The 115,343-nt window shown below is 34.8% G+C and carries 106 protein-coding genes, 1 pseudogene and 1 riboswitch (1 of these 108 only partly in view); of the genes and pseudogenes, 70 read left to right on the top strand and 37 right to left on the bottom strand.

Translation table 11 applies throughout. The features are described 5' to 3' along the window. Window positions 1–4 precede the first annotated feature (4 nt). From GQ46_RS16305 to rpsF, 4 genes are all read right to left on the bottom strand, one after another. Window positions 5–901, bottom strand: a complete 897-nt coding sequence (locus GQ46_RS16305; protein WP_044404040.1) for a glycerophosphodiester phosphodiesterase family protein — start codon at window positions 899–901, stop codon at window positions 5–7. Between the two features lie 104 nt (window positions 902–1,005). Continuing rightward, window positions 1,006–1,467 carry a 50S ribosomal protein L9 gene (gene rplI / locus GQ46_RS16300; RefSeq protein ID WP_044404037.1) on the bottom strand — a complete coding sequence of 154 codons (462 nt, stop codon included), beginning with the start codon at window positions 1,465–1,467 and terminating at the stop codon, window positions 1,006–1,008. A gap of 13 nt (window positions 1,468–1,480) precedes the next feature. Further along, the gene (gene rpsR, locus GQ46_RS16295; protein WP_197077382.1) at window positions 1,481–1,780 is read right to left on the bottom strand and encodes a 30S ribosomal protein S18; all 300 of its coding nucleotides are present in this window, start codon (window positions 1,778–1,780) and stop codon (window positions 1,481–1,483) included. Beyond that, entirely contained in the window at window positions 1,780–2,118 is a 339-nt protein-coding gene (rpsF, locus tag GQ46_RS16290) for a 30S ribosomal protein S6 (protein ID WP_044404031.1), read from the bottom strand. Before rpsF ends, rpsR begins: the two co-directional genes overlap by 1 nt. A 208-nt stretch (window positions 2,119–2,326) precedes the next feature. Between rpsF and GQ46_RS16285 the strand changes: the two genes are divergently transcribed. Further along, the gene (locus GQ46_RS16285) at window positions 2,327–3,022 is read left to right on the top strand and encodes a LytTR family DNA-binding domain-containing protein (RefSeq protein ID WP_044405255.1); all 696 of its coding nucleotides are present in this window, start codon (window positions 2,327–2,329) and stop codon (window positions 3,020–3,022) included. A gap of 222 nt (window positions 3,023–3,244) precedes the next feature. On the opposite strand, the gene priA is transcribed toward GQ46_RS16285, so the two are convergent. From priA to nadC, 4 genes are all read right to left on the bottom strand, one after another. Then, entirely contained in the window at window positions 3,245–5,698 is a 2,454-nt protein-coding gene (gene priA, locus GQ46_RS16280) for a primosomal protein N' (RefSeq protein WP_044404028.1), read from the bottom strand. Window positions 5,699–5,817: 119 nt separating this feature from the next. Then, complete coding sequence (locus GQ46_RS16275; RefSeq protein ID WP_044404025.1) at window positions 5,818–6,246, bottom strand: DUF2147 domain-containing protein; 429 nt, start codon at window positions 6,244–6,246, stop codon at window positions 5,818–5,820. Beyond that, window positions 6,236–7,237, bottom strand: coding sequence for a YihY/virulence factor BrkB family protein (locus GQ46_RS16270; RefSeq protein WP_044404022.1), 1,002 nt, complete (start codon window positions 7,235–7,237; stop codon window positions 6,236–6,238). Before GQ46_RS16270 ends, GQ46_RS16275 begins: the two co-directional genes overlap by 11 nt. A gap of 8 nt (window positions 7,238–7,245) precedes the next feature. After that, the gene (gene nadC, locus GQ46_RS16265; RefSeq protein WP_044404019.1) at window positions 7,246–8,106 is read right to left on the bottom strand and encodes a carboxylating nicotinate-nucleotide diphosphorylase; all 861 of its coding nucleotides are present in this window, start codon (window positions 8,104–8,106) and stop codon (window positions 7,246–7,248) included. A gap of 92 nt (window positions 8,107–8,198) precedes the next feature. Here nadC and rlmH point away from each other — a divergent pair, with 92 nt between their 5' ends. Next, window positions 8,199–8,672: a 23S rRNA (pseudouridine(1915)-N(3))-methyltransferase RlmH gene (gene rlmH, locus GQ46_RS16260; RefSeq protein ID WP_044405252.1), complete on the top strand. Its 474-nt coding sequence runs from the start codon at window positions 8,199–8,201 to the stop codon at window positions 8,670–8,672. Window positions 8,673–8,741: 69 nt separating this feature from the next. On the opposite strand, the gene GQ46_RS16255 is transcribed toward rlmH, so the two are convergent. Next, a complete protein-coding gene (locus tag GQ46_RS16255) occupies window positions 8,742–10,583 on the bottom strand; it encodes a serine hydrolase (RefSeq protein ID WP_197077368.1) in 1,842 nt (613 codons plus the stop codon). A gap of 290 nt (window positions 10,584–10,873) precedes the next feature. Between GQ46_RS16255 and GQ46_RS16250 the strand changes: the two genes are divergently transcribed. The 3 genes from GQ46_RS16250 (at window position 10,874) to GQ46_RS16240 (ending at window position 14,676) form a co-directional block, all read left to right on the top strand. Further along, window positions 10,874–11,449 (top strand): non-canonical purine NTP diphosphatase, encoded by a 576-nt coding sequence (locus tag GQ46_RS16250; RefSeq protein WP_044404013.1) that lies wholly within the window; start codon window positions 10,874–10,876, stop codon window positions 11,447–11,449. A gap of 468 nt (window positions 11,450–11,917) precedes the next feature. Continuing rightward, the gene (locus GQ46_RS16245) at window positions 11,918–13,792 is read left to right on the top strand and encodes a DEAD/DEAH box helicase (protein WP_044404010.1); all 1,875 of its coding nucleotides are present in this window, start codon (window positions 11,918–11,920) and stop codon (window positions 13,790–13,792) included. A gap of 104 nt (window positions 13,793–13,896) precedes the next feature. After that, window positions 13,897–14,676: a carboxypeptidase-like regulatory domain-containing protein gene (locus GQ46_RS16240; RefSeq protein WP_044404007.1), complete on the top strand. Its 780-nt coding sequence runs from the start codon at window positions 13,897–13,899 to the stop codon at window positions 14,674–14,676. A gap of 171 nt (window positions 14,677–14,847) precedes the next feature. On the opposite strand, the gene GQ46_RS16235 is transcribed toward GQ46_RS16240, so the two are convergent. After that, window positions 14,848–15,507: an RNA methyltransferase gene (locus GQ46_RS16235; protein ID WP_044404004.1), complete on the bottom strand. Its 660-nt coding sequence runs from the start codon at window positions 15,505–15,507 to the stop codon at window positions 14,848–14,850. Between the two features lie 31 nt (window positions 15,508–15,538). Here GQ46_RS16235 and GQ46_RS16230 point away from each other — a divergent pair, with 31 nt between their 5' ends. Genes GQ46_RS16230 through GQ46_RS16220 form a run of 3 tightly spaced genes read left to right on the top strand, consistent with a single transcriptional unit; the run spans window position 15,539 to window position 17,615 of the window. Beyond that, entirely contained in the window at window positions 15,539–16,210 is a 672-nt protein-coding gene (locus GQ46_RS16230; protein WP_044403998.1) for an NAD-dependent deacylase, read from the top strand. Between the two features lie 20 nt (window positions 16,211–16,230). Continuing rightward, on the top strand, window positions 16,231–16,650 hold the full coding sequence (locus tag GQ46_RS16225; RefSeq protein WP_044403995.1) for a DUF4174 domain-containing protein: 420 nt from the start codon (window positions 16,231–16,233) through the stop codon (window positions 16,648–16,650). Window positions 16,651–16,682: 32 nt separating this feature from the next. Continuing rightward, window positions 16,683–17,615, top strand: a complete 933-nt coding sequence (locus tag GQ46_RS16220) for a DUF4421 family protein (protein ID WP_044403993.1) — start codon at window positions 16,683–16,685, stop codon at window positions 17,613–17,615. Window positions 17,616–17,794: 179 nt separating this feature from the next. On the opposite strand, the gene GQ46_RS16215 is transcribed toward GQ46_RS16220, so the two are convergent. Continuing rightward, window positions 17,795–19,432 (bottom strand): ABC-F family ATP-binding cassette domain-containing protein, encoded by a 1,638-nt coding sequence (locus GQ46_RS16215; RefSeq protein ID WP_044403990.1) that lies wholly within the window; start codon window positions 19,430–19,432, stop codon window positions 17,795–17,797. Window positions 19,433–20,238: 806 nt separating this feature from the next. Here GQ46_RS16215 and GQ46_RS16210 point away from each other — a divergent pair. The 7 genes from GQ46_RS16210 to GQ46_RS16175 all read left to right on the top strand — a co-directional run bounded on the left by GQ46_RS16210 (window position 20,239) and on the right by GQ46_RS16175 (window position 25,896). Beyond that, window positions 20,239–20,754, top strand: coding sequence for a hypothetical protein (locus GQ46_RS16210; protein WP_156133265.1), 516 nt, complete (start codon window positions 20,239–20,241; stop codon window positions 20,752–20,754). An 885-nt stretch (window positions 20,755–21,639) separates the two neighbouring features. Further along, window positions 21,640–21,930: a helix-turn-helix domain-containing protein gene (locus GQ46_RS16200; protein ID WP_052503511.1), complete on the top strand. Its 291-nt coding sequence runs from the start codon at window positions 21,640–21,642 to the stop codon at window positions 21,928–21,930. A 9-nt stretch (window positions 21,931–21,939) separates the two neighbouring features. After that, window positions 21,940–22,794, top strand: a complete 855-nt coding sequence (locus tag GQ46_RS17285) for a reverse transcriptase family protein (RefSeq protein WP_052503510.1) — start codon at window positions 21,940–21,942, stop codon at window positions 22,792–22,794. Between the two features lie 673 nt (window positions 22,795–23,467). Then, window positions 23,468–23,671: a YozE family protein gene (locus GQ46_RS16190; protein ID WP_044403981.1), complete on the top strand. Its 204-nt coding sequence runs from the start codon at window positions 23,468–23,470 to the stop codon at window positions 23,669–23,671. Between the two features lie 13 nt (window positions 23,672–23,684). Then, window positions 23,685–24,179: a hypothetical protein gene (locus GQ46_RS16185; RefSeq protein WP_044403978.1), complete on the top strand. Its 495-nt coding sequence runs from the start codon at window positions 23,685–23,687 to the stop codon at window positions 24,177–24,179. Window positions 24,180–24,394: 215 nt separating this feature from the next. After that, window positions 24,395–24,901, top strand: coding sequence for a hypothetical protein (locus GQ46_RS16180; RefSeq protein WP_044403975.1), 507 nt, complete (start codon window positions 24,395–24,397; stop codon window positions 24,899–24,901). A 284-nt stretch (window positions 24,902–25,185) separates the two neighbouring features. Continuing rightward, window positions 25,186–25,896 (top strand): CPBP family intramembrane glutamic endopeptidase, encoded by a 711-nt coding sequence (locus GQ46_RS16175; RefSeq protein WP_044403972.1) that lies wholly within the window; start codon window positions 25,186–25,188, stop codon window positions 25,894–25,896. A gap of 452 nt (window positions 25,897–26,348) precedes the next feature. Here GQ46_RS16175 and GQ46_RS18150 read toward each other — a convergent pair. Further along, window positions 26,349–26,432: pseudogene (locus GQ46_RS18150) on the bottom strand (transposase); the annotation flags it as partial. A 123-nt stretch (window positions 26,433–26,555) separates the two neighbouring features. Here GQ46_RS18150 and GQ46_RS16170 point away from each other — a divergent pair. From GQ46_RS16170 to GQ46_RS16125, 9 genes are all read left to right on the top strand, one after another. Then, complete coding sequence (locus tag GQ46_RS16170; protein ID WP_156133263.1) at window positions 26,556–26,732, top strand: integrase core domain-containing protein; 177 nt, start codon at window positions 26,556–26,558, stop codon at window positions 26,730–26,732. Between the two features lie 75 nt (window positions 26,733–26,807). Continuing rightward, on the top strand, window positions 26,808–27,377 hold the full coding sequence (locus tag GQ46_RS16165) for an SRPBCC domain-containing protein (protein WP_044403969.1): 570 nt from the start codon (window positions 26,808–26,810) through the stop codon (window positions 27,375–27,377). Window positions 27,378–27,547: 170 nt separating this feature from the next. Further along, complete coding sequence (locus tag GQ46_RS16160) at window positions 27,548–27,928, top strand: hypothetical protein (RefSeq protein ID WP_044403965.1); 381 nt, start codon at window positions 27,548–27,550, stop codon at window positions 27,926–27,928. A 599-nt stretch (window positions 27,929–28,527) separates the two neighbouring features. Further along, on the top strand, window positions 28,528–28,881 hold the full coding sequence (locus GQ46_RS16155) for a DUF1801 domain-containing protein (protein ID WP_044403962.1): 354 nt from the start codon (window positions 28,528–28,530) through the stop codon (window positions 28,879–28,881). 24 nt (window positions 28,882–28,905) lie between these two features. After that, window positions 28,906–29,283: a VOC family protein gene (locus GQ46_RS16150; protein WP_044403959.1), complete on the top strand. Its 378-nt coding sequence runs from the start codon at window positions 28,906–28,908 to the stop codon at window positions 29,281–29,283. Next, window positions 29,273–29,626 (top strand): hypothetical protein, encoded by a 354-nt coding sequence (locus GQ46_RS16145; RefSeq protein WP_044403955.1) that lies wholly within the window; start codon window positions 29,273–29,275, stop codon window positions 29,624–29,626. The genes GQ46_RS16150 and GQ46_RS16145 overlap by 11 nt, the downstream gene beginning before the upstream one ends. Window positions 29,627–29,987: 361 nt before the next feature. Next, complete coding sequence (locus GQ46_RS16135) at window positions 29,988–30,710, top strand: hypothetical protein (protein WP_156133261.1); 723 nt, start codon at window positions 29,988–29,990, stop codon at window positions 30,708–30,710. Window positions 30,711–31,644: 934 nt separating this feature from the next. Continuing rightward, window positions 31,645–32,058 (top strand): hypothetical protein, encoded by a 414-nt coding sequence (locus tag GQ46_RS16130; protein ID WP_044403948.1) that lies wholly within the window; start codon window positions 31,645–31,647, stop codon window positions 32,056–32,058. Between the two features lie 211 nt (window positions 32,059–32,269). Next, a complete protein-coding gene (locus tag GQ46_RS16125; RefSeq protein ID WP_082041780.1) occupies window positions 32,270–33,583 on the top strand; it encodes an SgcJ/EcaC family oxidoreductase in 1,314 nt (437 codons plus the stop codon). A 401-nt stretch (window positions 33,584–33,984) separates the two neighbouring features. On the opposite strand, the gene GQ46_RS17900 is transcribed toward GQ46_RS16125, so the two are convergent. Continuing rightward, window positions 33,985–34,170, bottom strand: a complete 186-nt coding sequence (locus GQ46_RS17900; protein WP_197077367.1) for a hypothetical protein — start codon at window positions 34,168–34,170, stop codon at window positions 33,985–33,987. Between the two features lie 496 nt (window positions 34,171–34,666). On the opposite strand from GQ46_RS17900, the gene GQ46_RS16115 reads away from it, so the two are divergent. Continuing rightward, window positions 34,667–35,668 carry a class I SAM-dependent methyltransferase gene (locus GQ46_RS16115; RefSeq protein ID WP_044403943.1) on the top strand — a complete coding sequence of 334 codons (1,002 nt, stop codon included), beginning with the start codon at window positions 34,667–34,669 and terminating at the stop codon, window positions 35,666–35,668. 158 nt (window positions 35,669–35,826) lie between these two features. Then, a complete protein-coding gene (locus GQ46_RS16110; protein ID WP_044403940.1) occupies window positions 35,827–36,273 on the top strand; it encodes a KTSC domain-containing protein in 447 nt (148 codons plus the stop codon). 77 nt (window positions 36,274–36,350) lie between these two features. Here the strand turns inward: GQ46_RS16110 and GQ46_RS16105 are convergent, their stop codons facing one another. Together GQ46_RS16105 and GQ46_RS16100 are read right to left on the bottom strand one after the other, a co-directional pair. Next, complete coding sequence (locus GQ46_RS16105) at window positions 36,351–37,592, bottom strand: glycosyltransferase (RefSeq protein WP_044403938.1); 1,242 nt, start codon at window positions 37,590–37,592, stop codon at window positions 36,351–36,353. A 59-nt stretch (window positions 37,593–37,651) separates the two neighbouring features. Then, window positions 37,652–38,125, bottom strand: coding sequence for a heme-binding domain-containing protein (locus GQ46_RS16100; RefSeq protein WP_044403936.1), 474 nt, complete (start codon window positions 38,123–38,125; stop codon window positions 37,652–37,654). A gap of 39 nt (window positions 38,126–38,164) precedes the next feature. Between GQ46_RS16100 and GQ46_RS16095 the strand changes: the two genes are divergently transcribed. After that, a complete protein-coding gene (locus GQ46_RS16095; RefSeq protein WP_044403933.1) occupies window positions 38,165–38,728 on the top strand; it encodes a hypothetical protein in 564 nt (187 codons plus the stop codon). On the opposite strand, the gene GQ46_RS16090 is transcribed toward GQ46_RS16095, so the two are convergent. Beyond that, window positions 38,725–39,705 (bottom strand): DUF1028 domain-containing protein, encoded by a 981-nt coding sequence (locus GQ46_RS16090; RefSeq protein ID WP_044403930.1) that lies wholly within the window; start codon window positions 39,703–39,705, stop codon window positions 38,725–38,727. The genes GQ46_RS16095 and GQ46_RS16090 overlap by 4 nt on opposite strands. Before the next feature lie 129 nt (window positions 39,706–39,834). Between GQ46_RS16090 and purB the strand changes: the two genes are divergently transcribed. After that, on the top strand, window positions 39,835–41,178 hold the full coding sequence (gene purB / locus GQ46_RS16085; protein ID WP_044403927.1) for an adenylosuccinate lyase: 1,344 nt from the start codon (window positions 39,835–39,837) through the stop codon (window positions 41,176–41,178). A gap of 287 nt (window positions 41,179–41,465) precedes the next feature. Here the strand turns inward: purB and GQ46_RS16075 are convergent, their stop codons facing one another. The 4 genes from GQ46_RS16075 to GQ46_RS16060 form a co-directional block, all read right to left on the bottom strand. After that, window positions 41,466–42,005 carry a DUF4252 domain-containing protein gene (locus GQ46_RS16075; protein WP_044403923.1) on the bottom strand — a complete coding sequence of 180 codons (540 nt, stop codon included), beginning with the start codon at window positions 42,003–42,005 and terminating at the stop codon, window positions 41,466–41,468. A gap of 83 nt (window positions 42,006–42,088) precedes the next feature. Further along, complete coding sequence (locus GQ46_RS16070) at window positions 42,089–42,691, bottom strand: DUF4252 domain-containing protein (RefSeq protein WP_082041779.1); 603 nt, start codon at window positions 42,689–42,691, stop codon at window positions 42,089–42,091. A 126-nt stretch (window positions 42,692–42,817) separates the two neighbouring features. Continuing rightward, complete coding sequence (locus GQ46_RS16065; protein WP_044405241.1) at window positions 42,818–43,288, bottom strand: hypothetical protein; 471 nt, start codon at window positions 43,286–43,288, stop codon at window positions 42,818–42,820. Then, on the bottom strand, window positions 43,275–43,784 hold the full coding sequence (locus GQ46_RS16060) for an RNA polymerase sigma factor (protein ID WP_044403921.1): 510 nt from the start codon (window positions 43,782–43,784) through the stop codon (window positions 43,275–43,277). Before GQ46_RS16060 ends, GQ46_RS16065 begins: the two co-directional genes overlap by 14 nt. A gap of 133 nt (window positions 43,785–43,917) precedes the next feature. On the opposite strand from GQ46_RS16060, the gene GQ46_RS16055 reads away from it, so the two are divergent. Together GQ46_RS16055 and GQ46_RS16050 are read left to right on the top strand one after the other, a co-directional pair. Continuing rightward, entirely contained in the window at window positions 43,918–45,333 is a 1,416-nt protein-coding gene (locus GQ46_RS16055; RefSeq protein WP_044403918.1) for a S41 family peptidase, read from the top strand. After that, window positions 45,323–46,036 (top strand): diphthine--ammonia ligase, encoded by a 714-nt coding sequence (locus GQ46_RS16050; RefSeq protein WP_044403915.1) that lies wholly within the window; start codon window positions 45,323–45,325, stop codon window positions 46,034–46,036. Before GQ46_RS16055 ends, GQ46_RS16050 begins: the two co-directional genes overlap by 11 nt. Window positions 46,037–46,187: 151 nt before the next feature. Here the strand turns inward: GQ46_RS16050 and GQ46_RS16045 are convergent, their stop codons facing one another. The 3 genes from GQ46_RS16045 to GQ46_RS16035 all read right to left on the bottom strand — a co-directional run bounded on the left by GQ46_RS16045 (window position 46,188) and on the right by GQ46_RS16035 (window position 50,011). After that, window positions 46,188–46,688: an Lrp/AsnC family transcriptional regulator gene (locus GQ46_RS16045; protein ID WP_044403913.1), complete on the bottom strand. Its 501-nt coding sequence runs from the start codon at window positions 46,686–46,688 to the stop codon at window positions 46,188–46,190. Window positions 46,689–47,139: 451 nt separating this feature from the next. Further along, window positions 47,140–48,168, bottom strand: a complete 1,029-nt coding sequence (locus GQ46_RS16040) for a DUF5074 domain-containing protein (RefSeq protein ID WP_044403911.1) — start codon at window positions 48,166–48,168, stop codon at window positions 47,140–47,142. A gap of 7 nt (window positions 48,169–48,175) precedes the next feature. Further along, on the bottom strand, window positions 48,176–50,011 hold the full coding sequence (locus GQ46_RS16035) for a TonB-dependent siderophore receptor (RefSeq protein ID WP_044403909.1): 1,836 nt from the start codon (window positions 50,009–50,011) through the stop codon (window positions 48,176–48,178). Window positions 50,012–50,038: 27 nt separating this feature from the next. Then, window positions 50,039–50,332, bottom strand: a riboswitch (cobalamin riboswitch). A gap of 70 nt (window positions 50,333–50,402) precedes the next feature. On the opposite strand from GQ46_RS16035, the gene GQ46_RS16030 reads away from it, so the two are divergent. From GQ46_RS16030 to GQ46_RS15985, 10 genes are all read left to right on the top strand, one after another. After that, window positions 50,403–51,551: an ABC transporter substrate-binding protein gene (locus tag GQ46_RS16030; protein ID WP_044403907.1), complete on the top strand. Its 1,149-nt coding sequence runs from the start codon at window positions 50,403–50,405 to the stop codon at window positions 51,549–51,551. A 1-nt stretch (window position 51,552) separates the two neighbouring features. After that, window positions 51,553–52,584: an iron ABC transporter permease gene (locus GQ46_RS16025; protein WP_044403905.1), complete on the top strand. Its 1,032-nt coding sequence runs from the start codon at window positions 51,553–51,555 to the stop codon at window positions 52,582–52,584. A 136-nt stretch (window positions 52,585–52,720) separates the two neighbouring features. Then, window positions 52,721–53,515 carry an ABC transporter ATP-binding protein gene (locus tag GQ46_RS16020; protein WP_044403903.1) on the top strand — a complete coding sequence of 265 codons (795 nt, stop codon included), beginning with the start codon at window positions 52,721–52,723 and terminating at the stop codon, window positions 53,513–53,515. Between the two features lie 72 nt (window positions 53,516–53,587). Continuing rightward, window positions 53,588–54,913, top strand: a complete 1,326-nt coding sequence (locus GQ46_RS16015; RefSeq protein WP_044403900.1) for a DNA recombination protein RmuC — start codon at window positions 53,588–53,590, stop codon at window positions 54,911–54,913. Window positions 54,914–54,925: 12 nt separating this feature from the next. Next, window positions 54,926–55,288, top strand: coding sequence for a hypothetical protein (locus GQ46_RS16010; protein WP_044403898.1), 363 nt, complete (start codon window positions 54,926–54,928; stop codon window positions 55,286–55,288). A gap of 3 nt (window positions 55,289–55,291) precedes the next feature. Then, window positions 55,292–55,849, top strand: coding sequence for an acyl-CoA thioesterase (locus tag GQ46_RS16005; RefSeq protein ID WP_044403896.1), 558 nt, complete (start codon window positions 55,292–55,294; stop codon window positions 55,847–55,849). Between the two features lie 87 nt (window positions 55,850–55,936). Beyond that, window positions 55,937–56,329, top strand: a complete 393-nt coding sequence (locus tag GQ46_RS16000; protein ID WP_044403894.1) for a hypothetical protein — start codon at window positions 55,937–55,939, stop codon at window positions 56,327–56,329. Between the two features lie 7 nt (window positions 56,330–56,336). Further along, window positions 56,337–57,185 (top strand): DUF5777 family beta-barrel protein, encoded by an 849-nt coding sequence (locus GQ46_RS15995; protein WP_044403892.1) that lies wholly within the window; start codon window positions 56,337–56,339, stop codon window positions 57,183–57,185. A gap of 11 nt (window positions 57,186–57,196) precedes the next feature. Then, complete coding sequence (locus tag GQ46_RS15990; protein WP_044403889.1) at window positions 57,197–57,568, top strand: hypothetical protein; 372 nt, start codon at window positions 57,197–57,199, stop codon at window positions 57,566–57,568. Between the two features lie 46 nt (window positions 57,569–57,614). Next, window positions 57,615–58,163 (top strand): YceI family protein, encoded by a 549-nt coding sequence (locus GQ46_RS15985; RefSeq protein WP_044403886.1) that lies wholly within the window; start codon window positions 57,615–57,617, stop codon window positions 58,161–58,163. Between the two features lie 48 nt (window positions 58,164–58,211). Here GQ46_RS15985 and GQ46_RS15980 read toward each other — a convergent pair whose 3' ends face one another. The 3 genes from GQ46_RS15980 to GQ46_RS15970 form a co-directional block, all read right to left on the bottom strand. Next, entirely contained in the window at window positions 58,212–59,279 is a 1,068-nt protein-coding gene (locus GQ46_RS15980) for an oxidoreductase (protein WP_044403883.1), read from the bottom strand. Window positions 59,280–59,333: 54 nt separating this feature from the next. After that, a complete protein-coding gene (locus GQ46_RS15975) occupies window positions 59,334–60,797 on the bottom strand; it encodes a hypothetical protein (protein ID WP_044403881.1) in 1,464 nt (487 codons plus the stop codon). A 140-nt stretch (window positions 60,798–60,937) separates the two neighbouring features. Then, entirely contained in the window at window positions 60,938–62,401 is a 1,464-nt protein-coding gene (locus GQ46_RS15970; RefSeq protein ID WP_044403879.1) for a hypothetical protein, read from the bottom strand. 213 nt (window positions 62,402–62,614) lie between these two features. Here GQ46_RS15970 and GQ46_RS15965 point away from each other — a divergent pair, with 213 nt between their 5' ends. The 13 genes from GQ46_RS15965 to GQ46_RS15905 all read left to right on the top strand — a co-directional run bounded on the left by GQ46_RS15965 (window position 62,615) and on the right by GQ46_RS15905 (window position 83,860). Further along, entirely contained in the window at window positions 62,615–63,829 is a 1,215-nt protein-coding gene (locus GQ46_RS15965) for an RsmB/NOP family class I SAM-dependent RNA methyltransferase (protein ID WP_044403877.1), read from the top strand. Between the two features lie 11 nt (window positions 63,830–63,840). Then, window positions 63,841–64,923, top strand: coding sequence for an endonuclease (locus tag GQ46_RS15960; protein WP_052503508.1), 1,083 nt, complete (start codon window positions 63,841–63,843; stop codon window positions 64,921–64,923). Between the two features lie 161 nt (window positions 64,924–65,084). Beyond that, on the top strand, window positions 65,085–68,831 hold the full coding sequence (purL, locus tag GQ46_RS15955; protein ID WP_044403874.1) for a phosphoribosylformylglycinamidine synthase: 3,747 nt from the start codon (window positions 65,085–65,087) through the stop codon (window positions 68,829–68,831). A gap of 422 nt (window positions 68,832–69,253) precedes the next feature. Then, on the top strand, window positions 69,254–71,026 hold the full coding sequence (locus GQ46_RS15950) for a long-chain fatty acid--CoA ligase (RefSeq protein WP_044403871.1): 1,773 nt from the start codon (window positions 69,254–69,256) through the stop codon (window positions 71,024–71,026). A 610-nt stretch (window positions 71,027–71,636) separates the two neighbouring features. Beyond that, the gene (locus GQ46_RS15945; RefSeq protein ID WP_044403869.1) at window positions 71,637–72,092 is read left to right on the top strand and encodes a MarR family winged helix-turn-helix transcriptional regulator; all 456 of its coding nucleotides are present in this window, start codon (window positions 71,637–71,639) and stop codon (window positions 72,090–72,092) included. Window position 72,093: 1 nt separating this feature from the next. Beyond that, a complete protein-coding gene (locus tag GQ46_RS15940; RefSeq protein WP_044403866.1) occupies window positions 72,094–74,502 on the top strand; it encodes a 3-hydroxyacyl-CoA dehydrogenase/enoyl-CoA hydratase family protein in 2,409 nt (802 codons plus the stop codon). 5 nt (window positions 74,503–74,507) lie between these two features. Next, the gene (locus GQ46_RS15935; protein WP_044403863.1) at window positions 74,508–75,701 is read left to right on the top strand and encodes an acetyl-CoA C-acyltransferase; all 1,194 of its coding nucleotides are present in this window, start codon (window positions 74,508–74,510) and stop codon (window positions 75,699–75,701) included. Between the two features lie 156 nt (window positions 75,702–75,857). After that, entirely contained in the window at window positions 75,858–77,669 is a 1,812-nt protein-coding gene (locus GQ46_RS15930; protein WP_044403860.1) for an acyl-CoA dehydrogenase family protein, read from the top strand. A gap of 91 nt (window positions 77,670–77,760) precedes the next feature. Continuing rightward, window positions 77,761–79,089 carry a M28 family peptidase gene (locus GQ46_RS15925; RefSeq protein ID WP_044403856.1) on the top strand — a complete coding sequence of 443 codons (1,329 nt, stop codon included), beginning with the start codon at window positions 77,761–77,763 and terminating at the stop codon, window positions 79,087–79,089. 10 nt (window positions 79,090–79,099) lie between these two features. Then, window positions 79,100–80,749 (top strand): M1 family metallopeptidase, encoded by a 1,650-nt coding sequence (locus GQ46_RS15920; protein WP_044403854.1) that lies wholly within the window; start codon window positions 79,100–79,102, stop codon window positions 80,747–80,749. Beyond that, window positions 80,749–81,321, top strand: a complete 573-nt coding sequence (locus tag GQ46_RS15915; protein ID WP_044403851.1) for a YdeI family protein — start codon at window positions 80,749–80,751, stop codon at window positions 81,319–81,321. The genes GQ46_RS15920 and GQ46_RS15915 overlap by 1 nt, the downstream gene beginning before the upstream one ends. Window positions 81,322–81,380: 59 nt before the next feature. Further along, window positions 81,381–82,292, top strand: a complete 912-nt coding sequence (locus tag GQ46_RS15910; RefSeq protein ID WP_044403847.1) for a transporter substrate-binding domain-containing protein — start codon at window positions 81,381–81,383, stop codon at window positions 82,290–82,292. A 356-nt stretch (window positions 82,293–82,648) separates the two neighbouring features. After that, window positions 82,649–83,860: a bifunctional alpha/beta hydrolase/OsmC family protein gene (locus GQ46_RS15905; protein WP_044403843.1), complete on the top strand. Its 1,212-nt coding sequence runs from the start codon at window positions 82,649–82,651 to the stop codon at window positions 83,858–83,860. Here GQ46_RS15905 and GQ46_RS15900 read toward each other — a convergent pair. Both GQ46_RS15900 and GQ46_RS15895 read right to left on the bottom strand, forming a co-directional pair. Continuing rightward, window positions 83,857–85,323: a sigma 54-interacting transcriptional regulator gene (locus tag GQ46_RS15900; RefSeq protein WP_044403840.1), complete on the bottom strand. Its 1,467-nt coding sequence runs from the start codon at window positions 85,321–85,323 to the stop codon at window positions 83,857–83,859. The genes GQ46_RS15905 and GQ46_RS15900 overlap by 4 nt on opposite strands. Window positions 85,324–85,394: 71 nt before the next feature. Next, on the bottom strand, window positions 85,395–86,522 hold the full coding sequence (locus GQ46_RS15895; RefSeq protein ID WP_044403837.1) for a VWA domain-containing protein: 1,128 nt from the start codon (window positions 86,520–86,522) through the stop codon (window positions 85,395–85,397). 111 nt (window positions 86,523–86,633) lie between these two features. On the opposite strand from GQ46_RS15895, the gene GQ46_RS15890 reads away from it, so the two are divergent. The 4 genes from GQ46_RS15890 (at window position 86,634) to GQ46_RS15875 (ending at window position 91,954) form a co-directional block, all read left to right on the top strand. Next, entirely contained in the window at window positions 86,634–89,858 is a 3,225-nt protein-coding gene (locus GQ46_RS15890) for a hypothetical protein (RefSeq protein WP_044405236.1), read from the top strand. 151 nt (window positions 89,859–90,009) lie between these two features. Then, window positions 90,010–90,594: a superoxide dismutase family protein gene (locus GQ46_RS15885; protein ID WP_044403834.1), complete on the top strand. Its 585-nt coding sequence runs from the start codon at window positions 90,010–90,012 to the stop codon at window positions 90,592–90,594. Window positions 90,595–90,617: 23 nt separating this feature from the next. After that, window positions 90,618–91,148 carry an RNA polymerase sigma factor gene (locus GQ46_RS15880; RefSeq protein ID WP_044403831.1) on the top strand — a complete coding sequence of 177 codons (531 nt, stop codon included), beginning with the start codon at window positions 90,618–90,620 and terminating at the stop codon, window positions 91,146–91,148. Beyond that, complete coding sequence (locus GQ46_RS15875; protein ID WP_044403829.1) at window positions 91,148–91,954, top strand: anti-sigma factor domain-containing protein; 807 nt, start codon at window positions 91,148–91,150, stop codon at window positions 91,952–91,954. The genes GQ46_RS15880 and GQ46_RS15875 overlap by 1 nt, the downstream gene beginning before the upstream one ends. A 617-nt stretch (window positions 91,955–92,571) precedes the next feature. Here the strand turns inward: GQ46_RS15875 and GQ46_RS15870 are convergent. The 4 genes from GQ46_RS15870 to GQ46_RS15855 all read right to left on the bottom strand — a co-directional run bounded on the left by GQ46_RS15870 (window position 92,572) and on the right by GQ46_RS15855 (window position 97,448). After that, entirely contained in the window at window positions 92,572–94,821 is a 2,250-nt protein-coding gene (locus tag GQ46_RS15870; protein WP_044403826.1) for a TonB-dependent receptor domain-containing protein, read from the bottom strand. Between the two features lie 23 nt (window positions 94,822–94,844). Further along, window positions 94,845–96,119, bottom strand: a complete 1,275-nt coding sequence (locus GQ46_RS15865; RefSeq protein ID WP_044403824.1) for a lipopolysaccharide assembly protein LapB — start codon at window positions 96,117–96,119, stop codon at window positions 94,845–94,847. A gap of 82 nt (window positions 96,120–96,201) precedes the next feature. Continuing rightward, a complete protein-coding gene (locus GQ46_RS15860; RefSeq protein WP_044403822.1) occupies window positions 96,202–96,765 on the bottom strand; it encodes a DUF4331 family protein in 564 nt (187 codons plus the stop codon). Window positions 96,766–96,794: 29 nt separating this feature from the next. Beyond that, window positions 96,795–97,448 carry a DUF4331 family protein gene (locus GQ46_RS15855; RefSeq protein ID WP_044403819.1) on the bottom strand — a complete coding sequence of 218 codons (654 nt, stop codon included), beginning with the start codon at window positions 97,446–97,448 and terminating at the stop codon, window positions 96,795–96,797. 153 nt (window positions 97,449–97,601) lie between these two features. On the opposite strand from GQ46_RS15855, the gene GQ46_RS15850 reads away from it, so the two are divergent. Next, window positions 97,602–98,801, top strand: coding sequence for an LETM1-related biofilm-associated protein (locus GQ46_RS15850; RefSeq protein WP_044403816.1), 1,200 nt, complete (start codon window positions 97,602–97,604; stop codon window positions 98,799–98,801). 152 nt (window positions 98,802–98,953) lie between these two features. Beyond that, window positions 98,954–100,105, top strand: a complete 1,152-nt coding sequence (locus tag GQ46_RS15845) for a T9SS type A sorting domain-containing protein (RefSeq protein ID WP_044403813.1) — start codon at window positions 98,954–98,956, stop codon at window positions 100,103–100,105. A gap of 59 nt (window positions 100,106–100,164) precedes the next feature. Here the strand turns inward: GQ46_RS15845 and GQ46_RS15840 are convergent, their stop codons facing one another. From GQ46_RS15840 to GQ46_RS15825, 4 genes are all read right to left on the bottom strand, one after another. Beyond that, window positions 100,165–100,920 (bottom strand): LytTR family DNA-binding domain-containing protein, encoded by a 756-nt coding sequence (locus GQ46_RS15840; RefSeq protein ID WP_044403810.1) that lies wholly within the window; start codon window positions 100,918–100,920, stop codon window positions 100,165–100,167. Between the two features lie 115 nt (window positions 100,921–101,035). Next, window positions 101,036–101,380, bottom strand: coding sequence for a 2TM domain-containing protein (locus GQ46_RS15835; RefSeq protein WP_044403808.1), 345 nt, complete (start codon window positions 101,378–101,380; stop codon window positions 101,036–101,038). A gap of 11 nt (window positions 101,381–101,391) precedes the next feature. Next, complete coding sequence (locus tag GQ46_RS15830; protein WP_044403805.1) at window positions 101,392–102,741, bottom strand: 2TM domain-containing protein; 1,350 nt, start codon at window positions 102,739–102,741, stop codon at window positions 101,392–101,394. Window positions 102,742–102,747: 6 nt separating this feature from the next. Next, window positions 102,748–103,398, bottom strand: coding sequence for a hypothetical protein (locus GQ46_RS15825; RefSeq protein WP_044403803.1), 651 nt, complete (start codon window positions 103,396–103,398; stop codon window positions 102,748–102,750). A 553-nt stretch (window positions 103,399–103,951) separates the two neighbouring features. Here GQ46_RS15825 and GQ46_RS15820 point away from each other — a divergent pair. From GQ46_RS15820 to GQ46_RS15775, 11 genes are all read left to right on the top strand, one after another. Next, a complete protein-coding gene (locus tag GQ46_RS15820; RefSeq protein ID WP_044403800.1) occupies window positions 103,952–104,353 on the top strand; it encodes a hypothetical protein in 402 nt (133 codons plus the stop codon). A 5-nt stretch (window positions 104,354–104,358) separates the two neighbouring features. Further along, on the top strand, window positions 104,359–104,799 hold the full coding sequence (locus tag GQ46_RS15815) for a hypothetical protein (RefSeq protein ID WP_044403797.1): 441 nt from the start codon (window positions 104,359–104,361) through the stop codon (window positions 104,797–104,799). Between the two features lie 112 nt (window positions 104,800–104,911). After that, window positions 104,912–105,415 (top strand): hypothetical protein, encoded by a 504-nt coding sequence (locus tag GQ46_RS15810; RefSeq protein ID WP_044403794.1) that lies wholly within the window; start codon window positions 104,912–104,914, stop codon window positions 105,413–105,415. 3 nt (window positions 105,416–105,418) lie between these two features. Continuing rightward, window positions 105,419–105,736, top strand: a complete 318-nt coding sequence (locus GQ46_RS15805) for a hypothetical protein (RefSeq protein WP_044403792.1) — start codon at window positions 105,419–105,421, stop codon at window positions 105,734–105,736. A gap of 333 nt (window positions 105,737–106,069) precedes the next feature. Continuing rightward, window positions 106,070–107,830 carry a hypothetical protein gene (locus tag GQ46_RS15800; protein ID WP_197077366.1) on the top strand — a complete coding sequence of 587 codons (1,761 nt, stop codon included), beginning with the start codon at window positions 106,070–106,072 and terminating at the stop codon, window positions 107,828–107,830. Window positions 107,831–107,840: 10 nt separating this feature from the next. Beyond that, window positions 107,841–109,262: a cytochrome c family protein gene (locus GQ46_RS15795; RefSeq protein WP_156133257.1), complete on the top strand. Its 1,422-nt coding sequence runs from the start codon at window positions 107,841–107,843 to the stop codon at window positions 109,260–109,262. A 274-nt stretch (window positions 109,263–109,536) separates the two neighbouring features. Continuing rightward, on the top strand, window positions 109,537–109,836 hold the full coding sequence (locus GQ46_RS15790) for a hypothetical protein (RefSeq protein WP_044403790.1): 300 nt from the start codon (window positions 109,537–109,539) through the stop codon (window positions 109,834–109,836). Window positions 109,837–109,928: 92 nt separating this feature from the next. Next, window positions 109,929–111,626 carry a hypothetical protein gene (locus tag GQ46_RS15785; protein WP_044403788.1) on the top strand — a complete coding sequence of 566 codons (1,698 nt, stop codon included), beginning with the start codon at window positions 109,929–109,931 and terminating at the stop codon, window positions 111,624–111,626. A gap of 87 nt (window positions 111,627–111,713) precedes the next feature. After that, a complete protein-coding gene (locus GQ46_RS15780; protein ID WP_156133255.1) occupies window positions 111,714–113,291 on the top strand; it encodes a hypothetical protein in 1,578 nt (525 codons plus the stop codon). 327 nt (window positions 113,292–113,618) lie between these two features. Next, window positions 113,619–113,891: a hypothetical protein gene (locus tag GQ46_RS17280; protein ID WP_052503506.1), complete on the top strand. Its 273-nt coding sequence runs from the start codon at window positions 113,619–113,621 to the stop codon at window positions 113,889–113,891. Window positions 113,892–114,120: 229 nt separating this feature from the next. Next, a complete protein-coding gene (locus GQ46_RS15775; protein ID WP_044403783.1) occupies window positions 114,121–114,411 on the top strand; it encodes a hypothetical protein in 291 nt (96 codons plus the stop codon). A gap of 233 nt (window positions 114,412–114,644) precedes the next feature. Here GQ46_RS15775 and GQ46_RS15770 read toward each other — a convergent pair whose 3' ends face one another. Beyond that, window positions 114,645–115,343, bottom strand: the end of a protein-coding gene (locus tag GQ46_RS15770) for a TonB-dependent receptor (protein ID WP_044403781.1). 1,455 nt of this gene lie beyond the right edge of the window; only the last 699 of its 2,154 coding nucleotides appear in the window; the start codon falls outside the window, past its right edge; it ends in the stop codon at window positions 114,645–114,647.

Genomic DNA, 115,343 nt, shown 5'->3' with positions numbered 1-115,343 from the left:
TTACTTATTTTTTGATGTTTAAAGCTTTTGCGACTGCAAACGGTCTATCTGTAGCAAAAACGTCTATTCCCTTTGCGCTCCATACATTATAAGGCACATCGCCTTTTGCTTCCGCTTGCTTATCTAAGTTTCCTAAGGTGCCCAAAATCGTTTTTATGCCGTGAGCTTGTACTTGTTTATAAAAAGCATCAGGCGACAAACGTGTACCAGTAAAGGCTAACATATTTTCAGTGGGTATGTTTGACTCTAAAAGCCAATGCAGTTCCTTTTCATTTCTTGCAGAAACTGAGAGTAATAATTCTGGTGCCAATTGGTAAGCTTTTTGAGCCTGTTCTAAGTCGTAAGTGATAATAACACAATGGTCTTCTGCCTTTTCCTGACGAATAGCATCAATAACGTCTGCTACTGCCACACTGCGTTTAATATCGACTGTCAACACAGCATCATTTGCTTTTGCCCACTTTAGTATCTCTGTAAACAGCGGGATTTTAAACCTTGTTTCGTTACCAAAATCGTCTTCTAAATTATAGCTTTTTAATTCCTGATAAGTAAAATCGGTTAATGGGCCTATTCCTGTTGTGGTACGTTCTAAACTATTATCATGCATTAAAACTAACTGATTGTCTTTGGTCTTTGCAACATCTATTTCAAAAATAGCAGGAATACTATCGTTAACATATTGCAAAGTTTCTAAACAGTTTTCAGGATACTTTGCAATGCTTTTCCCACCGCGATGCACACTTATAATTGGTGTGGCATTGGGTTGATATTTAAACGCTTCAATTAAAGCAGATTTCTTAATCGTTTGTGTTTCGGCTTCCGATAAAACTGACGGATTAGAAACAGCATCTTTGCATGACACAACAAAAACAAAGAGTAGTATATAATATAAATGCTTCATAAGTTGGTATTTCTGTTCACGAGGTTTCTAAAGCCTAAAAGTTATTAATTAAAAAAACCGTCTAGAACATATCTAAACGGTTTTAAATTATTATAAATTTTAAATTAAGCTTTAGCTATAACTTCAAATTCTATATCTGCAGATACAGATCTGTGTAAACGTACTGTTGCAGTGTATTGCCCCAAACGTTTAATGTTTCCACCTGTAATAGATACAAATTTCTTGTCTACTGTCTGACCTTCTTTTTCAAAAGCTTCTACTAAATCAGCCTTAGTAACAGATCCAAATAATTTATCTCCAGCTGAAGCACCTTCTGTTGCTTTCGCTGCAATTTTAATGTCTAATTGTTTTAAAGCGTCCATTATTTTGTTCGCTTCTTCAATTACTTTCTTGTCTTTATAGGCACGTTGCTTTAAGTTTTCAGCTAATACTTTCTTTGCAGAAGTAGTTGCCAACACAGCGTGACCTGTAGGAATTAAAAAGTTTCTACCATAACCGTTCTTAACCGTTACAACATCGTCTTTAAATCCTAAGTTTTCAACGTCTTGTTTTAATATAAGTTCCATTGTTATGATAATTTTATTTTAATAAATCTGTTACGTATGGTAATAACGCTAAGTGACGCGCTCTTTTTACTGCTACAGATACTTTTCTTTGATATTTTAAAGAGGTTCCTGTTAAACGTCTTGGTAAAATTTTACCTTGCTCGTTAATGAAACCAATTAACCAATCTGGATTTTTGTAATCGACATACTTAATTCCTGATTTCTTGAAACGACAATACTTTTTAGCTTTGTTCGTATCAATGTTTAAAGGCGTTAAATATCTAATTTCGCCTTCTTTCTTTCCTTTTGCTTGCTGCTCTATAGATGCCATAATTACGCTTTTTGTTTAAGTTTAACTCTTCTTCTTTCTGCCCACGAAATCGCGTGCTTGTCTAAAGCTACAGTTAAGTAACGCATAAAACGCTCATCACGTCTAAACTCTATTTCTAAAGGGTTAATGTGTTCACCATCTACGGTGTACTCAAATAAGTGGTAGAAGCCACTTTTTTTGTTTTGAATTGGGTAAGCTAACTTCTTTAAGCCCCAATCTTCTTTGGATACCATCTTTGCTCCTCTAGAAACAAGAAAATCTTCGTATTTCTGTACTGTTTCCTTTATCTGTGTTTCAGATAAAACGGGATTTAAGATGAAAACAGTTTCATAATGATTCATAAAAATCTATTTATTGTGTTAAAAATGAGTGCAAAAATAATTCTTTTTATTTGATCTCACAAATAGTTCTCTATGAAATTCACACGAATTATAAACCACTCAATTCTAATTGAAAAAATGTTAAAATTTACATTTTAGCGATGTTTTTTGGTTTTCATCCGAATTTTTTGTAACATTGTCGATAATTAAACCCAAATATGCTAACGTTATGACTCTAAATTGCGTAGTAGTTGATGATTCTGCAATACAGCGACTTTCTATAGTAAAGTTGATTGAGAACAATAACTCTTTAAATTTAATTGCTGAATACAGCAGTGCTCTAGAAACAAAGAACGGCTTAAACACACATAAGGTTGACCTTATCTTTTTAGATATTGAGATGCCCGTACTTAATGGTTTTGAACTATTGGACGTCCTTAATAATAAGCCTCAGATTATTTTTGTTACTGGCAAAACAGAATATGCGTTTAAAGCTTTTAACTATGATGCAACAGATTACCTACAAAAACCAATTACTCGCGATCGCTTTAATCAAGCCGTAGAGAAAGCACTAGAACAGCACAAATTAAAACTTGACTTTAATGAAACTGAAGGCGAACATATTTTCGTAAAAAGCAACCTAAAGAAACGTAAAGTTTACGTTAAAGATATTAAATGGATTGAAGCACTTGGTGACTACGTAAAGTTAGTAACCGAAGACACATCTTTAGTAGTTTTATCTACTATGAAAGCTTTTGAAAGCGAATTACCCGAAGGTAAGTTTTTAAGAATACATAAATCTTACATTGTGAATTTAGATAAAGTAGATCGTTTTAACAGTAAAAATGTTGAAGTTGGCGCTTATGAAATTCCGTTAAGCAGAAATAAGAAGACCTTATTGGTAGATGCTTTAAATAATATTTAAGCAGAAACCTCTACATTAAATAAATCCTACATACATACCACTAAAATCCTGCTTTAATTAGCGGGATTTTTTTTGTGGGGTAAGTTGGTCATTCCGCGCTTTTTCATAAAAAAAGCATAATACGCTCTAAAAGCAGAGTCTCAAAATAACAATCAAGTACTTATTATTCTATTAAGACACTATGACTTCGTTTATTCATCCTTGACTTAGTACTAACAAAAACTAATAGTTATCAACATTAATAATCACACGCACCGCTCTAAAATCTTTTACAGCCTCAAAACTGCTGTTAATTTTCTTTATTGCCGCTTTTGTTTTCCCTAAGGATTGTGCTTGCGGAATTTTTATCAACACATTTTTATGGTATTGATTTCGAATTCTTGAAATAGGTGGGTATTCTGGTCCAAGAATATTGGCTTTAAATACTTGCCGCAACGACTTGGCAAACCAATCGCTGGCCAATTCTACTTTATTATAGTCTTTGTGTTTAAACGTAATTTTAATTAAACGATAAAATGGCGGATATTTAAAATTATAGCGTTCTTGCAATTGCTCTTCAAACATTCCTTTGTAGTCATTTGTAGACACCTGTTGCACTATTTTATGATACGGGTTATAGGTTTGAATGAGTACTTTACCGCGCTTCTCGGTTCTTCCAGCACGGCCCGACACTTGTAACATGAGTTGAAAACTTCGCTCGTGTGCTCTAAAATCAGGAAAATTAAGCATATTATCTGCATTCATAATGCCAACCAACTTCACATTTCTAAAATCTAAGCCTTTAGTTAACATTTGCGTACCCACCAAAATATCAATTTCCTGTTGTTCTAAAGCGGTAATGATTTTTTCATAGCCATATTTACCGCGTGTCGTATCTAGATCCATACGTCCTATCTTATGCTCTGGAAATAAGATTTTCGCTTCAGCTTCTATTTGCTCTGTGCCAAAGCCTTTAGTATCTAAACCAGCAGTACCACAAGCCATACATTTTTGAAGCATCGCAATAGTATAGCCACAATAATGACACCTTAATTGACTGCGGTATTGGTGATACGTTAAACTCACATCACAATTAGGACATTGTGGCGAATGACCACAGGTATTACACTCTACAATTGGCGAATACCCACGGCGGTTTTGAAATAAAATAACCTGATGCCCCTCTTGTAAGGCTTCCTTAATTTCGCTAACCAACCGGTCACTAAAATGACCTTTCATAAGCTTTTTCTTCTGCTTTTCTACCAAGTCTACCAATTCAATTTCTGGTAGTTGCACATTGTTGTAACGCTTGTTTATTTCAACAAAACCATATTTATTCTCCTTAGCATTGTAATAAGATTCTAAACTTGGTGTAGCACTTCCTAATACCGTTTTTGCCTGATGTAAATTTGCTAAAACAATAGCTGTATCTCGTGCGTGATAGCGCGGTGCAGGATCAAATTGTTTAAAAGACTGCTCGTGTTCTTCGTCTACAATAATTAATCCTAACTCATGGAAAGGTAAAAATATTGAGGAACGAGCGCCTAGTATTATCCTGGCTTTCGGAGAATCATTAAGCACATGGTTATAGACCTCAACACGCTCATGCGCCGAGTATTTACTATGAAACACCGCCACTTGCTCTCCAAAATAGTTTTGCAATCTGGTAACCAATTGTGTTGTTAAAGCTATTTCTGGAAGCAAATACAGGACTTGTTTTCCCATAGAAAGCATGTCTTCAATCAGTTTAACATAAACCTCGGTTTTTCCAGAAGAAGTAATCCCGTGCAATAAGGTAACGTTTTGCGACTTAAAAGTTTCTTTTATTTCTTGAAGTGCTACAATTTGAAAGTCATTTAATTGTTTTGAATCTTCATTCTCTTCGCCATCATATTGCACACGATCTGTCTGAACATGATACTCTTCAAGAATATTTTTATCTATTAAAGCTTTAACTATGGCCGAAGAACTTCCACTCTGTTCAATAAGCTCTTTAACTTTTACCGGTTTTTTTGTTTTAGCTGAAATACTAAATAGCGTCAAAACGACCTGGCGTTGCTTTTCAGCTCTGCTTAAATCTTCTAATAACTCTTGTAATCCCGATTGTGAAGCATATTCCCTATGCAGTTTAACGTAGCGTACATATTTAGGCTTATATTTTTCGTAAATTTCTTCTTGTAATAGAATAACTTCTTTTTCTATGAGTCGCTTAATTACGGGAAGTACATTTTTTTTATCCAGAATATTCGAAATATCCTGAATTTTAAGAGAAGACTGGTGTTGCAATGCCTCAAAAACCAAAAACTCATCGTCTTTTAAATCGGCATCATCAATAGTTTTAGTCAGATTGCGACTAATGAGTGTTTCACTTTCTAAAATAAAAGCATTGGGTAATGCAGCGCGCATAACTTCGCCTACGGTACACATATAATATGTAGCAATCCAGTTCCAGAGTGCTAACTGTGTTGCTGTAACAATAGGGCTGTCATCTAGAATTTGATGGATTTCTTTGGCATCATAAATGGAAGGCGCTTCAGTATGAATTTTTCCGACTAATCCCGTGTAAATTTTTGTTTTTCCAAATGGGACAGACACGCGCATACCGACTTTAAGAAATTCAGACTCCGCTTGCGTAATACTATAAGTGAAACGTTTTTCTAGTGGAATGGGTAATATGACGTCTATAAAATGATTCAATTGGGATTGTTATAGGATGTGATTATTAGAAATAACTTTGAAAGTTATTTTCAAGTTTAACTCTTTTTATTTTAAGATTTCATTTTTAAATTAAAGTCTAGACTGAGACTGAACACTAATTATTCTGCGACCCTTTTCCAATACTGGGTTTGATAAAAGAAAGCGAAATAACCACGTACTTGTAGAACATCTAAATTGTCTTCTTCTAAAGCTAAACGCAACCTGTACACTTTGCCATCTTCAGGATTCACTACGGTGCCATTTCTATAATAATCCCCCTCTTTCTCCATGTTTTTAATGATATTCAAACCTAAAATAGGCTTGTTATAATCTTCCCCTTCACAATGTATACAAGGTAAATCTCGTTTAGAAGCATCAAAAATTGCTACAATTTTCCCAAAAACTTTACCATCATGCTTATAAATCTTAACTATAGATTTCGCCTCACCGGTTTTATCGTCTATGGTTTTCCATTTACCAAAGATATCTTGAGAAAATGCATTACTTGATAATAATAAAACTACACTTAAAATTAATCTATTCACCATACTTATGTTCTCTTTTTAAACGCATCATCGCCATATTTAGTTCAAAACCCAGTAATAAAATATTTGCATTTAACCACAAATAAAACAGGAGAATCAATAAGGCTCCTATTGAACCATAAAGTTCATTATAACTTGAAAAATACTTAATATAAATACCAAATAAATATGAGGTAAGCATTATCAATACTGTTGTAAACACTGCTCCTATCGAAAAAAACCTTGCGTACCTCCCTTCTTTTGTTCCCAAATAGTACAATGTTGCTGTTGCTAAAAATGTTACAATTACAAAGAAAGTATATTGTGCTACATTGGCCCAAAAATGTGTTTCACGATACGTATCAATTCCAAAGGTCTCTAAAAAATCTAATGTACGTCCAACAACATAAATTTGAAAATAACCTAATACAGCTACGGTAATAATGAGTAGTATAGACAAAATTAATGCGACACCCATTGCAAAAAAATACTGTTTGAAGATGTTACGCGTAGGTTGCTCATGGTAGGAACTTTCGAAACCTAAAAATAATGCGTACACGCCATTAGTCATTAAAAAAACAGCCAAAAATAATACGGTAGATAAAAGTCCGCTATTGGTGTTTTTACCTTGTAAAGCTTTGAAGATATTGTCTGAAAAGAAATCAGAAGTGGTTGGGGGTAACACGGATTTTAAAAATGCCAAAAAATCCTGTTCAAAGCCATCGATTGGAATGTTCGGTATTACAATAATTATAAACAATAAAAACGGGAACAAAGCGGTAAAAAAACTATAAGCAATCGCACTACCTCTGGTTGTTAATGCCCCTTTAGCTATTCCAATAATATAGAGCTCTAACAAGTCGTAAAGAGATAGTCCTTTTAAACCTGGTAATTTTATCTTACTAAAGCCTTTAACAAAAATATTAAGCACAGGAATTTTAAGCAGCTTATCTCTAAGCTGTACTTCAACCAATTTTTCTTCTAATTCAATATTTTCTTCTAAAATTTCTGGCATACCGGTGACTAATCTACAGCTTTTAAGCTTAAATCTAAATTATATACCGAATGCGTTAAAGCGCCAGAGGAAATATAGTCAACACCACATAGTGCATAGTCTCTAATTGTTTTTTCGTTAATACCGCCAGAGCTTTCGGTTAAGCATTGATTCCCAATAAGTGCTACTGCCTTTCGGGTATCTTCGTAATTAAAGTTGTCTATAAGAATACGGTACACGCCCTCGCTTTTAAGTATTTCCTTTATTTCGCTTAAATCACGGGCCTCTACGATTATTTTTAAATCACGATTTGTGTCTTTTAAATACTGTTTGGTTTTTGCAATGGCTTTGGTAATACCACCAGCAAAATCAATATGATTATCTTTAAGCATAATCATGTCATACAAGGCAAAACGATGGTTCTCACCGCCTCCAATTTTAACGGCCCACTTTTCTATCGCACGAATACCAGGTGTTGTTTTACGGGTGTCTAAAATTTTTGTCCCTGTGCCTTCCACTAAATCGACAAATTGTTTTGTTTTTGTTGCAATAGCACTCATACGTTGCATGGCATTTAAGACTAACCGTTCTGCTTTCAAAATGGATTGTGAAGCACCAGTAACATAAAAAACAATGTCTCCATAATTGACTTTGCTCCCATCTTCAATTAACACCTCTATTTTTAGTTCTGGATCGACATAAGCAAACACTTGTTTTGCAAAAGAAACCCCAGCAATAATACCCTCGTCTTTTACTAAGAGTTTGGCTTTACCTTTGGCGGAAGCAGGGATACAAGATAGTGAGCTGTGATCGCCATCACCAACATCTTCTCTAATGGCGTTGGCAATTATTAATTCTATTTCTTTATCGAATTGGGCTTTACTTATCATTCCTAAATTACTTTACTGCTAAAATAATGATTGAAAATCAAAATATTCGAATTTTCAAATTCCAAATTCCAAAAAGTTTTACCTTTGGTGCCATGACTATCAAACTTATTGCCATTGGCAAAACCGATAATAAGCAGCTTCAAGCGCTAATAGACGAGTATACCAAACGTTTGGGTTTCTATATTAAGTTTCAATTGGAAATTATTCCTGACCTCAAGAATGTTAAAAACTTAAGCGAAGCGGAACAAAAGCAAAAGGAAGGTGAGCTTATTTTAGCTAAACTAGCCAATACCGATGTTTTAATTCTATTAGATGAAAATGGGAAGCAATATGATTCTGTTGGCTTTTCAAATTACTTACAAAAGCACATGAATTCTGGCATTAAGCAATTGGTTTTTGTTATTGGTGGTCCTTATGGGTTTAGTGATGCCATTTACAACGCATCCAGAGGCAAAGTGTCACTCTCAAAAATGACCTTTTCACATCAAATGGTACGTTTATTTGTGGTTGAGCAATTGTATCGTGGCTTTACGATTTTAAGAAATGAGCCTTATCACCACAGATAGAATTTCTCCGTCATCACAGCTATAGAAACGCGTAATCCTTGATGGATTTAAGCAAAACATAGTATAGCACTATGGATTTAAAATTTCCTTCTCAATCGCATCAATCAAATCTCTTGGTGCATGACCACGCTGATTGGATAACACAACAATAACTAAATCATCATCTCTATACACCCGTAAATGAGATAGCGCGCCAACAAAACTGCCCCCATGTTCTGCTACCCGCCGCCCATTTCGGGTTCTAACATCCCAGGCGATGCCATTGGGGGTATAGGAATTGACAGGCTTCCATAAACGATTATCACGTGTGCTTGCATCAATAATCTCTCCTGTTAAATGCTTATATCCAAAACGTACCAGATCAACGGCATTACACTCTATACCGCCGCCTAAAACCTTCCAACTATTATTGTTGTGCACCGCTAAAAGCCCTGTGTCTAAATAAGGTGCTACCCGCTCATAATCAGCCTCTAAAATTGCATCCTTAAACATAACCTTCATACTACTCAATCCATACTGATCTGCAATTTCTTCTTCCACCAATTGTGAGATTGGGCGATTGGTAACCGATTCTAAGACTGCTCCAATAAATGTAAACGCATGTGTAGAATAATTTCTTGAACTCCCAATGGTACAATTAGCCAGCGTAGGCGTATTCCAGAGTTGCTGTGTTGCTGCTAAAGCGTTGTTAAAATGAATACCTATAGGCTCTGGACCTGCAGAGTAATGCCACATACACCCCGTATGTGAAAATAATTGTTCAACGGTATGGCTGTGGCTATTATTTGGAATCGCCAAAAAATTAGTAGTGGGTTGTGTTAAGTCTAAGGACACCCCCGTCCCATCTCTCAATTGTCCTTCGGCTTCTAATTTTGCTGCTAAAGTCCCGCCAATAACTTTTGAAATCGAACCAATAAGATAAACAGATTTACCGTGTGCCTTTTTATTCGCTAGCTTGTCTGCTTCTCCAAAACCTCTTTGATAGACTACCTGTCCGCCTTGAGCTACCGCCACTGAAACAGCTGCTATATTATTATCTATTTGATATTGGCTAACTAAAGCCGTAATAGCCTCTTGCTTGCTATAACGTGACCTAATGGTATTATTCTCTGTCCATACACCAGCATAGCGCCTGCCACTTGGCGTACTATAACTCTCAAAGTCAATTAAACGATAACCCATATCATTATATAACCGCCAATAATTGGCATATTCTATTTCTGTTTTGTCTGTTCGAACGGCTGTTTTATGATTGTAAAGATTTTTTTCCCAGATAGCTGCATATTTTTGTTCATTACCAACGGTATACGACTCAAAATCTATGACCTTAAAGCCCCGATTACCAAAATCATCTATTTTTTCTCGGTATTCTGTTCGCGTCATGCCTTTAGATTCTGCCCATTCTAAATTTGTAGGGTTCTCATACCATAGGGCTGAAAATTTCAGGTCTTCCGAAATATAATAGGCTTCAATATCTACCAAACGAAATCCAGCGGCTAATTTTTCTTCCAACAAATTATCAAATGCTGTTGCTGTTAAATTACGATGAGATGACCAAGCGATACCTTCTTTATTTTCCTCCCAAATACCCGCATATCTGTTATTAGAACCTATTTGGTAACATTCTATAGCTGTAGGCTTCCAGCCCAACGCTTTATATTCTTCCCATTTTTTATGATACTCTTCTGACGATAAATCACGCCATTCTGCCCAAGCACGCAAATCTGTATTTTCTTCCCAGATCATAGCATACTTTGTTTCTAAACCGCTTTTATAGGCATCAATAGCTTTTATAATCCAGCCTTTGTTTTTATATTCTTGAAAGTATGTTGAAAACTGCTCGCCCGATAAATCTGTTCTTGAGGCCCATTGAAGTCCTGGTGGCAAGGTCGTTTCAGGACTCGTTTTCATGACACCTTTTAAACTATCACAAGAAAAAAAGACAAAAATAACTAAACATAAAGCCTGATTTTTTAATTTTGAGGCGCGGACGCTTCTTTGTGTTTTTAGACTTGGAAGCATTTTCATAATTTAAACGATTTGGTGTTTTTCTGACTGCAAAACTAACCTTATTATACGAAGATGAGTAAGGACTTCACTCGATATTAAATAGGCTGTTTTTCCCTTTTAACTTTTTATCACAAATAAGGGATAAAAAACAGTAGTAAACTTTACTTTTGAATTTAAACTTAATTAAAAACATGCAACTCGTTTTCGCTACAAATAATCTTAACAAATTAAAAGAAGTACAATCCTTAATTCCGGAGCATATTAAGCTTGTAAGCTTAAAAGACATTGGCTGTTTTGAAGACGTCCCAGAGACACAAACCACCATTGAAGGCAATGCGATACAAAAAGCAGACTATATAAAAGTGCGTTATGGCTATGATTGTTTTGCAGACGATACCGGCTTAGAAGTTGAGGCCCTAAATAATGATCCTGGGGTGTATAGTGCGCGTTATGCTGGAGAACAACGTGATGCTAATGACAACATGGATAAGTTACTTTTAAATTTAAAAGACAAAACCAACCGAAGCGCTCAATTTAAAACAGTCATTGCTTTACACCTTAACGGCAAACTAGAAACCTTTACAGGCCTTTGTAAAGGGGAAATTACAAAAGAAAAAATTGGAGACCACGGCTTTGGTTACGACCCCATTTTTAAACCTAATGGCTACTCCGAAACCTTTGCTCAAATGGATTTGAAGTTAAAAAATGAGATTGGTCATCGTGGGAAAGCAGTACAATTATTAATTGGTTTTTTGAATAAGCTGTAGTAGAACCTTAAATGCGACCTAGTTGGCTGCACAAAATAATTAAATTATATTTTACAGAGCTATCTAAATTTATGCACCCCTTTTCTGGATGATTAAAGATGCACAGTCCAAAGTTCGCGCTAACGCTTATTCGTTCATTTTTATTTTAAATTAAAGTACTCATGAGTGTTTCACAATTGCAGAGGCATCCTTTTTTCTACCCTAAAAACTTTAAAAAGCCATAGAAGATAGCGTATTAAAGCACTCAAACCGCTATCATTCAACTTATTACCACATACCTATTAAATAATTCTTTAATCAAAAATAGTTTATCTCAAATTTAGTTGTACCTTTGCACCTTGAAAAACGCAATAGCGTTATTTTACTCCTCAGAGAGAGGATGTGTTATTAGAAGTTTTAGGTTAAGTATGTTCAATGCGCTTCTATTTGTAACACCAAACAGATTGACATTGAAATACATAAGAAAGAATGAGCACATTCCAAGATTTAGGTCTTAACGAAGATCTATTAAAAGGTATTACAGATTTAGGTTTCGAAACCCCTTCTGAAGTACAAGAAAAAGCAATCCCAATTTTATTAAACGAAGACACAGATTTAGTGGCTTTAGCACAAACCGGAACTGGTAAAACAGCTGCTTTTGGTTTTCCAATGTTACAAAAAATTGACATTGACAGCCGCACAACACAAGGTCTTATTTTATCGCCTACTCGTGAACTTTGTTTACAAATTGCGAACGAAATGAAAGCCTACGGTAAATACTGTAAAGGCTTAAACGTCGTTGCTATTTATGGTGGCTCTAGCATTACAGATCAAGCCCGTGAAGTAAAACGTGGTGCACAAATTATTGTAGCAACGCCTGGTCGTATGAAAGATATGATTAGCCGTCGCTTAGTCGATATTACAAAAATTCAATATTCGGTTTTAGATGAAGCCGATGAGATGTTAAACATGGGTTTTAAGGAAGATATTACAGAAATTCTTTCTGGAACTCCTGAAGATAAAAATACCTGGTTATTTTCTGCAACCATGCCGAAAGAAGTGGCTACGATTGCAAGAAAATTTATGAAAAGTCCGCAAGAAATTACGGTTGGTCATAAAAACGAGAGTACAGATAATGTCTCTCACGAATACTATTTAGTAAATGCCCGTGATCGTTACCAAGCGTTAAAGCGTTTGGCAGATGCGAATCCTGAAATATTTTCGGTAATTTTTTGTCGTACCAAACGCGATACACAAAAGGTTGCAGAAAACTTAATTGAAGATGGTTACAGTGCTGGTGCATTACATGGTGATTTATCACAGAATCAACGTGATATTGTGATGAAGCAGTTTAGAAGCCGCCAAATACAAATGTTGGTTGCTACAGATGTAGCTGCTCGTGGTATTGATGTAGACGATATTACTCACGTTATTAACTACCAATTGAGTGATGAAATAGAAACCTATACACACCGTTCTGGTAGAACAGGTCGTGCTGGTAAAACAGGAGTTTCTATGGTAATTGTTTCTAAAAGTGAAGTGCGCAGATTAAAAAGCATCGAACGCATTATCAATAAGAAATTTGAACTAAAGGAAATACCTAACGGTATGGAAATTTGCGAAGTGCAATTACTCTCTTTAGCTAATAAAATTCATAACACAGAAATCAACCACGAGATTGATAAGTATCTTGAAGATATTAATAGTTTATTTGAAGACACTTCTAAAGACGAATTGATCAAGAAATTCTTCTCGGTAGAGTTTACACGTTTCTTTAATTATTATCAAAAATCTAAAAACTTAAACGTTGCTGCTGGCGATTCTGGTAGAGATAGCGGAAGAGATTCTGGTAGAGAATCAAGTGGAAGCGCTGCACGTTACTTTATCAACGTTGGTGAGAAAGACGGTTTTGATTGGATGAAGTTAAAAGATTTCTTAAAAGAAGAATTACAATTAGGTCGTGATGATGTTTTTAAAGTAGACTGTAAAGACACCTTCTCTTTCTTTAATACTGAAAAAGAACACCAAGAAAAAATATTGGCTTTCTTTACAGACTATAAACACAACGGACGCTTTGTTAACGTAGAAATTACAGAAGACAAACCAAGTCGTGGCGGTCGTGGTCGTGGTGCAAGCGGTGGCGGAAGACGCAGAGATGGCGGTGGAGACAGAAAACGTAACGATAGAAGTTCTGGCGGTGGCGGAGATAGACGTTCAAGCGGAAGACGCAGTGAAGGTTCTAGCGACAGACGTCGTAGTAGTGATGACAGTCCTAAACCAAGATCAAGAAGAAGTGATGGTGGTGACAGAGATAAATCTGAGTTTAAAACTACACACGCAACTCCTAGACGTTCTAGAAGGTAATTCAACTTGAATTTTAAACCTTTTTGTTAATATTAAGTCAAAATGAGAACTATAAAAGTGCTAAATACAATTTGTTTAGTATTTTTATAGTTCAAAATTTAATAATGAGATACCTACTTACTTTCCTTTTATTATGCTATGTTACTTTTGGCTTTACGCAGGAAGATAATACGGAACAAAGCGATTATGTTGAAGGTATTATCATAGACTCTCAGACAGCGGCGCCTATTGAAAGTGTGAATATTGTAAACCTTAACCAAGTTATTGGTACTTCTACCAATAGTAGTGGTGAATTTAATATTAAAGCTAAGGTTAATGACACACTGCATTTAACTTATATTGGATACAAGTCTATTAAAGTACGTGTGACGAATGACTGGTTAAAATTTGGGAGCTCAAAAATTACTTTAACCGAACTGGCTTTAGCCTTAGAAGAAGTTGTGGTAAACGATTTAAAACTTACAGGCTATCTTGAAATAGACATCAAACAAGTACAGGTAAATACTAATTATCGTTACAGCATTTCTGGGTTAACCACAGGCTACGAAGCCGGAAACAATAAATCGCCAAGCAGTATTAGTAAAGTTTTAGGCTCTATATTTAATCCTTTAGACTTTTTATACAACACCTTTAGCCGAAAAGGCAATGAGCTCAAAAAGCTTAAAAAAATGAAACAAGACGACCAGATTAGAAACCTCCTTGCGTCTCGTTTTGATCGTGAAACCCTAATGGTTTTATTACAGGTTAATAAAGTGGATTTAGATGAAATTGTTTCACAATGTAACTACTCTAAAGAATTTATTGAAAAGGCAAACGATCTTCAAATGCTTGATGCTATTAGTGAGTGTTATGAAGAGTATAAAGTGTTAAGTCGCGATAGATAATATCTCAGTCTCCGTTTGCAATGCCTAGCATTTTATTAAGTAGTTTACTTCAGTGCTTTTCTTCTTTTATCAAAAATCTTCTGGATTACAACAGTGGTCGATTAAAAATGCTAAAGACAGCAAAAAAGAAGTGCACTACTACCTAAAATACCAACAGCTTATTCTAGCTAGTTATTTTTTTGTTTCATAATAACGTTCTATAATGTCATCATAACTTTTAATGGTTTTCTTACACCAGTCTAAACGCTTTTCGAGTTTTTCAGGAGCTGTTAACTGCCAATCGCTATCAGTTTTCTTCAACTTAGTCGTTACATGCTGCAAAATAATGGCAGCAGAGACCGATATGTTCAAACTTTCTGTAAAACCAGCCATCGGAATTTTTAAAAACACATCTGCTTCCTTCAGTACCTCATCAGAGAGCCCTTCGGTTTCTCTTCCAAAGAAAAAACAAGATTTCTTAGTCACATCAAAATCATACAATTCACAATCATTGGTGTGTGGTGTGGTTGCCACAATCTGATAGCCTTGTGCTTTTAAACTTTTCAGGCAGTCTTTAACCGACTGGTAGCGCTTTAAATCCACCCATTTTTGGGCGCCCATGGCAATTTCCCGATCAATTCGTTTACTATTGCGCTCTTCAACAATGTTAACTTCCTGAATGCCAAAGACATCACAACTACGAATAACGGCACTTGTATTATGAAGTTGATACACATCTTCGGTCGCCACAGTAAAAAATTTTGTACGCTGTGCTAATACTTTATGAAAACGTGCTAAGCGTTTTGGCGTTAAATACGTTTCTAAATGTTCTAAGAGTTTTATATCTATCATAGAATTCAAAATTAAAGATTATTTTTAAAGCATGAAACATCTAGTTGTATTAACTGGCGCTGGAATGAGTGCCGAAAGCGGATTAAAAACATTTAGAGACGCCAATGGCTTATGGGAAGGGCATGATGTTATGTCTGTAGCCTCACCAGAAGGCTTTGCGGCAAATCCTGAATTGGTTTTGGATTTCTATAACCAAAGACGTAAACAGTTATTAGAAGTAAAACCCAACAAGGCGCATCTTGAATTGGCCAATCTTGAAAAGCATTTTAAAGTCATCATTATTACTCAAAATGTCGATGATTTACATGAGCGCGCTGGCAGTAGTCATGTGATTCACTTGCATGGCGAACTCTTAAAAGCACGGAGCGTTCGCAATGAAAACTTAATTCTGGATTGGAAAAAAGACCTTATATTAGGGGATTTAGATAGCCATGGCGATCAATTACGACCGCACATCGTTTGGTTTGGCGAAGCCGTGCCTTTAATAGACGAAGCCGCTGCCATTTGCCAAACGGCAGATAAGCTACTTATTATAGGCACATCACTGCAAGTGTATCCTGCTGCCAGTTTAATGCATTGTGTTCCAGAAAATACACCCACTTATTTTATAGACCCTAACCCGTCTATTTCAAGCACAAAAAACCTGACCGTGATTGCTAAACCGGCAACCGAAGGCATCCATGAGTTTATCTCAATTTTTTAAAACAGTAAACAGAATCTCCAATGCGTATTATCATTATTTTAATTACCATTTTAAGTTTAAACACGATGCAATCACAACACTTAGAAAAACACCAATGGAAAAATAGAGTACTGCTTATTATTTCTGATAATGAAGCTTCTGATAACTATAAAAATCAAATTTTAAAATTAGCAGCTGCTCAAGATGAACTTATCGAAAGAAAAGTATTAGTTTACAATGTTTTACCAAAGAAGTACAAAGTGAGTACCAATGCTAGCAACTGGATAGCCGCTTCGTTTCTATTTAACAGCTTCATGGATACTAATGACGCCTTTGCAGTCATTTTAATTGGTTTAGATGGCACTGTTAAACTAAAAAAAGAAGGTCTGCTAACCACTAAAACATTATTTGATCTTATTGATTCTATGCCCATGCGGCAGGCTGAAATGAGAAAAAACTAATGATATAACTAAAATAATCTAAGCCCTTTTTAATGAAGTACACTTTTCTAATCGTTATTTTATTACTTGTTACCACCACACATGGACAAGATATTATAAGTTTCTCCAACAAGATGTTAGTTAAGGTTGACTTTAACAAACAGAGTGAATCTTTCTTAATTACTAACGCAGCGGAACGTTCGTTTATCGCCGAAGCGAATAACGTATACAAACTGAAATTTTCTGCAAATTACTCGTTTTTTGGTTTGAGTGTTAATTTCTCACCAAGCAGTGCTCGTGGAAGCAACCAGTCTAAGTTTAGAAATATTCAATTGCGATTGTTTTTAAAGCAATGGTTACAGACTTTAGAATACCGAAAGGTACAAGGGTTTTATCAAGAGAGTACAAATATAAATATGACCTTGGCAGCCCTTCCTCATTTAAAAACCACAAGCTGGACCGGAAGTACGTCTTACACATTAAATGATGCGTTTTCATTGCGGCATTTAGTGGCGTTAAACGAGTGGCAAAGAACCAGCGCTGGTAGCTTAGTGCCTACGCTTAATTATGGTTTTAATCGTTTATCTGATTACAATGAAGCCGGCAAGTACATTCAGAATAATTATGACCTCTCTATTTCACCAAGCTACTATTATACAAGAACGATAAACACCAATTATTTTGTTACTGGAGGCATTGCTCCGGCCTTAGGTGTTCGGTTTTCTGAAGAAAAAATAGCCAACAGCACAGAATCATTTGCATTTTTAACCAAGGCTTTAAACTTTAAATTACAATTTGGCTATACCAGTGAACACATAAGTACAGGGGCCGTTTTTAATTTTGATTCTACAGAAGCTAATAGGGCCACTGCGCGCAATTTTGTAAATGATAAAAGTTACGCCAGCTTGTATTTTGGCTATCGGTTTGATCCGCCTGCATTTTTAAAACGAAGTTCAAAATGGGTAAAAGAGCAAATAGATTTATAAATGCTTTCAACTCAACGTCTCTGTCAAACAATCGTACTAAGTTTAAGTAAACAGGAGTGTTTTTAACAAAAAAAGTAGTGCGACCACCTTTAAAACGACTTCTCGACACGTATTTATTGGATAAAAAAAGCAGCTAAATTCACTAAAAATGAAGCCGTTTTATTGAAATATATACCAGATTACTTCATTAAATCTATAGCTTTTAAACTATCAATACGATTACGCTCTAAAAAGGCATCAATAGATTCAAAATGCTCAATCACACGTTGGTCTTTAAATTCGAATACTTTTTCAGACAAGCCTTGCAAGAAATCACGATCATGCGAAACCAGAATAAGGGTCCCATCAAAATCTAATAAGGCTTCTTTAAGTACATCTTTAGATTTTAGATCCAGGTGATTTGTAGGTTCATCCAGAATTAACAAGTTTACCGGTTCTAACAAGAGTTTTACCATGGCTAATCTGGTTTTTTCTCCACCAGACAACACCCCTACTTTTTTATCAATATCATCCCCTTTAAACATAAAGCGACCTAAAACATTTTTAATACCTGTTCTAATATCGCCTTTGGCAACCTCATCAACCGTTTGAAATACGGTTAACTCATTATCTAACAAAGCCGCTTGGTTTTGTGCAAAATACCCAACATGCACATTATGGCCTAGACTACACTTACCTTCAAAATTAATTTCACCTAAAATAGATTTAATCATCGTAGATTTCCCTTCCCCGTTTCTACCAACAAAACTGACCTTCTCGCCTCTTTTAATAGACATATTGGCATCTTTAAACACCACATGGTCATCATATTTTTTAGTTAAGTTCTCAACGGTTACTGGGTAATCCCCTGAACGTTGCGCGGGTGGGAAACGCAATTTTAAAGCAGAAGTATCCACTTCATCAACTTCAATAATCTCCAACTTTTCAAGCATACGCTCTCTAGAGGTCACTTGATTGGTTTTAGAATAAGTGCCTTTAAAACGCTCAATAAACGTCATATTATCGGCAATAAATTTTTGCTGTTCTTGGTAGGCTTTTATTTGGTGTAGTCTGCGGTCTTCGCGTAATTGTAAATAGTGAGAGTAATTGGCTTTATAGTCGTAAATACGTCCCATAGTGACCTCAACGGTACGATTCGTAATATTATCGATAAAGGCACGATCGTGTGAAATTACCATAACGGCATTGGCTTTATTCACTAAGAAGTCTTCCAACCAAATAACAGATTCGATATCAATATGGTTTGTAGGCTCATCGAGTAAAATTAAATCGGGTTTTTGTAATAGAATTTTTGCTAATTCTATTCGCATACGCCAACCGCCGCTAAATTCGTTTGTTAATCGTGTAAAATCTTCTTGTTTAAAGCCTAAGCCTTTAAGTGCCTTCTCTACTTCTGCCTCATAGTTTACGTCTTCTAAAGCATAATAGCGCTCCCCTAGTTCAGAAACTTTTTCGATGATTGCCATGTATTCATCGCTCTCATAATCTGTTCGCGTTTCCAATTGCTTATTGAGGTGGTCCATCTCATCGCGCATTTTAAAAACAGAAGCAAAAGCTTTAGACGCTTCTTGAACAACAGTGCAATTATCTTGGGTTAACAAATGCTGTGGTAAATAAGCGATAACCGTATCTTTTGGGCAACTCACTTTCCCGCGGGTGGCTTTTTGTTCTCCTGCAACAATCTTCATCATTGTGGATTTCCCTGCCCCATTCTTACCCATTAAAGCAATCTTGTCATTCTCATTAATCACGAAATTAACGTCTTTAAATAAGGTGGTGCCACTAAATTCTACTGCAATATTATCTACTGTAATCATGATCTGTTTTTTGAAAGCGCGAAAGTACTAAAAAGCGTGGAGTGTTATCTATTTATTTTTTGACATTATCTTTTTTGGGTTAATTGAAAACGATAATCATCTCGCGGTTAAGCGTATTAAAATCCCATATAATACCAAAATTAAATACTACCTGCTAATACTTAAAAAGCTTTAGCTACCATCGTTTTCTCCTAATAAAAGACATAAATATACATTGCTAGTATAAGAATGATATTAAAATATGGACAATACAGGAGTAACAAAATAGAGCAATAATAATTTATTATCTTAGTGCGCATATAAGAGATATATAGTTAATAGTAATCATATATCTTTGTTGTGTACAATGCCTCACTCGGCTCACAAAAAAGCAAATTCTCTTAAACCCAAATCAAAACGGCATTAATTTTTATCAAAAAAAATTAACGCGCAATTATTGCGCAAAATAAGGGCTTGTAAACGGATTAAAAAGCAAAACGGAGCAATACAACGGATTTACCACTCAATCCTTTTCTGACAAGTTAAATGCGCAACTGTTGCCGACTACTGCTCTACTCCAATTACGGCTAAAAAACAGGACTCTAAAACTGCTGCTTAAAGCAAATTGCAATGTTGCCAAAAGCTGACTTTCAGTGCGGTAAATGGAATAAAAAAATATAAAACACTGTACACAACAATGTGTAAATATAATTGCTTGGTCCTCTCTTACTCGGAAAATCCTGCGGATTTTCCTCTGGTTCGTTAATATTTACTATTTTAGTGGCTTATAAACGCAACTATCCTTACACCAAACGTTACCTGCAATTATGAGAAACATTTTTCTAATCATTATACTCTGTTCTTTAAACCAACTTTTCGCTCAAGAAATAGTTGGAATGAAAGACTTGTATACAGAAAATAACTTGACTTATAAGTTGTCTAATGAAGATCTATTTTCTGGACAAGCTCAACACATTCGGAACAACGGACATTTAGTTTATGAGGAATATTTTACGAACGGAAAATTAATTAAATCTATAACGTATTATAACGGAACTGACAAACCGATTCCAGCCAGTATTACCGAATTTTATGACGGAACTGAAAACAAACGAAAAGTTACCAATTTTGGATTGAAAAAACCAACAACTGAATTTATACATTTCGACGAAAACGGAAAAAAGACACTTGTTGAACAGCACGAGAATGACAAATTGACCTATCGTTGTGAATATCTGAAAAACAAAAAACACGGAACTGAATATTGTCTGAATAAAGATGGAACTGAATTACGGATTGAATATCGAAACGGAAAAAAACTAAAACAAAATAACAGCAGGTAACAATGTGTAAATATAATTGCTTGGTCCGCTCTTACTCGGAAAATCCGCAGGATTTTCCGCTGGTTCGTTAATATTTACTATTTTAGAGGCTTATAAACGCAACTATCCTTACACCAAACGTTAGGGTGCATTTAAACAAACCTTTCGCTTAAACTTCAAACCCCTAGTAAAATAAACTAGTTTTATTCCCCACAGAAAATATATTAACCTTTTTTGCCTTTTTTATTGCTCACAGAAATAATTTGTGTATATTTGCATTGTAGTTCTTTGAAATGTTTGTGTAGTGAACCCAAGAGTTTTTTTATTAAAACTATTGAAGAGGGATTTTCCCTCCACCCGTAATGGGTATTTGTAATGGCAACAAGAGACCTAATGACCGAACGGACGTACAACTGAAAAGAAGTACAGAAGAAGACAGATTTAGATTTATTCAACCCCTTACAAGATTGCTTAAAGAGGAAACTAATTACTATAAGAGGTTTTAAATTTAAGCAGGAACTTGAGAAGTGTTTAGGACTATATCCTATTTGGGTTCACGCAGCTAATTAAGCAGGTAGCATAGTGCTCCCCTAGTTTTTTATAAACTAGTTAATTAAATTATACGATATAGTATGAAACACAAACACAGAGTTGACCAACTCCAGAACGGAGTGAGGTCACTACTCGCAAAGAGCGGGTACGCGTTCTCGGAAGAGGATAAAGCTTTGCTAGAAGCAATTCTAGTAGAGTTGGAAGAGATGTCAAACAATGAAAAGGACAACAGTCCGGACCAAATTTTGAAAGTTCTCTCCCTACTTCTAAGATTTTTGAAATTCTTCGGAATTGACGATATCTCAGGGTTATTCTAATTCCCCACTTCTCATTTTTTTTAAATCAAATATTGATATGAATATAGGTAATGCCATAAAAGATTTAAGACAGCAAAAAGGTTTCAAGCAAACTGATTTTGCTGTCGAATGTGGTTTGTCACAATCTTACCTTTCTTCAATTGAAAAAGGCAGAAAAGAACCTACATTAAGTATTCTAAAGCAAATTGCTAACGCTCTTGCTATACCAATGCCTGTATTGGTATTCTTTTCTCTTGATAAAGAAGATATAGCCCAGTCTAAGCAAGAAGCTTTCAGAATGTTAGAACCTTCTATCAAAGGTCTAATAAGTGATGTTTTCATTTCATAACTTTTTGAAATGAAGAAAAGAGTAAAAGATTTAGCTTATGCTTTAAAAATAGATAAAAGTTTACTTCTAAAATTATCTTCCTCTCTTGACTTAAACGAAAGTAAATTTTACAGAAATTGGGATGAACCTAAAACAGATGAAAAAGGACAACCAAGATTTGAAAATGGAAAACCTTTAACAAGACCAATAAACGCTCCTGTCAACAAATTAAAATTTGTTCAATCTAGATTATTGAATAATGTCTTGTATAAACTTAAACTACCTGAATATTTTTTTGGAGGCTTAAAGAAAAAAGATGCGGTTTTAAACGCCCGTTATCATCAAGGAAACAAGTATTTCTTCCTTACCGATTTAAAAGACTTCTACCCGTCTGTTCATTTCACGACTGTTGAAACTGCCTTAAGAAAAGAAGGATTTTACCCAGATATCGCAAAACTGATAACTCGTATTTCAACTAAAGAAGGAGCTATTCCCCAAGGTTGTCCGACTTCTTCATTTTTAGCTTCATTGGTTGTTTTTCATAGTTGTGGCGACTTGTTTGAAAAATATAAAAATGACGGATTAAAAGTTTCAGTCTATGTAGATGATATAACAATCTCAAGTCCAGTTGATTTTAAAGATAGGACACCTCAAATTTTGGAGGAACTGCGCAATCGTGGTTTGAAAATAAATTTTAAAAAGACTCACTACTGTACACATAATCCAATAGTTACAGGCATTCAAGTTAAAAATAACGCAATTAGTCCCTTACCTCACACTTTTGAACGGTCTGTCGATTTAACAAGAAGTGAAGCCTCTAGAAATGGACATATTCAACGAATAAAATATATAAAAAGAATTGCGGAGAAAAAAAACGCACCCTAACAAAGTGTATAAAACATAGCTAGTAAGTACTTAACCGAAAGGTCTGTGTTTATTTACAAAGACCGCCAAATTTTTAAATTTGGCTTTTAAAATAAAAAAGTAAAAACAAAACATAAAAATTCGGCTCTGTGTTAATCCGAAAAGTCAGCATCTTTTTACGCGCTACGTTTCATACACAAACCGTTGTGTACAATGGCTCACTCGGCTCACAAAAAAACCAAATTCTCTTAAACCCAAATCAAAACGGCATTAATTTTTATCAAAAAAAATTAACGCGCAATTATTGCGCAAAATAAGGGCTTGTAAACGGATTATAAAGCAAAACGGAGCAATACAACGGATTTACCACTCAATCCATTTCTGACAAGTTAAATGCGCAACTGTTGCGGACTACTGCTCTACTCCTATTACGGATAAAAAACAGGACTCTAAAACTGCTGATTACCGCAAAACGCAATGTTTTGAACAGCCGACTTTCAGTGCTGTAAATGGAATAAAAAAATATAAAACACTGTACACAACAATGTGTAAATATAATTGCTTGGTTCTATCTTACTCGGAAAATCCTGCGGATTTTCCTCTGGTTGGTTAATATTTACTATTTTAGTGGCTTATAAACGCAACTATCCTTACACTTAACGTTGCCATTCATTATAAAAAAACTCGAAATAATATGACAATAAACAAATTTATTAAAGACTGTGCTTCACTCGACAGTCCAATTGGAGATTTAGCAAACGATATTTTAGGCGACAAAAATTTTCCGTCAAAAAAATCTGATAAAGAAAAATTGGAATATTTAGAAACCCAAACAAGGAGAGGCGGAACGAATGAAACGTTTCAAGAATTTCTTGCGGAATATAAAAGAGTAAAGTAGCATTTTCTAAAAAATGGAGAACGAAAAGACATTTAAAACCAAAACAGGATATTGCCATATTTTACCTGATAAAATCATTTTAACCAGAGACGGAATTATTGGAAATGTTGCAAAAGTTACGGTCGGAAATAATATATCTCGGATTTTAATAATCTATGGCGGACTTTCAATCGTACTGTTATATTTTGCTTTTACCAATTATCAAGACGGAAAGACTTTTCCAGCGATTTTATTTGGAGCAATCGGAATTTTTCTGATTTACGGAATATTTAGTAGTTTAAATAACTCTGCAACGCCAATAATCGAACGGAATAAAATTAAAAGTGTCAACTTGAAAAAAGCAATTTTCGGATTGACACGTTCACGCTTCGAAGTAAAATTTGAGGATGAAAATGGCAAAATGAAAAAAAGGTTGATTATGCTTCCAGGCTCAATGAATAAGGGACAAACTGAAACGGAAAAAGCAATCGAAATTATGACAGCGGAAAACTTACTCGGGCGGAAATAACGAAATGGCAACAACGTATATAGCTCATAGCTGGTCAGTTGCTTGAACAAAGTTAAGGCATATTTGGAAAGTCGCCAAATTTTCAAATTTGACGATTTACAAGAAAAAAGATAAATAGTAAAATTTAAAAATCTGACTCGTGCTTAATCCGAAAATAATTTCATAATTTACACGCTACGAGCCATATACGGAGACGTTACCTGCAAGCGCAAAAAATGAGAAAACTAAATTTAATCATATTATTATTACTAATAGCAGAATTGAGTTTTGCACAATCTGTAAACTTTGATTTAATCAAATATAACGGACTGAATTTCCATTCTACTAAATCGGAAGTAATAAAAAAATTAGGCGAACCGACAAAGACATATGACCCAAACTATGAATGTGGATTTTTATCAACGGATTCTCAAGATGGTGAATATTTCACTCTTGATTATGGTAAAATAAAATTCACTGGAAACGAAAAAGAACTTTATGTCTTAGAACAAGTTGATTTAGAAAACGACAATTCTATCAAAATAAAATACGGTAATCGAGATTTGACTTGTGAGACGGATTTAAAAGAATTAATTGAAATTTTTGGGGATAGTTTAGCTAAACATTTTGGAGAAAAATTAAAAGGAACAATAGTTCTCTTTCACGAAAAAGCTGATGACGGAATACGTATTAGTATAAAAAATGGGAAGTTAATCCGATTTGAATATTGGTCGCCATGTTAAAGAAGCCAGCAGGTAACAATGGCTATAATTTATAAGGGTTTTGGTGCTTAACCCAAAGTTTAGAGCTTTAAACCAAGTCCGCCAAATCTTTTGATTTGGCTTTAGAACAAAAAAGATAAAACAAAAATCAATAAGGTTAGAAACCAATCTAATGTAAAGTCTAATCTATAACTTGTGTAAACTATGTATCTTAACGAACATTAAAAAAAGTAACTCGAATTTAGAATTGTAAAAATTTGAGAAGATGTCGTCTAATAAAAAGACCAACAGACTAAACAACCAATATGAATCTCAACATTACCAATACAGTTTCAAAATCAACCAATTATAAAGGATTTCTTTTTGACCTAATTATTTACATTTCTATAATGTTTTTGGTTAGAGAAATATATATTCCAAAAGTAGGATTTATAGCAAATGGTCTTTATTGGTCATTCACAACCTTAATTATAGCAACGTGGAGAATGAAGGTAAGAAATGTTACTTGGAAAGAATTAGGCCTACGAAAACCAGAGAATTTATGGAGAACATTAGGAGTTTCATCTATAATTCTTGCTGCTACAATGTTATCATTAATAGCGTTTAATATTTTAATAGACCTTTTACCATTTTCCTTAGGCGCAGATACTTCATCCGAAAGCGCTGTTTCTAAATTTGGAAACTTGAAAGGAAATTGGGGACATTTTTTTCTAATTATTCCTTTCATTCTACTTGAGTCAATGTTAGAGGAATTATTAGATAGAGGCTTTTTAATGAATTGGATTGAAAAGTTGTTTTCTTCGACATCTTTCGCAACTGTTATAGCTGTGATACTACAAGCGGCAATTTTTGGTTTTAGACATTCTAATGATTTTTCCGAAAGGTCAATTACAGTTGGTATTATTGGTTTAGTTATGGGAATAGCATATGTAAAGTTTGGACGAAATTTATGGCCATTAATTATTGCTCATTGTGTACTTAATTCAGGTTCTATGATTGGCAGAGTAATTGATTAAAAACAAAAAACGCCACACAACAATGGCTATAATTTATAAGGGTTTTGGTGCTTAACCCAAAGTTTAGAGCTTTAAACCAAGTCCGCCAAATCTTTTGATTTGGCTTTAGAACAAAAAAGATAAAACAAAAATCAATAAGGTTAGAAACCAATCTAATGTAAAGTCTAATCTTTAACTTATGTAAAGCATGTTCCTTAACCAGCATTTTGAAGTAGTATGAAAAACTCACGAAAACATTTCAAAATTACCCTCCCAACATCCAAAAATATTCCTACCTTAGGTAACGCAATCAAATAAAAACAAACAAATGAAAGGAATAGCCATAGGTTTCGTAGTAGCAATTATTTTCTTTGTCCTCTTGTTCTACGTATTCAAATTCGTATTTATAACCTCACTCATCATTTCAGCCGCGATCATCATCATCCCAATCCTATACTTCGTGTTTAAAGCAAAAACCGATTAAAAGCACCTGCTAAAACGATAAACATGATTGCTGTTTTTCTACCTATCCCTGGAATGGTTTCTAAACATGTTAATAGATCTTGATGTACTTGTTTTACTATCAGTATGACAGAAAAAAATCATTGTTATGAAATCGTAGCAAAGCGAAGATTCGTGAATTCCTATAAAAAGAAATACTAAATCATGAACAAAATGCAATGGCAGAACGCGTAAACGCCATCTTAAAAGACGAATTTCATCTCCACCAGACCTTTGCAAATGTAGCACACGCCAAGAGAGCAACAAAAAATACAAATAATCTATATAACGAAATTAGATTCCATTTATCTTTAGACTATGAAACAGCTAATATGGTATATCATTTATCAGCCTAAAATCAATTTTAACCTGTAGCCGTATTTCAAGACGAGACATTAAAAAACAGAAATAACCATTATAAAATAGATATTATGAAAAACTTACTGATAACATTATTGTTTATTCTTGTGAGTCCATTCACTTTTGGACAAGATAATTCTGGCGTCGAACTGAAAAGAGTAACATCAAAAATTGACTCAACCAAAACGCCGGAATTAGTTTTAATTCAAGAATTCACAGTCAAGTCACCAATTGATTCAGTTTGGAACGCATACACAACTAAAAAAGGTTATGAAAGTTGGGCAGCACCATTAGCCGAAGTGGATTTAAAAGTTGGCGGATTTATTAAATCTAACTACAATAAAGAAGGTAAGATAGGAGACAGCACCACAATTATTACTCACATTATAAATTACGTCCCTAACAGATTGATTACACTCCAAGCTGAAATTACTGATAACTTCCCTGAATTTATGAAAAAAGAGGCGAAAGACTTTTATAATGTTATCTATTTTGAAGAAATGGAAGATGGATATACGAGTGTTAAATCTTATGGAATTGGATATAAAAATAATCCGAAATACCTCTCACTAATGAACTATTTCATTCCAGCAAACGAAAAGATTTTAATGAATTTAATAACTCATTTAGAAAGAGAATAATAGTAAAAACTGTTGGCAACAATGTGTAATTCATTGCTAGTTTTCACCTACTTACGAAAGTGCTCGCGGACTTTCTTGGTTGGTAATTATCTGCTAAATAGTTGCTTGACCAAGCAACTAATCATACACAAACACGTTACCATTCATAACAGAACAATCTCAAAAAAAGAATGAAAACTATATTCTTTAAATTACCTGAATATTACTTAATAGTTTTAGCCATTTTAGCTGGCTATTCACCACCATTTTACGTTAATCCAATTTTTATCGGAATTGTACTACTCTTAATGCTTCAAATTATTTTTAAAAATAGAATTTCAGGAATAATATTAGGAATTCTTTTCTTTTTAGTCAATTTGTGTTTTCTCGGAGCTTTACTTTCGGAATTAATTGAATTTAGTGAATTTAATAATAGTGCAAAGCAATTACTATTTGTAGGTTTAGCTATAGGGATTCTGAATCTCGTATTTTCAGCAACTATGCTTTATACATATTCAGTCAATAATTTTAAGAGAAGTTCTCAGATAAAATTAGAAAAACAAAATGTTTGACAAATAACGGCGTTAAATTATAAAACGTGGAATGCCTTACTCACACGAATTACGACTAAAAATCTGAATTGAAACTATTACGGAATAATACCCGGAACGAATTTACTCAAATGCTGAAAATCGGAAAACGAAATTTAGTAGACTATTTTAACTCTTAAAAAAAACGAAATGGCAACACCGTGTCTAATTAATTACTAGTTCACTGCCAACTTACAAACTTTCCTGCGGCATATTCTATTTGTGATTTATTTGCTAAATTAGTTGCTTAACACCCAACTAACCATTCAGATAACCGCTGGTATTCATAAAAAAGTAGTAAAATATGAATAAAAAGACACAATGGTAAAAGTTCCTGTAAGTTTCCCTCTAACAGATGCAGTTTTATCTAAGAGATACATTTAGACCTCTAGCATCGATAAATCTATTAGAAAATGGAACATTGAAAATGGCGAACTTGTCGAGGATTTATTAGACCATAAAGCAACTATAAGTTCCCTTTCATTATCCAATGATGAAACTGAGCTTGTATCAGTTGATTTAAAGGGAGGAGTGAAATTTTGGGAGTTAAAGAAAATCTAATGATTTGATAAGAACCTTCTATGAAAAAATCTGAAAATGAAAAAGTTCAAAAATTTTTGGACGAAATAATGTTGATCGCTGCAGGAAAGGCTGATACCCTCATTGAAATACGTGAAATCGTTTTTAATCATTTTCCAAAAACTGACGAAAGGATAATGTATGGTGGCATTGTATTCTTTCTCAATGACGAAATGTTTAGTGGGTTATTCTTAAACAAGAAACATATCTCCCTTGAATTTTCTAAAGGATTCCTAATGGAAGATCCTAACAGCTTCCTTGAAGGAAAGGGTAAATACCGAAGACACCTAAAGCTATTGACAAAAGAAGATATTTTAAGCAAAGACGTTTCCTCTTTTGTGAAACAAGCAATATAAATTAATTTACAACCTTGTTAAATTATGGATTCACTTTCACCCAACATATTTGTTAAAGACATAAGCGAGACTGTTAATTTTTATAAAACCATAGGATTTCAAGTTGTTATGACCGTTCCGGAAGAAAGCGAGTTTGTATGGGTGATGATGACTTGCGGAAAAGTAAGTTTTATGTTTCAATCATTCCAGAGTTTGGGTTCAGAACTACCAGAAATATCAAGACAAAATGGAGGTTCATTATTACTATACATCCAAATAAAACACATTAAACAATTTCACGATAAAATAAAGGGCAAAGTGAACGTCATAAAAGGCCTTGAGAAAACATTTTATGGTGCAACAGAATTTTCAATTTTAGACCTTAATGGTTACGTCCTTACCTTTGCAGAACATGAAAATTAAAACTCTTTTTATAGTTATACTTTACCTTTTATTAACAACGACTGTTTTTGGGCAGCATCAGGAAAAATACGCTAAATTGGTCGAAGAGGCCTTAAGTTTATTTGAATCTCGAGTCTCCCAACAGGCTGCTGAAAAATATAAAATAGCATTTGAACAATTTGAAGCACAGATAAACTCAAACGACATCTATAATGCGGCCTGTGTATATGCATTGGCACAGGACCCAAAAAACTCATTTAATCTTCTTTTTCATCTAGCAAATGAGGTCCAACACAAGAACTATTGGCATGTTCTCAGAAACGCTGTATCCGATAACAAAATAGTTGCCGGTGCTTTAGCTTAATTGGAAGATCATATAAATCTTAGACAAGGTAAGCGTCAGATTTATGGAAGTCTAGTTGCTAGAAACCCTGAAAGCGGAAAAAATTATGTATCTTCTTTCTTGGAACCAGAAAAAGTAAACGAAAGAAGAGCAAAAGTTGGTCTAGAACCAATTAAAGAGTACCTAAAAAGGAATCGATTGGGATGTAGAAAAGCATAAAGCACGCATTAAAAAGATTGAATCATCTGAGAATAATTAGTTGTAAAACCAATTATCTCTTTGGAATATAGAATAATCAAAGGCCATAAATAATACGATTGCCAATAACAGCTATACGCAATACCCTTCGGGATACTGCAGATATTACAAAAAACTATTAATTATGAAAAGAACATATCTCATACTTCCATTTTTATTGATATTATTTGGTTGTACTTCTGATAATGATGTTGACTACATAACTATCAATGGTAAAGTCGAACGAGCAATAAATGGAGACGGAATTCCTGACCATTTAGTAACTGTAAGAACAAGAAAATCACACGGATCAGGTTTGTTTGAAACTACTGAAGAGTTAGACCGCAAAGAAGTTGTTACAGATGTAAATGGAAATTTTTCAGTCTCTTTAATAAATGAAGAAGGTGCATTTGCTACAATTACCCATATTGGTGGTGAACATTATTCTGGTTCAAGTGCATATAAAGACTATTCCATTGATGAACCTATACTAATAAAAGTAGATAAATTAATTAAGTTTAAAATAGCGGTGAATAATACCAATCCAATTAATGAAAACGATTATATTAAAATTGATTTTTTTTCAGGACTACATCAAGCAAAAAGAACTGAAATTGAAAACTTTGGAATAGATAATACTTACCATCCTGAAGAACCACTTCCTGGTGGCGGTTCTTCTGGTGCATGGGAAGAAACTTCTTGGACAGGAATTAATGTAAACTCGATAGTGTATTATAGCGTACCTGAAAAGGCTGACGCTTTTAAAATTCAATGGTATATGACAAAAAACGGTATTGAAACCGATGGTTTAACTAACGATATTCCTTATGATATCGAAGAAATAAATTCTTACTCATTCGAATATTAGAAAAACAATTGAACATAAAAGACAACATACGTGCTGTAACTCCGTGACCTATGAAAAGTACGAGTTCCTCTTCTTTCTATTGTTTTACTAAAACCCTTTCATTTTCCTTTTATATCGTTTTCTGACAACCCGAGATTACCTTTATTGCCATAATGCGTCTATAAACCCTCCTTCAGGTCATTGGCATAATTTCCAGTCATAAAAATTTGGTTAGGTTCGTGATAATACTTCCATAATCCGGTTTTCTCATACGCTTGATTATACATTCCTACTCTACTAATAGTCCCATTATCTATATTCCCACTGAATTCACTGTATTTGCAGGTATCCTAATCAAATCGTGCATGACTTGCATACTGACCGAAGATAATTTGGACATAAAGCCATTCTCCCTTAGGGTTTCCGTTGGTATCATAAACGCCTTTGAAATAAAACATCTCCCAGATCCTGAACGTTGTGCCAGTCTGGTAGAAATATAGGGTTTTGTGCTGAAGCAGTTACTGTTATCTAGAAAAAGAAAACTATGAAAGAGACGAAAAACACCTTAGGTATAGTAATAAGAAGAAGCAAATTCATTTTTAAAGATGAGTGCGTATTATTTAATTGACTAGCGTTAAACTTATAATAGCTAACTTTTGCAAGAAAGCAATAATAAAAAATATTAATATGCTAAATTTCATCACTTTATGATTGAAAGAATGTCATTTATTTTCTGAATTTTTAGTACTTTTATTAAAAGGCTAACTTAAGTCCTGTAAAAAACATAACTTGTTTTAAGTTAAGCTTTTAGTCATTGCTTGTTTACTAACTCTAATTTTCCTGCGGAAGGTTCGCGCAAACAAACACACCACATGCCTCATTTAAAAACCTTAGCAACAATTTAAACGTAACCATCTAAACGAAAACAATTCGTGAATTTATCATCTCATTAAAAATGAAAAAGACTTATAATTTTATACTTATTTCAATCATTATTTTAGGACTATCAATCAGTTGTAATAAACATGAAAAGAATAATGAAGAAGACAAAGAATGCATTACAAACAAAACTGAATATGTTACTTCTGTCGATTCACCAGACACAGGAACCGTTAATCAACTTATTAATATTGAAGTGAAATTTAGAGTTATTAATGGTTGTGGAGGTTTAGGGAAATTTATTGAAACGGATAATGGAAATACACGCACTATTGCGGTTGAGGCAAAATATGAAGGTTGTTTTTGTACTCAAGTAATAGCAACAAGAACAGTAAACTATGAGTTTATTCCAAGTAACCCTGGAGATTACGAACTAAAATTTAAATCCAGTCCGACTGAATTTATTACTGTTAATTTGACAATAAACTAAAGGAAAACGGTTACCAACACCGCAAATAAATCATAGCTTGGTCTGCTGTTTAATGCCATGATGAAAACCAAATTAGCTGCTATTAAAAAGGCTATTGAAGGCATACAAATCCTTCACAGAATCAGTTTATACTATATATTTCCTGGTAGTATAAATAGATCCTAAAGCCACCCCAAAAGAGATAACAAAACCATTGTAAAAATCAGTTCTTATGAGACTATCCCGTATTAAATTTATTTATAAACTAACATTTACTTTCCTACTTATGTCTATTGCGGGTTTTGCACAGCAACAGCCAGATACAGAATTTAACGCTCATATTAAAGACCCTCGATTTACAAAGGCGGTATCCCCAGTAATAGCAATAGATGAAATGCACAACAATTTGCATAAAGTCAACAGCAATTTCGCGCCATTTGCAAAATTAGCAAGAGAAGATGGTTATACTGTTAATGGGTTGAAATCATGGAATAATCTCAACACAACAGACATACTCGTAATAGCCAATGCAATTAATAATAAGAATATGGGCAACTGGCAACGCCCTATTTATCCTGCTTTTCAGCAGAACGAAATTGATAAGGTGAAAAATTATGTTTCCCAAGGAGGAAGCCTCTTACTAATTGCAGATCACATGCCATTTTCTGGAGCAACTAACGAACTCGCTTTAGCCTTTGGATTCAATTTTTGTGATGGTTTTGCTCAATTATCTGAAAAAGAAAAAAATCAAGAGGTTTTTTCTTTAGCAAATTCCAGATTGGAAAATTCTATTATTACAGATGGGACTTTGGGAACTAAAATAGAACGAGTTGTTTCTTTTACAGGCTCCTCATTTACAGCTCCTGAAGAAGCCATTGGTGTTTTAAAATTTCAACAAGGGGATACTTGTTTAAAGCCAAAAATTGCGTGGCAGTTTGATGAAGACACAAAAGCCTTAGATATAAGTGGAAACTATCAAGGTGCTATTATGAAGTATGGAAAAGGAAAAATTGCAGTTTTTGGCGAGGCAGCCATGTTTACCGCACAAGCCATACAACAAAATGGAAATACCTTTAAGGTAGGCTTTAACGCTGCATTTGCACCACAAAATGTTGATTTTATCAGGAATGTGTTATACTGGTTAGCAAAAGATATAAAATTAACCCAAACGCAAAATAATGTGGAAAAGGAAATTTTAGAAATCAATAAACTTATGGAAGCGTCTTTTAATAATAAAGGTTATGAAACTGTTGCTAACTTTTATACGAATGATGCTGTAATGATAGGGTGTAACCCTAAAGACGTTATAGGTATAGAAAATATACAATCCTATTGGAAACTATTTTCAGGCAAACTACGGTGGGAATTAGAAAACATTGAAATAAAAGCACTTGGTGATGGTTATGCTTTACAAAGAGGCTATTCTACTGTATATTACAAGACGAGTGACGGTAATGAATCTACGTCTAAATCTATTTTTTCGCTCGTATGGAAAAAAACTAATGCAGGTTGGAAAATGATGCTTGATCATTTTGCTGGGAGATAATATAAACAGACAAAAGGCTGTATATAGCAAATAGGGCGCTCGGTGGTTTACTAAAGTTCAGTGCTATTTACAAACACCGCCAAATCGTTGATTTGGCTTTTAAGAATGAGTTACGAACAAAACAAAAATTAATAAGGTTAGAAACTAATTTAGTATAAAGTTTAATCTATAACTTGTGTAAAGCATGTGCCTTAACGAACATTACTCTAGACATTACGTGTCTTAATACATTAAAAGAAAATAGAATATAAATAATATTTACAATTTCTACTTTGAGATGCTATCTGACAAACAAGCAAAATGAAATAGTACAATTAAATACAATTACAAAATAAATATACCATGATAATATTCGACAACACTTTTTTACTACGATTTCCTATTATTGTTATTTTAATAGTTCACGGTGTAGGAGGAATGTTTAACGGAGGAGTCACAGATTTTGGTAATCTGTATTTAGATGAAGTAGGGTTTGCTCCTTTTGGAATAATTTTGGCTTGGGCCATTAAATGATCACATTTAGCTGCTGCTATTTGTTTATTTACAAATAAATTCGTGAAACCTGCTGGTTGGATTACGAATTTCATTTTAATAATGGGATTATTATGGTACACTTTCGAAAAGGTTGGTTTGTTGTAGGAGGCGGACGAAATGGTGTAGAGTTTAATTTTTTATTAATATTTACTATTTTCTATATTATGTACCCAAATTTATTTCTCAAACAAACAACGAACCGCTAACAATTGCTGCTATGAAAAGCCATAAAAAGATAATGGAGGCTTAATCACATCACAACTAAAAAAACCAAGCAACGCGCAAGCGCAAACATCGGTTTTATATTTACAGCTTACAATCTTAAAAGAATTTAGACCATCGCAAAGGCAAACAAGAGGCCCTTCTTTAACTTCTATAATATCATTTTCCTCCTTCTAAAAACACTTTACAGTTTTTTACAAACATTTTTAAAACCAAAGACAAATAATCTATTATTAATACCAGTCTAAAACTAATTCTGTAATTTAGTTCATGAATTAAAATTATGGCAGAGTTATTAAAAACACTGCCGCTGGTGATAATTAAAACATGAAAAGATTTTTAACAATAGACGATATAATTGATGTCTTGCATAAGATTAAGCAAAGAGGGCTAGGTTTTCTTTTATCTAAATTGAACATTTATGGCATAAAAAGGACTGAGAAAACTTTTAACCAATTAGACTATGAAAGTGCAGACTGGTGGATAATTCCAAAAGTTAAGCAACGCTGGAACCTACTAATTTCAGGAAATAAGAATTTGGATTATAAAAGATATTTAGTTGAAAATCATCTGCAAAACAGGAAAGGACTCAGATTAATATCTTTAGGGAGTGGTTCTAGTCATCATGAGATAGAATTAGCTAAATATTCGAATTTTGAAGAAATTATATGTGTTGACATTGCTGGAGATAGAATGTTAGAAGCTGAAGCTCGATCAAATAAACTAAACCTTAAAAATATAAAATTTGTTTGTGCTGATTTTAATAACTACAGTATTCCCAAAGAATATTTTGATATTGTTTTTTTTCATGCATCGCTACATCACTTTGATAATATAGAGAGCTTCGTAGAGTCCACAATTAAAAACAGTTTAAAAACAGATGGATTCCTGGTTATTAATGAATACGTGGGGGCAACTAGACTGCAATTTCCAAAGCATCAAATTGCAAAAATTAATGACGCTTTAAAAATAATACCAAAAAAATATAGAACTAGATACAAATCTAATTTGTTAAAAAGGAAATATTATGGATCGGGTATTTTAAGAATGATTATAGCTGACCCTTCAGAGTGTATAGATTCTGCAAGTATATTACCAGCTATTCATTCAAATTTTTATACAATTATTGAAAAACCATATGGAGGAAATATACTAATGAATGTATTAAAAGATATATCTCATCATTTTACACATTTAGATTCAAAAAAAAATCTCATATTAGAAGAACTCTTCTCGTTAGAAGATGAATATATAGCTAACAATTCTTCTGATTTTATTTTTGGAATATATCAAAAACGATCACCAACAAAGAATATAGTGCATTCATAATAACTACAGGAGTGGCACTATTATTAGATGTTGTTGTAAGCTTATACACATAAACATCTAGTCGCAAACCCTCCAATAACTAAATTTCCCAACATTCTAATCCTCAATGTAAAAAGAAGTAGTACCTTTGCACTCGATTTAAAAAAAACACCTTTAGTATGAAGCGTATTAACGAGTACAAAAAACTATTTAATGTAGAGCAAGACATGACTTTAAAAAGTTTAAAGTCGTCTTATAGAAATTTAGTTAAAGAATGGCATCCAGATAAGTTTCAAGAAGGTGATGAAAAAGCGCATGAAGCAGAATTGATGAGTCGTAAAATTATTGACGGCTACCACTTTTTAGTAAGTATGGCACCAGAGACTATCACAGCAAATAAAGAAGAATACGAGACAACGATTACCAGCGCAATTATGGACTGGAAACATAAAGGCCTATTACTTGAAGTGACTTTTTTAGATGGTAATACTTATGAATACTTTGGCGTAAATAAAGCCTTATACATTAAGTTTTCACAAAGTGACAAACAAACGCGTTTTGGAAAGCGTAGTATTTTCAATTCGTTTCCCTACAGAAAAATTAAAAAACAAGAAGTTACTGCTTAACCTAAATATTAGTCTAGATAAAAAAGAGCCAAAACGAATGTGTTTTGGCTCTTTTTTTATTTTATACAGTACCCTTTTTAGATTTGAACCTTATTCTTCGCCTCAATCCACCTGCTCATAAACTTAGTGCTTTGCATCGTGTGATGCATGAGCATGCTCCCTGTGAAATTACTTTTTCGGTGTGCAACTAAACCTTTTTGAAGCAATTCTAATCTTTGTAGAAAATCAGCAACAAAAAGTTGCTTATCAAAACGTAGATTAACGACATCCACACCATGTTTCTGTTTTCCTGTCCAGAAAATTTTATTGGTGTACAATTCTATCGCCTTGTTTGCAAAATTGATGGGATCATCTTCAATAAAACCGTTAGGCTCTAAATTACCGTACATCCCTTCTGCTCCAATACTGGTTGTAACACAGGGTATCCCATTTAACATAGCATCAACAAGCTTTCCTTTTAGACCAGCACCATAACGTAAAGGCACTAAACAAACGCGGTGCTGCTGCATGGCAAGGTTAATATCGTCTACAAAACCTTTAATAAAAAACCCCTGACTTTCATCGATTAAAGCTGTTCCTTTTTGAGATTCGTATGCACCATAAACATGCATTTCCGCTGTGGGTAGTTTTTTTCTAATCCTTGGCCAAATAGCGTCTTTTAAATATTTTACACCATCAATATTAGGTTCATGTAAAAAATTACCCACCGTAATAAAATGTTCCCGCTGTTTAAAATTAGGTAATGCTTTTTGTTCTTTTAAAGATATGGTGTTGAGTAAAAAAGGCAGGTAGTATAATAAATGCTCATTGACTTTAAACTGATGTATTAAAATATCAATTTCAACTTCCGAAATTATAATACTCAAATCGCATCTATAAATACTGGCTATTTCTCGTTTTGCGATTTCATTATAGAGATAATTAGTGTCAAAAACCGATTGTTCATCTAAAGCTTGTTTTCGGCCTTTACGTAAACAATGCAGATCTTCTGTATCTAGTAAACGAACAGCATTAGGACACTGTTGTGCCACACGCCATCCAAATTGTTCTTCAATCATAAAGCGATCAAAGAGTACGACATCTGGATTTACTTCTTTTATAAAAGCATCAAAACTAGCATTATTTAAGGTTATGCCTTCTGTTTTAACTCCTATGCTTTTTAAATCGAATGCGTTATCGCTTTTAGCGCAAGCGGTTGCAAACGTGATGTCGTAGTTTTTAGACTGGAATAGGTTTATTAAGTGCATCATTCTGCTTCCAGCAGCAGAGCTTTTGGGCTCAGGCCATACAAAACCTATAATTAAAAGGGTTTTATTCAAAAGGGAGAAAATTAATTAGTGTTTTAGATTACTCTAATAACTCTTATTTTAGAAAAATATTATTCAGGTCTGGGAGCCAGTGCATAACCCATTCTTACTTTATTTCCCCAAGCTACCATTTGCTTGATTTGTGCCTCTGTTAAATTAGCACCGCTATGCGTATAGGTATAACTAGGCAAAGGCATTTCTTTTTCTTCAACTTCCTCTATGAGTTCTTCAAACTTGTGATCCTTTTTCTTAATAGAATAATTATCCCATTGCGACACATTAAAATGTTTTTTACCATCAGCAACATGTTCTGCTAACCAATAATTCACTGGTGTAATCTTATTATACCAAGGATATACAGTGTGATTACTGTGGCAATCAAAACATGTTTCGGTTAAAATTGCCTTTACTTCTTCCGATGGCTTTGTTTCTGCTAAGAAAGCATTAACAGATTCCATAGACCCTTCATTTCTTTCTGGTCCAAAAAATTGGGCAATTATAAAGACTACCAGTAAAACCAAAAGTATTTTTTTTACTATTTTCATTTTTTATTAATTTTAAGTTCTAAAAGTAATAAATATCTCTTGACTACCGAAGGCTTATATAAGGAATTAGATAATGTGAATCACTCTCGCGATAAGCGACTCTATTATGCAAACCTAGTGATTGAAAATCCACATTTAATCCCTAAACTACTAGACATTCTTTTTAGGGTAGATGATAAAAGGTCACCACGAGCAGCTTGGGTGTTTGAGTTTATATGTGGCAAAGACTTAGAAGCGATTATTCCGTACTTAGATAAATTTACAGAACACTTGCATACGGTCCATTTAGATTCGGCTGTACGCCCAGTAGCAAAAATTTGTGAGTACTTGGCCAAAGCATATTACGGAAAAGAAAACACCAAAATAAAACAAGCGCTTCTCGCTAAGCATAAAGAAAAAATCATTGCAGCTTGTTTTGATTGGCTGATTAACGATGTAAAAATTGCGCCTAAAGCTTACAGTATGACTACGTTGTTTTTGTTTGGACACGATTACCATTGGATCCATCCTGAATTAGTTATAATCTTAGAACGGGATTTCCAAAAGCAAAGCGCTGGATTTAAAGCACGTGCGCGACACCTTATAAAAAAAATAAAAATTTAAAGTTTTAAAACAGCGTTAAGTTCTTCTGCAGAAATCACTAACAGTTTACTTTTCACCAAGCGACTGGTGAGTGTTTTCCAATTCTTATCGGCTTTATATATCTCTTTTAAAACAGGTCTTGCTTTCTCGTATTGCTTATTATTTAAAAGATTAATAGCATACCAAAATTTCATTTCTATATTTTCAGGAAATAGTTTTTGTGCATTCAGATATAAAGATTCAGCGGCTTTAGTATCGCCTTTTTCCATCGCCAAATCCCCTTTATTCATAAAATCATAGGCTTTATGAATGGTCACCAAACGCTCTAATTCCTGAATGGGGTTTTCATTATCTTCAACGCGTAAATCCATAATGGTATCCTCCCAACTATTACCAGTCGCTTTTCCCTTTACTATTAAAATAGCCGCACTTTGCTTACCTCTAATATCGCCTTTTTCATTTTCAGCAGCTTTTAAAGCAGCCAAAATGCGTGTGCTTAAATCGCCTTTAGTGCTTTCAAAAGCACTTGCCATAGCCGTCCAAACGGTATTGTTTAGCATCATATTGGCTTGAACAGAAAAGTTTTTACCCTGTTTATGCCCAGCGGCTTCAATACATAAATCGCCAGTATGTGTCGCCACATTTCCGTTCACATCCAAAAAGGCTACTTGACGGTAGGCATTTCCTGTATCTGTTTCCAAAAGCAAATTTAAAGCCTCTTGCGGTGCTTTTCCTTCTGCCATTAGCTCCAAGCCTTTTGGACCGTACATAGGATTCACCAGAGATTGTGTTGCCACAACACCCACACCTGCTTTTCCATAAGTAACCACGCTCCCAACACTAAACCAATGACTTTGAACAGCAACACCTATATCGCCAGTAACAGAATCGCGTGCGACAATAGAATAGGTATGTGTAAAAGGTTCTGATTTTTTATAGCTTTGAGCAAAAATACTTTGAGAGACTATTACAATTAATAGAAATTTAACGGTTTTCATTTTAAAAAAAATTTGTTCTAAAGATACTTAAAAAAAGTGTTGATTAATTATGAAATTTGTAAACCTGAAAGCTTTAGTCTTCTTTTAAAAACGACTATATTTATCCCTTGTTAAAAATCAAAACTCACTATGTCATTAACACACCTAAATGCCATCTCTCCTATTGATGGTCGTTATAGAAATAAAGTAGAAAAATTAACCCATTATTTTTCTGAAGAAGCGCTTATAAAGTACCGTGTTTTAGTAGAAATCGAATATTTTATAGCACTCTGCGAGCAACCTTTACCGCAATTAAAAGGTGTAAACCCTTCTGTTTTTGAAGCACTTCGTAATATTTACAAAGACTTTACAACGAAAGATGCACAAGCCATTAAAGACATTGAAAAAGTCACCAACCACGATGTTAAAGCGGTTGAGTATTTTATAAAAGAACAGTTTGACAAACTAGACCTCAACGATTACAAAGAGTTTATTCACTTTGGATTAACTTCTCAAGATATTAATAACACAGCTATACCATTAAGTATTAAGGAAGCCATGAACGACGTTTATGTGCCTGGCTATTTTGAAGTGGTAGAAAAACTAAAAGCGTTAGCTGAAGAATGGAAAGACATCCCAATGCTAGCGAGAACGCATGGACAACCGGCATCACCAACTCGTCTGGGTAAAGAAATCCAAGTATTTGTTGTGCGCTTAGAAGAGCAGTTTAATTTATTGAATGATATCCCAAGTGCTGCAAAATTTGGTGGAGCTACAGGAAATTTTAATGCTCATAAAGTGGCGTATCCGGCAATAGACTGGAGAGCTTTTGGAAGCACCTTTGTTCAGGACAAATTAGGCTTACAGCACTCATTCCCAACCACACAAATTGAGCATTATGACCATTTGGCGGCTTTGTTTGATTGCATGAAACGTATTAATACGATTCTCATCGATTTAGATCGTGATATTTGGACCTACGTGTCTATGGACTATTTTAAACAAAAAATTAAAGCTGGAGAAGTAGGAAGTTCTGCCATGCCTCATAAAGTAAATCCTATCGATTTTGAAAATTCCGAAGGTAATTTAGGGATGGCTAACGCTATTTTTGAACACTTATCTGCAAAACTACCAATCTCACGTTTGCAACGGGATTTAACAGACAGTACGGTATTGCGTAATGTAGGTGTACCTTTCGGTCATACTTTAATTGGTTTTCAATCGACGCTAAAAGGCTTAAGTAAATTATTGTTAAACGAGCCAAAATTTGCTCAGGATTTAGAGAATAACTGGGCTGTAGTAGCAGAGGCGATTCAGACGATTTTACGTCGGGAAGCCTACCCAAACCCTTATGAAGCTTTAAAAGGCTTGACAAGAACGAACGAAGCGATTACCAAAACATCGATTTCAAACTTTATTGACACCTTAGCCGTAAGTGATGCTATAAAAACTGAATTGAAGGCCATTTCACCAAGTAACTATACCGGTATATAAAATAGGTTTAGCAATTAGCAGCCTCTATTTCTAAGAGCTGCGTTGGTGCTGCTTTTTTTATGGCGGGTAGCGACGATTTGCAAGCTGTAGATTTCAAGATGCGAGAGCGCTTTATTGTAAAAATCATTTTGAGAATTCTGTTTTTTCTGATTGTTATCACTCTCCTTTTAAATAAAAGCTCAAAAGAACAGGATGGCATTGCAGTAGATTATAAAAAAGACAATACCCATTTAAAATAAAAAAAGGACTGCGCCAACAGTCCTTTTTCACATTAAACATATAAACTTTTAATTAAAAAAGCCCATAATAGCTTTCAATTGACTACCATCAACATCTGCCTTCTGCATGTTATTCATGATTTTCATTATTTTTTCAGGATTTATGTCATCACCTATAATACGCGCGACTCCAAAGCCAGTGTCTTGATTACTCATTAAAACCAAAATCTCATCTACAGCATCATTGCTACCAATAGCATTTACATTAATTTTTATACCATCCATACTAAAGTCCATAAGCTCGCTGTATTTTTCATTTTTAAAAACACGTTTCGCTTTTTCTAATTCTTGTGTATAAACTTCTTTATTCCCTGTGCTTCTATAGCCTAAAAAGCTAATTTTCTTAAGACTTTTAATGGCTTCCTGTTCTTCAGCAGATAAGTCGGCTTTTGAAAAATCTGCTAAATTAGCAGAAAAGTCAATTTGCTTATAATCTGGTAAATCCTGATGTTCTACAAAATACGTTTGTACTGAAGCTTCATCCTTACAACTCACTAATGCTAGCGAAAATAAAAGACTAAGGGTTATGATTTTAATTGATGATTTCATGGGTTTTCTTTTTTGTCTTTGTTATTAGATAAAACATCCATAACCAAACATGATGTTTATTATGGATGCTATATTTAATTAAACTACTTTTTGTTTTTATTTTTCTTCTCTAATTCGTCACCACCTGGTAAATCGAATTTCTTAGTCAATTTAGAAATCTGGTTTAAGTCAATATCTCCTGTAAAAGAAATAACTACGGTTTCTAAGCTTCTCTTTTTACCGTTAACAGAAATACCATTGTCTTTCATGACAGCATCAAGACCGTTAACAAACATTAATAGCTCGGCAACATGATCTTCATCTCTACCTTCCTTTACATAGAACTTAACAACCATACCATTATCTTTAACTTCCATGAGTTCTTCTAAAGAACCAGAGCGTCCGCTTACCCATTTTTTAATATCACTTGCAATCGTTTTATTATCTGTTGCCATGGTCTTAAAACTGGTAATACTATTTACCATTTTCAAAAATTCTTGTGCGTCTGCATCATCTGTTTCTATGTCCATCTTAGCTAACATCTGAAACATCTTCGGTTTAATAGAGACATAAGTAACATCATCATTGCCACTATACTTAGCAAAAATATCACTTTGAGCCATTGCTGTTAATGGCATTAATAGTACTGCTAACGCTAATACAACTAAGGACTTTTTCATTCCGTTTAATTTATTTATTGTGTTCATTTTTTTAGTATTTATTTGTTATTAATTTGTAAAACTGTGTTCGCGTTTTTATGTTCTTAAATAAGTATACACTTATCACTTTACGCACGGTTCATTTTTTCTTGTTAGTATTATCATTTTTAAGTTCTATTTAAATATTCTACCCATTGGGTCATTCAATTCTTTTAAATAGTCAACTTGTGTCCCAGCTTTCTCAATAACCTCCAAGTAACCTACTTGTGAAACGCCTTTGTTAAATTGTTTTGAAACCAAAGCTAAAGCTGCTTTCGCATTTTCGTAATCTGCTCTATCTGCCTCCGTAATCGCTAATTCGTCTTTTGCGAAGGGATTAGAAAAGAAAATACTCACCATTAGAACCGCAATTGCTGCAACAGATAACCACTTATAGTTAAAACTTTTTTTAGTGTTTAGTGGAAGTTGTTTCGTAAACTGTTCTTCTTGGTTTACCCGAAAATAGCTGAACATTGATTTATACACTTCTAAATGTGGCGCTACAGTTTGTTGTGAAAAATAGTCTTTTAACTGCTGCTCTTCTTGTAATGTAGTCTCTCCGTTCTCGTACTTTTCGAGTAATTGTTCTATATTATTTAACACCATAATCATGTGTTTTAGTTAATTGTTCTCTTATTGTTTTTCTAGCTCTGGATAGCGTAACTCTTACTGCTGTTTCCGTCATCTCTAACATTTTTGCTATCTCGCTAAAATCGTATTGTTCAATATCTCTTAATTGTATGACTAGCTTTTGTTGCTCTGGTAGGCTTTCCATTATTCTACCTACCCAATGAATACTATCATTTGCTTCTAATTGTTTTTGAAGTGCTACACTATGATCCTCATAATTACTATGCACTATTTTTAAATTCTGTGCTTGTTTAGATTTTAACTTATCAAAACAAAAGTTCTTTGTCATGGTCATAGAAAAGGCTTCAACGTTTTTATAGTCTTTAATCTTCTTTTTATTATTCCAAAGCTTAATTAATATTTCTTGTGTTGCATCTTCAGCCTCTTCGGTAGACACCAACAATCTTTTCGCTAGTCGGAATACCTTATCCTTAAAAGGCAGTACTATATTTAAAAATTCCGTTTGTGTCATGGTTAGTATATCACGTTAAAGTGGTTTTTATCGCTCTATGTTATTACGACGAGCCAATTTCTATTTTGTTACAAATAATCTTTAATTAAAATAAAAGTAACTACATTTATAGTGAAAAAGAAAAGCTGTAAAGATGAAAAACGTCCCAAAAGTATTAGCATACCTTTTATTAGCATTAGTTTCTGTAAGTTGTTTTGAAGACCGAGACGATACACCAGTAAGCGTAAACGACATCAATGATTTTGTATATCGTGGTATGGACGCTTATTATTTATACAGAGCAGAGGTGCCAGATTTAGTTGAAGATAAACAAGGGAGCAGTAACTATTCTAATTATTTATCAAGTTTTAATTCCCCTGAAGCTTGCTTTGAAAGTTTAATTTACAACAGAAACACTGTAGACCGGTTTAGCTGGATCACAAGTGATTATATCGCACTAGAACAACAGTTTAGTGGTGTAACGAAGAATACTGGTATGGCATTCGGTTTAATGCGTTATGTCGAAAATGGCAATGACCTATTTGGTTACGTACGTTATATCTTGCCAGGCACCAGTGCTGATAACACGGGCTTAAAACGCGGTGATTTATTTTATGCCGTAAACGGGACCCCCCTAACCTTGAGTAATTGGCGTAGTTTATTACGTCAGGACAGTTTTACACTCAATCTAGCAAGCTATAATGATAATGGTACTGCAGAAACTACCGACGACACCATAGATACAACAACAAATACTGTGAATTTAACCAGCATACCCTATACAGAAAATCCCGTTTTTAAAACTGAAATTCTTCAGGTGGAAGGTCAAAACGTGGGCTATTTAATGTATAATGGTTTTACCTCTAATTTTGATACAGCACTTAACGCTGCTTTTGCAGAATTCCGAGCTAATAATCTGCAACATCTCGTTCTTGATTTACGCTATAATCCGGGTGGCTCTGTGAATTCTTCAGCCATTTTGGGTAGTTTAGTCACCGGACAGTTTAATACTCAAGTGTATGCCAAATTAAATTACAATAACATTCAGCAAGACAATAATTTCGACTATCTCTTTGTTAATGAAGCCAATGGTGTGGCATTAAACAGCTTGAATCTGACCAAAGTATATATTTTAGCAACAGGATCTTCTGCTTCCGCGAGTGAAATGGTAATTAATAGCTTAAATGCTTATATTGAAGTGATCCAGATAGGAACGCCTACGGTTGGAAAATCACAAGCTTCGATAACCCTATACGATTCGCCAAATTTTAACAGAAGCGAAGCCGACCCGAGACATACGTATGCCCTGCAACCTTTGGTGGCCATTACCGTAAACAAAAATAACGATCAGGTCCCTATAGATGGTATCATACCTAATATGCTTTTAGATGAACAAATAAATAATCTAGGTATTTTAGGCGATGAAAACGAGCCACTTTTAGCTGAGGCTTTAGCAGATATTGCAGCTACAAATAAATCTGTGCCTCAAAAAAGTGGAAAAACCATTGAAGTCAGTTTTGACAGTAACGATTTGTTACTACATAAAAAAGAAATGTATATTGAGCAATAAAACCTATTTTAACTGGAGTTCAGGCAAAGATTCTGCTTTAGCACTTTATTATTTATTACAAGATTCTAATTATACTATAGGCAAGTTAGTCACGTCTGTTAATACCCATTTCAATCGCGTATCCATGCATGGATTGCCTTTAAACTTATTAAAAGCGCAAACAAATGCCATTGGTATTCCATTACAAACCATTGGTTTACCTGAGCAACCGAGTATGGAAGACTATGAGACTATAATGACCAAAGTGGTGAGTACTTTAAAAGCGGAGGGTTTTACACACAGCGTTTTTGGTGATATATTTTTAGAAGATTTAAAACGGTATCGTGAAAACAATCTAGCTAAATTCCAGATAAAGACCATATTTCCACTTTGGAAAAAAGACACGAGGGACTTAATCAATGAATTTCTGGACTTAGGCTTTAAAGCGGTGATCGTGTGTGCCAATGCACAGTATTTTTCTGAAGATTTTGTTGGACAAACCATCACCAAAGAGCTCATAGAAAATTTACCAAAGGAAGTCGATGTCTGTGGCGAAAATGGTGAGTTTCATACGTTTTGTTACGACGGGCCCATTTTTAAAAGACCTGTTTCCTTTGCTATTGGAGAAAAAGTCTATCGGGAATACAACAGCCCTAAAACCGATGACGCTATTTGCGATTCTGGTAAAACGGGCTTTTGGTTTTGTGACTTAGTCTTAAAATAAAAAATGCCGCTCACAAGCGGCATTTTTAATGCCTTTTTTGTTAATTATGTTTTAGTTCTAATAAACAAATTAAACCTGAATGAGAATAAAAGCCTAATATTTTCAAACTTAAAACCTCAACCAAAGGAATAACTTCGAGGAATTCTTTAGATTAAAGATACGAGTTTAACTGCTGACCCCTGTTAACAATATTGTGCATTAAACGCTTTTTATCGTTTAAGCTTTCTTCAAGAGATATCATAGTTTCAGTTCTATAAACACCATCAATATCGTCTAACATAAAAATAATATCTTTAGCATGCTCATTATCTCTAGCTCTTATTTCACAGATAATATTAAATTTCCCAGTGGTAATGTGTGCTAAAGTTACAAACGGTATTTCATTAATACGTTCTAAAACAAATTTTGTTTGAGAAGCTTTTTGTAAAAAAATGCCAACATAAGCAATAAAAAAGTATCCCAGTTTCCTATAATTCAATGCTATTGAAGACCCTTCGATAATACCCTCATCTTCCATTTTTTTAACTCTTATATGCACTGTTCCCGCAGAAACTAATAATTTCTTAGCAATATCTGAAAAAGGAACTCTTGTGTTTTCAATCAACATATCAAGAATTTGATGATCAATTTCATCCAATTTAAATTTAGCCATTATAATGTATTCTATTAGAGGTAGTTACCTATTATTTTTTTTTGATATATTTCATCTCCTTATACCATTTCTGTTACTGGGGTATTGCAGATTGTAGATTTAACTTGGCACATCGTTTCCTCATCGGTTAGTGGTGACGGTAGCCTCACGGCTTGTACGATTAGCAATGATGAACTGTAGGGATTGAGCATAGAATACTAATGATTTTTTCACAATTAAAATTTTGAATTAATTACATTTTGATTTCAATTTTAAAACTAGTAGTTAATTATTATTAATGGTGAAACCTTATGTTATTTTATTATTAATAATTGTGCTTAAAAAATTAATTGAAATATATTTTTGAAGCTCCCTCTTTTAATTCTTTTGTATCTATAACCGTATTACTAGATAAATCATAGACATTTAATTCTCCTGTGTCTGCCACGAAATCCGTTTTAGTTATTTAATTTTAGTTAAAATAAATTTGTCCTGGAATCAACCCGACTTCAATAGACTCTATTTCAATATTTGTAGTTAAATCATATATTTTCAATGTTCCATTACTAGTAAAATCTCCTGCGTCAACTCCGTAAAGTAATCCATCTTTTACATTCATACCATAAAAACTAACATTTGTAAACTCGGGTGTTGTCGGAAAAACTGTTGCTGTTTCATCCATTTTATATACTGAACCTCCTGCATATAAATACAGATTCCCACTATCAAAATTTAACTTAGAAGGAGATGAAATTGAACTATCAAATGTTACAGTTTTATTGATAATATTGGAATTAGTATCAATCTCTATTAAATTCTCGGAAGACAAAACCCATAAATCATTACTCGAATCCAATTGTAAAGAATTTGGCGAATTCCCAACAGTTATACTTTCCACTAATTCATCAGTTACTGAATTAAATACATCTACCTTATTTCCATTACCGTATATTCCTGTTGCTACATAAATTTTATTATCTACAGCAATAATTTGTTCTGGCAAGTAACTTGTAGCGATTGTATCAAGTATTGTGTTTGTACTTAAATCTACTACCAATAGAGCATCATCTGTTGTATCTGAATAATCGCCCCAAGCAGTAACATAACCTTTCCCATTGGAAATGGTCATATATCTTGGATTAATAACTCCTGTATTTATAGTCGCAATAGATTCAAAAGTATATCTATTAACAACTTCTATCTGATTTGATACATTTATTATTATATAAGCGAAATCTCCATTGAAAGCCATGCTTTGTGCTACAGTACCTAAATTCCTGTTATTTACATTAGAAAAAATATCATTTTCTATTGTTCTAAAATCATTTGATACGTATGAGACAGTTCCTACTCCTCCAGAAAAACTTCCTTCATGAGAAATTAAAATACCATTTTCATAAGCTCCTGATGCTACAATTGGGGCTGTATCATCATCATTACTACAAGATGTAAAAGTTAAGCCAAGCGTTAAAACTGCTAAGAATAATTTGTTTAGTTTCATTTTTTTTTTAAAATTTAATGGTTGTTTGTATTTGAAAATTTCTATTAGGCATTGGTCGCAATGCTACGTTTTCGTAATATTTATTATAACTATTATTTACTTTGAAATCTAAATGGTAGTTCACTTTTCCTTTCATATTTAAAACATAACTTAATCCTATATTCCCAATGCTGTACTCTGATAATGTATCTGTTCCAATGGTAAAAACCTCGCCAACGAATACATGCTGATAATACATAGAAAAGGCCTTATGGCCATAAGCAAAAGATAAATTCCCTTTATGAAAAGGCACATAAATTAATTGTTTTTGTGTTGCCTTGTTTTCAGAAACCGTATAAGAATAGTTCCCTTTAAGTTCTAAATGGTGTTTATTAAACCGCTTTTGTAAGCTTAGCTCTGCTTCTACTCCATAGTTTTCGGTTTTAGCAATATTTACTGGACTCCAAAGACCAGAAACAGTATTTGGTTTCCATTGAATTAAGTCTTTAGTTGTAATGTAAAACCCATTCAGTTTTAAGTTTGCCAACTTATAATTGAATTCTTGTCCTAAATCTATTTGATAAGACGATTCTGGTATTAACTCTAGATTACCTCCAGTTTGCCAGTACAAATCATTAAAGGTTGGAATTCTAAAGTTTTTAGAACCATTAATTTTTAAAGAATAATGTTTAGAAACCTCATAACCAGCATCTATAGAAAACAGAAATGGACTCTTAAAATCTGAAGCAAAATCTTTTCTAAGATTAACACCATAACTTAATCTTTTCGTTGGTTTATGATTTAATAAAGCAATTGCAGAGAAAGTCCGTCGCTTAGGATTACCAAAACTACTGCCCACCCCTTCAATATAATTATAATCTAAAATACTTTGAAACTGCAGTTTCTCAGAAAAGCGAACATTATAATTATGTTTTAAAATGAGTGTGTTTACTTTTCCAAAAGAATAATTAGCCTTATCCTTATTTTCAAAATAGCGAAACAATTCTTGCAAATGCGCCACCTTCAATTTAGCCGTTGTTTTGTTAACAATATGCGACCATTCTAACATTGTTCTAAAATTTTCATCTTCGTATTTACTACGAGAAGGCGCTACCAAAGTGCCCGACAAATTTCTGTCGCTAACAAAGCTTTGATGATATAGCTTTATAACATCTTTATCTGACAAAAAACAACCCCCATTTGCATTTATATTAAAGTTATTAAATGCGCCATTAGTATTGGTTTTATCTGTCCCCAGAAATTTGTAATCGTTTTCAGATTCATTATAAGAAACACCAATATTCCCAGACCACTTATCGCGTCCAAAATCATTATTATAACTAATATTTCTAGTATCAAAACTGCCATAAGCTAATTTAACAGCGTTATCAAAATGGGAATAAAAAGCAAGCTTATTATTTAAATGTATAGTTCCACCAATGCTTCCGCTGCCGTATTGCACACTTCCGCCTCCGCTTCTTATAGCTATAGAATTAAACTGAGAGGTGTTTATGGTGTTAAAATCAGTTTGCCCATTTAATTGCGAATTAATATTTATACCGTTCCATATCACTCCAGTTTGTGAGGCGTTTGTACCGCGAAATGAAGGAGAAGAGATCATCCCAAAACCGTTTTCTTTGAAATAAATATTAGAATTAAAGGCTAACAAACCTGTTAATGACGTTGCATTTTTAGAAATTACTGAATCATTAAGTTTTGTTATTTTAAAACCAGCAGCATAGTTTTTGAGTTTAGTATCACTCAATAAAACCTCCTCCAAATTCTGAATAGAATCCAGCTTAGTTTGCGCCATACAGCCAAAACTAAAAATCGCAAATAATAAAATTAGAATGCCTTGTTTCATAACTCTTAAAATCTTTCTCCCGAAGATTCTTTTGATGTTGAAAATGGCAGGTCTCCTGGCTTTCGTCTTGCTATTGGTCTTCCCAGAAAATTTTTCCAGTGACTTGAAGTTTAATAACAAGCATTCACAAAAGTGAACTAAGATTACAGTTGCGGGAACAGCTCAAGATTAATGACTTAAAATACACGATTTAAGTATTACGAATGTTTCACTGTTATGAAAGTCGTAAATCAAAAATCGACAATGCCAGTCGTTTCACTTGATTCCCTTTTAATCGACCGCGCTTAATTGCAAGGTCAAACCAAAATTCGCTGCAAAAATAATCTTTATTATGGAATATCTTATATGCAAAACATTAAATAATGTTATTTTTGGTTAAAAATCAGTCCTCATGAAAAACGGCATCATTCTATTTTTTATAATCGCTTTTATAGCTTGTAAAGAAGACAAAGGTATTCGCAAACCTTTACCTCCTTTAAATAAGACAGATAATAATAACATCGCTTACGCCGAAGGTTTTAGCATTGAAGACAACGGAAACTTTAGTGTTCTTGAGATTAAAAATCCGTGGCCAAAAGCCGAAGAGACCTTTAAGTATGTTTTAATTACTGCAGAAGAAGCCGCAAAAACAACGTTTATGCGTGATGCTTACGATGGCATTATCATAGTACCTGTTGAAAATATAGTAGTCACCTCTACAACACATATTCCAGCATTAGAGTTATTAGGCGTTGAAGAAACGCTGAAAGGGTTTCCTGGTACAGACTATGTTTCTTCAGAAAAAACCCGAGCGCGTATTGACAGCGGATTAGTGCGGGAATTGGGCAAAAACGAAGGGTTAAATACCGAGGTTCTATTAGACCTTAATCCAAATGTCGTGGTTGCTTTTGGTGTAGATGGTAAAAGTAAATCACTAGAAATTATTAAAAAAGCCAATATTCCTGTGATTTACAATGGGGATTGGACAGAAAAATCACCTTTAGCAAAAGCCGAATGGATTAAATTTTTTGGCGCCTTGTACAACAAAAACGAAAAAGCAGATGCTATCTTTAATAGCATAGAAAATAATTATTCTGAAGCAAAACAAATAGCAGCAAAAGCAACAAACAGACCTACGGTTTTAAGTGGCGCCATGCATAAAGATGTGTGGTATTTACCAAATGGCAGCAGTACAGAAGCACAGTTTTTAGAGGATGCCAACACCAATTATTTGTGGCATGATACCACGGGAACGGGAAGCTTAGCACTCAATTTTGAAGTGGTTTTTGAAAAGGCTAAGTCTGCCAGTTTATGGTTGAGTCCTTCTTATTATAAAAGTTTAGAAGATTTAAAAAACGCCAATGCACATTATACAGAGTTTGAAGCGTTTAAAAACAATGCTATTTATTCATTTTCAAATACTACTGGAAAAACAGGAGGTGTTTTGTATTATGAATTAGGGATTGCACGTCCAGATTTAGTATTAAAGGACATTATTAAAATAAGTCATCCAGAATTACTGCCAGACTATCAACCCTTCTTTTTTAAAGCTTTAGATTAAGTTGGTATCACAAAAATCATACAAATTCACCTTTGTAATTCTCATAGTGGTATTACTTGTTTTGTTTTTGGTAAACATTAGTTTAGGTTCTATTAGTATCTCTTCAGAAACTATATTTGAGAGCTTCTTTACAGAAACATCAAAGCTTAGCAGTCAAGAATACATCATTCAAAATTACAGATTACCTAAAGCCATTACTGCTATTTTAGTGGGGTCTGGTTTAGGAATTTCCGGATTGTTAATGCAAACCATGTTTCGCAATCCATTGGCTGGCCCTTTTGTACTAGGTATCACTTCTGGAGCAAGTTTAGGTGTGGCTTTGGTGATAATGGGCGCTTCGGTAATAGGTGGTGTTTTTGCCAGTGTATTATCGTCTCAATGGAGTTTGGTGATTGCGGCAAGTTTGGGTAGCTTTATTGTGCTTACTGCTGTTTTAATTGTTTCCTCCCGAGTAAGAGACACCATGGCGATATTAATTATTGGGCTCATGTTTGGGAGTATTACGTCGGCAATAGTAAGTGTCTTATCTTATTTTAGTTCTGCCGAAAGCTTACAACAATACATTTTTTGGGGATTTGGTAGTCTTGGTGATTTACAATGGCCTGAAGTAAGAATTTTTCTATTGGTTTATATTATAGGAATAGTATTCACCATTATTTCAATTAAATCATTAAACAGTTTGCTTTTAGGGGAAAGCTATGCTAAAAGCATGGGTTTAAATATAAAGAAAAGTCGTTTAATCATTATTTTAGCCACTTGCTTATTAGCAGGAAGCATCACCGCTTTTGCGGGTCCTATTGCTTTTATTGGCTTGGCTATCCCACACATGACACGACAACTATTTAACACCTCAAATAATAAAATACTATTACCTGCCGTCTTTTTATTTGGAGCCATCGTGATGCTAATTTGCGATAGTATTGCACAGTTACCAAACAGTGATTATACCTTACCCATTAATGCGATAACGTCGCTCATTGGCGCACCAGTTGTCGTTTGGTTGCTGGTTAAAAAGCGAAGGATGATTTTTTGAAGTTGACGTTAGAAGAAAAATATAAAATTTCAATAATCGCCTTCCTTAGGCTGAAGGAAGGTCGTTTAACCAAAAAAAGAGCCAAGGGATTTTTATACTTTAACAAACAAAGGATTAAAAAACAAGTCGTGAATTAGTGATAACAAACACAAGACATACCATACTTAAAACCGAAAACCTTTCTATTGGCTACCACGATAAGAAAGCAACAACTGTTGTGGGTTCTAATATAAATATTGAATTATATGAAGGAGAACTTGTAGGTTTAGTTGGTGCCAATGGGATTGGAAAGTCGACATTATTAAGAACCTTATCTCAAATTCAAAAACCTATTGATGGCTCTATTTTCGTGAATGACAAGCACATTTCAGACTATACTGCTATTGATCTCGCCAAGGTATTGAGCTTAGTACTCACAGAAAGTGTTGCCTCTAAAAATCTATCCGTTTTTGAGTTGATTGCCTTAGGAAGACAGCCTTACACCAATTGGGTTGGTAAACTGGTACCAGAGGATCTGGAGATTGTAACCAATGCTATTTCACAAACGCATTTAGAAATGATTGTTGATAAAAAATGTTTTCAGTTAAGTGATGGGCAATTACAAAAAACAATGATTGCACGTGCGTTAGCACAAGATACCTCACTGATTATTCTAGATGAACCCACAACACATTTAGACATGTATCACAAAGCCTATATTTTAAAATTGCTGCAAAAGCTAACTAAAGAAACCAATAAAACCATATTGTTTTCATCGCATGAAATAGATTTAGCCATACAGCTTTGTGATCGCTTAATTGTAATGACTAAAGATGCTGTGGTATCGGACACCCCTAACAACCTCATTAGACAAGGTGCTTTTGATAATCTATTCCCAAAGGATTTGATTGTTTTCGATGAAAATTCTGGCGCTTTCCGTGTTAAGAAATAAGTGTAAAACTTGAAGCTCCGGTCTTCTATCTTCCATCTAAAAAAATTATCTTTGATAAAATTCAATCCATAAATGAACGACAACCTCATCCTCATTCTTTCCATATTAATTTCTGCTATTGTTGGCGCTTATCTAGGTATGTTATTTTCAAAATTGAAAAGTAAAAGTGAAAAAAGCACCTTAGAAGAACGTCAAAGTCAAATGGGTTTAACGATTGATGCGCTTAAACAAAATGTAGATAAAATTGAACATGAGCGCGAAGAAATTAGACGTGAAAAAGAATTTCTAAATACAGAACTAACTCGAAAAACTTCAGAATACGAGAATCTTTTGCAGTTACACCATAAGCGTGAGGCAGAAGTGGAAGACCGTCAAGAACAACTGCGTAAAGATTTTGAATTGTTAGCCACAAAAATTCTAGATGAGAAATCAGAGAAATTCACCCTTCAGAATAAAGAAAACATTAAGAATATATTAAGTCCGCTACAAGAAAAAATACAGGTTTTTGAAAAGAAAGTAGACGATACGCAAAAGGAAAGTATCAGCATGCATTCTGCCTTAAAAGAACAGCTTTTAGGCTTAAAAGATCTTAATCAACAAATGACCAAAGAGGCCACAAACCTAACCCGTGCTTTAAAAGGAGATAGCAAAATGCAAGGGAATTGGGGCGAACTGGTTTTAGAACGCGTACTCGAAAAATCTGGGCTGGAGAAAGACAGAGAATATTACGTACAACAAAGTTTTACTTTAGCAGATGGTTCTCGGGTATTGCCTGATATTGTATTACACTTACCAGACAACAAACGCATGATTATTGATAGTAAAGTATCTTTAGTGGATTACGAGCGCTTTGTTAATGCCGAAGAGGAGGATCGTGCCGTCTATTTAAAGGCACATATCAATTCTATTAAAAAACATGTCGAGCAGCTCTCTGCTAAAAATTATCAAGATTTATACGACATGGAGTCACCAGATTTTGTTTTATTATTTATCCCTATTGAACCTGCCTTTGCCATTGCTATAAATGAAGACAATTCATTGTATAATAAAGCTTTTGAACGCAATATTGTTATTGTTACGCCTTCAACCTTATTGGCGACATTACGCACTATAGATAGTATGTGGAATAACGAAAAGCAGCAACAAAACGCGATTGAAATTGCGCGTCAGGCAGGCGCTTTATATGACAAATTTGAAGGTTTTGTACAAGATTTAACTGGGGTAGGCAAAAAAATGGACGATGCTAAAAAAGAGTACTCATCTGCTATGAATAAACTGGTAGAGGGTAGAGGTAATTTGATAACCAGCGTTGAAAAATTGAAAAAAATGGGTGCAAAGGCAAAAAAAGCCTTACCCGAAAAAATACTAAAAAGAGCACAAGAAGACGATAACGTTTAAAAAAAATAACCAATGAAATTTCTATTAAAATTCTTAGTCATTCTCGTTATAGCAGTCGCTATATTTTATGCTTTTGTCTATTTTGTTCCTTATAGTGAAGGAAATCGCTCTGGCGAACTCATAAAATTTAGTCATAAAGGTGTCATCATTAAAACCTACGAAGGTGAGATTAGTCAAGGCATCTCTGGCGCACAAATTTTTACTTTTTCTGTTTTAGATAAAAACACAGAAGTAATTAACAGATTAAAAGAATACCAGGGGGAATATGTAAAACTGACTTATATAGAACGCTTTGCAACATTTTTCTGGTTGGGAGATACTAAATATTTTATAACCGCTGTAGAAAAAGAATCCTCTCCACATTTTAGAAATTAATTTATGAACACCTATAAATCTGTCGACAAGTCACGCATCTCCATTTCAGAATTGATGTTACCCTCCCACTCTAATTTTAGTGGTAAAATACATGGGGGTTATATTTTAAATTTAATGGATCAAATTGCTTTTGCGTGTGCCAGTAAACATTCTAAAATGTACTGTGTAACCGCTTCTGTAGATACGGTTGATTTTTTGCTTCCTATTGAAGTTGGCGAATTAGTAACAATGAAAGCTTCGGTCAATTTTGTTGGCAGAACCTCTATGGTTGTTGGTATTCGTGTTGAAGCCGAAAATATTCAAACCGGAGTGATGAAACATTGTAACTCTTCTTATTTCACCATGGTTGCTAAAACTAAAGAAGGTGCTTCTGTTGAAGTCCCTGGCTTAATTTTAAACGATAACACCGAAGTAAAACGGTATCTCAAAACTATAAAACGAATAGAAACGAAAAAATCCAGACAAGCAGAATTTAATCATCAAGATTTTTCACACCAGGACTACTTAGAAGAATTAAAAGGGTATAAAGTAAAAATTGAGTTGCCTGAAAACCATAATTAAATAATATTCAGCAATTTAGGGCGCTTTTCTTTTTTTATTTATATATTAGTTTCCTAGTAAAATATTTGAATCCAAAATTAGATTGCTATGAAAAAGACCAACTGGATTATTTTAGTACTTATACTTACTGGTATTCTAGCGATTTTCGCTTATAATTTTGTGTATCAGGAGCATCGAAACATTGAAAGTGAAGCTACTGCATTTTCTTCAAATGCGGATGTATTCGTTAGTGAGTTTCAAGAAGACGCGACGGTAGCAGAATCAAAATACTTAAACAAAACAGTCCTAATTACAGGAGTCATTTCTGAAATCAATAGCTCAAATTTAACCTTAAATGATGCTGTCTTTTGTAGTTTTAGTTCAGAAAACAACCTGAAAGAAATAAAACCTAATACAAAAATTTCAATAAAGGGACGATGCATTGGCTATGATGAATTACTAGAACAAGTTAAGCTAGACCAATGCACCGTTTCCCAATAAAACCATTATGAAACACCTATTAATTCTCCTTTGTATTTTTCCGCTTTTATCATTTTCTCAAAACGATCTATTAGATGAAATTGATCAAGAATCACCAGAAGATAATTATGCAACAGCCACTTTTAAAGGCTTAAAAATTGTAAACTTTGAGTCTACTAAACTTACGGCTAAAAAGGAATTTACTTTTGTAGTGGCCCACAGATTTGGCAGTTTGGAAAGCGGGCTTAATACATTCTTTGGTTTAGATGATGCCGTGACGCGATTAAATTTTATTTACGGGCTTTCAGAAAACATTAATATTAGTGTATCCCGTAGTTCGTTTCAAAAAATATACGAAGCTGCATTAAAATACAGGTTGATTAAACAAAAAGAAGGCGGCTCACTGTTTACAATCGTTGGGTATCATTCGCTATTGGTTAATACAGCTTATGACAAAGCAAACTTACCCAAATTAGAGTTTAAAAACCGTTTAGGTTACACAACACAAGTGCTTATTGCAAGAAAGATGAGTAAAAATTTATCTTTAGAATTGGCACCAACATTTTTTCAGGATAATTTAGTATTAGATCCTAATCAGGACAATGCACAATATGCTTTGGGTATTGGTAGCCGTTATAAACTAGGAAAACGCTGGTCGTTAAATGCAGACTATGGCTGGCATTTAAACCGAAGCAGCACCTCTCCATTCAAAAATCCATTATCAATTGGTATCGATTTAGAAACGGGTGGTCATGTTTTCCAAATGCATTTTACAAACTCACAAGCGATGAATACTAATGGCTATTTAGGACAAGCCACAGGGGATTGGAGTGATGGTGATATTTATTTCGGATTTAATTTAAGTCGGGTATTTTAAAAAATGAAATTATGAAAAAGTTACTTTGTGCAACATGCCTTACTGGATTATTCCTTTTTAGCTGCGCCACTGATAGTATAGAAGACCTAGTGGAACCTACCGTTTCACAACCCGAAAACCCCATTAATTATACGGAAAACATTCAAAGTATTCTCTCCAACAATTGTACGTTCTGTCATAGTGACCCACCCGTTAACGGGGCACCAATTTCTTTAATGACCTACAATCAGGTTGTTAATGCAGTAAATAATAGTAATTTAATAGATCGTATTTCTCGGCAGACAGGAGAAGCTGGAGCCATGCCATTTGGTGGCCCGAGATTGCCACAAAACTTAATCGATCTAATTATTCAGTGGGAAGCAGATGGCCTTCTTGAAAATTAAAATTGGCAAATCATTTGCTTATTAATTAATAAATAAACTACAAAGAATGAAAAATTTAGCATTAGTTCTATTCGCATTAGTTTCAAGTCTTACGTTTTCTCAAGAGAAATATTTAACCAAAACTGGAACGGTAACTTTTGAGGCTTCAGTACCTTCTTTTGAGGAGGTAAAAGCCGAAAACAAAAGTACAACAGCCATTTTGAATACTAAAAATGGTGAATTTGCAGCCTTAGTTTTAGTAAAAGGGTTTCGATTTAAAAACGCCTTAATGGAAGAGCATTTTAACGAAAATTATGCGGAGTCTGATGACTTTCCAAAAGCGACCTTTAAAGGTACTCTTGTAGGATTCTCTATAGAAAAGCTTGCCTCAAAAACTAAGATGACCTACAATGGAAGCTTAAGTTTTCATGGTAAAACAAAACAATTAGAGAATCAAACCTTGACTATTTACCAAACTCCAGACGGCCAGATTCTCCTTTCAGGGAAATTTATAGCTAATGTCTCCGACTTTGATATTGAAATCCCAAGTGTAGTGAGCAACAAGTTATCTAAAGAGGTTGACGTTTCCTTTTCGTTTGAATTAGATAAGAAGTAATTTAATGATGTTCAAGGAAGTCCAAACCTAATCTGTGTATCGTTAATTCTATTCTCTAAAAATCAACTTACTAATTCTGCCATTTCCTGCGGCATAGGCCGTACTATCATTTACAAATCTTAAGGTATAAAAACCCTCATCGCTTAAATGCTTCCAAGTATGTCCTGAATCATTAGAGTAATCCACCCCTTTAAAACCTATAGCCACTAATGCTTTTGCATGACTATTTGGTACATATTGTACGCAACTGCGATAACCAGGATTTTGATGTTCTGCGACTAGTTCCCATGTTTTTCCACCATCTGTAGTTCTTATTTTATTGGCGGCATTATCGTCTGGTTTTGTGTAATCACCACCAATAGCGAAGCCATTGTTTTCATCGTAAAAATCAATAGAATACATGCCTGTAGTTTCTAAACCTTGTATAATTGGTGTCTCAAAGACTTCCCAGGTTTTACCTTTGTCTGGTGAGTATAATATGCGGCTTGCCTTTCCTCCTGTTGCCACCCAGGTCTGGTCGCCAACAATAGCTATATTCGTATCACTAGCAGCAAAAGCGGCTTCACCTTCTTTCGCTCTTGGTAAATTGTCACATGCCACTTTAGTCCAGGTTTCTCCTCCATCTCGCGTGATAATGACGCTCATACAAGCGTCTGTTGGATCTCCAATGGCTATACCTTCTTGATCGTTCCAGAAATTCATAGCATCGTAAAATGCTTTTTCATGATTTTCTTTATAAACTAATTCCATCTTACCAGAATCACCTGTTTTAAAAACTAAGGCTGGACTACCAACGCTCATCATAAAAAAATCTGATGTCGTTTTACCAACCGCTCGAAATTCAAGTTTTAAACTATCATAATTTTGTTTGGAAAACAACCATCTTTCTCCATTTGGCTCGAGCATCCCATAAGTATTGTTCGCTCCCGCAAAAGTTAAAGTACCGTCATCAAATATTTGAAAAGCGCGAACATTTAATGTCGAATCGGTTAAAGACTCCTCTATAATGACCTCCTTAATTTCTTTAGGATTAAAACTATTTTCTTTTTTTTCTTCCTCATTTTTACACGAAAACAAGGACAGAATGATACAAATAGTAATTATAAGGAATTTCATAAATTTTAAATTTCTATAAAAGTAGAAAAAGTTTTTTACAAAATCATATGAAGATTAATCGTTATAATACTCTTTTGCATCATACTGTTTAACAGTTTGTTTATTTGGTTCTAATTTATTTGGTCCTATAGGAAGACGCACGTCAACATGTTTTGAAGACAAGCTTCCATCGGCGTTTAAGGCATCTGCTCTGTTTGCTACCAAATTCCAAGAAAAATCCACATTAGATTTTCCGTTTTGCAATTCTTTTACTTTAAAACCATCTTTCGTTTTATCAGTCACATACACGCCTTTACAATCTCCTTCCAGTTGGATAAATACCTTCATAGGATGTTTTTTATCTACATAAATATTTCTTGATAAAACTGGATCTATTATAATAAAAGCTTCGCCGTTTACAAGTTTAGCTGTTCCGAAATCTTCAAATAATATCTCTGGAGTCTCTTTAGTGTGCAGAATTCTATTATTTCCATCCCTATCTTTAACCATTGTAGACACAGAACCGCCTCCCAATACTTTATAAGAGGTATTGTTGTTTCTTGCACCTACAAAAACGTAATCACTACTAGTCGTATTGGCATCAAAGTATCCTCCATAAGTCACATCTCTTCGGCTTGCTCCTCCTGAAAAATAATCATAATCCTTGCCTGCAATTCTAGCAAATGGACCAGTTGAAGTACCCGTATTATTGTCTTGATCATACTCAAAAAAACCAGCATAATAATCTACTGTACTTTTTCCAACACCTCTCACATGTAATCCGGTTGTTCCTTGTGCCGAAACCCCAACAGACTCCCCTTGTAATTCTGAAAAGGACGTTGTGCCTGATAACCCTAAGACCCCTGTTACTGTAGTTGTAGTATTTGCTGCCAAATTGGTACTTATACCTATGACACCTCTACCGCCATTGGCATCAAAATTTCCACCATCTATTACAAATGCTGTTCCCGAGACATTAGTAGCCCGTATGGTTCTAGGTGAATTTTGGCTAGAGGCATAAAGACCAATTTGAGTTCCTGAAGGGTAGACACTGGTTAAAGTATTATTCAAAGCGGTAGCATTATCACCAATAATTAAAGCTCCATCATTTTTAATAGTGGCTCGTTTAACGGCATTGGTTTTAAACTGTAAATCAACATTATCTGAAGTCCCAAGAAAATTCGTCCCTGGCGTGGTACTTGAGTTTCCTGATAGCGACCAAAAATCGCCACTTACAGTTGCAGATTGTAATGAAACCCACAAGCTGCCATTCCAGTAATAAAAACCTGGAACAACAACATTGCTATCACTACCCGCAGTTGCAGTATTGAACACCATAAGACCTGTAGCAATAGGAGACGGACTTATTGGTGATTCTAAATTTTTTCCTTGTAATGAAACTCTAGGAATTAGCATCCCTTTAGAGCTGCTTTCAATCTGCAAAGCGACTCCATTTTGAACATTAGTCGTTCCAATACCCACTTGACTATATCCCAAAATACTAAACCCTAAAATCAATAACAAAAATATTCTTTTCATAATTATTCTTTTTGGCAAACATACAAAAACTTTTATATTTTGTTTATCAAAATTAACAAAAGATTAAACAAAACAATCAAGTCGGTTACTAATCTTAAAAGTTGGTTTACAATTAGTCTAACTTAAAATTTATAAAAACCTTAGTCCTTATAATACTCTGTTGTATCGTACTTTTTGGTAGTTTGTTTATTGGGCTCTAGTTTATTAGGCCCAATAGGCAAACGCACACCAACATGCTTTGAAGACAAGCTTCCATCGGCATTTAGTGCATCTGCTCTGTTTGCTACCAAATTCCATGAAAAACTAACATTAGATTTCCCATCCCCTAATTCTTTCACTTTAAAACCATCTTTCGTTTTATCAGTCACATACACGCCCTTACAGTCTCCTTCCAGTTGGATAAATACCTTCATTGGGTTTTTGTCATCGACATAAATATTTCTTGATAAAACTGGATCTATTATAATAAAAGCTTCGCCGTTTACAAGTTTACCAATTCCGAAATCTTCAAATAAAATCTCTGGTGTCTCTGTGGTGTGCAGAATTCTATTATTTCCATCCCTATCTTTAACCATTGTAGACACAGAGCCACCTCCCAGCACTTTATAAGAGGTATTATTATTTCTAGCTCCTACAAAAACATAGTCATTGCTATTGGTATTGGCATCAAAATAGCCGCCGTAGGTCACATCTCTTGCACTTGCTCCACCAGAAAAATAATTATAATCTTTGCCTGCAATTCTAGCAAATGGACCCGTTGAAGTACCCGTATTGTTGTCTTGGTCATACTCAAAAAAACCAGCATAATAATCTACTGTACTTTTTCCAACACCTCTTACATGTAATCCGGTTGTTCCTTGTGCAGAAACGCCAACAGATTCCCCTTGTAATTCTGAAAAGGACGTTGTGCCTGATAACCCTAAGACGCCAGTTACTGTAGTTGTACTATTTGCTGCCAAATTAGTACTTATACCTATGACACCTCTACCGCCATTGGCATCAAAATTTCCACCATCAATTACAAATCGTGTTCCAGAGACATTAAGCGCCCGAATGGTTCTTGGTGAATTTTGGCTCGAGGCATAAAGACCAATTTGAGTTCCCGAAGGGTAAACACTAGTTAAGGTATTTTCCAATGCTGTAGCATTATCACCAATAATTAAAGCTCCATCATTTTTAATAGTTGCTCGTTTAACGGCATTGGTTTTAAACTGTAAATCAACATTATCTGAAGTCCCAAGATAATTCGTCCCAGGTGTTGTACTTGAGTTTCCTGATAGCGACCAAAAATCGCCACTTACAGTTGCAGATTCTAATGAAACCCACAAGCTGCCATTCCAGTAATAAAAACCTGGAACTACAGCATTGCTATCACTACCCGAAGTTGCAGTATTGAACACCATAAGACCTGTAGCAATAGGAGACGGACTTATTGGTGATTCTAAATTTTTTGCTTGTAATGAAACTCTAGGAATTAACATGCCTTTAGAGCTACTTTCAATCTGCAAAGCGACTCCATTTTGAACATTAGTCGTTCCAATACCCACTTGACTGTGGGCTATAAATGTTCCTGTGATACATAATAATAGTAATATTTTTTTCATAATAGTTGTTATAGGTTGCTATATCTACGCAATTACTGGAATGTTGGTTTTATTCCTATTAACGCCATTATAAAAGACTATTTACTATCGCTTTAAGACATTCCTTTTTAAACTAAATAAAAAATAACTATGCCCTTTTATATTTATCTAAAATCGTACCTTTGCAAGCTGAATTAAAACAACTATTCTGTTTTATTCACTTAATTGAATACCATGAGATTACATAGAAATTTATGCTTTGCCACAGTTGATGGGTTATTACAAATCTTTAATGAAGGCATGTACGCAGATAAAGTAGTACAAATGCTCCTAAAACGTGACAAGCGTTGGGGAAGCAGAGACAGAGGCTTTGTTGCAGAAACCACTTATGACATTGTAAGATGGAAACGTTTGTATGCAGAAATTGCAGAAGTAAAAGAACCTTTTTCTCGTGATGACATCTGGCGTTTATTTGCCGTATGGGCCACATTAAAAGGCATAAAATTGCCAGATTGGAAATACTTTGAAAACACACCTTCACGAAAAATAAAAGGACGCTTTGACGAATTGTCCCAAATTAGAAAAATTAAAGAATCTTTTCCTGATTGGATAGATGAATTAGCAGTCAAAGAATTGGGAGAAAAGGTATGGAATAAAGAAGCTATAGCTTTAAATGAGCAGGCTGATGTTATTTTAAGAGTCAATACACTCAAAACGACCAAAGAAAAATTACAAGCAGAACTTTTTGATTTAGAGATTGAAACCGAGTTTATAAAAGGGTATCCAGATGCGTTAAAATTAGCCGTTCGTGGTAATGTTTTTATTACAGAGGCGTTTCAAAATGGCCATTTTGAAGTGCAAGACGCTTCTTCTCAATTGGTTGCAGAATTTTTAGATGTAAAACCAGGCATGAAAGTTGTAGATACTTGTGCCGGTGCTGGTGGTAAAACATTACATATTGCCGCGCTTATGGAAAATAAAGGTCAGGTAATTGCCATGGATATTTATGATAACAAGCTTAAAGAATTAAAACGTCGTGCAAAACGTGACGGTGCTCATAATATTGAAATGCGTGTGATTGACTCCACTAAGCCAATCAAGAAATTATATGATAAGGCAGATCGTGTATTGATTGATGCGCCTTGTTCTGGATTAGGGGTATTACGAAGAAACCCAGATGCTAAGTGGAAATTACAACCTGAGTTTATTGAAAAAATCAAAAAAACACAACAGGAGATTTTAGAGAGCTATTCTAAAATGGTCAAGCCTGGTGGAAAGCTTGTATATGCTACCTGCTCCATTTTACCCTCTGAAAATCAGGATCAAGTTAAGCATTTTTTAGATTCAGAAAACGGAAAAGATTTTACCTTTGTAAAGGATAAAAAAATACTAAGTCATGAATCTGGATTTGACGGATTCTATATGGCTTTATTAGAAAAAAAAATATAAACTAAATTTAAATGAAACAAATCTACTTAATACTTATTTTTTTATTTACTACGTTTAGCTATGCGCAATTAACGCCTCCAGCCGAACTTCAGGACTATTATAATGATGTTGATTTTAATAGCACTGGCACTATTCTATTTAATGATTTAGCAGTAGAAACAGCTAGTAAGCATACTAATTACATTAGTTACACACCTGGTGTCTGGAATGCTAGTAAAATTACAGATGAAGATCCTAATAATTCTTCTAATGTTATTTTAATTTACGGCTATGATGATACTGATGGTAATTACGTCACTGATAGAAGTAGAGATAAAGATTTAAATGGGGGTACTTCTGGGACAGATTGGAACAGAGAACATACATTTCCTAACTCATTGGCGCAACCAAGTTTAAACAATAATGGTACAAATGTACCACCTTATGCAGACGCTCACAATTTAAGACCTTCAGATGTTACGATGAACTCTAATAGAGGTAATCGAAAATTTGCTGCTGGTTCTGGTAATGCCGGAATCGTTTCTGGTAATTGGTATCCTGGAGATGAGTGGAAAGGTGATGCTGCTAGAATTGTTATGTATATGTATTTAAGATATGGTACGCAATGTATACCTTCATACGCAGCTGAAGGAACGACTAATAGCGTAGACGCTAATATGATTGAATTACTGCTACAATGGAATGCTGAAGATCCAGTTTCTGATATTGAAATAAAAAGAAATGATTATCATGTGAATACCAGCAATACCTATGCACAAGGCAATCGTAATCCTTTTATAGACAATCCATATATTGCTACTGTTATTTGGGGAGGACCATCAGCACAAAACCGTTGGTCCAGTTTATCAGTTGAAACCTTTTCAAAAGAATCAGTCCGTGTTTTTCCTAATCCAATAACTTCTTCAATGTTAACTATTGAAACTAAAATGGATACAGCGTATCAAATTTATGATATTTTAGGGAAGTTAATGCTTTCAGGAAAAGTAAGTAAGCAAAAGAACAAGGTCAATACCGAAAATTTAAATAAAGGGATCTATATCTTAAAGTTAAAAACAGCTAGCGGTAGCCTTTCAAAAAAACTTATAAAACACTAATACGTTTTAAAAACATAATACCTCAAGCGACTTTTTAGTCGCTTTTTTTATTGTTTAAAACCTAGTGAATAACTCTAAAATTTAGTCTTTATTTTGCTAAAAATATCAGACTAAAAAACTTAAATTTGTGTTTTTAAAATCAACCCACAAATTAAATCAGCATGATTCATTTCTTCGGAAACCAAAACAGTAAAATCTTTGCTGTTCAAGCAACAAAAGAATTATCAATAGAAACCATTTCAAAATTGATATGGTTATTTGGCAACCAGCCTAAAATAAATGCAGCGTCTTTGGACGCTTTTTTTATTGGTCCACGTGCTGCCATGATAACACCTTGGAGTACTAATGCGGTTGAGATTACTCAAAACATGGGCATCGAAGATATTATTAGAATTGAAGAATTTGAAGCGTGTACAGAACACTTCGAAGATTTCGATCCTATGATTTCTGAAAAGTATAAAAGTCTGAACCAAAAGTCTTTTAGCATAGACATTCAACCTGAAGCAATTCTAAATATCGAGGATATTTCAGCTTATAATCAAAAAGAAGGCTTATCGCTAAGTGAAGAAGAAGTAGACTACTTAGACCGTGTTTCTAAAAAAATTGGCCGGCCGTTAACAGATTCTGAAGTCTTTGGATTTTCACAAGTCAATTCAGAACACTGTCGCCATAAAATATTTAATGGAACCTTTATTATCGATGGTGAAGAAAAACCAAGCTCACTCTTTAAACTAATTAAAGAAACATCGAAACAACATCCTAATACCATTGTTTCAGCTTATAAAGACAATGTCGCCTTTATCGAAGGTCCTAGAGTAGAACAGTTTGCACCTAAAACTGCCGACAAGCCTGATTTTTACGAAACAAAAGACTACGAATCGGTTATTTCTTTAAAAGCCGAAACCCATAACTTCCCAACAACGGTAGAACCTTTTAATGGTGCTGCAACGGGTGCTGGTGGAGAAATTAGAGACCGTTTAGCTGGCGGAAAAGGCTCGTTACCATTGGCAGGAACAGCGGTTTACATGACGGCTTATTCAAGACTAGAAGCCAATCGCCCTTGGGAACAAAAAATGGAAGCACGTCCGTGGTTATACCAAACTCCTATGGACATTTTAATAAAAGCGAGTAATGGTGCTTCAGACTTTGGAAACAAATTTGGGCAGCCTTTAATCTGTGGTTCTGTTTTAACTTTTGAGCATGAGCAAGATACTTCAACTTCGCTAAGCACAAGTTCACGAAAACTGGGTTACGACAAAGTCATTATGCAAGCTGGTGGTATTGGTTATGGTAAAGCAGATCAAGCCATAAAAGACACCCCAAAAACAGGAGACAAAATCGTTATTCTTGGTGGTGAAAATTATCGTATTGGAATGGGTGGCGCTGCCGTTTCTAGTGCAGATACTGGAGCATTTGCTTCAGGTATTGAACTTAATGCGGTACAACGTTCTAATCCAGAAATGCAAAAACGTGCTGCAAATGCTGTAAGAGGCATGGTGGAAAGCGATGAGAATTTTATCGTGTCTATACACGATCATGGTGCTGGCGGACACTTAAATTGTTTGTCTGAATTGGTTGAAGACACCGGCGGAAAAATAGATTTAGATGCACTACCCGTTGGAGATCCAACACTGTCGGCTAAAGAAATTATTGGCAACGAATCTCAAGAACGTATGGGGTTAGTGATTGCCGAAAAACATTTAGAGACTTTAAATAAAATAGCAGATAGAGAACGCTCACCAATGTACACAGTAGGTGAAGTTACTGGTGATTACCGGTTTTCTTTCGAGTCTAAGACCAAAGGGGACAAACCTATGGATTTAGCACTTGAAGACATGTTTGGTAGTTCTCCAAAAACCATTATGAATGATGTGACTATCCCTAGAAATTATGATAGCGTTTCATACAATCCAGATGAGTTTTACAACTATCTGGATCAGGTTTTACAATTGGAAGCAGTAGCCTGTAAAGATTGGTTAACGAATAAAGTAGACCGTTGTGTTGGTGGCAAAGTAGCCAAACAACAATGTGTTGGTCCATTACAAATCCCATTAAATAATGTTGGGGTAATGGCATTAGATTATAAAGGTATAGAAGGTATTGCCACGTCAATAGGACACGCTCCAATTTCTGGCTTAATTAATCCGGTAGCAGGCAGTCGTAATAGTATCACTGAAGCCTTGACCAATATTATTTGGGCGCCTTTAAAAGAGGGGTTAAAATCGGTTTCATTATCTGCAAACTGGATGTGGCCTTGTAAAAATGAAGGTGAAGATGCGCGTTTATATGAAGCCGTGCAAGCGATTTCAGAATACGCTATAGATTTAGGAATCAATGTTCCCACGGGAAAAGATTCGCTATCGATGAAACAAAAGTATCCTAATGAGGATGTGATTTCTCCTGGAACTGTTATTATTTCAGCCGCAGGAAATTGTAATGCAATTTCAAAAGTTGTAGAGCCTGTACTTCAAAAAAACGGGGGCGCTATTTACTATATTAACATCTCTCAAGATGAGTTTAAATTAGGAGGAAGCTCATTCGCTCAAATACTAAATAAAATTGGTAATGAGACACCAACCGTTACTGATTCTGCATTTGTGAAAAATGTGTTCAATACCATTCAAAAACTAATAAAAGACGAACAAATTGTTGCCGGACATGATGTCGCTTCTGGTGGTTTAATAACGACCTTATTAGAACTATGCTTTGCAGATACCAATCTTGGTGCTGAATTAGATATTACAGCATTAAATCAAAAAGCGTCGTACAAAGTACTCTTTGGGGAAAATGCAGGTATTGTGTTTCAAGCCAAAGACAAGACTGTAGAAACCGTTTTAGCAAATGCTAATATTGAGTTTTTTAACATTGGAAAAGTAACTGAAACAGATGTATTAAGTATCATTAATCATGATGAAGTATTTACAATGACTGTTTCGCGTTTACGTGATGTTTGGTACAAAACCTCTTTTCTACTCGACCAAAAGCAAACTGCAAATAATTTAGCTAAAGCCCGGTATAAGAATTATGCAGTTCAGCCTTTAAAATATACATTCCCTAAACATTTTACAGGAAAACTTGAAGACGTTATTGCCAACGCTGTGAAGCCCTCTTCTAACGGAGCGATGGACAAGTCGCAAGCACCTCGTAATGAAGGAAAGCGACCAAAAGCGGCAATTCTACGTGAAAAAGGTTCCAATTCAGAACGCGAGATGGCAAATGCAATGTACTTAGCTGGTTTTGATGTGAAAGATGTACACATGACCGATTTAATCTCGGGTCGTGAAGATTTAAAAGACATTCAGTTTTTAGGCGCTGTTGGTGGTTTTTCTAATTCTGATGTTTTAGGATCTGCTAAAGGTTGGGCAGGAGCTATTAAGTATAATGACAAAGCAAATAAAGTCATTAATGATTTCTTTAAAAGAGAAGACACCCTTTCTGTAGGTATTTGTAATGGTTGCCAACTCTTTATGGAATTAGAGCTTATTAATCCTGAGCATGAGGTTCATGGAAAAATGAGTCATAATGACTCTAAAAAGCATGAGAGTTCTTTTACTTCAGTGGCGATTCAGAAAAACAATTCTGTGATGTTATCTACTTTAGAAGGCAGTACTTTAGGTGTTTGGATTTCTCATGGTGAAGGAAAATTTAATTTACCAAGAAACGAAGAGGACTATACTATAGTAGCAAAATATGGCTATGAAGGGTATCCAAATAACCCAAATGGTTCCGATTTTAATACCGCTATGTTATGCGATAAAACAGGGCGTCATTTGGTAACTATGCCACACATTGAGCGTTCTACGTTTCAATGGAATTGGGCAAATTATCCTCAAGGCAGAAAAGATGAAGTGTCCCCTTGGCTAGAGGCTTTTGTGAATGCGCGATTGTGGATTGATAATAAAAAATAATTTCTGACTACATTAGCGATGATAGGCCATACGATTTTCTCATTTCACTAAAAACTTCAAAGCATACAAGAATAAACGTCCTAAAACTTGGTCTAAAAAAGAGCAGACACGCATAAAAAACAACTGAATAATAAAAAAAATACGATTATTTGCATAAATTATTTCTATAAAGCACTTAATTTTAGAGTAAACCCATTAACTTTGTAGCGGATTTATGAAAAAAATTTATTTAATTAAATGAAAGTTAAGGGATTCATTTAAAAATAGTTAGTTATTAAATAAACTTTAGTAAAACATAAATTCTTGCTATCAATCAATTAGCAGAGGAGCTGTTTTTTAACAGCTCCTTTTTTTTTCTAACATATTTGACAATCCTTTATTTTATTCCTATTTTGCAAGACTTTCTAATGCATAACTGTTCCATGATAAACGTTACACGCCTTTTCGATTTCCCATACTACCAACTTGAGAAATACAATCTTGACACTTCACTAGTCACAAAATATGATGGAAAATGGACGCCTATTTCCACTAAAGACTATCTTGATAAAGCCAATGCAGTGAGTCGGGCTTTACTAAGAATGGGGGTTCAAAAAGATGATAAAATAGCTATAATCTCATCTACAAACAGGACAGAATGGAATATTATGGACATTGGCATATTGCAAGTTGGCGCGCAAAACGTCCCTATTTATCCAACCATATCTGCTGAAGATTATGAGTATGTATTAAATCATAGTGGTTCTATTTATTGTTTTGTAAGTGATGCTGAAGTCTTTGAAAAAGTAAATAAGGTAAAAGCAAATACACAAATAAAAGAAGTGTATTCTTTTAATCACATTGATGGTTGCAAACATTATTCTGAATTATTTGAACTTGGTAAAGACCACGACAATCAAAATGAAGTTGAAGCTAGAAAAGAAGCCGTAAAGCCTAATGATTTAGCCACTATTATTTACACCTCGGGAACCACTGGAAAACCAAAAGGAGTCATGTTATCTCATGATAATATTACGAGTAATGTATTAAGTGCCGTAAAAAGATTACCGCTGTCTCAAGGAAATCCTAAAATATTAAGTTTTTTACCCATCTGCCATATTTTTGAGCGGGTATTAATTTATATCTATCAATATGCTGGTGTCTCTATCTATTATGCTGAAAGTATTGATAAAATTGGAGACAATGCTAAAGAAATAAAACCTAATTTAATGAGCGTAGTGCCTCGCTTATTAGAAAAGGTGTATGATAAAATTTACGCCAAAGGATCAGAATTAACAGGAATAAAAAGTAAACTTTTTCACTGGGCGATTGCTTTAGGAGAAGAGTGGGAACCTTATGGTAAAAACGGTGCTTGGTATGAATTTAAATTAAGTATCGTTAATAAGTTAATATTTAGCAAGTGGCGTGAAGCGCTGGGTGGCGAATTAACCACTATGGTTTCAGGGAGTGCAGCTTTACAACCAAGATTAACACGCCTTTTTTGCGCAGCAGGAATGCAGGTTATGGAAGGTTACGGCCTAACAGAAACATCACCAGTAGTTTCCGTAGGTATGTATCGCGATCACCATTTTAAAGTAGGTACCGTTGGCAAACCAATAGCGGGCGTTGAAGTTAAAATTGCTGATGATGGTGAATTGCTTATAAAAGGACCTAACGTGATGTTAGGCTATTATAAAGATCCAGAAAAGACAGCAAGTGTTATGACCGGGAACTATTTTCACACAGGAGATAAAGGTGAAATAGACGCCGATGGTTTTCTTAAAATTACTGGCCGTAAAAAAGAAATGTTTAAAACCTCTGGTGGAAAATATGTTATTCCAACATTATTAGAGAACGATTTAAAACAATCGCGTTTTATAGAGCAAATCATGGTAATTGGCGAAGGCGAAAAAATGCCTGCAGCGATCATACAACCTAATTTTGAATTTCTAAATGATTGGATAGATAAAAAAGGTAAAGCTATTGGCAAATCTGGAACAGAAATCGTCAACTCACAAGAGGTCATAGCACGTATCCAACAAGAAGTAGATACCTGTAATAAAAAATTTGGTAAATGGGAGCAAATTAAACGCTTTGAACTAACACCAGATGTTTGGTCTATAGAAGCTGGCCATTTAACACCAACGATGAAAATGAAACGTGAAATTATTAAAGGCATTTATCAAGACCTTTATGATAAGATTTATAGGAGTTAGGTTTTAGTTCGAACTTCAATTTTAAATAAATCAAGAGACGTTCCAGAAAAACACTAATGCTATTCAAAATATTTATTCTGAAACGTTTCATATTGTTTTCGTTTACACCTCTTAAAAGCGCATCAAAAAACTTATAAGATGTGACGTTGTATCTATTTGAGCATAATTAAATTCCAAACACTAATTTCTAGTATAAATTACGAAAAGACACTAGCTATTCTAATTAAAAAAGTAGGGCTCCCTGTTTTTTGGATTTAAAATGACTTAGCAGTAAGACTAATAAAAAAAGAAGGCGATTATCGCTTTGAAAGTTACTGTCCAAATGCTGTTAATCATAGCACATGAATACGTGCGCCAGAAAACTAGCTAAAAGAAGTCGTTATCATTTCAAAACAGGTTGCAATAAACTGCCATAAGAAGCAAATTGTAAATTACTATTAAATTTTTAGTATTCAATTTTTAACAATCCTTCAATAAATACGGGATTCCAAACTACATATTATTCATCTCTAACAGCTCTTTTTAACAATATCATAATATTTATGCAATTTATTATGCATGCATAGTATTTTTTCTTATCTTTGAATTCCCCAACCTTAGGAATCTAATTATGAAAGATAAAACTATAGATTATTTACTGCGTACTACATGGCTGGCAGTCAATAAAATGTATAATGAAGAAGCCGCTAAATTTGATACGACCATGGCCACCGGTTTTACCCTATTAAGTATCGATCCGGAGCATGGCACGCCTTCAACATCTTTGGGTCCTATTATGGGAATGGAAGCCACGAGCTTATCGCGTATTCTAAAAAAAATGGAAGAATTAGGCTTAATAGAACGTAAACCAAACCCAGAAGATGGTCGCGGTGTGTTAATCTATTTAACCGACTTCGGAAAAGAAAAAAGAGAATACTCTCGTGAGCGTGTTTTAACATTTAATACGGCAATTAAAGAACACATTTCTGAAGAAAAATTAAAACACTTTCAAGAAGTAACCGAAACAATAAACGAATTAATTTCAAACAAAAAAATATACAACCAAAAACAAACTGTTTTAAAATAATATGAGCACACGTAGAATTAAAAAAGTAGCTATTATTGGTTCAGGAATTATGGGAAGCGGTATCGCTTGTCATTTCGCCAATATTGGTGTAGATGTATTACTATTAGACATTGTTCCTAGAGAACTAAATGACAAAGAGAAAGCTCAAGGCTTGACCTTAGAAGACAAGGCCGTTAGAGATCGATTAGTTAATGAGGCCTTAACCGCATCGTTAAAATCTAAACCATCTCCTATTTACCATGCGTCTTTTGCTAACAGAATTACCACTGGTAATATGGAAGATGATATTGCAAAAGTATCAGAGGTCGATTGGATCATGGAAGTGGTCGTTGAGCGATTAGACATCAAACAACAGGTTTTTGAAAAACTTGAAAAGCACAGGAAACCTGGGACTCTAATAACGTCGAATACTTCAGGTATTCCAATTAAATTTATGAGCGAAGGGCGTTCTGAAGATTTTCAGAAGCACTTTTGTGGCACACACTTTTTCAATCCTGCCCGTTATTTAAAATTATTCGAAATCATTCCTGGACCTAAAACAGAGGCTTCTGTATTAGATTTCTTAAATGAATATGGTGAAAAATTCTTAGGAAAAACGTCTGTTATTGCTAAGGACACCCCTGCTTTTATTGGAAACCGCGTTGGGATTTTCAGTATCATGAGCTTGTTCAACACCGTTAAAGATTTAGATTTAACGGTTGAGGAAGTCGATAAATTATCAGGACCAGTAATAGGTCGCCCTAAATCGGCCACCTTTAGAACTGTCGATGTTGTTGGGTTAGATACTTTGGTGCACGTTGCCAACGGTATTAGAGAAAATTGCCCTGATGACGAACGCAAAGAATTGTTTGTGTTACCAGATTTCATCAATACGATGATGGAAAACAAATGGTTAGGAAGCAAAACAGGTCAAGGGTTCTATAAATTAGAAAGAAAAGCAGATGGCTCTAAAGACATCTTAACATTAGACTTAAACACCTTAGAGTATAGAGCTAACAAACGTGCAAAATTTGCCACTTTAGAATTAACAAAAACAATTGATAAAGTAGCCGACCGTTTTAAAGTATTAGTAAAAGGAAAAGATAAAGCAGGAGAATTCTACCGTAAGAGTTTTTCATCATTATTTGCTTACGTTTCAAACCGTATTCCAGAAATCACAGATGAGCTTTATAAGATTGATGATGCGATGAAAGCTGGATTTGGATGGGAACATGGTCCGTTCCAAATATGGGATGCCATTGGTGTAGAAAAAGGAATTGAAATGATGAAAGCTGAAGGTTTAAAGCCTGCAGATTGGGTTATGGACATGGTACAATCTGGAAGTGACACCTTCTACTCTATTAAAGATGGTGCCACATATTTCTATGATATTCCGAAAAAATCACAAGAAAAAATTCCAGGACAAGATGCATTTATCATATTAGATAACATTAGAAAAACAACAGAGGTTTTTAAAAATTCTGGTGTTTCTGTTCAAGATTTAGGCGATGGTATTCTTAACGTAGAATTCCAATCTAAAATGAACACCATTGGTGGAGACGTTCTTGCAGGATTAAATAAAGCGATTGATATGGCTGAAAAAGATTTTGCTGGATTAGTCGTTGGAAACCAAGGTCCAAACTTCTCGGTTGGAGCAAACATAGGCATGATTTTTATGATGGCTGCAGAGCAAGAATATGAAGAGCTTAACATGGCTATCAAGTATTTCCAAGATACCATGATGCGTATGCGTTACTCTTCAATTCCAACTATTTCTGCGCCTCACGGCATGGCACTTGGTGGTGGTTGTGAAATTTCATTACATGCAGATAAAGTTGTAGCCGCAGCAGAAACGTATATGGGACTTGTAGAGTTTGGTGTAGGTGTTATTCCTGGCGGTGGGGGTTCTAAAGAAATGACTTTAAGAGCATCAGATACCTTTAGAAAAGGCGATGTACAATTAAATACATTACAAGAGCATTTCTTAACTATTGGTATGGCAAAAGTATCAACTTCAGCATACGAAGCGTTCGACTTAGGCCTTTTACAAAAAGGAAAAGACATTGTTGTTGTAAACAAAGACCGTCAAATAGCCGTTGCAAAACAACATGCAAAACTCATGGCCGATATGGGGTACACACAACCCGTACACAGAGAAGATGTACTAGTACTTGGTAAACAAGCTTTAGGGATGTTCTTGGTAGGTACTGATTCTATGGAAGACAGTCATTACATAAGCGAACACGATAAAAAAATCGCAAATAAACTAGCTTACGTTATGGCTGGTGGCGATTTATCTGAACCAACTTTAGTAAGCGAACAGTACTTATTAGATTTAGAGCGTGAAGCTTTCCTTTCACTTTGTACAGAACGTAAAACGTTGGAAAGAATTCAGCACATGTTAACCAAAGGTAAACCTTTAAGAAACTAAGAAAAATGAAACAAGCATATATAGTAAAAGCATACAGAACCGCAGTTGGTAAAGCACCTAAAGGCGTGTTCCGTTTTAAAAGAACAGATGAATTGGCAGCAGAAACCATCAAATACATGATGAATGAATTGCCAAATCTTGATCCAAAGCGTATTGACGATGTTATTGTTGGTAACGCCATGCCAGAAGGATCTCAAGGATTAAATATGGCGCGTTTAATCTCATTGATGGGATTAGAAATTGTTGATGTTCCTGGAGTTACCGTAAATCGTTTTTGCTCTTCGGGAGTAGAGACCATTGCAATGGCAACAGCAAAAATTCAAGCAGGCATGGCCGATTGTATTATCGCTGGTGGAGCAGAAAGCATGAGTTCTGTACCAATGACGGGGTTTAAACCAGAATTAAACTACGATGCGATTGTAAAAGCGGGTCACGAAGATTATTATTGGGGCATGGGAAACACGGCTGAGGCGGTTGCCAAAAAATTCAACGTGTCTCGTGAAGACCAAGATGAATTTGCCTATAATTCTCATGTGAAAGCATTAAGAGCATTAGCCGAAAATCGTTTTCAAGACCAGATTGTTCCCATTGAAGTAGAGCAAACCTATATTGATGCAAACGGAAAAAAAGCGACAAAAAAATACACCGTATCTAAAGATGAAGGCCCACGTGCTGGAACCAGTAAAGAAGCCTTAGCGAAACTAAGAGCGGTTTTTGCTGCTGGCGGAAGTGTAACTGCTGGTAACTCCTCTCAAATGAGTGATGGCGCAGCTTTTGTGATGGTAATGAGTGAAGATATGGTTAAAGAACTAAATCTAGAACCTATCGCCAGAATGGTAAACTATGCCGCCGCTGGTGTAGAACCACGTCTTATGGGAATTGGTCCTGTAAAAGCAATTCCAAAGGCATTAAAACTAGCAGGCTTAAAACAAGACGATCTATCCTTAATAGAGTTGAATGAAGCTTTTGCTTCACAGTCTTTAGCTGTTATTAGAGAGTTAAATTTAAATCCTGATATCATTAACGTAAATGGTGGTGCTATAGCTTTAGGACATCCTCTAGGTTGTACAGGTGCAAAATTATCAGTACAGTTGTTTGATGAAATGCGCAAACGCGATATGAAAGGCAAATATGGTGCAGTCACCATGTGTGTAGGTACAGGTCAAGGCGCATGTGGGATATTTGAATTTCTCAATTAACATAGCGAAAGAAGCATACTAAAAACAGATAAAAAACAAAACTTTAAAAATACTAGAAGAAAAAATAGAAGAATTTCAAAGGATAATAATGGGATTTCAAAAGGGTCTCAATTAGCACCTTTTATCTATTCTCTTTCTTCTCTAATCAAAAAAAACATGGAAGCAACTCAAGAAAAAGATTTATTAAGAGGCGGTCAATTCTTAGTAAAAGAAACAAAATGTGAAGACGTTTTTACACCTGAAGATTTTTCAGAAGAACAAACGATGATGAAAGAAGCGGTTATGGAATTTAATGAGCGCGAAATTATTCCACACAAAGCCCGATTTGAAGCTAAAGATTTTGCACTAACTGAAGAAGTGATGCGTAAAGCTGGCGAACTAGGGTTTCTAGGTGTTGCCGTCCCAGAAGAATATGGTGGATTGGGAATGGGATTTGTTTCTACGCTTTTAACTTGTGATTATATTTCAAGTGGAACGGGTTCTTTTAGTACTGCTTTTGGTGCACATACAGGTATTGGTACTATGCCAATTACCTTATATGGTACAGAAGCTCAAAAACAAAAATACGTCCCTAAATTGGCTACTGGCGAATGGTTTGGTGCTTACTGCTTAACAGAACCAGGGGCTGGATCTGATGCTAACTCAGGAAAAACAACGGCTGCCCTGTCTGAAGACGGTAAGTCTTATAAAATTAACGGACAAAAAATGTGGATCTCAAATGCAGGGTTCTGTAGTTTGATGATTGTTTTTGCACGTATAGAAGACGATAAAAACATTACAGGATTCATTGTAGAGTATGATGGAAAAAATCCTAATGGTATTACTTTAGGTGAAGAAGAACACAAATTAGGTATTCGCGCTTCCTCTACACGCCAGGTATTTTTTAATGACACCGTTGTTCCTGTAGAAAACATGTTAGCGGGCCGTGGTGAAGGTTTTAAAATTGCAATGAACGCACTTAACGTTGGTCGTATTAAATTGGCTGGTGCTTGTTTAGATTCACAACGTCGTATTTTAACAACTGCTGTGCAATATGCAAATGAGCGTAAGCAGTTTAATACACCTATTGCTGATTTTGGAGCTATCAAAGTAAAATTAGCAGAAATGGCAGCAAGTGCTTACGCTGGTGAATCTGCAACCTATAGAGCATCTAAAAACATTGAAGACCGCATCGCTTTACGTCAGGCTGCTGGAAACACGCACCAGGAAGCTGAGCTTAAAGGGGTTGAAGAATATGCTATAGAATGTTCAATATTAAAAGTAGCCGTTTCTGAAGATGTACAAAACTGTGCAGATGAAGGTATCCAGATTTTTGGTGGTATGGGATTCTCTGAAGAAACGCCAATGGAATCTGCTTGGAGAGATGCACGTATTGCCCGTATTTATGAAGGGACAAACGAAATCAACAGAATGCTCTGTGTAGGTATGCTAGTGAAAAAAGCAATGAAGGGTCAAGTAGATCTTTTAGGTCCTGCACAAGCTGTACAAGAAGAATTGATGGGCATTCCATCTTTTGAAACGCCAGATTATTCTGAATTGTTTTCAGAAGAAAAAGAAATGATTAAGAAGCTTAAAAAGACGTTCTTAATGGTCGCCGGTGGCGCCGTTCAAAAATATGGTCAGAATCTTGAAAAGCACCAACAATTATTAATTGCTGCTGCAGACATCTTGATAGAAATTTATATGGCTGAATCTGCTATTTTAAGAACAGAAAAAAATGCTAAACGTTTTGGTGAGGCCTCACAATCGGTTCAAATAGCGATGTCAAAACTATACTTATATCACGCTGTTGATATTATAGAAGAAAAAGGAAAAGAAAGTATTATTTCTTTTGCTGAAGGCGATGAACAACGTATGATGTTAATGGGATTAAAGCGTTTCACAAAGTACGCTAACTACCCAGACATTGTAGATTTACGTAAGGAAGTTGCTGAGAAAGTTAAAGCAGAAAACAAATACTGTTTCTAAACATAATTATTAGTTTTAATTACCTTGAAAAAGCTGTTTCAGAAATGAAGCGGCTTTTTTATTTTTAGTACTTTAGAGAAAAATTCATTTGATGAAGTACTATCTTTTCTCTTTTTTACTTTTTTCAATAGTACTCTCCGCGCAAACCAATCAAAAAATTTATGATATCATCGGGGCGGTTTCTGCAGAAAGGATAGAAAAAGACATTCAAACCTTAGTTAATTTTGGCACAAGGAATACGTTTAGTGACACCCTATCAAACACGAGAGGTATTGGTGCTGCCCGACGTTGGATAAAATCTGAGTTTGATAGTATTTCAAAAGCATGTGATCACTGTTTAAAAGTCTTCTATCAAAAAGATTTGGTCACTAAAGAAGGTAATCGTCGCGTGCCACATGACGCTTGGGTCGTTAACGTTGTTGCGATTCAAAAAGGCACAAAATATCCAAACCGCTATATTATAATGAGTGGTGATATTGATTCTCGAGGTAGTGACACTATGGAATTTACAAAAGATGCCCCTGGAGCTAATGATAATGCTTCTGGAATGGCAGGCACCATTGAGGCAGCTCGGGTATTATCAAACTATACATTTGAAACTAGTATCGTCTATCTTGGGCTTTCTGGTGAAGAACAAGGGTTGTTTGGTGGTGCAGGATTTGCACAATATGCTAAAGCTAATAATTGGGATATTATTGGGGTGTTAAATAATGACATGATTGGAAACATTAAGGGCGTTGATGGTGTTATTGATAACCGCAGCTTCAGGATTTTCTCTGAGCCAGTGCCAGCAAACGAAACAGAAAAAGAACGAAAAAGGCGTCGGTTTTATGGTGGTGAAGTTGATGGTATTTCGCGTCAATTAGCACGTTATGTGCATAAGAATGTAAACATCTATATGCCAGAAATGAACCCAATGATGATCTACAGATTAGATCGTTTTGGTCGTGGCGGGCATCATCGCCCATTTAACGACCTGGGGTTTGCAGGCATTCGTATTATGGAAGCCCACGAAAATTATACGCAACAACATCAAGACCTCCGTGAAGAAAATGGTCTTGCATATGGTGATATTATTGCACATGTAAATTTTGAGTATGCAAAAAAATTAACGGCTGTTAATGCATTAAATCTGGCCAGTTTAGCGTCTGCCCCACCGGCGCCAAAAAACGTCACTATTGGTGGTATCGTAGAACCTTCAGTAAAATTAAAATGGGATAAAGTAGACGGGGCTGTAGGTTATAAAATCTATTGGAGAGCTACCACATCGCCAACCTGGGATTATAGTCGCTATGTTGGTGATGTATCAACATTTCTATTACAAGGGATTGTGATTGACAATTATTTCTTCGGAATCGCTTCCGTAGGAAAAGACGGCTTTGAAAGCCCAGTGGTATTTCCAAATCAAATCATGAAATAATTAGAAAAAAATGAATAAAACTTTTCTATCAATCGTAACATTAGGCCTTGTATTTTGTTCCAGTTTAAAAGCTCAGGGTTTACTTGAAGACAAAAACACTTTCAGCAAACAGGACACACTTCGAGGTACTATTACGCCAGAACGCGAATGGTGGGATTTAACCTATTATCATTTAGATATCGCAATCAATCCAGACGAAAAGACCATTTCTGGAAAGAACACCATACACTATAAAGTATTGAAACCAAATCAGGTACTACAAATAGATTTACAACCACCATTGGAACTTACAAAAGTGCTTCAAAATGGTAAGGAATTAGCCATAAAACACGATGGGAATGCGCATTTTATAACCCTCAAAGACCTCCAAAACATTGGTGACATTAATACCCTAGAAGCCCATTATAAAGGGCATCCCAAAGAAGCCGTCAATGCCCCATGGGATGGCGGTATTTCATGGAAAAAAGATGCTAACAGGAATCCTTTTATAGCCTCGTCTTGTCAAGGCCTGGGCGCGAGCGTTTGGTGGCCTAATAAAGACCACATGTACGACGAAGTAGACAGTATGCTCATTAGCGTAAATGTTCCAAAAGATTTGATGGATGTTTCAAATGGCAGATTGAGAAAAATTGAAGATAAAGAGGATGATACCAAAACCTACCATTGGTTTGTAGATAACCCCATAAATAATTATGGTGTTAATATCAACATTGGGGATTATGCTAATTTCTCTGAAGTTTATGAGGGTGAAAAAGGGGATTTAGATATGAATTACTATGTCTTAAAAGACAATTTAACGCAGGCGAAGGAACATTTTAAGGATGCTCCAAAAATGATGAAAGCCTTTGAGCATTGGTTTGGGCCTTATCCTTTTTATGAAGATAGCTTTAAATTAGTAGAAGTGCCCTATTTAGGCATGGAACATCAAAGTTCTGTAACTTACGGCAACCAATACCTGCAAGGCTATTTGGGTAAAGATTTGTCTCAAACGGGATGGGGGCTTAAATTCGATTTTATCATTATACATGAATCTGGCCATGAGTGGTTTGCTAACAACATTACCTATAAAGATATCGCAGATATGTGGATTCATGAAAGCTTCACTGCCTATTCTGAAAATTTGTTTTTAGATTATTACTATGGAAAAGAAGCATCGGCTGATTATGTTATTGGCACACGAAAAAACGTGAGCAACGACAAACCTATTATTGGTAAGTATAATGTAAATAGTGAAGGCTCGGGAGACATGTATTACAAAGGCGCAAACATGCTTCACACCTTACGCCAATGGGTTAATGATGACGAAAAATGGCGCAGTATATTGCGTGGTTTAAACAAAACCTTTTACCATCAAACAGTAACTACCAGTCAAATAGAAAACTATTTAGCCGAAGCTTCTGGTTTGGAGTTAAACGCCTTTTTTAATCAGTATTTAAGAGCTATTCGTATTCCTATTCTGGAATATTCCATAGAAAAAAAATCTCTTAGATACAGATGGACTAATACCGTAGCTGATTTCAAAATGCCCATACGCATTAAAACAGGCGACAAAGAACAATGGATTACACCAACTTCAAAATGGCAAAAATTAAAAATGGCTTCCAATAAAATGCCCTTTACTACTGACAGGAACTTTTATGTTGAATCTAAATCATTGTAATGGCATTAGAAGAACATTATTTTAAAAATGATAGCGCATGGCGTGAATGGCTGCATGATAATCATGATAATGATAATGGCATTTACCTCATCTTTTTTAAAGTAGCACACGACAATGAGAGTATGCGCTGGGAAGAAGCTGTAAAAGTTGCGTTGTGTTATGGTTGGATTGATAGTACCGTGAAAAGCTTAGGTAATGGAAAACGCAGGCAATATTTCTGTAAACGCAGTTCTAAAAGTGTTTGGAGTGCCTTAAATAAAAAGCACATTGAAGCATTACTTGCTGAAAACTTAATCCATGAAAGTGGTTTAAAAAGCATTGCGATTGGAAAGAAAAATGGTTCATGGACTGCCTTAGACGCTGTTGAAAACGGAGTGATTCCCAAAGATTTAAAACTTCAATTTGATGTAAACAAAAAGGCTTTAGAAAATTACAATAATTTTGCCCCGTCCTATAGAAAAAGCTATTTATATTGGTTAAACCAAGCCAAACGTGAGGAAACCAGACAAAAGAGAATTTTAGAAATTATTAAACTTTGTCATGAAAACGTGAAATCAAGAAATAATTGGTAAAATTTAAGTGTTCATTTTTAAATAAAATATAGTAAATTGAGGGAACCAACGCTATTAAAATGAAAAACCAGCCTTTTCTTCTATTCTATTTTTTTCTTTTATGCTGTAGTATCTCACTATTTAGCTGTACTTCTAAAACGCAATTATCGAAAGTAGAAGAAAATTACTTATCTCAAAATCCAGACATCACAGTTGGTATTTATATATACTATCCCCCTTTTGAATTTATAACTGAAAATGGGCAGGTTAATGGAATATTAATAGAATATTTTAATAAGTTAGAAAGTAATATAGGCCATACTTTTAAAAAAAAATACTATACCGATTGGCAACTATTAATAGATGATCAAAAAAAAAATAAGATTGATGTTATTCTTGAAATTCAAAGTACTGAAGAAAGACGCAAGTATTTAAATTTTACTAAACCTGTTTTTATTGGTAGGCATATTATACTAACCAAAAATGACAGTCAAAATAAAAAAATCACAGATTTATATGGTAAGAAGGTTTGTGTTTGCGAAGACTACTCTATAGAAGAATATATAAGGAACAAACATCCAGATATCATTCGTGTTTTAAAACCAGATGAAATAGCCTGTATTAATGCCCTTTTCAATAATGAAGTAGAAGCCGTGATTGGAATAGAAAGTGCTATTAATTATTTTATCACTAAAGAAGGTTTTTCTAATTTAACAGTACAAAATGCCATAGCTTATAAAAGTGAATTAAGCTTTGGCATTAGTAAAGGCAAGCCCATACTTACAGATATTATTAAGAAAGGTAATAACTCTATCACAGTTAAAGAAAAAGATGAAATTCTTAACAAATGGCTTTATGATTTACCCCAGCCTTTTGATAAAAAAGCCCCTTATTATAAAAAATTAGTCTCTGGTTTATCTGTTTTATTTGTTTTATCATTCCTATTAAACCTCTACTTAATAATGAAGTTAAAGGCATTTAAAAAAAAATAATCAAAGACAAGTTTTACTATTATTAGAAACCGTACTGAAAACTACATAACAACGATCTCAATTATAAATATTACAAAAAGAGCATAGCGGTTTCAGAGCTAATGAAAATATTAGTTTTTTAAGAGGTGACACAGTTTTTGAAACCAATACATATAAAAGGTTTTCTTTCTATTATTGAAGACTATAAATCTAAAATGATAGCAATTAAACAGAAACTAAGACCTGGTATCACTAAGGTCTTAAGCTAAATTTTAGTGCTTCAAAATGTTAGAGGAAATTATTTTAGACGACGAAGAGCTCGTGTGCGCAAAAAAAGAATTTCGTTACAATACAAACAGTGCTTAATTTTATAAAACATGAACATTCAAAACGTATCTTTTTTAAACTCGGAAAAACAAACACTGGTGGGGCGATTAGAACTACCAATAAATCAGCACCCTCATAACTATGTCATTTTTGCACATTGTTTCACCTGTACTAAAAACTTATCTGCCGTTAAAAACATAAGCCGCGCATTAACTGCAAATGGCTTTGGCGTATTACGTTTTGATTTTACGGGATTAGGTGAAAGTGACGGTGATTTTGAGAATACTAATTTCTCTGGAAACGTTGAAGATTTAATAAGTGCCGCAAGTTTTTTAAAAGAAAATTATGCTGCTCCTACACTGCTTATCGGACATTCTTTAGGGGGAACAGCAGCTGTTTTTGCCAGCGCTAAAATAGCGTCTATTAAAGCCATTGCAACTATTGGTGCGCCTTCCAACCCAAAACACGTTCAACACTTATTACAAAGCAGCCTTGCTGAAATTAAGACTAATGGCAAAGCGAAGGTTAATTTAGGTGGTCGCGAGTTTACAATAAAAAAACAATTTTTAGACGATTTAGAAAATCAGTCGTTACCTGAAGTTGCAAAAAACTTACGCAAAGCCTTATTAGTGATACATTCGCCACAAGACACCATAGTAGCCATACAGAATGCAGAAGCCCTTTATATTGCCGCGCATCATCCAAAAAGTTTCATTTCTATAGACGGAGCAGATCATCTGCTCATGCGAAAAGAAGACTCTAATTATGTAGGTCGTATAATTGCTAATTGGGCTAAGCGTTACGTCGATACCCCAAAAAACGAACAACCAGCAACAAAACATCAAGTCATTGCGAGCTTAGACGCAGCTGATGGTTTCACAACACTTATGAAAGTAGGCAATCATTATATGACCGCAGATGAACCTGTAAGCTATGGCGGAAACGATTTTGGCCCTTCACCTTATGAATTAGTCTCTGCAGGTCTTTCTGCATGTACAGCTATGACTATTCAAATGTATGCAACACGTAAAGGTTGGAAGGTAGAGAACGTAGAGGTCCATACCAGCTATGGTAAAGTGCATGCTGCAGATTGTGAAAACTGTGAAAACACTGCTGCAAAAATAGACACTTTCAATCGTGAAATTAAATTAACAGGGGCTTTAGACAGTAAACAAAGAGAACGACTACTACAGATTGCCAATAAGTGCCCTGTTCATAAAACCCTACACAATGAAGTGCAGATCATCACTAAAATTGTTTAAATGCCACTTATAAAACTACCATAAGGGTCTTTAAACTGAATCCCTTCTGTAAATCTGTATTTGCTTAATTGCTTGTACTCTACTAAAGCCCAAAGCACGAATTCTTTAACAAAATAGCTTTCTGCTTTTGTTGTATTTGGTTGATGTTCTGCTAACAAATCATCTAAAGGTGTTACCGTATCCAACAAGGCTTTATATTCTTTATCGCTTAAACCATCCAGCAACTCAAAACCGTCAGAATTATTAAAAAACCACGAAACCACATCATCATAAGGGCTTTCATCTTCTTGTTTCTTTAACTTTTCAATCTTCGGGAAAAATTCAATAAACAAACTCTTAACGGCTTCGCCAATTAAGTTATAAGCGACTTGTGCTGCACCTTCTTGTTCTCCTTCATATACCAACTCTACTTTACCAGTAATAGCAGGAATAATCCCTAAAAAATCTGATAGTCTAACCGTTGTTTTATCATCTCCTCCTTTTAAAGAACGCAATTCGGCAGTACTTAATAGGTTTTCATAAGCGGTAATACTTAAACGTGCACTTACGCCACTCTTTTCATCTATAAAGTCACTTTCCCGCGCTTCAAATACAATCTGTTCTAATAAATCTTTAGCTAATTCCGGGACGTGAATTTGTTCTTTTTGTCTAGCGTCTAACTTCGCTTCTTGTGCTGTAATTGTTTTTGCAGTCTCAATATCCATAGGATAATGCGTTAAAATCTGCGAGCCTATTCTATCTTTTAAAGGCGTAACAATACTCCCTCTATTGGTGTAATCTTCAGGGTTTGCTGTGAAAATAAACTGCATATCTAAAGGCAGGCGTAATTTAAATCCTCTTATTTGTATATCACCTTCCTGTAAAATGTTAAATAAGGCCACTTGAATTCTGGCTTGTAAATCGGGCAACTCATTAATCACAAAAATACACCGGTTAGCTCTTGGAATCATCCCGTAATGAATCACGCGATCATCAGCATAACTTAATTTCAAGTTTGCCGCTTTTATAGGGTCCACATCACCAATAATATCGGCTACGGTTACATCTGGTGTTGCTAACTTTTCAGCGAAACGCTCACTTCTATGTAGCCATGAAATTGGCGTATCTTCTCCTTTTTCTTTAATTAATTCTATCGCATAACGAGAAATGGGCTGCATTGGATCATCATTAATTTCAGAACCTTCCACGATGGGAATATACGCATCTAATAAATTAAGCATCAATCGTGCTAATCGCGTTTTTGCTTGTCCGCGTAAACCCAAAAAATTAATATTATGTCGCGACAAAATAGCACGTTCCAGTTCTGGAATCACGGTATTCTCATAACCATGAACCCCTTCAAAGGTGGTTTGCTTGTTCTTTATTTTTTCTATTAAATTAGCTCTTAACTCCTCTTTAATCGATTTGCTTTTGTATCCAGATTTTTTTAAATCGCCTAAAGTTTTAATACTTTTTATATCCATAGTTCTTTATATTCTTTTTCATTTGAGTAAGCAAAACGTGTACGGTTTAACTTGTAACTCTTAACTTTCTTTTATCCTTTTATTCTCTTTTTTCTATTCGTTTCGTAATCTTCAAAAATCATTTCACCTAAACCTTTTAAACCGGTATAAAAGGCTTTCCCTTGATTGGCTCGAGTAAACTCCTCTACAAACTGCATAAGATAATTATCTTGCGCAATCATAAAGGTAGTGATGGGAATGTGTAATCTTCTGGCTTGCTGTGCTTGTGCATAGCATTTATTAGTAATGTATGGATTAAGCCCATTACTATCTTTATAATACGTCCCGTCTGGCAATCTTAAACAACTGGGTTTTCCGTCGGTAATCATAAAAATTTGCTTGTTGGTATTCCGTTTTCTACGGAGTAAATCCATAGCTAATTTCAAACCTGCAACCGTATTAGTATGATAAGGCCCCACGTTTAAATAGGGTAAATCTTTAATCTGAATGGTCCAGGCATCGTTTCCAAAAACCAAAATATCTAAAGTATCCTTTGGGTAACGCGTGGTAATTAATTCAGCTAAAGCCATGGCTACTTTTTTAGCCGGTGTAATACGATCTTCACCATATAAAATCATACTATGACTAATATCAATCATAAGTACGGTACTCATTTGAGATTTATGAGTCGTTTCTTCAACCACTAAATCATCTTCTGTCAAGTTAAAATCTGCAATACCATGATTTATTTGTGCATTTCGAAGACTTTCGGTTATAGACACTTTATCTAAACTATCCCCAAACTGATAGTTTCTAAAATCACCGGTGTGCTCATCTCCTATGCCAACACCCTTACTTTTATGATTTCCAGAACCACTTTTTTTTATTTGTCCAAAGATTTGATCTAAAGCCGACTGGCGAATGGCACGTTCTGTTTTTGCAGTAATACCAGTGCCTTTTGAGCCGTCTGGTTTAATTTCTTCGCGAATATATCCTTTCGCTTTTAAGTCTTCAATAAAATCATCAATAGTATACTCTGGTGTCGTTAAATCGTATTCTTTATCCAACTCTCGCAACCAATCTATGGCTTCATCAAAATCCCCTGAAGTATGGGTAATTAACTCTTTAAAAATATCGAAGAGTTTCTCGAAAGGCGACTGTGAAGGTGCTTCGTATTGTTTAAATACAAACCCTTTTCGCATGTTTTTTTCATTTTTCATAGAAGTATAAAAATACGACAATTTTATAGTCTTCTACTCCAGCCTTAACAAGTCTTTATGAAAAAAGAGCCAGATTTTATTACCTTTAGATTCAAATCAAAAAAAAACCGAATGAAACGCATTTTATCGCTAATACTTTTTATTTGTATTACCACCCTTTCTGCTCAAGAATTCTCAATGAACTTATTAAAAAACAATCCGCCAAGAAACATTGGTCCTGGAGGCATGTCTGGTCGTGTAACAGCCATTGATGCTGTGCATAGCAACCCAGACATAATGTTTGTAGGTACTGCCTCTGGCGGCCTGTGGAAATCAACGTCGGGAGGTGTAAAATGGCAACCTATTTTTGACAAGGAAGTAACAGCTTCCATTGGTGCTGTAGCTATTCAGCAATCCAATCCTAGTGTGATTTGGGCAGGTACAGGTGAAGGTAATCCCAGAAACAGTCTAAATGGTGGTTATGGTATTTATAAGTCTTTAGATGGTGGAAAAAACTGGTTGTCTATGGGCTTAGAAAAAACACGCCATATTCATCGTATCGTTATAGACCCTACCAATCCTAATATTGTTTATGTTGCCGCTATTGGAAGTCCTTGGGGAGAACACAGTGAGCGCGGCGTCTATAAAACTAATGATGGAGGTCTTACCTGGAGTAATATCTTATTTGCTAATAACAAAACGGGAGCGGCAGACCTAGTGATGGATCCAACAAATCCAAACAAATTAATCGCCACACTATGGGAACATAAGCGCGACCCTTGGTTTTTTAATTCTGGCGGAGCAGGTTCTGGTTTGCACATCACACATGATGGTGGGAAAACATGGAAAAAGATGACTGAGAAAGAGGGGTTTCCAAAAGGGGATTTAGGGCGTATTGGCGTGGCTATTGCCAGAAACAAACCCAATATCGTCTATGCTTTAGTTGAAGCCAAAAAGAATGCGCTTTATAAAAGTGAAGATGGTGGTTTTAATTGGAAAAAAATCAATGAAAAAAGTGATATCGGGAACAGACCCTTTTACTATTCTGAAATTTATGTGGATCCACAAAATGAAAATCGCGTCTATTCGGTTTTTACTTATATCAATGTTAGTGAAGATGGAGGAAAGAATTTCACACAGTTGATGCCAGCTTACGGCGTAAGTAATGGCGTACACCCAGATCATCATGCCTGGTGGATTCATCCTGAAAATGGAAATTTCATGATTGATGGTAACGATGGTGGTATGAATATTACCAAAGATGGTGGCCAATCTTGGCGCTTTGTAGGTAATTTACCAGTCGCCCAATTTTATCATATTAATGTCGATAATGACTACCCATACAATGTTTATGGTGGCATGCAAGATAATGGTTCTTGGAGAGGTCCTGCTTATGTTTGGCGTGCGCAAGGCATTAGAAATAGTTATTGGCAAGAGATTAGCTTTGGTGATGGTTTTGATGTGATTCCAGACCGTGACGACTCGCGTTATGGCTGGACCATGAGTCAGCAAGGTTACGTCAGTCGCTACGATTGGCAAACGGGTGATAATTATGGCGTAAGGCCAACACATCCTGAGGCCAATGTTTTATTACGTTTTAATTGGAATGCTGCTATAAATAGCGATCCTTTTAATAATAGCACCCTTTATTTCGGAAGTCAATTTGTACATAAATCTACAGACAAAGGAGAGACTTGGACTATTATTTCTCCAGATTTAACTACTAATGATCCTGAAAAACAAAAACAAAAAGATAGTGGCGGATTAACCATTGATGCTACGGGAGCAGAAAACCATTGTACTGTTTTAGTTATCGAACCCTCTCCTATTGAAAAAGACATGCTTTGGGTTGGTACAGATGATGGGCGTGTGCATGTTACTCAAAATGGCGGTAATAGCTGGACAGACGTTAGTAAAAATTTAGTCGACTTACCTAAAGGAAGTTGGATTGTTCAGATAAAAGCCTCTAACAAGAATAAAGGGGAAGCGCTCTTAGTTGCAAACGATTACAGACGCTTTAATTATGCACCCTACGCCTACAGAACAAAGAATTACGGAAAAACATGGGAACGCATTGTTGATGGCAATGATGTAAAAAGCTATGCCCTATGTATTATTGAAGATCTTGAAGCATCCAATCTGCTCTTTTTAGGCACAGATGATGGCCTCTACGTTTCTATAGACACTGGTAATACATGGCTAAAATGGACCGAAGGATTCCCTACGGTTCCTGTAAAAGATTTAGTGATTCACCCACGTGAGCATGATTTGGTTATTGGAACTTTTGGTCGAGCTGCCTGGATTTTGGACGATATTCGTCCGTTACGCGCCATTGCTAATGACCAGCAGGTTTTAACTAAAAAACTAGCCTTGTTTACACCACCAACGGCTTACAAAGCATCTTATCAACAAGCTTCAGGGAGTCGTTTTGGTGGCGATGCAATATTTAGTGGCAACAATCGTGGTTCTGGTGCCCGTTTTCAATACTATATACAAGTTAAAAAACCAACAGAAGACTTAAAAGATAAAGAAGCTAAAAAAACAGAAGATGATGAAGATCTGGATAGTGAAGAAACTCCGAAAGATGAAAACCAAATTAAATGGGATTCAATAACCCTAAATATTTATAATGGAGACAAGCTCATACGTACCCTAAAACAAAAAACACCAGATACTACAGGATTACATACCTGGACCTGGCGTTTACGTGAAAAAGGGGTCGATTATCCTTCCAAAGAGATTAATAAAAATAAAAGAGAACCTGGTGGCATAGAAGTAAAAGCAGGGACTTATCGTACAGTAATAACCTATGGCAATCAAACTGCAGAAACACAGATTACTGTTAAAAACGACCCCCGAATTGCGGTTTCTGAACAAAATGAAGATGCTGTTTATTCCACTTTAAAAACTATAGAAACTATGAGGCAAACCGCTGCAGATGCCATGCAGCAACTAGCCGAAAGTAAAGAAATAGCCTCTAAATTTCAAAAAGAATTAAAAGCCTTAGACGCAAAAAAATACAAGGAAGAGATAACGGCTTCAAAAGACATTATCAAAAAAATTGAGGAACTTCAGGATATTTTCTTCGGAAAAGAAGATGAAAGACAAGGTATTACGCGTAGTTCTATTCCAACGGTAAATTCTAGAATTGGTTTGGCTTCAAGCTATATAGGTTCACGTAAAAATGGCATAACAACTACTGAAACAACCTTACTAAAGCATGCAAAAACAGCACTAGATGATTTACTTTCAAAAATTAACAGCTTCTATGAAAGCGATTGGAAAGCATACCAACCTAAAATGGAAGCCTTAGACCTTTCCCTTTTTAAACCCACTAAAACTTTTAAATTAAAATGAGAAGTCCTGCTCTGAAGAACAATAACAGGTTTTTTTGCTGCGTAATTAAGCGCAGTAGCACAGATCACAAATCGCTCTTAAAAGTCCTTTAGAATTTGCAATTGACTAATTATCTCGTTAACTTTCAGACTTAATCAAAACAAAAGATAACATGAAAAAATTAATTCTATTAGCTTCAGTTTTTGCTTTATTATTTACAACTGGCTGTAAAAAAAATGTTAAAGAAAAAAATGAGCCCATTACAGAAATAGAAAAGGATGAACCTATTGTAGAAGCAGTAAAAAATGCAAAGGTAAGATTAACAATGGCGTCTAAGAGTGAGAGCTCTGTAAAAGGCAATATTGTCTTTAATCAAGAAGATGGCAAAGTTGCTATGGTCGCATTATTAGAAGGTTTAGATCCAGGACAACATGCAATACACTTACATGAAAAAGCAGACTGCTCTTCAGACGATGGAAAATCTTCAGGTGGTCATTGGAACCCCACAAACCAACCGCATGGAAAATGGGGAGATACTGCGGGTTACCACAAAGGAGATATTGGTAATTTTACTGCAGACGATAAAGGGATGGCAGTAGTTAATTTTTCTACAGACGAATGGTGTATTGGTTGCGGTGATGCAAACAAAGACATTCTTGGAAAAGCAGTAATTGTACACCAAGGCGTAGATGATTTCACCTCTCAACCTAGTGGTGCTGCAGGAAGCCGTGTAAGTTGTGGTGGAATCATTCAATAAAAAGTAATATTAAATAAAAATAGATGCAATTAGACACCCTAATCGTCAATTTTCAGAATAAAGATGAAAAAGCATTTGAAGCACTTTACAATATGTATAGTGAAAGCATGCATGGCGTAATTTACAATATCGTAAGAGATCATGATATTGCTCAAGAACTTATGCAAGATGTCTTTATAAAAGCTTGGAATAAAGCCGATAGCTACAATGCCCAAAAAGGGCGTTTTTTTACTTGGATTCTTAATATCGCTAGAAATACAGCCATAGACAAGACCCGTTCTAAAAGCTTTAAAAACAGTTCTAAAAACCTTAATGCAGAATATTTCGTAGATATACTGCCTACGCATGAAAGCCTTAACGATTCTACCGATGCCATTGGTATCGCAAAGTTTGTGACAAAGCTAGCCGAAAACTGTAAAAAGGTCATCGAACTTTTATACTTTAAAGGCTATACACAGAAAGAAGCATCAGAAGCGCTAGACATGCCAATAGGTACAATTAAAACTAGAAATAGAAATTGTATTAGCGAATTAAGACAAATGGTTTTAGAATAATGGATACACAAGATTATATAAACAGCGGAATTTTAGAGCTCTATGTAGCTGGAAAATTATCAGATGAAGAAAATCTGGAAGTTTACAATATGATGTTAAAACATACTGAAGTCCTTCAGGAAGTTTTAAATATTGAATCTGCAATTGTTAAGTTAACGGCACAGGTTTCACCTGGAAACTCACAACAAATTTTTAATACCATAAAAAAAGCGTTAGGTTTTAACGGTGATTCAAATGAAACGAAAGTCGTTTCTATGACTAACAACAAATCCAATTGGTTTACTTATACCGGTTGGGCAGCTTCTATTGTATTGGCGGGTGGATTATTATGGATGGTTAACCAAAACCAGTCTTTAAATTCACAAATTGAAACGGTACAGACCTCTAAAGAATTTTTAGAAATTCAAATAGAAGATTTAAATTCTGATTTAGTAGATACCAAGCAAATTCTAAACGTCTTTAGAGATAAAAATATCATAACAATACCTCTGGCAGGTCAGGCTGTTTATCCTGAAGGCTATGCAAAAGTGTATTGGGATAAAACAGATGACACCGTCTATTTAGATTTACAAGGCTTACCAGAACCCCCGGAAGGAAAAGTCTATCAGGTCTGGTCCTTAACACTAAATCCATTAGCGCCAACGAGTTTAGGTACTATTGATGATTTTAAATCGGATACTAATAAAATATTCCGTTTAGAAAACACGAACGAATCTCAAGCCTTTGGTATTACTTTAGAGCCAGCTGGTGGTAGCGCTTCGCCAACTATGGAACAATTGTACTCTTTAGGTGTGATTGACGCTTAGAAAAGAAATAACCTTATATAAATTAGCGAAAAGCTCAGACTAACCTCTGAGCTTTTTTTATGACTGAATTTTATTCGTTTTATAACGTAAGGAACCACTAACTTAAGTGTAATGACTACTGTTTTATTTTATGGGTTTAAACCCCTCCTGAAAGCTTTAAAGAACCATGCACGTTCGATAGACGATTAAAATAGTGACGATTGAGCAATAAGCACCAAAACTATTATACCTCCCGAATTAACCCAACAAATAGAACTCCCATAGAGTCCGCTATTTTTGAAGCTTTACCAATTCTAATAGACCAATAAAGAAACCATATTATTAAAAAAACAAAGCCCAGACAACTTGTCTGAGCTTTTTTATGAAATGATTTTATCCCTTAAATTAAATACACCTCATTGAATTTAATTAACACATTGCATTTTAATTTTTCGTTATGAAGGTAAAAGGAAAGTCCCTGCGTATCTCGTTAGATAAATAAGCAGGAAACTTTCACATCAACCAACAAAAAACAAACAAAAATTATCTAATTCATAGCGTTAGAATTATAATAGTGTAGGTTATAATTTTTGTAATTTAATATACCTACGTAAAAAAAACGCAGGCGGTTTTATATTTTAAAAATTATAGGTTAAGGTTGCTTTTGCACTAAACGGTGTCCCCGGAGTGAAATGAATTTCTTCTACAGATGCTACTTCGTTTTCTAATCTTGATTCCGTTAAGAATTGTGTTTCATTCCATTCTGTATCAAAAATGTTTTCGACAGAAACACCTAAACTCAAATTTTTATTTACTTTATAGTTTACATTAAAATCGGTTACAAAATAGCCTTCAGCGGTTACAGAGTCTGTTTCATTTGCGGCTCTATCTCCTAGATAACGATATCTCATACCTCCAGAAAAACCTTTGTAATCATTTAATGCTAAGCCTCCAACCCATGTGAAAACGGGTGCTAGCGGAATATAATTTTCTCCCTCTGGCTCCTCAATACTTCGCGCTTTAGTTAGTGTGGCATCTGTATCGAAATAGAGGTAATCGTTAAATTGATAGCGCAAGCCTAAATCGACACCAAGACGACGTGTTTTACCGCTAGGCTCCACAATTCCTGCATCACCCACGTAAACAAATTCCTGATCTAAATGTAAAAACCAAGCCGTTGCATTAACTACCAAATCTGGTACTGGCTTATAAACTGCACCAAAATCAACGCCGTAAGCTTTAGGTAAAACATCTTCACCGTTTCTTTTCACCACCACTCTGGTGTCATTAGAATGAAAACCAATGCCTGATTTTAGGAACCATTGCAACTGTTCATTTTGTTTAAATAAAATATTAAGTTTTGGGAGTAATGCGGTCTTCGTTTGAGATGCTGTTTTATAATTCTCTGCCAATGCATCGTTATACAAGAATTTGAAATATTCCAAACGTAATCCTGGAGTAACTTTAAACTTGCCAAAATCGAATGCGGCTTTATAAAATCCGAAAAAATTAGTTTGATTTATATCGCCAAGCTGAATAAAATCTAAAGTTGTATTTCTATTTAATGTATGTGATAATTCAATATCATCCACAGTATCAAAGCGCAAACCTATTCCGGCTGTAGTATTTAGCTTAGAAAAACTTAGGTCTTTTTTAGTGTTCAGTTGTGCGTTAAACCCAAAAATATTCCGATCTTCTTTTTGTTTAATCTGATCTCCATTAATCGCATCTTCTAAAAAGAATGTGAAATTTGAATACAATTCGAAATCATAATGCGAATAAAACACGTTTGATTTTATTGATGTCGTTTCATTAAGGGTTGAAAAATATTCTACGTTTACGTTAGACCTGCTTGTATTTCCACCTTCTGTATCGTCTACCGCACCAAATCTATCGATGGTGCCATTTTCTACCAAGCGTTCTGGTATTTGACCAGACGCATCCCAACGACTATTAAAATGAGATAAAGTAACTGCTACCCTATCATTTTCATTGATAAAGGCAGCATATTTTCCAAAGATATTTAAACGATTAAAATTTTGTGGTGATTTAAAAGGGCCATCTGTTTCTATGTACTCAATACCTATATAGGCATTATCACTTTTAGCATTATCTATTAAATTGAATAATCCTAAAGTGCGTATACTGTTGAACTGACCATATGATAATTTTATGGTATTCTCATTGAGTCTATTCTTCGTTTTAAAATCGACATAGCCTGCTGTAGTGAAATCTCTGGCTTCAGCGTAATAGGGGCCTTTTCCAAAATTTATATTTTGAATGGTCTCAGGAATTAAAAAGTGTAAATCACTATACCCTTGCCCATGTGCATGTGACACATTGTTTACAGGGATGCCATCTACATTAATTGAAATATCGGTACCATGATCGATATCAAAACCCCTAAGAAATAGTTGCTCTGCTTTACCTCCACCAGCATGCTGCCCTATAATTAATCCAGGAACTTTTCGTAAAATTTCCTGAGAAGAATTAATTGGGTTTGTTTCAAGATCTACTTTTACAAGTGCATTTAATACACTTTTTTCTTGCTTTAAAACTAGCTCATCCAGTTTAAAAATATTTCGTTCAAGAGCGACATATAGTGTTTTAGTCAAATCTTCTTGAGATAGTACGATTTTAGTTTTTTTAAACCCTAATAGTCCTATGGATAAAGTATCTCCTATCTTATTGTTTTCAAGTACAAAATACCCGTTTTCACTGGTGTGAGAATGGTTTTTACTATTTAAGTTATAAACATACGCATTCCCAAGAGGTTGTGTATATGTATCGTATACAACTCCTTTTATTTGTTGTGCAGTACTAAATTTTGAACTTAGAAAAACGGTTAAGATAAAAGCTACAGACAGTAAGCTTTTATATGATTTCATTAGTTGATTGGGATTAGAGTTATTTAAAGTTGCTTTATTTTTAATGCCATTACAGGTCCTAGTTCATAAGCCGCTGACAAAAGTTCTTCCTTTAAAGGTTTTACTTTTTCTTGTCTATTGTTCGCCTTATAAACTTCAGCTAAATGATAAAGAGCCACTGGTTCGTAGGTTTTATCAACAACATGATTTTCCATAATCTCTAATGCTTTAGAGCTATTTCCTTTATGTAATTGTGACCAGGCTAATAAATCGTAGGATTGTGCTGTCGCTCTGTTTTCAATTTCACGTTGCGCAATAGCTAGGGCTGAGTCTGGTTTTTTTTCAGCGAATAATTCTACATTATAGGCATTATACATTTCGCCATACTGTTTGTTTTTAACGGCTTCTTCATAACGGTTTAAATAAGCGTCCTTCATATTATCATCCTTCAAGTATTCTGAAATCTCTGCTTTTAGTAAATAATAATCTGGAGCGTTATAAACTGTAGTAATAGCATTTAAAATACGTAATGCTTCCTCAGGATTTTTTTCATGAGAATACACAATCCAGGCAATACCTTTTTTAGCGTAGGCATCGTTAGGATTTAATGCTAATGCTTTTAAGAAATAATTGTATGATTTCTGGATTTGACCGTCATGACCATAAAAATCTGCAATATTGGTGTAAGCCCATTGCATGGTGCTTTTTATCTTTGATGATTCGGCTTTAGCCATCGCTTGTTCCATATATTTAATAGCAGCAGTCAGATTCCCTTTATGGTCATTCCATTTTGCCGTTCTTATTAAATAATCGAAACTATTTAAATCTACTACCTGTTCTAAATAGTGTTTTGCTTGATCGTCGTTACCTAATTCCATATGAACATCAAATAACATTTTTTGTGTGCTTTCAAGGTCTTCAGAAAGCACTTCTGCCTTCTCTAATAGCGTTAAGGCTTCCTTAAAGCGGTGCTGAGAAATATAATTTCTGGCTAGTGCACGAAGGTAAGAGGATGTATTATGGTTTGTTTTTTCGTTTAACAATTTTAAACTGTTTTCAGCTTCAATTAAATAGTTAATATCACCTGTAATACTGAACAACTGTGTTTGTGTTCCTGAAATTTTAGCTAAATATGAAAACTGATTAGGTGCTTTTTCTAACTTATTTACCCAAAAAGTATGATCGGTTTTTGCATTTACTAAAGCGATGTTCTCAGCTGTTAAGAAAACATTGTAATCTTCAGCCTGCGTTAGCTTTTCGGTTTTAGTGTTGCAACTAAAAAGTAGTAACACCAAAAGTGCATATAGACTTGTTTTCATTGTTTTGTTTGTTTGTTTTGTTGTAAAAAATAAAAAAGCTAGAGCATCTCGAAAAAAACACTCTAGCTTTACATTTAATCTTCTAGAAAGGAGAAGCTAAATATGGAAATGAGCTTAAGAATGTTTTATCGTTACCATCTACATGGTCATCACTTAATGCTGGATTCTCAGTAAAATCTTCACCTCCAAAAATTAATAATAACTCTACAGTAATAACATCGTCTGCAAGCGCACGACCTGTTAACACGTTGGTGCCATCATAAAATGTTGTGGTTCCATCTAAAGAGATGTTTAATACATCTGTAGCTAATAAACTTGTAAAAGCTGCTGCATCTTGTCCTAAAGCATTTTGATCGCCAGGATTAGCAAATGCAGGACTTAAACCTGTTAGATTTGTTTCAAACATGCTTTGAAATGCTGCATCTTGAGCAGAAGGTATTGTTGTGTTAAATGAATTTTTACTTCCCGCAGACACAAATACTGTATTAACTGCTGGTCTTCCCATTTGGTCATCTTGTGTGTAAGTTCCAGAAAAGTCAATACCAGTTGGTCCTTGTGGTGTCGTGGTGTTATCGTCATCATTAGAGCAATTAAATGCTACCGCAGAGATCAATAAGGCATATACTATTGTTTTTATATTTTTCATGATTCTATATTTTTATAAGTTGATTATTATTATTTAGACTTAGTTTCTACCCAAGCACTAATGTTTCCTGTTCCACCAATTAATGTTTTTGGCACTTCAATAACAATCGACATTACATTTGATCCAGCAAAAGTATCTGTTCCCGGATTGTTAAAGCCTCCTGGTGCATTACCACTAAGAATTGCAGAATATTGATTAAAGTCAAAGAAGAAAGGATCATCTCTTGGTCCAGCAAATACCATGACGCCATTACTACCTGTTGCCGTTACTGCAGTAGAGCCGTAAGCTGTAATATCAACAGATGTTTGTACAGCACTCGTTTGAATAACACTATTCAATCCTGTAGTTGAAGGAGCTACTGGTCCGAAAACATACAGCTTTCCATTTCTAGGAATGGCTTGTAAAACTAAATCCTCGACATTATCGCCGTCTGTATCAATATTAATTTCAACTAAAACGTTTTCATCAAATGCTGCAGCAGCTGTTGCTGTAGGACTTAATAATCCTTGAACATTTGCTACAAAAGCAATATTGTTTGTGTTTTCACCTTGAAAGGCATAGAAATCTGTGATATCACTTGTACCACCTTGTACTGCTGGAGCATCAATGTGATCTGCAGCTACCATAAAGAAACCTGCAACCGCGATTGCTGAAGCTCCTAATAAAATTTTAATTTTTTTCATAATAAATTGAGATTTGTTGTTAATTATTTTTTGGTTCTCGCCTATATTTACGCAAATAAGTAAATAGCGGTTTTGTTAAAATTGTGTTAACACTAAAAACCATTGAAAATTTATTAATAAATCAATTAGTTTGATAACTCTAATGAAATAATTGTGAACCCATCTGCTAACGGTTGGATAAAAAAAATGTTCTCTTTTATTAAAAACAGCGACCCTGCGTTTAATAATTACAATGAGCTGTACTATAGTCTTAGGGCGAATGGCTTTATTTATGGTCTGGTAAAATCTATACCAGATTATATTGTTCATGAGCACCAATACTCTCAAGATGAAATTATAAAAGTGAATCTTTTTGATGCGCTATACCATATCTATTGTTTTCATACAAATACAAAAACGATAGACTTTGAGAGTTTTGTTAATACACTGCTTGCATTCTATAAGGAGATGGAAGTTTCAGACTTATCTATTTGGGACAAATTATTAATAGGAAAGAATAATTTTTCAATTTTAGAACGTATTATTCATACAAGAGTCTTTATAGACAATAATTTTATTACAAAGAATTTTAATAAGGCCACAACAAGTGCGCTATTATTTATAGATGTTCTTGCCTTTCAAAAGTATTTAAACACACCAACTAATATCAACATCTATGCTGCAAGCATAGAAACTATGGTGGTAAACATTACTTATAATGCTTTAAGTTTTAGGCAGAAAAATGCCATTGCAGACAGAGATGTTTTAAAGAAAATAAAAGAATCTATCGCGTATATTAAGACCAATAGGAAAGATTTTAATTTATTCTATCGCAATGCATTAGAAACCGATTATAGTGCTGAGGAAAAAAAACACTTTCTTGATATCGCTTGCTTGGCTATACGGCAAGACCTGTCTACCTCGGAGCAAGACAATTATTTTATTAAATCTATTGGTACAGATATGCACTTATCTGAAGAAAGCATCAATGATTCTCTAGAACATATGGCCAGTTTTTATACTGAAAACAAAAACTTATTTCTACTATTTAAATCCTCAGACCCTTTAAGCAATTTCTATTATAATTCTACGCGATTGGCGTCAAAACTCATCAAAAGAAATAGCAAACGCATCTTTAAAGAGTTAACTCAAAGCAAAGAGTTAATGATTTTATTAACGCAAGCTACTACCAGAGAACTAACTAAAGAAGAGCAGACCAAAGTACAGCTACAGCTATTAGAAATTTTTAAAACCATTCCTAGTTTAGCTATTTTCATATTACCTGGTGGTGCTATTTTATTACCCATAGTTATGAAGTTGATTCCTAAAATGTTGCCCTCTACTTTTGATGATAATAGAATTGATAAAGAGTAATTCTTAAACAAGCTAAAATCTTATTTACTCAATAAAAAGCACACGTCACGCATTCAAACGGGCTGTTCACTCATTTTGACTTTTGTTTAACAATAAATTAATGCAATTTAACACTCTGAAAATCAGTTTATTAACCAGTTAAACCATTAATTATGAAAAAAATTATTCTTTTAATTGCAGCACTATGCTGTTTATTAACCAATGCACAAACCGTATCGACTTTTTTAAACGACAGTAATAGTATTGTTGATGACGCTATGACTTTCGACGCACAGGGCAACTTATACGGCTCTAATTTTGCTGGTAACAGCGTCTATAAAATTACTCCAAGTGGAGAAGCCAGCGTTTTTATTTCTGGCTTAGCAAATCCTAACGGTTTGGCTTTTGATTCACAGGGCGCCCTTTTTGTTGTAGAATATTCTGCTTCAAAAATTCATAAGTATGCACCAAATGGCACGCTTATAGAAAGTTTTAATGTCACAGACGGTGTCGCATCAAATCTCATTAAAGCGCACGATAGTGATGCTATGATTTTTACTAATGTAGTAGACCACAGTATCAATAAATTAGAAACAGATGGCACTATTACCAAACTTTTTACGGGAGCACCGTTGGATGTTCCTGTTGGTTTAGCTTACGATAATAACGGAAAACTTTATATTGGAAATTATTTAAACCGAGAAATTTATCAACTAAAAAACAACGGGACTGTAAAATATATTGCTACCATTCCAGACTCTGGAACAAATTTCCCTTATTTAGGGTTTATAAGCTATGCCAACAACCTGTTGTGGGCCACCAATTATGGAGAACACAAAATCTACACGGTTAAGCCTCACAAATTAGACGATGTTGCTGTTTTTTCTGGAAGTACAATTGGAACCACGGACGGAGATATTTCTGAAGCGACCTACACGTATCCTGCCGGAATTATTTATAATCCTACCGAAGATGCATTATACGTGAGTCAATATTTTAATGGGAGTGTGAGAAAAATTTCAGAGATCTCAAGTTATGAAAGACCAAAATTAAAATTTAGGCTCTTTCCTAATCCTGCTCACTATTTTACTATCGTTAAGGGAATATTGCCAGATGCAGGCGACTATACTGTCTCTATATATGATATGTCTGCCAACTTAGTATATGAAGCCAACGAAACCAGTAATTTTGGAAGGCTCTTCTATAAAAAAATAAAGATTAGTGATTTAAACTTAGTGAGTGGCAGCAACAATCCAAGTGGTTCCTATATTGTGAAAATAACTTCAGGAATTACAAGCCAATCGAAACTATTGCTAGTGTATTAATTTGTTTGTTTTAGTACTGCTGCTTTACTTTATAAAAAGAAAAAGAAGAGCAGCAGTACTTATTCTAACCACGTTTTAAAATCCTTTACGCGCTCCCGAGCGACAATAACATCCTGTTCCTTATAACTGTTTAATTTGATCTGAAGTCTAGAGTTGGTATAACTCACCATGTCTTTGATAGCATGGATGTTTACAAAGAATTTCCTATTAACCCGGAAGAACTGAGTGGGCATGAGCTCTTCTTCTAAAGTATCAAGTGAGAGATCTATTAAATAATTTCGGCCTTCATTAGTATATAGGTAGGTCCCTTTATTTTCACTAAAAACACACTCTATAGCATCAACATTAATTAACTTTAAATGCTGACCGACTTTTACCGAAAATCGTTTTTTATACTCCCGTTCTACAGGGTTTACCAGTAGTTTTTTAATATCATTAAAATCTAAAGTCACCTGTTGCTTCTCTGGTAATCTGTCTTTAAATTTTGAAAGAGCTGTTTCTAGTTCTTCATCATCTATTGGTTTTAATAGATAATCAATACTGTTTAACTTAAAGGCTTGCAAAGCATACTCATCATAAGCGGTGGTGAAAATTATTGCAGACTTTATTTCTACAACATCAAAGATTTCAAAAGACAGGCCGTCACTTAATTGAATGTCTAAAAATATGAGATCCGGGTGTTCGTTTTGCTTGAACCAGGTGATTGCTTCTTCTACAGAATGCAATAGCGTTTCTGCTGTAACACCTATAGTTTGTAACATACGCTGTAAACGTCGTGCTGATGGTTTCTCGTCTTCTATTATAATTACTTTCATAGTGGATTATTCGGTTATTGGACTGTTGGGCTGTTGGACTGTGGGATTAGTGGGTGACAAATTGGTGTTACCGTTTTCTAATAATTTTTCAACTTTTAGCTTTTGCCTAAACATATTATTCCCAACGCCTTTTATCATCATCCATATACTTCTCAATCTGTCGCTGTTCCCACTCTTTTCCAAATATTAAATTTTTTCCGAAAATGCTCAAAAAATGAAAAAACAAGCCAATACCCCAAAAAATGGCAGTAGAAAAAGTTGTAAAACTAAATAGTGGTTGACTTGAATTACGTGTCATGGTCACTATTAAGAAGATATTTATGACGATGTAGACTACTGCATGGATGTACAGGCCTCTTATCTTATCTACTCGCTTTTTAGCTCTTAAATAGGCCTCTTCTTGCTCAAAATTCTTATGTGAATCGGCTTCGCGGTATGAATCTATTTTATAATTGTCCATTGTATTTATTTTTAAAGTGAATTGTGTCTACTACGTTCTTCTTCCATAATTTTTTCAATCTTACGTTGTTCCCAATTACGTCCTAAGATTCCATCATTTACAAAGACTTTATAGGCATGAAAAGCCAGACCTAAACCCCAACCCAATAGTGGGAACAAAAACCATTTAAATTCCCAATCCGTTTTATAATTTATAATTATTAAAAACGGGATTACAAAGCAATAGGAGATTAAATTATAATAAAACTCTTTTAATTCCTCAACGTGTTTACGTGCTCTCACGTAAGCGTCATCCATTTGTTTTTTTGGTAATTGTTCCATGACTGTTATTTGTTTGGTAAGCATAGGAATTGCGACTTTAAAATACTTTTTATCGGCTGTAATACTTACTTTTTTGTTTGTTAATAATTGGTAGCGTTGTGTAATATTATTTAAACCTACACCACTACTCTTCTTGACCACCTGTTTGGTTTGTAAATTGTTTTCAACAACGAGACGCCCTTGATCTTCATATATTTTAATATGCAATGGCTTACGTGAAGTTACGATGTTATGCTTTACTGCATTTTCCAATAATAGCTGAAGTGCTAGAGGCACGACCTTAGCTTCTGGGTTTTGAGCCTGTTCTGGAATATCAAATACAATACTATCTTCAAAACGCATTTTCAATAGTGACATATAAGTTTTAGCAAATTGCAGCTCTTCATCTACAGTTACTAAATCTTTATTCTTTTGTTCTAAAACATAACGATAGACTTTAGACAGACTGGTGGTAAACTTTTGTGCGTTCTGCGGATTTTCATCTATTAAACTCGTTAATACATTTAAGCTATTAAACAAAAAATGTGGATCTAATTGATTTTTTAAAGCATCAAATTTCGCACTTGCTGTTCCAGCAATAACTTTTTGTTCTTTTACTTTATTTTCCTGCTTGTATTTTTGATAATAAGCAATATAGAATATGGCAGTTACCGTAATGGATATGGTTAAAGAAAACCAGTAATTCATAACAGACTCATTGGAAAAGAACGTTTTAAACGTTTGCTCGTAAACAACAACTTTCGTGACTAAGCGCAATAAAAAAATGGCTAAAAAAGAAATGAGGACAGAGAAAAATGCTGCAGAAACCATATTCTTCAACTTGAACACCTCGCCTTTATACTTAGAAATTAAAATATTAAATAGATAAGCATTAGACATATACAGCACTACAGAATATATTTGGTTGTATATGAAGGTTTCTAATAACCCTTGATCAAATTCTATATCATTACCTGTGAAATAAATTATTATTCCAATAATTAAAAATATCAAGACACCTATTGAAAATGCGCGTCCTAAGTGTTTAAAAAATGCTAACATAGATTATTATTTACATGATTCGGCAATAATTTGCACGACTCTTTCCTTTCCCCAATCTGGGTGGAGTTTAGATTTTGGTTTAAAGTTAGCAAAAAGTTCAAGAGCTGCTTTTAAATCTTTACAAAAAGGTGTCACCTCTTGCCCAAAATATTTAGCACTCCCCATACCCCAATCTGCTCTCATATAGACCACTCTTGGATTATCTGGTGCTATTTTTAAAGCGTCAGCATAAATTTGAGATACTTTTGGTGCTAAGGTCATGCCATACTTTGCGCCATCACTAGCAACGTAAACTGTATGTAATAAGGCTTGCATAACCATAATTTCAGGGTTTTGTTTTGAAATCGCGCTGGCATCATTAATAAAATCCTGTGCCCGTTTTAATTGTGCGTTTAAAGCCTCTGTGTCTTTCATTTTGGTAAATCCGTCAAGAATTAAAACCTGAGCAGCGTAATAAGATGGCAACCAATTATCGGTTTCTGCACTGGCAATACGCTCGAATAGATTTGCTGCGTCACTGGTTTTGTTTTCTTGCCAAAGGCCAAAGGCTTTTTTCATGCCTTTTTCATAATTAGTATTCACAGCTGTTTCGGTCTGTGCTTGTGTTTCTATATGCGTTGATAGAGACATGATGATTAAAAAAGCTAGTCGGTACATAATAAATGGTTTTAAAGTTTAAGCAAATATCTTTTAGAACACGCGCTTTTTAAAAAGGGATTGGCTGAATTGTCATTTTTTGATGCTGAATTGTTTTTTGAATCAAAAACAGAATATAAAAGACAGAAGTTTAAATCCAGAAACCTAGAATTTATAGTACCGCAAAACGATTAGAATAGTCGAAATCAAGCTTTCACTTGGCGTTTTTAAAGAGAATAGCACAAAGAATTTTCTAATTTCTATCTTGATCTATTGGTTTGCTTATTCGTCTCTCTTTATTTCTAATATATCCCATGATATGCTGCACAGTTTCCTTCAAGACAACTGAAGAGCATTACCGAAAAAAAAAGGTGTGAATAAAAGAAACAAAGAAAACAAAAAAAGAGCTAGCATGTTATAAATCAAACTACAACATGCCTTTTACATAGGCGTCTACTTTCTTTTGTTATACTGAATCATAAAATTTTAAAGATAACAGACCCTAACACTACGCGAAGTGTAACAAAAAATTCCTAACTTTAAGTCAGTAAAGGAATCAAACCAAAAAGAAGCAATGGATTTCACCCTCATCGTACAAATAGTCATTGGCATTACCATTATATTTCTTATGCTCTTTAATATCTATCTCTATTTTAATGACGAGAAAGACGATACTGTAAACTTCATTATAAAAAAGTGGGCCTACAACAAATACTTTTTTTTACCGATGGCTTGGGGCATTTTAGGCGGACACTTCTTTTTAGGAAGTCAGGTGCCCATACTCGGCCCCAATGCTTGGGTACCTGTAATTCTGGTTGTTATTTTACTGTTAGCCATTTTAATTGTTGGACTTAAGCAACCAAAAGATTTTGTTATGAAACCCAGTATTCAGTTTCTACTCCTTATTATAGGCGTTTTATATGGTCATTTTTTCTGGTCACAACGTCATTTAGACTATTTTGAATTTTTTAATTAGCATCCATGCAAAATTTAGACACCTATATAAAAAAACATCCCGGAATAGTACGCATGGTGCAATACATCCTTATGGGGCTGTTTGTTTTTTTAATACTATTTGATATTATTTTAGCAGCAACAGACAATATTACCATTAGCGAAGTGATAAAAGGTGAAACCGAAAAAGCCTTTTTTGTACTCACCTATTTTTGGGGCGCTTTAGCCATGAATTTATTTATTACCAGAAAAAGCAAAAAGCTAGTGAGCGATGTGGTGGGCACTATTATTCTCTTTGGAATCGCTGTGCTCATTTTCTTTTTAAAATTAGGCCCCTTATTAATTGACGCTATTTCTCAAATACCATCACAGCCTACACAAAACGAAATCAGAATTGCACATGGTACTTCCATGGCTTTTGGTATTCTAATAGGGTATTTATTTTGGAGACAATTTCATGTAGAATGAAGTGAGAAGTGAGAAGTGAGAAGTGAGAAGTGAGAAGAAAAATAGCGAAGCTTATTTTAAAGGTGTCACAAAAAATTAGGTAGAGCAGAGTATTAAATTTTAAATAAAAATGATGAAAACAACAAAATATAAATTTTTAAAACACCTACTTTTAGCCTGTTTCTTTTTGCTATTTGCGAGTTGTAAAACAGCATTAGCACCAAAGTATGACGCTATAATAATAGAAAATCTCAATGCGAGCGCAACCGAGACCCTCAGTTTTCTGGCAACAATTTCTGATGGTACAGATAGCGATAGCTTTGTAAAAAGAGAAGCGGTATATAATGCACTCATTGGTGCTTTTGAAACTTTAGAACTTCTGGCCAGAGCAAGACCATTGCCAAAAAACAATGCCACCAAAAGAATAAACGTCATTTTAAACACCCGTGGTAAACCGAGTATAGAAAATGATTACCCAAGCGCCTTCGCCTTTAAACGTATAGCAGAAAATATTAAAAAAATGAAAGACACAGACCGCACTTCTGGTTTAAAACCATTCGCTATTGCGGCCTTTAAAGGTGAACTATTAATTTTCTTAGACCAAGCCCTTACTTATGAGAGCTTTTTAAAACGATAAGTCATGACAGATAACACAAGAAACCTTATTCAAGAAATAAAAGCTATAGCAACTAGTATTATTGAAAAAGACATCACAACGGTTCGTGGTTTTAGCGAGCGTCAAATAGAAGCCATTGCCAAACAAACCGAGTTAATACAAATAGGTGTTCTCTCTGGTGATATAGACGAGGATTTACTAGACTTCTTTTTAGAAGGTCTGGAAGCCATGGTACAAAATTTTATTAATACCCTTAAAGGCCTTTTATTGGTCACTCTAGAGAAACTCTGGAATAGCATTATCGTCTTATTATATGAGGCTATTGGTATAGATATTGAATAAGGGGCGCACACTGTCTTTAGCGATAAAGCAGATACCAATTTGAGGAAACACTGTACAAAACTCACACGTTTAGCACTGAGAAGAGATCTTTTTATCAAAATAGGTGCCCATTATAATGTCTATCAAAAATTGCACGAACCAATGAAATAACAGTGTGAATTTATCATGATTTCTATTAAAAAATAAAATAAACAACAAATTACTAACTCAAAAAACAGGTGATTATACCTATTGTCTTCTGCTCTTTTAAAGTATAACTTAGTGGTACTAAAAATTAAGAATCTAATTTTATATAATAATCAATTTTAAACCATCAACCAACCCGTATTCATTATGAAAAAACTAATTTCCCTCATTTTTGTAGTCACCTTTATAGTAAGCTGCAAAGAATCAAAAAAAGAAGACCCCTCATTAAAGATAGAAAACACACGTGTAGAGCCACAAACTAGCCCAGCCGATTTCGTATTTAAAACCCCTGCTTTACAACAGGATTTTAGTAATGACCCAACAAAGCAGGACGCTTTAAATGCACAATGGAATATTAATTTAACCGGTTTTACCAATCAAGGCTTAGTGGGCAATCCCTGGAATGCCACGAACGACACGGGTATTACAAATTATTTCAATCCAGCTATTAAAGGCATTCCGGCAGGAAGCCAGAATGTAGCTATCGAATGGAATGCCTTACCTGGAAGAATTAACTATTACTTTCCTGACCTTTCAAAAAACGACCAATATGCTATTGCAGATACTGGTTTATTAGCTAATGGTACACCACCCCCTTTAATCCCTTCAAATCCTTGTGATGCTACAGATACTTCTAAAATTAAATTTGGCCCTTATGGCCCTAGAGGCTTTCAAGATGAGTATTGCGAATGGTCAGTGCGCCGTGATGCTAAAGGAAATATTACACGTATTGACTTTACGTGCGAAAATCCAGAATACTGGAATTCTGTATGGAATGTAGACCCTAATAAAGTTTTAGAGTTGTATCAAAACACCTTAGACCTACCAAACATTGCCATGGAAGACCTTTACATTAAAGACGCCTCTGGCAAGGGCGTTATTGATCCTTCAACAGGTAATTACCTTTACAATCCTTTAAACAAATGGAACACTGGTTCTAATGGCGCTATGCATCTTACCAGTACACCAAATACGATACAAACAGAAATTGGACTAGGAACTTCAGCGTCTTTAAGTCGACAAAATTATGGTTCAGGAAATGAAGCGCTTTTATGCTGCGGGCAATTTGGACAAAAGTTTAGAAATAGTGATCCAACCATTGGCGGGAATGTAAATGCTTATGCTCAAACAGGTATGAATGTGACCTTGGCTAATCCGCCAGGCTTATATATTCAAAAGCCTAATAGTGCAGACTTTGCCAACTTCAGTACACCGGACGGTACAGATCCTTCAAGTTTTTGGACCACCGTTCGCGGTCAGGAAGCATTAGCAGATGTTGATGGATTAACTATGCCTGGGAATTTTATTCTCCACGCAAAATACGAAGTACCTGCAAGCTTAGGGTACACCATTAGTGATATCAAATATAATGGCAATGCTGTTACTTGGGGAAGTCAAATTGCACAGCTTATTAAAATGCATATTATTGCAACCGCCTATACGGGGTCTAAGCCAATAGCTATGGATTGTGTAGGTACCGCTTCAACACTATATGCAGAACCGTTACAGTTGTTTTATACCGCTGTTTTTAATGGCTACAACACTACCAAAGTCATGAATCCTGCACAGTTTCCTATGACGACTTTAAGTAACAGTACCTATGTAACACCAAAGGTAAAACAAGGCACTCAAAACGCTTCAATGACTCTAACGGTTAGCGGCTTAGACACTTCAAAAGGGAATCCTAGTATTACTTTTGATGGCACAGATATAACCGCAACTCCGGTTAGCTTTGGTACTGTAAATTATGCCGTACCAGGAAACTCATATCCAGGAGATTATCAAACCATTGTTATTAACCTTAGCGCTAGTGCTAATGCCACTACAGGACTTAGAAAAGTCTATGTTACTAATGCCGGACAAACCCCGTCTGAACCTATGCCTGCACTTTTATACATCACCAACTAAAATGATTCATATGAAAAATTTAAAATTAGTTGTCACCGTTATGGGTGTGTTAATACTCTCCTTTGTTCTATTTGTTTCATTAGGAATGACATCAGCCACCACTACTTATGTTGCTGCAACACCAAGTTGTGAATGCACCACATTCGACACCCTCTATTTTCAAGGGGACGTACCACATGATAGCGGACAAATTCCTAATCAGGCTTATGCCAATTGTTTTGCATGGAAAGAGTTTGTAGCGCTTAATTGGCCTACAGATGGAAGTAGCAATTTTGGAGACCCAAAAAACACCAATAAGGTAGCCTGGGAAACGTATATGACCAAAGAAGTACTGATGCCCGCAAATGGTCAGGCACCACCAGCCTGGAACACCACACACCCACTGTTAACTAAAAAAAACAGTCATAAACGGGTATTGATGCATGTTTCTAAATTCACAGCATTTAATGATACTATTGTCGTTACAGAAACAGGGCAAGCGGCGCCATCAGGTAGCCCAAACTGGCTGGGCACCCATAATAATACCAACCTCTGGTACGAGGTATTGGTTAATAAAGATGAATATGATTACATCACAGATCCTAAGCACCAATTTTACAACGCAGATAAGCAGTTAAGTTGGACCACTAGTGGAAACGCCATTCACTTACCAAAAGGATCTAATACCAACACGACTATTGGTGCCATGGAAATAAAGGCGGCCTGGATGGAACTGTCATCACCACCCACAGTAGATGTAACACGTTATAAAATATCAGAAGCGGTAATTATAGATCCCAACACAGGAAAACAAAGAGCTGCTAAAGTGGCATTAATAGGATTACACATTATACACAAAACAGAATCGCAACCCACCTGGATCTGGTCTACCTTTGAGCATGTAGACAACGCCCCAGACAACGGCGCCAACCCAAGTGGTGGTCATTATAACTTATACAATGTTAATTGTAAAGATAAAACCATGGAAATACCCGCCGCATATTCAGCAACAAAAAAGGACACCACCGTGACTATTAGTTGTAAAGACGCTAATGTTTCACCCCCTTACTATTTAGGTTTAAACGGACCAAAACCAACACAGTTACAGGTAACCAGAACAACCCCTTTAGATGATTCATCAGTACAAGTCAATAACACAATACAAACGGCCATAAAAAAATACTACCCAGAGTCTGTATTTCAGTACTACGAGCTGGTTGATGTGATTTGGTCCAGTAATCCCGTTCAGGACACCAACCAACCGGCGAAAGTACCGTTGTCTTTAAACTCTTTAAACCCTAATAATAATGTAGCGAATAGCGCAATGGAAACTTATGCACAACAGACCAAGTGTACAGATTGCCACCAATTTGGCTCTATCGCAGGAAAAAGCAACTTTGCTTCAGACTTTAGTTTTGTGCTGTCTGCCGCTAGTGCGGCTTCTCAAAATTAATTTTTAAGCCATATAATAAATAGGAAGTCTCTTCCAAGTAGTGAGAGGCCTCCTATTTTTTTTAACTACCCTGTGATAAAACACTTCAATTACATCTAAAATCTGATTTTTTTTTAAAGCTTTCCCCTTAGTACTTGTGTGTTAAACACCTTACACATTGTAAGGGATTCCCGTACTCCTTTTTCATTTCCTTTTTATTTCTTTACATAACGCAAAAATCAATTTCAAAAATTCGCGAATCCCTTTCCGGTTTTTAAATGTATTAACCATTATCATGCTCTCTAATTTTCAAGATTTGGCCAATGAATTAGAACTCACGTTAGGCACCATCTCTAATTTTAAAATAGGAAAAACAGAACAAAATATAGCAGACTGTTATCATGGACAGTATGCCCATAAATATAGCAACTATAAGATTATTACGTATTCAAAAAGTTTAGAAACTATTACTGCTTTCGAGACTTATTTAATACAACGTTTTAAAAACCTAAAGGCTTGCGATAATAAAGCCATTAATCATACCAAGCTTGCAGTGGCAGCACGTTATATTTTGTATTTGATGTACAATGATTAACAAAAAATGCGTAAATTAACGTCTATGTTTTTTACAAATTGTGTGTAGTTTGTAGCTTGCATAAACTAACCAAAAATATAAACTAATTAATTATGAAAACCGCTTTTCTTATTTGTTCCCTCTTTTTTATAACCTGTTCTTTTGCACAGCAGTACTCTTTACCTACTGATCTGGTTTTGGAATTTATGAAAAATAAAGATCCTAAAACAGGGTTGGATATCATCATTGAAACAAAGTTAGGGACAGATAATTTTTATGAAACCATAGTGAAATATGCTGACAATGAGGAGTCCTTTAAATTAAGACCTCTAACCTATCCTAATTTCGAAGTAAAGCTAAAACAGGCCATAAAAGATGTCATCGAAAAAACCGAAATCGATGGCAATGGTTTAGAAACAGTGACTCCGACGGATGATGTAATAGATAAAACGATGCCATATGTTTTTACTCAGATTGTGACCTATCACAATTCGGAAGAAGAAAAACCAATCGTGGCAACAATTCACCTCAAATCATCAGAAATTCCTGTATACTATGACGATGAAGAGGAAAGTATCTTTAAACCGCTTAAAAAATTAACTGTAGAAATTTCATTCTATGGTGGTTTTATAGAAAAAATGCAATTACAGGGCGTTATTGGTGATACACCAATAACCTTTAATAACAAATATTCTATTGGTATTAGCTCAACAAAAAACATCCAAGAATTAGACACTTACCGTCTATTTTCCGACGATGCATTCAGTGATTCTGAAATTAATGCTTTGCTAAAGACTAATGTATTAGAATCGAACGAAAATGTACAGACATTAAGAAAAGATCAGGAACAAACAAATAGTAACAGCAAGCTACATGTAAACGTCTCAGATATTATCCGCTATGTGAAAAAAGTAGATGTTAATGCTAACGACGTAAGCCCGGTTCCTCAATTATTAATATTAGACGACAATCAAAAACAAAGTAAACTCTATCGGGAAGAAACTTCAAAATTATTTGAAGCGGTTGTTTATACTGATTTTTTAGGCCTTTTTGACGAAGATAATCCTAACGGGATAATTCAAACTGAAATAAACAAACGGTTTAATATTAACACCAAAAGAGGAGATGTAAATAAATTATTTGGTCTAATATTTCCTCCTGTTGCCATTAGTGAAGGCTATGGTTTTTTTCAATTTATAGATGCTAGTTTTCAGTATTCTAAAATAGAATCTGATAGTAAATTTGTTATCCCCAATACGTTTGATGTTTTAGATGATACTGATCAAATAATTGAATCTTTTGATTATTATTCTCCTATATCGCTAATGCAACGCAGAAACTTTGCTATTGGAGGAAATTTAAATTTAATAACCTTAGAAAATCAAAACTCCAAACTGAACATGTATTTAAATGCAGGCTTTCTTTTTGGCAGAACAGGTCTTAAAGAAGCTATTGATGATGTAGAGGGTTTTTACACCAATAACTTAGAAATACCACTAGAATATCAATTTCACTTTTTACCTGAAAAACGGGTGAGTTTTTCTATCTCAGATCGCTTGTCTTGGTTTGAAACCTTCGATTCTAATATTAATTTAAAATCGCTAGAAGATAACAACTTGGTATCTAAAAACAGGTGGTTAAATACCTTTAATATCGATTTAAATATTGATATTTCCAGTACAGGAAGACTCTTTTTGCGCTATAAACTAACTCACGAATTGGACAATATTAATAATAATTTTTCCAGACTCCAGTTCGGGTATTCCTTTTATTTATTAAAAAACAATGGTGTAAAAAAGAATTTGAATTAAATACCAAGAGAAAACACCAATATTAGTTCTAACCGCGTTACGCATTATATCCTAAAAACCAATCCATATAACCCTAATTAGATGACCATGAAAAAAACAACCCATTACCCACTTACGCTCTTAGTCTTACTTTTGCTTTTAGCTTCCTGTGGGGATAAAACAAAAAAAACAACGGTTGAAGAAAATACCCCTACCGCAACTTCATATACCTATTCAGTAGCGATAGAAGCTGTTACTGAAAAATATCTTGCGCCTGCCTTACAATCTTATGCTAGCGCCATGATAAACGAACAGTGGCTCCTTTTTGCAGGAAGAACAAACGGCAATGATACCATAGGCGGACTACACAATCTAGATGCCGATTACTCGCTAGTCTCTTTTCCTCCTAAATCTTTTAATCCCTTTATATATACTTTCAATCCAAAAACTGGAAACCAATCGCTTCTTAACTATTGGAACATGTTAGAGACCATTCGTGTGATGGCATCAGGTGGCAATGGCGAGTCTGATGACATTAAAGCGGTTTGTAAAAAAGTGGGAGACATCCTGGCCAATTATGAGAGCATCTTCATCTGTTCAAACCCCCAGGTTATTCAATCGGGAGATTACCTCTATGTTATTGGCGGCTATGGACCTACACCAGGAGAAACACCAACAGCAGGAAACTATATAACCTATGATGCCATTGCAAAAATAAATGTCCCACTATTACAGAGAATCACGAACCGCGATTGGAGTCTAAGCGTTTCAGAATGGGAAGATTTGTTCCGATTTGGAAACAATCCAACCTTAAGATGTACAGGCGGTGAATTAAAAAAAATAGACGACGACTTTTATTTAGCTGCAGGGCATAATTTTAACAACAATGAGCAGGTCTATCTAAACAGTGTGTATCAGTTTGGCTTTTCAGAAGACGCCAGTACATTGGCGCTTACAGCGACTGTAACCGATACTATTAGTGATATTTCACCAAAAATTTTGGCAAGCGATCCAAAATTAGCAGACAGCACGTCTGCGTTTAGAAGAAGAGATTTACCTATTGTTCCTTCGGTGTATCTGGATAAAAACAACAACATTGCGCCCAACTTTGCGCTTATGGGCGGCGTATTTAAGTATGGAGAAACTTTAGCCGCCTGGAACGATGCTATTTACATTACGCCTAACGGAACAGAAAAATACACCTTTGATACGCAGCATGACCAGAAAAATTATAATATTTATTCTTGCCCAGATTTTGCAATCTATGACTCACAGACAAAAGAGCTTCACACCTTCTTACCGGGAGGGATTGGCAATGGCAAGCCCGACAGCCACTTGTCTGGATTTACAAATACTTTAGGCTACTCTAAATACAATGTGAGCAGCAAAGCAAGCAGCTTTGAAACCATTTCTAACCTGTTTCCATCTGATTATTTTTACGGTGCAGAAGCAGAATTTTTCCCGAATAGTAATGCCAAATATCTTACTATAAATGGAAAAGAAACCGATGTCATTGATAGCGACAGTACGTTCGAGACTGCGGCAACCGTTCATATAGGCTACATTTATGGTGGCATTGAATCTTACGAAGTATCGCCATCTACTTATGGTAGCGGGAAATCTGGTGCTTCTAATAAAGTTTGGAAAGTCATAGTAACACGTAATCCAATTAAAGGAGAAGAATAATCAGGTTTAAAGACTATATTACAACGCTATTTTAGAGTAAATAGTGAAATAATGAAGCTTACGGTTAGCCGTAAGCTTCTTGTTTTAAGCGGTTACCTTACTTTTAATGAAGGAAACAACCTTCAAGACAAACACCTCCGTACTAACGCGACTTAAATATCTCATTTTTAGTTAATTAAAAAAATACGTAATTCAGCGTATTTTTTTTATGCCTAATAGATTGTAGCTTGCACCTGTAAAAAGGCATGAATTTTACACCCTCTTTTTTTTTGATGTCTAAAAAAAATCTTGTGCTTTTAAAACGCTAATTAATCTATTTAAATAATCATGAAAAAATTAATCCTAACCGCCCTCCTCCTTGTCTTTAGTTTTACTGTTTTTAGTCAGACTACAAAAGCACAACCAGACGACAAAACGCCAACAGCAACTAGCCAAATAAAAGACGTCATAACGATTAACACTTTGCATGCTAGAGTAACTCCTATAAAAACAAGTACCGTAAAAATCAAAATCGCTAAAAAAGACAGATTAAAACCGCCATCAGCACATATTTTAACGCAGTTTTATGGTCTTAGCCGCAAAAGTATTCATAGGGTGTAAGTTGCTCTAAAGTTGCTTATTAGCTTTAATGGTTAATGTTATCATTTTGTAAAACATCACAATACTGTAACATATTAACAATCAATATCTTAAAAAGCAATGTGCTTTTCAGCCGATTATCGATTAAAAACAGCATCTTACAGAAAAACGTTGAACTTTAAGCGTTTAAGTCTGATTTTCATCTAGATTTTAGTATCTTATGTAGGCTATTTAATCAAATCCTTACAGTATGAAAAATCTAATACTCACCTCCCTCTTTTTGGCGTTAGGCTTCACAACCTATAGTCAAAATAAACCCGCTCTATTACACGAACAGACAACAACGGTCACATTGGCCGTGATTCAAAATCAAGCTATGGTATCGCCGTTTTTTTTAAAGTCCTCTCCTTTAACATGTGATTTACAAAGGCTGAAAACTAAAAAAACACCGTTTAAAAACTTAGGGATTACTGGTTTTCAAAGCCAATCTAAAGATTTTTTTAGAAAATTTTATGGTCGTAAAGTCATTCGCCTTAGCTAAAATCTGGCATCAATAACTCATGTTTTTATTGCTCTACTGCACTGCAGAAGGCATTTTACGCGGTCTGTTTCTAAGAACAGAATACACTCTTATTAAAGCAGATTTAGAAAAAGTGTCAGTAGATACATTGTCTTCAAAATTTGAAACATTCAAATATTCCGAAAAAGATAACTTAAAAATTAGAGTTCTGTTTATAAGGTTTCTGCTCCCTACAGCTTCACAGTCAAAGATGGTTATAAGTTATCCAACTGATTATCGGTCCCTTTTTCACTAATAGTCCAAAAGAAACCTACAAAGAAAAATTGATCTGCTGCTGGTCGCAAGGCACGACGTGCAAAATTATTATTACCGTCTGCTGTGTTTGCATATTGATAGCCGTTCACATTTTTTGTGGCTAATACATTATTAATAGAAAAGTACAAAATCTTTTGCTGACTCAATAAATAGGCCCAATTCACACTCAAATTACTATAACTTTTTGTTTTCTCATTCAAAAACCCGTCTAGATTTGGATTAGTATAGGGCCTTCCAGAAGCTAAAGCATAACTAAAACCAACTTGACTTTTCCAGTCTGAAATCCAGTATTTCCCAACAACAGAAAGATTATGGGCATTCGCAAAATTGGGTTGTGCCGCTATGGGGAAATTTCGATAGTCGCGTTTAGTATCTAAAAACGAGTAACTCACCCAGTAATCGATGTTTTTAATGCTTTTATTGTCTCTGTAAAACAAGTCTAAGCCTTTTGCAAAACCGCTGCCTTGATTGTTATAATTGCTCTCAAAGCCCGTAAACTCGGTATCATATTTTACTAAATGCGTGTAATTTTTATAATAGCTTTCTGCTCTAAAAATGCGCCCATCGTTATTGTATTGGTAATTTAAAATATAGTGTTGGGTGTGCTCGGCTTTTAAATCTTGTTCAAACTTTAAAAT

It is taken from the genome of Lacinutrix sp. Hel_I_90 (assembly GCF_000934685.1).
In the GTDB taxonomy this organism is placed as follows: Bacteria; Bacteroidota; Bacteroidia; order Flavobacteriales; family Flavobacteriaceae; genus Lacinutrix.
The sequence above is the reverse complement of the archived record's forward strand: the minus strand, read 5'-3'. Positions and strand labels throughout refer to the sequence as shown.

Excerpts from the sequence above, each read along its gene's own strand:
- GQ46_RS16000 (WP_044403894.1), top strand. The coding sequence starts at position 55,937 with ATGAAAAAGACCAACTGGATTATTTTAGTACTTATACTTACTGGTATT.
- GQ46_RS15980 (WP_044403883.1), bottom strand. The coding sequence starts at position 59,279 with ATGAAATTCCTTATAATTACTATTTGTATCATTCTGTCCTTGTTTTCG.
- GQ46_RS16245 (WP_044404010.1), top strand. The coding sequence starts at position 11,918 with ATGAGCACATTCCAAGATTTAGGTCTTAACGAAGATCTATTAAAAGGT.
- GQ46_RS16015 (WP_044403900.1), top strand. The coding sequence starts at position 53,588 with ATGAACGACAACCTCATCCTCATTCTTTCCATATTAATTTCTGCTATT.
- GQ46_RS16090 (WP_044403930.1), bottom strand. The coding sequence starts at position 39,705 with ATGAAAACCGTTAAATTTCTATTAATTGTAATAGTCTCTCAAAGTATT.
- GQ46_RS16210 (WP_156133265.1), top strand. The coding sequence starts at position 20,239 with ATGAGAAACATTTTTCTAATCATTATACTCTGTTCTTTAAACCAACTT.
- GQ46_RS15785 (WP_044403788.1), top strand. The coding sequence starts at position 109,929 with ATGAAAACCGCTTTTCTTATTTGTTCCCTCTTTTTTATAACCTGTTCT.
- GQ46_RS16185 (WP_044403978.1), top strand. The coding sequence starts at position 23,685 with ATGGAGAACGAAAAGACATTTAAAACCAAAACAGGATATTGCCATATT.
- GQ46_RS15930 (WP_044403860.1), top strand. The coding sequence starts at position 75,858 with ATGGAAGCAACTCAAGAAAAAGATTTATTAAGAGGCGGTCAATTCTTA.
- GQ46_RS17280 (WP_052503506.1), top strand. The coding sequence starts at position 113,619 with ATGAAAAAATTAATCCTAACCGCCCTCCTCCTTGTCTTTAGTTTTACT.
- GQ46_RS15815 (WP_044403797.1), top strand. The coding sequence starts at position 104,359 with ATGCAAAATTTAGACACCTATATAAAAAAACATCCCGGAATAGTACGC.
- GQ46_RS16215 (WP_044403990.1), bottom strand. The coding sequence starts at position 19,432 with ATGATTACAGTAGATAATATTGCAGTAGAATTTAGTGGCACCACCTTA.
- purB (WP_044403927.1), top strand. The coding sequence starts at position 39,835 with ATGTCATTAACACACCTAAATGCCATCTCTCCTATTGATGGTCGTTAT.
- GQ46_RS15825 (WP_044403803.1), bottom strand. The coding sequence starts at position 103,398 with ATGTACCGACTAGCTTTTTTAATCATCATGTCTCTATCAACGCATATA.
- GQ46_RS16255 (WP_197077368.1), bottom strand. The coding sequence starts at position 10,583 with ATGAAAACGAGTCCTGAAACGACCTTGCCACCAGGACTTCAATGGGCC.
- GQ46_RS15775 (WP_044403783.1), top strand. The coding sequence starts at position 114,121 with ATGAAAAATCTAATACTCACCTCCCTCTTTTTGGCGTTAGGCTTCACA.
- GQ46_RS15885 (WP_044403834.1), top strand. The coding sequence starts at position 90,010 with ATGAAAAAATTAATTCTATTAGCTTCAGTTTTTGCTTTATTATTTACA.
- GQ46_RS15830 (WP_044403805.1), bottom strand. The coding sequence starts at position 102,741 with ATGTTAGCATTTTTTAAACACTTAGGACGCGCATTTTCAATAGGTGTC.
- GQ46_RS16035 (WP_044403909.1), bottom strand. The coding sequence starts at position 50,011 with ATGAAACAAGGCATTCTAATTTTATTATTTGCGATTTTTAGTTTTGGC.
- GQ46_RS15865 (WP_044403824.1), bottom strand. The coding sequence starts at position 96,119 with ATGAAAACAAGTCTATATGCACTTTTGGTGTTACTACTTTTTAGTTGC.
- GQ46_RS15880 (WP_044403831.1), top strand. The coding sequence starts at position 90,618 with ATGCAATTAGACACCCTAATCGTCAATTTTCAGAATAAAGATGAAAAA.
- GQ46_RS15805 (WP_044403792.1), top strand. The coding sequence starts at position 105,419 with ATGACAGATAACACAAGAAACCTTATTCAAGAAATAAAAGCTATAGCA.
- GQ46_RS15905 (WP_044403843.1), top strand. The coding sequence starts at position 82,649 with ATGAACATTCAAAACGTATCTTTTTTAAACTCGGAAAAACAAACACTG.
- GQ46_RS15790 (WP_044403790.1), top strand. The coding sequence starts at position 109,537 with ATGCTCTCTAATTTTCAAGATTTGGCCAATGAATTAGAACTCACGTTA.
- GQ46_RS15935 (WP_044403863.1), top strand. The coding sequence starts at position 74,508 with ATGAAACAAGCATATATAGTAAAAGCATACAGAACCGCAGTTGGTAAA.
- GQ46_RS17900 (WP_197077367.1), bottom strand. The coding sequence starts at position 34,170 with ATGAAATTCGTAATCCAACCAGCAGGTTTCACGAATTTATTTGTAAAT.
- GQ46_RS15975 (WP_044403881.1), bottom strand. The coding sequence starts at position 60,797 with ATGAAAAGAATATTTTTGTTATTGATTTTAGGGTTTAGTATTTTGGGA.
- GQ46_RS16115 (WP_044403943.1), top strand. The coding sequence starts at position 34,667 with ATGAAAAGATTTTTAACAATAGACGATATAATTGATGTCTTGCATAAG.
- GQ46_RS15810 (WP_044403794.1), top strand. The coding sequence starts at position 104,912 with ATGAAAACAACAAAATATAAATTTTTAAAACACCTACTTTTAGCCTGT.
- GQ46_RS16030 (WP_044403907.1), top strand. The coding sequence starts at position 50,403 with ATGAAAAACGGCATCATTCTATTTTTTATAATCGCTTTTATAGCTTGT.
- GQ46_RS16220 (WP_044403993.1), top strand. The coding sequence starts at position 16,683 with ATGAAGTACACTTTTCTAATCGTTATTTTATTACTTGTTACCACCACA.
- rplI (WP_044404037.1), bottom strand. The coding sequence starts at position 1,467 with ATGGAACTTATATTAAAACAAGACGTTGAAAACTTAGGATTTAAAGAC.
- rlmH (WP_044405252.1), top strand. The coding sequence starts at position 8,199 with ATGACTATCAAACTTATTGCCATTGGCAAAACCGATAATAAGCAGCTT.
- GQ46_RS16240 (WP_044404007.1), top strand. The coding sequence starts at position 13,897 with ATGAGATACCTACTTACTTTCCTTTTATTATGCTATGTTACTTTTGGC.
- GQ46_RS15890 (WP_044405236.1), top strand. The coding sequence starts at position 86,634 with ATGAAACGCATTTTATCGCTAATACTTTTTATTTGTATTACCACCCTT.
- GQ46_RS15855 (WP_044403819.1), bottom strand. The coding sequence starts at position 97,448 with ATGAAAAAAATTAAAATTTTATTAGGAGCTTCAGCAATCGCGGTTGCA.
- GQ46_RS15900 (WP_044403840.1), bottom strand. The coding sequence starts at position 85,323 with ATGGATATAAAAAGTATTAAAACTTTAGGCGATTTAAAAAAATCTGGA.
- GQ46_RS15910 (WP_044403847.1), top strand. The coding sequence starts at position 81,381 with ATGAAAAACCAGCCTTTTCTTCTATTCTATTTTTTTCTTTTATGCTGT.
- GQ46_RS15950 (WP_044403871.1), top strand. The coding sequence starts at position 69,254 with ATGATAAACGTTACACGCCTTTTCGATTTCCCATACTACCAACTTGAG.
- nadC (WP_044404019.1), bottom strand. The coding sequence starts at position 8,106 with ATGATAAGTAAAGCCCAATTCGATAAAGAAATAGAATTAATAATTGCC.
- GQ46_RS15780 (WP_156133255.1), top strand. The coding sequence starts at position 111,714 with ATGAAAAAAACAACCCATTACCCACTTACGCTCTTAGTCTTACTTTTG.
- GQ46_RS15920 (WP_044403854.1), top strand. The coding sequence starts at position 79,100 with ATGAATAAAACTTTTCTATCAATCGTAACATTAGGCCTTGTATTTTGT.
- GQ46_RS16305 (WP_044404040.1), bottom strand. The coding sequence starts at position 901 with ATGAAGCATTTATATTATATACTACTCTTTGTTTTTGTTGTGTCATGC.
- GQ46_RS16060 (WP_044403921.1), bottom strand. The coding sequence starts at position 43,784 with ATGACACAAACGGAATTTTTAAATATAGTACTGCCTTTTAAGGATAAG.
- GQ46_RS15985 (WP_044403886.1), top strand. The coding sequence starts at position 57,615 with ATGAAAAATTTAGCATTAGTTCTATTCGCATTAGTTTCAAGTCTTACG.
- GQ46_RS15835 (WP_044403808.1), bottom strand. The coding sequence starts at position 101,380 with ATGGACAATTATAAAATAGATTCATACCGCGAAGCCGATTCACATAAG.
- GQ46_RS15995 (WP_044403892.1), top strand. The coding sequence starts at position 56,337 with ATGAAACACCTATTAATTCTCCTTTGTATTTTTCCGCTTTTATCATTT.
- GQ46_RS15945 (WP_044403869.1), top strand. The coding sequence starts at position 71,637 with ATGAAAGATAAAACTATAGATTATTTACTGCGTACTACATGGCTGGCA.
- GQ46_RS16200 (WP_052503511.1), top strand. The coding sequence starts at position 21,640 with ATGAATATAGGTAATGCCATAAAAGATTTAAGACAGCAAAAAGGTTTC.
- GQ46_RS16130 (WP_044403948.1), top strand. The coding sequence starts at position 31,645 with ATGAAAAAGACTTATAATTTTATACTTATTTCAATCATTATTTTAGGA.
- GQ46_RS15795 (WP_156133257.1), top strand. The coding sequence starts at position 107,841 with ATGAAAAATTTAAAATTAGTTGTCACCGTTATGGGTGTGTTAATACTC.
- GQ46_RS15970 (WP_044403879.1), bottom strand. The coding sequence starts at position 62,401 with ATGAAAAAAATATTACTATTATTATGTATCACAGGAACATTTATAGCC.
- GQ46_RS16155 (WP_044403962.1), top strand. The coding sequence starts at position 28,528 with ATGAAAAAATCTGAAAATGAAAAAGTTCAAAAATTTTTGGACGAAATA.
- GQ46_RS16040 (WP_044403911.1), bottom strand. The coding sequence starts at position 48,168 with ATGAAACTAAACAAATTATTCTTAGCAGTTTTAACGCTTGGCTTAACT.
- GQ46_RS15840 (WP_044403810.1), bottom strand. The coding sequence starts at position 100,920 with ATGAAAGTAATTATAATAGAAGACGAGAAACCATCAGCACGACGTTTA.
- GQ46_RS16180 (WP_044403975.1), top strand. The coding sequence starts at position 24,395 with ATGAGAAAACTAAATTTAATCATATTATTATTACTAATAGCAGAATTG.
- GQ46_RS16160 (WP_044403965.1), top strand. The coding sequence starts at position 27,548 with ATGAAAACTATATTCTTTAAATTACCTGAATATTACTTAATAGTTTTA.
- purL (WP_044403874.1), top strand. The coding sequence starts at position 65,085 with ATGATTCATTTCTTCGGAAACCAAAACAGTAAAATCTTTGCTGTTCAA.
- GQ46_RS16190 (WP_044403981.1), top strand. The coding sequence starts at position 23,468 with ATGACAATAAACAAATTTATTAAAGACTGTGCTTCACTCGACAGTCCA.
- GQ46_RS15925 (WP_044403856.1), top strand. The coding sequence starts at position 77,761 with ATGAAGTACTATCTTTTCTCTTTTTTACTTTTTTCAATAGTACTCTCC.
- GQ46_RS15895 (WP_044403837.1), bottom strand. The coding sequence starts at position 86,522 with ATGAAAAATGAAAAAAACATGCGAAAAGGGTTTGTATTTAAACAATAC.
- GQ46_RS16100 (WP_044403936.1), bottom strand. The coding sequence starts at position 38,125 with ATGAAAATAGTAAAAAAAATACTTTTGGTTTTACTGGTAGTCTTTATA.
- GQ46_RS16270 (WP_044404022.1), bottom strand. The coding sequence starts at position 7,237 with ATGCCAGAAATTTTAGAAGAAAATATTGAATTAGAAGAAAAATTGGTT.
- GQ46_RS15845 (WP_044403813.1), top strand. The coding sequence starts at position 98,954 with ATGAAAAAAATTATTCTTTTAATTGCAGCACTATGCTGTTTATTAACC.
- GQ46_RS16275 (WP_044404025.1), bottom strand. The coding sequence starts at position 6,246 with ATGGTGAATAGATTAATTTTAAGTGTAGTTTTATTATTATCAAGTAAT.
- GQ46_RS16235 (WP_044404004.1), bottom strand. The coding sequence starts at position 15,507 with ATGATAGATATAAAACTCTTAGAACATTTAGAAACGTATTTAACGCCA.
- GQ46_RS16250 (WP_044404013.1), top strand. The coding sequence starts at position 10,874 with ATGCAACTCGTTTTCGCTACAAATAATCTTAACAAATTAAAAGAAGTA.
- GQ46_RS15965 (WP_044403877.1), top strand. The coding sequence starts at position 62,615 with ATGAGATTACATAGAAATTTATGCTTTGCCACAGTTGATGGGTTATTA.
- GQ46_RS16225 (WP_044403995.1), top strand. The coding sequence starts at position 16,231 with ATGCGTATTATCATTATTTTAATTACCATTTTAAGTTTAAACACGATG.
- GQ46_RS16065 (WP_044405241.1), bottom strand. The coding sequence starts at position 43,288 with ATGGTGTTAAATAATATAGAACAATTACTCGAAAAGTACGAGAACGGA.
- GQ46_RS16110 (WP_044403940.1), top strand. The coding sequence starts at position 35,827 with ATGAAGCGTATTAACGAGTACAAAAAACTATTTAATGTAGAGCAAGAC.
- GQ46_RS16175 (WP_044403972.1), top strand. The coding sequence starts at position 25,186 with ATGAATCTCAACATTACCAATACAGTTTCAAAATCAACCAATTATAAA.
- GQ46_RS16055 (WP_044403918.1), top strand. The coding sequence starts at position 43,918 with ATGAAAAACGTCCCAAAAGTATTAGCATACCTTTTATTAGCATTAGTT.
- GQ46_RS16150 (WP_044403959.1), top strand. The coding sequence starts at position 28,906 with ATGGATTCACTTTCACCCAACATATTTGTTAAAGACATAAGCGAGACT.
- GQ46_RS16165 (WP_044403969.1), top strand. The coding sequence starts at position 26,808 with ATGAAAAACTTACTGATAACATTATTGTTTATTCTTGTGAGTCCATTC.
- GQ46_RS16125 (WP_082041780.1), top strand. The coding sequence starts at position 32,270 with ATGAGACTATCCCGTATTAAATTTATTTATAAACTAACATTTACTTTC.
- GQ46_RS15960 (WP_052503508.1), top strand. The coding sequence starts at position 63,841 with ATGAAACAAATCTACTTAATACTTATTTTTTTATTTACTACGTTTAGC.
- GQ46_RS16010 (WP_044403898.1), top strand. The coding sequence starts at position 54,926 with ATGAAATTTCTATTAAAATTCTTAGTCATTCTCGTTATAGCAGTCGCT.
- GQ46_RS16285 (WP_044405255.1), top strand. The coding sequence starts at position 2,327 with ATGACTCTAAATTGCGTAGTAGTTGATGATTCTGCAATACAGCGACTT.
- GQ46_RS15875 (WP_044403829.1), top strand. The coding sequence starts at position 91,148 with ATGGATACACAAGATTATATAAACAGCGGAATTTTAGAGCTCTATGTA.
- rpsF (WP_044404031.1), bottom strand. The coding sequence starts at position 2,118 with ATGAATCATTATGAAACTGTTTTCATCTTAAATCCCGTTTTATCTGAA.
- GQ46_RS15800 (WP_197077366.1), top strand. The coding sequence starts at position 106,070 with ATGAAAAAACTAATTTCCCTCATTTTTGTAGTCACCTTTATAGTAAGC.
- GQ46_RS15870 (WP_044403826.1), bottom strand. The coding sequence starts at position 94,821 with ATGAAATCATATAAAAGCTTACTGTCTGTAGCTTTTATCTTAACCGTT.
- GQ46_RS15860 (WP_044403822.1), bottom strand. The coding sequence starts at position 96,765 with ATGAAAAATATAAAAACAATAGTATATGCCTTATTGATCTCTGCGGTA.
- GQ46_RS15940 (WP_044403866.1), top strand. The coding sequence starts at position 72,094 with ATGAGCACACGTAGAATTAAAAAAGTAGCTATTATTGGTTCAGGAATT.
- GQ46_RS15820 (WP_044403800.1), top strand. The coding sequence starts at position 103,952 with ATGGATTTCACCCTCATCGTACAAATAGTCATTGGCATTACCATTATA.
- GQ46_RS16045 (WP_044403913.1), bottom strand. The coding sequence starts at position 46,688 with ATGGCTAAATTTAAATTGGATGAAATTGATCATCAAATTCTTGATATG.
- GQ46_RS16070 (WP_082041779.1), bottom strand. The coding sequence starts at position 42,691 with ATGAACACAATAAATAAATTAAACGGAATGAAAAAGTCCTTAGTTGTA.
- GQ46_RS16230 (WP_044403998.1), top strand. The coding sequence starts at position 15,539 with ATGAAACATCTAGTTGTATTAACTGGCGCTGGAATGAGTGCCGAAAGC.
- GQ46_RS16005 (WP_044403896.1), top strand. The coding sequence starts at position 55,292 with ATGAACACCTATAAATCTGTCGACAAGTCACGCATCTCCATTTCAGAA.
- GQ46_RS16075 (WP_044403923.1), bottom strand. The coding sequence starts at position 42,005 with ATGAAATCATCAATTAAAATCATAACCCTTAGTCTTTTATTTTCGCTA.
- GQ46_RS17285 (WP_052503510.1), top strand. The coding sequence starts at position 21,940 with ATGAAGAAAAGAGTAAAAGATTTAGCTTATGCTTTAAAAATAGATAAA.
- GQ46_RS16170 (WP_156133263.1), top strand. The coding sequence starts at position 26,556 with ATGGCAGAACGCGTAAACGCCATCTTAAAAGACGAATTTCATCTCCAC.
- GQ46_RS15990 (WP_044403889.1), top strand. The coding sequence starts at position 57,197 with ATGAAAAAGTTACTTTGTGCAACATGCCTTACTGGATTATTCCTTTTT.
- GQ46_RS16135 (WP_156133261.1), top strand. The coding sequence starts at position 29,988 with ATGAAAAGAACATATCTCATACTTCCATTTTTATTGATATTATTTGGT.
- GQ46_RS15915 (WP_044403851.1), top strand. The coding sequence starts at position 80,749 with ATGGCATTAGAAGAACATTATTTTAAAAATGATAGCGCATGGCGTGAA.
- GQ46_RS16145 (WP_044403955.1), top strand. The coding sequence starts at position 29,273 with ATGAAAATTAAAACTCTTTTTATAGTTATACTTTACCTTTTATTAACA.